This window comes from Nitrosopumilus maritimus SCM1, assembly GCF_000018465.1.
Taxonomy (GTDB): domain Archaea; phylum Thermoproteota; class Nitrososphaeria; order Nitrososphaerales; family Nitrosopumilaceae; genus Nitrosopumilus; species Nitrosopumilus maritimus.
In genome coordinates this window covers 1417097-1532439 of the sequence record NC_010085.1, presented here as the reverse complement: position 1 = coordinate 1532439, position 115343 = coordinate 1417097, and the positions used below count along the sequence as shown (strand labels likewise).

Below are 115343 nucleotides of genomic sequence, written 5' to 3'. Positions count from 1 at the left end.
TAGGAGGTGATGTAATTCTGGCAATTGATGATGTTGAGGTAAGAAAGGTTGATGATCTTATAACTCATTTACAAAAGGAAAAATCTGTAGGCGATACTACTACTTTGAAAATTTTACGTGATGATAAGATAATTTTCAAAGATATCTTGTTAGAGAAAAGACCTGACTAATTTTTCTAAAACATTAACACGATAAATTATTTTCATCATTTAACATATTCCAAAAATCAAATGCAGTATGTTGCTCTGTAACCAAATATGGTATTCCTATTATTGTTGTTTGAAATTGCATCACTACATCCATTTTCCTAGGATCAATTCTGATAGTATTGTCACTGTTACTAAATAGATGATCAAAATGCATGAAAAGTGATTGAGATTGAGCCATTGAAGATGACATATACTTTCCATTTGCCTCAAAAACCGAATCAGGCATGATGTTGGTAGAATCTACTGTAAAAGTTCCTAATAACTCCCTTTCGAAATATATCAAAATGTTAAATTGATTAAAATTTGCTGGAAGAAAAGTATTATTGCAGATATTTATTTTTCCATTTACTGTACTCATTTCAAAAAATCTAAAAATATTATCTACTCCACTAAATTCTAATTGTTCTAATGCATATACATTTAACAAAGAATAGCCAATCACTACAACTATTACTACAATTGAAATAATACCAATTATTTTTTGTTTTTCCATTTTTAGTTAGATCATTCTCATACCTAATTTGCTATAATCTAAATAAAAATTTTATTTATTCGGAATCTACTTTTGTGTTGACACTACTCTCAATATCCTGTGTTCAAAATTTGTAACTCTAAATTACTTTGACTGTAACATATTCTGATACAACTACATCTAAAAGATGTGCACTTAATAGAATTTTATAATCTCCTTGATGTGCATTTTCATCAACAAGTATTGTGACTGGAATTTGACTTTGTTCTGAAATTGATATGGGTTCTGTATTTGTTTCTGTTCCAATCAATTCCGAATTGGTAGATGTAGATAAAAATAATTCCACTTTTTGTTTTTCTTGTGGCTTTATTGTAAGAAAGATTTTCTTCTGCTCACCCTGTTTAATCTCAATCTCATTTTGTTCTACATCTAATGTTACAGGAATGTCTACTGAGGTATCTAAAACCCCGATATTGTTTTCAACCCATTCTGTAAACCAAACCTGCCCGTTTTGAACTGTAAAATCAAAACTTTGTGCTGTCCCACAGTCTACCAGTTCTCCACAATCTGCCCATCCCGGATTTTTAGACGGAATATCGTACTCTAATAATGACTCTGAAACAGGGTCAAACACCGCTAATCTATTTGCTGTTTGTTGGTTAAACCACATGTTTCCATTTGAATCAAATGAATTCCAATACGGTCTAGTAATTGGTGTTTTAATCAATCCTGACGAATTTCCAAATGTCCATATTGGTGCATCAGATGTAACAAATTCAATTACTTTGTTATCATTTGGGCTGAATCTGTAAAATGAACTACTTGCAGTATCTGCAATCCACACATTTCCTGCAGGCCCAACTGAAACTCCATTTGGTGCACTAATGCTAGATGGAAGAATGAAATTTTCAGTTTCGCGTGTTTCAAAATTTGTTTTAATCAAAATTGCTTCTTTTTGGTATTTCCAGATCACAAACCAAATGTTTTCATCGTCATCAACGGATGTCTGACTAGTAAAGAATCCTGAGGGTGTTGCAATTACTGCATACTCTGTTTCTCCATTATCCAAATTTTCATGATTTAAAATTACAATTCGATTTCCTGTAAAATCATTTATCAGGAAATATCCATTATGATATTCTAATTTTTGTGGAAAAGCGTTTTCTATTTCACTAGGAAAGTCTATTTTTGAATATGTCTTGTCATCAATTGAAAACCTCCAAATGTAATCATTTGTTTCATCTGTAAACCATATCTCATTATCTTCAGTTATTGTTATTCCCCACATCATTGATGCCGTTTTCAAATTCCATTGATCATTTTGGTATTCTACAAATTCTTTTGTTATTGGATCAAACATTGCCACATTTCCGGTATTTGATTGAACAAACCATACATTATCTTCAGAGTCTGTAATTATTGAAAGAGGTTGAGTACAAGGTGTAGGGATCTCAAACTCTTCAATATATCGAGTTGATTTAAAATCTGATTTACCACAATGCTGATCTCGTTCTTCAGGAGAATAGTTATCCAGTGGTGTTCCTGTAAGCTCTACAATCTCAATTGATTCAGGTTCTGTTTGTATTGTTATTTCTGATCGAGTCTCTTGTATTTTGGATTCCTTGTCTTCTATTAATTCATCATAGGCGTATAATCCGACTGCTGCTAGCACTATTGTACTGGCAATAATGATTAGATATTTTGATTTATTCACAGTTTACAACACCATCTTATGGTTATAATTGGTAAGAATGTTTTATCATTGTACTAGTAGATATTTTTTATGAAAATTATTGAAATTGACCTTATTTTTTTACTCGTGATTTTATTGAATTAATATCATTAATCCAAATTTCTATCATAGTTTTTTGTTCATTGATTTTTTCTTTTAATTTTATTCGTAGTTTGTATTCATTTGTATCCTTTAGTTGTTTGATTAATTTTGATTTTTTATCTATATGGAATTTTAATTGTTTTTCAGCATTATCTAATCTACTTTCATCATTTGCAATTTTCTCTTCAATCAATTTAATACTATTTTTCCAATTTATCTAATTTTTCTTCTATTATTTCTTGAAATTCATAAAATGATTTTGCACCAAAAACTGAAGAATACCCTGTCTCCTCATTTCCAATAAAAAATGTTGGTGTGCCTGAAATTTTATAACTACGTCCATCTGCAAAATCTGAATCCACTTCATCTGAATATTTTTCTGAATCAAGACAAGAATCAAACATTTCTTGATTCAAATTCAATTCCTCTGCATACTCTTTGAATGTAGAAGTTACTGTATCAAGATCTAATCTTTTCCACATATCTTGCTTCTTAAATAAAATATCATGATACTCCCAAAATTGTTCTTGCTCATCGGCACATTCTGATGCCAAGGCTGCAGGCCTTGCATTTGGATGATTTTGTATTGGAAAGTCACGGTAGATAAAATTGACTTTGCCTTTTTCAATATACTCTGATTCTAAGGTAGGTAACGTTTGAGTGTAAAATCTAGCACAAAAAGGACACTGATAGTCTGAAAATTCAATTATGGATATTGGAGCATCGGGATTTCCCAATAGTGGGTCATCATCTTTTGAAATTTCTGTTTCGGGCAATATTTTTGCATCTAAACTGTTAGTTTCTCCCAAATCTGAATTATTTTTTGCTTGAATTTCTGTAAAATACAGTGCAATAGCAATCACAAGAACAATACTAGCAATAAGAGTAGTTTTGTTATTTTTTACAATATCTATTATATCCATTCTAATTTTTCACTTTTTTAATAATCAATTTTGTTTGTATGATAATAAATTAAAAGAATTATAGTACAATCATAAAATTACATAAAAATCATTTTAGTGGAGTACTAGAAAAAACAAGATTGAATAAGTGAGTAATATTTTTTTGATTATGGTCTGTAAGAATATTTGTATAGATTACAAAGCAAAAAAACCAAAAAATTCCCGTAGGTATCTTTCAGGACAAAAGAGGTGTTTCATTTGTGATATATTTATGAAATGGGATGGAATTAGGTGTCCTTGCTGCGGTCATAGACTAAGAGTGAAGCCACGTACAACAAAGTACAGGGAACAATACAAGATCGCAAAAAATATTCGATATATCTAAAATATTGGTGACAGGATTTGTTGTACAAAATTTTATTTTAAACTAGTGCAACCGTAAAACATCAATTATATCTATTATTGCACATGTTTTTTTATTCTTAAATCATTTGAGATGAAGATTTTTTGGTTTGAATTAATGATGGTTATTTGAAAATGGTCAAGGATATTGTTTTGACTGTTATTGAAAAAGTATTTTTCTAAAACATATCTAAACTGTTGTAATGTACAAATTTTCTCTTAAAAAACAATCTTCAATAGTTGTTATTTTTTTTGTATTGACATTTCTGTATCTATTTTCTTCTTCAAATTCATATGCTCATTTGGAACAAAGCAGCTCAGGAGGCGTAATGGAGGGAAAATATTATTCCTATATTGGATTTGAACCTCGAAATCCAACTCCTGGAGAAAATTCTAAAATAATTTTTAGCATTCAAGATGAACATGGCAATGATTTGTATGAACTAGAAACCATGTTGGAAATCTACAGTACAAATATGGAAAAAAGGTTGTTTTATGAACCTTGGACTAAACGCGCTATTGGCGATTTTGAAATCCCTTATGTTTTTGAAGACAAAGGAACTTATCAAATTGTACTTAGCATTTCTGAAAAAAATAATACCAAAGAACATGTGATGCCTCCCAGACAAATACCTTCCAGTTCATTTAATTGCGATTGTACCAGAGTTTTATTCAATGTCTCAGTTTCAGAGAATTGGAATACCATTTGGAATTCGTTGATGGTTATTGTCGTGATATTGCCTTTTGGTGTTTTTGGATATGCATTGCTAAATAATTACAAAAATAAAACTTCAAAACGAAAGCTAGGAAGATATGAAACACTTCGATACATTATGATGTTTTTAGCTCTTTCTGGAGGAGTAATCCATTTGTCAGTTTACGTTGATCATGTCCCACTCCGTATCGAATATGGAATGTTCTTGCTGTTAGCTGCAATATCTCAAATTGGTTTTGGGGTATTGTTATTATCTGTACTGCTAACTGACTCCACAGGTATGCAAAAAAATACGTGTATTTTACGTAGAAGAAATACGACTGTCTATCTTTTTGGATTATTAGGGTCTCTTGTTTTGTTAGGGTTGTACATTTATGCTGTAAATTTTACTCCTCCACTATCTCCTGAGAATCACCCTGAACATATAGAAATATCTGGAATTGTTGCAAAGTCTTTAGAAATATCTCTAATAGGCGTAATACTCTATGTATTGTACTTGGAAAATAAGATAAAGCAAATTATGTTGTGATAAATGTGACAATTAGAAAAAATATGAAATTCAAATCTTTTAAGAATGCACGAGATTATGTACACAGTTTAAAATTAAAAAATGAACGTGAATGGATTTTGTTTTGTAAATCAAACAAAAAACCTCAGGACATCCCATCTGTTCCACGAAAACATTATGCAAAAAAGTGGAAGGGGTTAGGGGATTGGCTTGGGACTTATACCGTAGCTCCACAAAACAAAAAATTTAGATCATTTAAGGATGCGAGAAAATTTGCACATTCACTTAATTTAAGAACTTATTATGACTGGTTAGAATTTTGTAAATCAAACAAAAAACCTCAGGACATCCCATCTGTTCCACGACAGTATTATACAAAAGAGTGGAAAGGGTTTGGGGATTGGCTTGGGACTTATACCGTAGCTCCACAAAACAAAAAATTCAGACCATTTAATCAAGCTAGAATGTTTGCAAGAAAATTAAAACTTTGTAATTATCTTCAATGGGTGCAATATTACAAAACATTTCAGCTACCTGCAGATATACCTACAACTCCCAATAGAACATACAAAAACAAAGGATGGGCCGGATGGCCTGATTGGCTTGGGACTAGAAACAACATCTTAGAAAAAGATGAAAAGCCTATTTCATAGTCTAAACATCTTCTTAGAAATTTATGTAAATTCTACACTCAGATCATAAATCAAGTTTTTTTAATATCTGCAAAAAACTTCTATTTTATACAAGTCCTATAAACGATCAATGAAAAAAATCTGGTTTTATTTTTAAAAATGTGGTGAAAATGCACTCTAGGCAAGGGGAATTATTATATAGGATTCGCAGTCACGGTGCTTAATGAATAGAAGAATAAATGCACTATTTACAATTGCAGCAGTAGCTGTTATTGGTGCAACTCTATTCGGAAGTACATACACACAAACCCAGATTGCTGGACAATCACTTGACATGCAAAGTATGGATGTCGATGTGCTTGAACAAATCCATCAAATGGGAGGTTTACAGCTTGTAATGCCTCAAGCATTTGCAGAAACTGACTGTGGTGTTCTAGAAAACTCTGGACGTAATGTCGTTGAGTTTAACTTGACTGGTGAAAGTGTTGAGCTACCAATTATGGGTGGTAAGACTTACAACGCCATGACTTTTAATCAACAAGTCCCAGGACCAACATTAAGAGTCACACAAGGTGATGTAGTCAAAATGACACTAACAATTCCAGATGATGAAGTTACTGGACACGGTAACGACATGCACGCATCACAAATTTCTGCAGCAGCATTTGAGTCTGTCAATCCTGGCGAAACAGCACAGTATTGTTACATCGCAGAAGTAGCTGGTACTTTCAAATACCATTGTTCTGGTGTTAAACTAATTGGTATGGACCAACACGTCCTTTCCGGCATGTACGGAATTGCAATCGTTGATCCTGCAAATGGTTACAAGAAATTAATGGTTGAGAAGACTAGCGGTAGTGGTGAACTTGACAGAAAATTCTATGATGCAGATGCATTAGAGTTCCAACTCCAATACAATCAATTGTACCTTACACCTGAAGGCAACTATGATGCAGGAGCAATGTTCCAACATCATAACACTGCAACAGTTGTTAACGGAATGCAATTTGGTTATGTACCAAACATGGCTCATAACTTACTCGTCAAAGGCGATGTAAACAAGAACATCTTTGTTGCACAACCATGGAATGGACTTGAAAACAAGCAATACCAATCACAACTCTTATTTGTTGAAAATGATCAACACGTAAGACTCTTTGTACAAAACAATGGTAACGAACCAGTCTTCTTCCACATTGTAGGAGAAATATTGGATAGAGTTGTCCAAGGTAACAGAGTACAATCCGCAGGAACCGAAACATGGAATATTGGAGGTTCTCAAGGAGCAATCATTGATTTGGTATTTGATGAACCAGGTGTATATGCAGCAGTAAATCATGACTATGCAGCAATTTACACTGGCGCAGCTTCAGTCTTTGTAGCAGGTGACCCATTCGGCTTGAACCCAGTTCTAGTTGAGAAAGGAGTTATCCCAGCACCAGTAGCATCTTATGCATATGCTTTGGGTAATCCAAGTGATGCTGTCCCACCAATGGGAGAACAAAGCATTGCTCACCCAGCAATCAACATTCATGGTTTATACACTGATGAAGTAGCTTCTGAAATGCAAGAAAGTGGCGATTATGTCGCATTATGGGAAGTAATTCCTGTAGTAGCAGAGATCCTGACTTCTTGATCATTTAACATCTCTTTTCTTTTTATTATTTCCAAAAACAGTTTGTGTGATCAATGCCATTTGATTTTACAATTGAAAAGTTTCTCTTTTTATGATTCATATGATACTTGAAAAATACCCACAGATATTTCCCAAATTTTAATCTGATTTGTACATTATAGTAAATTAAGGTCTATTGACTAGAATAAAATACAAAATAATTCCAGCAATAATTCCAATTATTGAAATTTTTGAATTGTTTTGCAATTTCAATTTATTAAAAACTGGGTTTTGTAATATATAACGTTAAATTTTTTATTAAAAAGAAATTCTTTAATTAAATCAAATCTAAAAAATCTTAGATGAAAATAGCAATATTTTTTTTAATTCTTTTGTCTTTTACAACTCCAAATATTTTTGCTGAAGAACCTTTAGAAGGTTGGGAACGACTATCTAATCTACCTGAACCAAGATCAGAATCAAAAGCAATTGCATATGAGGATAAAATCTATGTGATTGGGGGCCTGAACAACAAAGAACTTGCTGAAAATTCTGTGTTTGTTTATGACACTAACGAAGATGTTTGGAGCATTAGTACTTCTATGCCAAGTATGTTACATCATTCTGGTGCGTCAATTTATGAAGGAAAATTGTATGTAGTTGGAGGATATTATGATAAATGGATTCCATCTGATGAATTATTAATTTACGATATAGATGCTGATGTGTGGTCAAAGGGCACAAACATGCCTACAGCTAGAGGGGCATTAACTGCAGAATTTCTTGACGGAAAATTATATGCGGTTGGAGGATTTAATACAGAAACTCGTTTTGAAAACGAAGTTTATGATCCAGTAACTGACTCTTGGGAGAAAAAATCTGACTTACCAACTCCTAGAGAACATCTTGCATCTGCAGTTTTAGATAGTCAAATGTATGTGATTGGAGGAAGATCTGGACAACTCAATGTTGATGCAACAGAAGTGTATGATTTTACAGCTGACTCTTGGGAATCTCTTGAACCTATTCCTACTGCAAGAAGTGGGTTAGCAGCATCTGCCATGAACGAAGCAATATTTGTTTTTGGTGGTGAGGGATATACTAACACCTTTGGCGAAAATGAGGCATATATACCAGAGAAAGGATGGTTTGAACAACAACCAATGCCAATTCCAAGACATGGATTAGATGCAGTTACTGTTGACGGAAATATCTATTTGATTGGAGGTGGAATTGCACCAGGTGCTAGTTATAGTCCAATAGTTGAAAAATATCATAACACAGTAATTCCAGAATTTGGATTCTTTGTTGTATTGGTTTTTACACTTTCCATTGGTTTGACAATATTGTTTACAAAGTCTAAATTCTCGTTATTTACAAATGTCTCTAAAAACTAGTACAACAATAAAACAAATTAGCATTAAAGACTGATTTTACATCTAGAATTTTTTGAAAAAGAATTAATTTGTAAAAAAATTGAAAGTTAAATATCTCTAATGTAAATTGTATGTGATGAATTATCTGATTCTTGCACTAATCCCTATTGTTCTTTCTATTGGCGGTGTGTCTGCATTTGCTGAATCAGTTCCAGAGTGGGTAAAAAATACAGCATTATGGTACGGTGAAGGAATTGTCTCAGAAAGTGAATTTCTCAACATGATAAAATTCTTGATTGAAAATGAAGTAATTGTAATAGATACGGTGATGGAGCCAGTTCCACAAGTAGTTAATGCGCAAGTTGTTATTCCAAATGGAAACTTTGATGTAACTGGCGCCGGATTTTACTCTCCATTGAATCTGGAAATTTCAGTAGGAACTACAGTCACATGGGTAAATGATGATTCAGTACCACACAACATACAAAGTATCGATGAGGGAGGAAAAGTCATTCAATTGTTTAACAGTCCACCACTAAATACAGGAGATAGATTCGAATTTACGTTCGAGGAGAAAGGAGTTTTCAACTACTATTGCTCATTTCATCCATGGAGAGTAGGATTAGTTACCATAAGTTAGACAGTAGAAACTTTACTGTGTTTATAGGATACTTTTTAAATCTCAAAAAAGATATTTCGAATCCATATGAAATACAGAGGATATTTTTAGAAACTTGCAAATCATTAAAAACATTAAAACTTGATATACAAAAAATCCATAACTGACACGGGAGTCAATAATGGTAAGCAAATCAAATATCAAGATATCTGATAAAAAAGAAAAAAGATTAGAATCCATAAAAAAGGCTCATGGTAAAAAAAATACATTTACAACTACCATGGAGGATTATCTTGAGGTAATTTCTGAACTAGTAGAACTAAAAGGATATGCTTCACCCACAGATATCTCAAATTACATGAATGTCCGACCTCCAAGTGTAACTAAAATGCTACGTCGCCTAGATGCTGATGGTTATTTAGAATATACAAAATATCAGGGACTGAAACTAACTTCTAAAGGAATGAATATTGCAAACGATATTAGGCAAAAACATAGTGATCTACTAGATTTTTTTGAAATTATTGGCGTTGACAGTTCCATAGCAAACAAAGATGTGGAAGGAATTGAGCATCACATGAACCCAAAAACTATGAAACAGCTAAGAAAATTTACCACTTTTCTAAAATCAAATCCAAATTTACTGCTTTCATTTAACAAAGCAAATTTTTAGTCACAATACTTGCCTTGATTTTGAATTTGCACCGTACTAACAAAGTTGCACTAGACTAACAAATTTAGCCTAGGCTAACTTTATATTATTCATTTGAGTCAAATAATTAATGGTAATGAGATCCCGTTCAGGACTAATGTTGGTCTTTATTGTTGCAGTAGTTGCCATATCATCAGTTTTTCTTGTATTTCCTGAAGGAATTGATGCCCAGAAAGAGGAGAAAGCATTTGTTACCCATACAGGAAGTGTTGTAAAAACAAGTGGTGAGGTTCTGGATCCTGTTTATCAGGTATCAGAAGTGGAGTTTGATCCTGAAAAATATCTCAGAGAATTCAACTATGGTCGTGTTTCACAATTAGAAAATGGTCAGACAGTAAGAGAGTTTACAATAATTGCCGATGATGACAGAGTTCAAGAAATTTCTCCAGGTGTATTTTACAATGTTTGGACTTTTAATGGAACAGTTCCCGGTCCAACAATAAGAGCAACAGAAGGGGATCTATTAAGAATTAATTTCATCAACAATGGTGACAAACCACATACCATGCATTTTCATGGAGAGCATCCAGCAGAAATGGATGGAGTCTTTGAAATTGTAGGTGCAAACGGCGGCCAATTCACTTATGAATTTGAGGCAGGCCCTGTTGGCGTTCATCCATATCACTGCCATGTCATGCCTTTAGAGGAACACATTGCGCATGGATTGTACGGTGTCTTTATCGTAGATCCCAAAGAAGGACGTCCACCAGCTGATGAAATGGTAATGGTTCTAAATGGATTTGATACTGACTTTGATACTGAAAATAATTTCTATGCTGCAAATTCTATTCCGTTTTACTACCAACATCATCCAATTCAAATTAAAAAAGATGAACTGATTCGAGTTTATGTTGTCAATATGGTAGAGTTTGATCCAATTAACAATTTACATTTGCATGGAAATCTATACCAATACTATCCAACAGGAACAGATATTGTCCCATCTGAATTTACAGACATGATTACATTGTCTCAAACAGAAAGAGGTATAATGGAATTCAAGTACCAGTATCCAGGAAAATATCTATTTCATGCTCATAAAGTAGAGTTTTCAGAGAAAGGCTGGGTTGGAGTTTTCCTTGTAAAAGATGATGAACAAAAAAATACAGAGGAAGTAGACTATGGAACTTGATGAGAAAAGATCCCAGGCCAAAGTTATTGCTAGTGGAATAATCCCATTTGCATTTATTGTTTTGATGGTGGCATACATCTTTGGACCAGGCTCGGATTTACTTGATTTGGGTATCCCGTTACCTGAAGTAACTATTGAAAAAGTTGATTTCCTAGAATCAGAAATACATGCAACCGTAAGGAATACTGGCCCTATTCCAGTTGAAGTAGTTATGGCGGATGTTAACGACAGAATTCATCCTGCTGCAGTAGAGCCTGATAGATTTCTAGAGAGATATGAAACGGCACTTGTAAGAATTCCATTTGAATGGAATGATGCAGAACCATACATTATCGGAATCACAGTAGACGATGGAACTAGGTTTGAAAAAGAGATTGCTGCTGCTGCTCCTGCATTGCAACCAACTTTAGATCTTGCAGTATTTTTTGCAATAATTGGAACTTATGTTGGAATAATTCCCGTAATGATTGGACTTTTGTGGTTGCCTTTTATTAAAAAAATTAAAAAGTCAAAATACCATTTCTTTTTGGCATTAACTGCAGGACTGTTGTTATTTTTAGGGATTGATTCTATTGAAGAAGCAATAGAAGTCTCTGATGAAAATCTTGCATCTAGTTTCAATGGAGTATTACTTGTTGCCACAACTTCAGTACTCTCATTTCTTGGTTTGTACTATGCTGGTGAAAAATTAATAAAAATATCAGATTCCTCTAGAATTACAAAACCGGTAGCTATTGCATTAATGATTGCAATAGGAATTGGATTGCACAACTTTGGCGAAGGGTTGGCAATAGGTGCCGCAGTAGGCTTGGGCTCTATTGCCTTTAGTACATTTTTGATAGTGGGATTTGCACTTCATAACACCACTGAAGGAATTGCAATTGCATCTCCAATGTCCAGAGAAAAAACAGTAATTTGGAAACTTACAGCTATGGGAATGATTGCAGGAGCACCTGCAATCTTTGGAGCATGGGTAGGAGGCTTTGTTTACTCTCCATTCTCATCAGTAATATTTCTCTCAATAGGGGCTGGCGCCATATTTCAAGTAATTATTACCATTTTGAAATGGATTAGAACTGAAGGTGATCGTAATTTATCTAGTGCTGCAGTTGCCTCAGGATTTGCTTTAGGTATGTTGATAATGTATATGACTAGTATCTTGGTTTGATATAATGATTTGATAGAATATCATTAAATTGATTTTATTTTTGTAATCTTATCTGTATGTTTTATCATGTTTCATATGTATTATAAAAAATAATTAAAAAATTGTGGCTAGTTGCAACCACAGTTACAACTACACTCCTTATCGCATACACCGTTATTGTGATCAACACAATCACAATTACAGTCACATACACATTTGTCAGTCATATAATCACCTCCACTCATTTTCTAATAGTTAGTATAGAAAGTTAAGTTAATAAATTAGAACGTGAAGTGATCAGTAGTAGGTGAAGTTTTGTTAAGTTGCCACAAATGATTGATTTTCTCGTAGACGGATGCAAATGCTGTCCTATCGACAACACTTTTCAGATTATTGGTAAGAAATTTACTCTTCACATATTACGCAATATGATAATCTTGAACCAACATCATTTCAATGAATTTTTAGATTCTATTGAAGGAATTAACCCAAATACTTTATCCACAAGACTCAAGGAGATGGAAAAAACTGGTCTGATTGAAAAAAATATCTACAACGAAACTCCTGTTAGAATAGAATATACTCTTACCAAGAAAGGAAAAGCATTACAGCCAATTTTAGAAGAAATGGCAAAATTTTCAACAAAGTTTTGTTGTGATGATGTGTTTTGTGATGCAAAACCCCGTACATTTAGACAGGTATACGGAAGCACCTTCCAATTATAGATTAAATCATACTTGCAAGTCTGCACACATGTATATTTTTTAAGATTCGTCAGTCAGTGCTAGTTCTGAATTATTTGTGCCCTCTAAAACCCACGTAGCCCCGCCATCATCTGTTTTGTAAACACTCATTGCCAATCCGCTTGCTACTTGTTGTGCTGCTATTGCATAAATTTCCCCATCACGACCCGGGGCAAAATTCCAAACACCCTTGGCATCAGCAATTTGGCTTTGTGTCTTAACCATTGTTTTCCCCCCGTCAATTGATTTTACAATCATTCCATTTCCATCTAATGTGGAAAATACATACATGGTTTTGCCATCCGATGAAAATCCTATTCCTGTAATCACTCCTTTCTCAATGTCTGAATCAACTGCAGTCCATTGTTTTCCCTGATTGTTACTGACATACAGTCCGGACATTGTTCCTGCATATACGCGATTAGGATCTAATGGGTCTGCTGCAAGTGAGATTATTTTATTTGGAATATCAAGGGAATTCCAAGATGTTCCGTCATCTGATGTTACAAAGAGTTCACTTCCCCCTCCCGGAGAGCCATAAATCAAACCATTTTGTGCTTGGCTTGCAGTCATTGCATGAAAATCAACTGGGGTATTTTTTACTTTGGAAATAGTTGTCCATGAATTTCCTTTATCGTCACTCATTCTAAATCCTAAATTCCCTCCTGTTTTTGGATGTCCACTAGAATACATTTTCTCCGTGTCGTGATTCATAGAAAATCCCATCAAATCTGCATTGTCATTACCAACATGCTGCCACCCTGAATCCTTTTTCTCAAACAATCCCTGATGAGTAGCAAGGTAAAGGGTATCATCATTGCCAGAAAGAAACATTCCAACACCATGAATGTCATTCCATGGACCCTGAAGTTTTGAGGTTGGGGAATTCTGGTTATTTTGTATAGGCAGAGCTAGAAGAATTCCAACTATGATTATGGGAATTACAATTAATACAAATTTTTTATTTTTTGATGAGCGTTTTTTCCTCATTATGCTTCCTCCACATATTGCATATTAAAGAATGGTGTCTTACATTTGAAATACAGGTATTTGTTGTTAGCCAAAAATTTTTTTCAAAATATCTTATCTAAATCACGTTACAGGGATTTTGATTTTTTTAGATCATGTTGAGCATCCTTGATGATTGACCATGAATAATCAACAATTCATGCAGACTTTGAACAATCCATGAAGAGTCTATGTTATAACTATAGAAAAATAGACTTGTTCAAAGAAAAAACAGTTTTGCAGATCTTGTCTAAACAAAAATTCTTTATACAAGTAAAATCTGATTCTTACATGGGCAAATTTCAAAAAATTCTAGTCCCTCTAGATGGTTCTGCAAACTCTATGAGAGGATTAGATAAAGCAATAACAATTGCAAACGAAAGTGGTGCTGAAATAACTGGGTATTATGTATTCCACTTGCCTGTTACTGCTGGAATAAAATACACCAAAGCAATGAGAGATAAAGCACAAGACAAAGCTGTAAAAGCAATTGGTCCTGCAATGCAAAAGTGTGAGCGTGCTGGTGCAAAATTCAAGTATGCCACTGGTGGTGGCAACACTGCTACACAAATTGTAAATGCTGCAAAGAAAGGCAACTTTGACATGGTAGTAATTGGTGCAAGAGGCATAGGTAATGCCAAAGAGGCATTTCTTGGAAGTGTTTCAAATTCTGTTATGCACAAATGCAAAGTTCCAGTACTGGTCGTCAAATAACACCTGTATGTGACATTTAATTACACAATCATCGTCTTAGCATCCCTTCTAGAATTTCTGCAAAAGTTTGATATGGTTTTGCTCCTGAAACTTTGATGTATCCTGAATTATCATTTCCAATAAAAAATCCAGGGGTGCCACTAATTCCATAACTTTGTCCATCTTGTAGATCATTTCTTACTTCATCAAGATGTTTGTTTGATTCTAGACATGTGGTAAATTCTTCAGTATCTAATCCAAGAACATCTGCATATTGTACCAACTCACTTACTAGACTTTGACCTCTTTGTTTTTCCCACGTACTTTTATTCTCAAAAATCATATCATGATATGGCCAAAACATTTCTTGGTCATCTGCACATTCTGCAGCCATTGCTGTATGGACAGCATTAGGATGTATACTTTGAATTGGAAAATCTCTGTAAACAAAATTTACTTTTCCTGTGTTGATGTAATTTTCTTCAATTAAAGGAAGTGTATCTGTGTAAAATTTTCCACAAAATGGACATTCATAATCCGAAAATTCTATGATGGTAATTGGAGCATTTGGGTCTCCTTTCATAGGATCATCATCTATTGAGACTTTGATCGGTTGTGTATTTGGTTGAATAGATGGTTGAGTACTGGTTCCAATTTTTTCTTCTAGTTTTGCAAATGCATTATTAAGATCTGATTGTGTAACTTTATCAGAATTCATGTTTGAAACATAATTGCCTGCAAAGAAAGCAGAAATTGCAATTGTTATTACTAGTACAACCACCAAACTCGTAAAAGTTGATTTTTTTACAATTATCTTATTTACATTCTCTTTACTTTCCAAAAGTTTTCACTAACAAATTTATTTTAATTTGTATATTTATTTGGTATACTTTGCAAATCAAAGTTTGATTGATATTAAAAATAATGGATGTTTACAATGAATTTGTGTAAAGGTAAGTGTGAAAGACTCAAAATAAAAATCAAGGGCCAAACCATCAAATATGAAAACAATCAAAAACGATGTCCAGTATGTGATGTTTTTATGATTTGCCTTGATGTGAGATGTCCTTGCTGTAGTTGTGTCTTACGTGTGACTCCTAGAACAAGCAAATATCGAAAATCATTTCACACACGAAAAAATGTATCTAGACATTAACTCCATTTTATACAATGCCAAATATTTGGTAAAACTGTGTATGACCCAACCTAATATCTTCAAAAATTACTCTAGTCTATAGAAATTATACACAATTTTCAACATACCATTTTTTTCTCTCTAATGCTTGATCAGTAAATTTTTGAAATTCTTGTTCTAACCTATCATATTCATCGCTTCCTAGATTTGGTTCTTTTTGTAATAATCTAACATCTCTCATTTTTTCTGCTAATTCATACATTTGATCATCATGTTTCTCACAAAACATTTTCATCATATCAAAATCTGAATCCATAATATACTGAATACTAAAAAATCCAATAACTATTGATACGGCTAGAATTCCTAGCAATATGATATGTTTCAATCTACTATGGCCTGAAAGTATTTTTGGTATTGTTCACTTAAAACTCTACTATTGTGAAAATTTACAAGCAATTGTTAGTACAATAATAAAACATAATTCTTCTTGAAAATTTTCAGCATTTGGATTATTTTTCAAAGAGCTACTAACTTCACTGTATCCATATTCTTGTTTATTTGAAAATCTTTTGTCATGGTCGAAACTTTCTCTGCATCTCCATCAATTACAAAAAGCTCCATGCATTTTTCCTTGTCAATTTTGCTGTGAAGATGTGTCGTGATCAAATCTTCAAAGTTGTGAGTTATTCCAGAAACAACATGATCAAACTCATCATTGTGTACTACCAAAAGAATTGCATGAATGTTGCCCGACAAATCTGCCTTTTGTTTTTCTTCTGAAACAAATGCTCTAATTCCTGCTCTGATCGCCTCTGATCTACCTGTAAATCCCATACTTGATTGGAGTTTGTCTAATTCAGATAGGATCTCATCATTTAGTGAGATTGAGACTATTGGCATATGTTTAATATTATTAATTATCTTATAAGTTTAGTAATTAATATTATTAAGATTTTATAGATTTATTAATAAAATTTCGATTAATTGCTTCATGAATACACAAACCAAACTTGCGATAATTGCAATTGCAGTAGTAATTCCATTAAGTTCCTTTGCAGTTTATGGAATAAGTCCAAATACAGATTCAATATATTCTGAAAAGTCAAAATTACAAGTAATTTCATCATTTGATCCGTTACATGAATTTGTACAAAATATAGGACAAGACAAAGTTGATGCAATATTGCTTGTTCCAGTTGGAGTTGAACCTCATGATTGGGAACCAACAATCAAAGATGTTCAAAAAATGCAAATATCTGATATGATAATTATTAATGGAATTGGTTTTGAAGACTGGGTAGATAAACTTGATGAGAATAACTATCAAGGAAATATTGTTGACACAAGTAATGGAATTTTAGTAAAAGAATATGAAGAAGATGAACATATGGATGAACCTAATCGTGAAACAGGAGATCCTCATATTTGGTTAAATCCAGTTTTTGCAAAAATCCAAGTTCAAAATATTGCTGATGAATTTTCAAAACATGATCCAGAAAATCAACAATATTATCAATCTAATGCAGAATCTTACATTCAAGAACTAACTTTATTGGATTTACAAATTAGAAATGATTTGTCTAATTGTAATTCCGATTTTATTGCATTTCATGATGCTTTTTCATATTTTGCAGATGAATATGATTTACATCAACATACAATTCTATCTTCAACTGATCCACACGGAGAAGCAACTGCAAAAACATTAGAAAATGTAATTTCAACAGCTAAAGAACATAATATTAAAATAATTTTTAGTGAAGAAACAGTTGACACTAGAACTTCTGAAACCATTGCACATGAAATTGGTGGACAAGTTTTGGTCCTCTCTCCATTAGAAATTGCATCTGAAGGGACATACATTTCTAAAATGAAACAAAATCTTGAGAATCTACAGGAGGCCTTGTGTTGAAAGCAGTTGAAATAAGTAACCTTTCAGTTCAATATCCTGACGTAAAAGCTCTTGATGATGTCAGTTTTGTGGTTAATCAAGGTAATTTTCTAGGCATAATTGGCCCAAATGGCGCTGGAAAATCCACTCTTTTTGATTGCATGCTTGGTCTCAATACAAAGTACAAAGGTGAAATCAAATTTTTTGATAAGGATATCAGAATTTCAAAAAATTATCTTAAAGAAATTGGATATGTTCCCCAAAAACCAATTTTTGAAAAAAATTTTCCGGCAACTGTTACTGATGTTGTTAGGATGGGACTGAGAAATGAATCTGATGAAAATAAAATTAATGAAATTTTGCAACAATTGTGGATACATGAACTCCGAAATAGAAGAATAGGAGAATTATCAGGAGGACAACTACAACGAGTCTTTATTGCAAAAGCTTTGGTAAATAATCCAAAACTTTTGATTTTAGATGAACCGATTACAGGAATTGATCAGCAAAGTATAGAATTATTCTACAGTATCTTACGTGAACTAAACTCTAAACAAAAAATTACAATCATTTGGTCTTCTCATGATTTGGATGCAGTAAACCAACTAGCTAATCATGTTGCTTGTCTTAACAGAACGTTATTCTTCCATGGAGAATCTGAAAAATTCTTCTCTGATGATGAGCTTGTCAAACAGTATTCTGAAGCATCTATGCAGGAGCATATGCATCATCATTAATCATGTCTTTTGAAATTCTAACCTATAGTTTTATGCATAGAGCATTAATTTCTGGAATTGCTATTGCAATTCTTTGTTCGGTTGTAGGATTGTTCTTAGTTCTTAGACGTTATTCTCTATTTGGTGATGCAATAGCACATTCATCTTTTGGTGGAATTGCATTAGGTCTTTTGGCAGGAGTCTATCCATTATGGACAGCATATGGCGTATCAATTGTCAGTGCATTAATCATTACAAGAATCAAAGACCGATTCAACATATCAGGTGATGCATCAATAGCAGTACTTTTGTCCTCAGGTATAGCAGTTGGGCTCGTAGTTATTGGATTATCCGGGGGATTTACAATTGATATCTTTAGTTTTCTCTTTGGTAGTATTCTACTTGTCAGTGTTGATGACACAGTTTTGATACTTGCTCTTACTGGTGCAATTCTAATTGTGCTATTGGTGTTGTATCGTCAGATTCTTTATTCTACATTTAATGAAGAACAAGCTAAAGTTAGCGGAATTCCTGTAGAAAAAATAAATTACCTTATAGTGTTTATGGCAGGAATTACTGTTGTTACTTCAATTCAACTTGTTGGTGTTTTATTAATTTCTGCCCTATTTGTAATTCCTAATGTATCCGCAATAATGTATGGTAAGGGTTTCAAACAAACTGCAATTATTTCTATGAGTTTTTCAATTTTCTCAGTTGTTACAGGAATTTTAGTTTCTTACATCTTTGATATTACTCCTGCAGGAACGATTGTTTTGATCTCAATTGGATTACTAGCTAGTACCATGGGAATAAAATCTGTTGGACTACTTTCTAAGAATTAATTAATTCATTTAGTCTTCTTTTATCTTGAATACTCTTCACATAAAACAAAGATGTTGCAATAATTCCTAATGCAATTAGTGGCGATGCAAGTTCTGTGTATTTTAATTCAAATTCTCCTGATGATTGAATTTGTGATGCAGTAACTGGAATTTCTGTCATCTTTATTGTACCAATCTTACTTGTTTGTTGTTCAACAAACCAAACATTACTGTCTCCATCTGATGTCATGAATTGTACAAAGGATGTTTCTGAAGGAACTGGTACTTCAATCAAATTATTGTTATCCGGATCATATGCTCCAATACTATCTATTGTATGTTGAGCAAACCAAACATTTCCATATCTATCAAATGTCATACCAAACGGTAATGCTTCATCATTAGGCACGGTAATTCTCTCAAATGTCTCTAAAACTGGGTTAAACTTGGTAATTGCCAAGCCTGTATGCTCTGCAATCCAGATGTTTCCATCTTCATCAAAGAGCAAAGCCTCAGGTCCTTGTAATGGTGGATCATTTGAAAATTGAGTAATTTGATTGTCTTTAGGATCAATATATCCAATATTTCCTGCACCAGTTGTTGTATACCACATCTTTCCATCTACATCAATATCTAATGCAAATGGCAAGTTCTCTTTTCCTGGAAGAACAATCTCTTCAAACTCATCATTTTCTGGTATATATTTTACAATTCTGTCTTTGTTAACAATTGTAATCCAAATATTTCCATCAAAGTCTGCTTTTATGAAAAGTGGAGTATTGTCTGAAATAACAGGATCAAGTTTTGGAATTGTTTTTGTTATAATCTCTTTTGTTTGAGGGTCTATGAATCCAATTTGATTTCTGGGAGTATCTGTAAACCAAATTTTACCGTCTTTGTCTTGTGTTAGAAATGTTGTAGTCAATCCATCAAATGAATATGATGTAAACTCTTGAGTTTCAAGTGAAAATTCCCACAAACGTGGAGCTGATGCATCACTTACCCAAAGTGTATCTCGTCCATCATACAATGGGAAAAGTGGTTTTGAATCTTTTGGGAGTTCGTATTCGATAACTTGTGTCTGAATGTCAGTCAGTCTTGGTTTTACTAGTAAATTCAAAAGCTTTGATTCATTTGCATTTTCAGTTCTTTGTGCCTCAACTTCCATTAACCATTCTCCTGAAAACCCAAATGTCATTTCACCTTTGAATTCTATTGGTCTATTTTTATCCTGTTTGATTATCTCCATTGGTACTTCTATTGGTGAGATATTCTTTGATGGGTTTGATACCTTGACTTTAAGCTGATTTGAATCGTAGAGTGGATTTCCCTCAAAGTCACTAACTTTAACTAGAATTGTGTTTGAGCCACTTGAAAATGGCGAAATGTCAATGTCAAATTTTGCATTTTCAGTAAATTCCAGAGTTTCAAATCCGTAAATTATCTCTTGTGCATCAATTTTTTGGATTTCTCCTGCTGGTAGTGTTGCATTTGTAATTAATGCAACAACTCCTAGAAGTACTATTCCTAGTACTACGTCAACTTTGAGCGATTTTTTTAATTTTTTATGAACAGAAATTTTTCCTGATTCCAGATTCTTTTCTGCCTTCTTTTGTAATTTGAATTGAAAAAATCCCCCAAATGCAATTATTACTGCTGCAATTGAAATCTTTAGAATAATTAATTGACCATAAATCGATTCTGTAATTAATCTAATATCACTTTCTAGAAACCACATCAATGTTGGACCTGTGATTATGATCACTCCTACAGCAATGATAAATGTAATTGAGAATCGAGGAATCATTAACAGACTCATCTTTTCTCGTTGTGTCTCTTTTAGTTGAGAGAATGTTGGAAGTAAAATAAATACGAAGTAAATAATTCCGCCTATCCAAACTCCTGAAACTAAATTGTGAATGTAATCAAGTATTAATGCTGGTATGTTTTCACTAGCTGCACCGTGACCAATCAAACTTGAAGTTGAAATTAATGCAAGCATTGCTCCCAACAATAGAATTTGATTCTTTTTTGATAGTGACTTGCTTCTATCAAGTCTAAACCAAATACCTAGTATAATTATTGTAATGCTCATTCTCAATATCCATGTTATTCCAAAATCCGTTTGAATTGCATCAAGCGGAGAAACCCCAAGTCTTATACTCTGAACTGCAATCATCAAAATATTAGAAATGAAAATTAAAACAAGCCCAATTCCTGTAATTGACATAAACTTTCCCTGATGGAAGTTTCCAATCTTATCTAATTCTTCTCTGATTAGTTGTTTATTCTGTGTTCCCCAAATTATGAGTGATGCAATTACTGCACCTAAGACAATTGTTTGACCAATCAGTCCTGGGAATCTAGCACCAGCTTCGGGTAAAAATATGATTTCAGATGGTCGTTCTACATCAAGTAATGAGGGATCAATTACAACATCACCAACTGCAAACAAGAATGCATCTGGAACAAGATGTCCATCTACTTTGGAGAGAACTTTGGTTGATACAGTATAAACTCCATCTTCCAATGGTGATGTTGTAATGATCAGAGATAATTCTCCTTCATAGTAAGCCGTATCTTTGTTGTCTATTTGATTTCCATTTGTATCAAATACTCTGAGTTCACTAAAGTTAATATCAATTGGTTCTGAAAAATATACGATAACTTCTGTTGTTCCAGCTGGAGCACTAGATGTTAAACTTGGAATAGTTTCCTCAGTAAAAGGATGAGCTGATGCTAATGGAATTGAAATAAACGACATCATCAATAAAACAATCAGAAACTTTTGCATTCATTCTTCAATTAATCATTCATAATTTAAACAGTTTTCATGAATTCGATCTTTGTACCAATTCACGTAAAGATAATAACCTGTAATTATAAAATGATAGCAATGAAAATCATAATTTTTGGTATTATTGGTTTGTTGTTCTCTATTGGGATGATAGCTCCTTCATTTGCTCATACTACTGTTAATGTCGAACAATACGAAATTGAAGCAGGTTGGGGAGTTGAACCTCCAGTTGTAGGAATTAGAAATGAATTCATGCTAAAAATTATTGAGCGTGGAGAAAAAGAAGGTACCTTTACAGGAGTTACAAGCGCTTTCAAAGATGTTGATGTAACTACTATGTTTGGTGGTGCAGCAAAGAAAATTGAAGTAAATTCTGATCCTAGACCTGGTTATTATTTCTCGCCAGTCATCCCTACTAAAACTGGAACATACATGATAGAACTGAAAGGAGAAATACGTGGTGTTCCAGTTGATATTAAAATCCCAATTGAAGATGTAGAATCAACTGCAGTCTTAGATTTTCCACCAACAAGTAGTGAAGGTACTGCTGATGTTGCTGCTCTAAAGAATGCAATCTCATCATTACAACAAGATGTTTCTAAACTAAAGTCTGGAGAAACCGAAGTAACATCCGATGGCGGTGCAGCATATGACTTTGCAATATTTGGATTATCGATTGCTGGAGCAGCTATAATCTTAGCGATAATTGCTTTAGTAAAAAGAAAATAGAAAAAGAGTATTCCTAAAATCTTGGAATAACTCTAGATTTTGCAGTTACTGCTACAATGCTTATGATTGCAACAGTTAGTACCATCATTACGATTGTACCAAATTCTGGAACAACTTTAGCAGTTGCAACTACACCTGTTGGTCCAGTCCAATCTGCTTCAGCACCTGGTGCTCCAATTCCTAGAGAAACAATTTCTACATCAATTGGATTGTCATCAGCACCTAGTGCATCAATTTGATGCGTTGCTGTAGACTCCATTGCGTGTTGATTAGTTTCTTGTAGGACTACTTCGCCACCTTGTGTTGCAGTAATGTCATAGTTGACGTGTAATTCGCTGAATGTAAGTTCAATTTGTGTTCCACCCAATACTTGTGAATCTGCAATTGAAACCATTAATTCACCGCCATCGTCACCATGATCGTCAGCTCCTGCTGCTGCAGCTATAATCGTACCTTGCATCCAAGGATGTACCATACAGAAGTAAGGATATTCACCTTCTTCAGTTGGACTCCATTCAAATGAACTTCCGGCCATTAACAAACTAGTATCAAAGATACCGTCTGGTCCATCATCTGGAGTTCCTGAAGTGTATGTGTGTGCTGCAGTGTCAGTATTTGACATGATTACAACACCTCCAACATCAACTGTTGCAGTACTTGGAATGTAACATCCATCTGCTGTTTCTTCACAACCTGGTGCACCAGAACCTGATGCTGGTACGATTGTGACTTCTGGATGGTTTGCAAATGCTGCTGGCGTTGTTGCAACTAATCCAGCTACCATTGCAAATAGTACGAAGAGAGAGCAAATTGCTATAGTCTTCATTAAACAGTTTACTTTGTTGGATACATAAAAACCTCACTAGAATTTCCAATAAGTGAATCCTAGTTTTTTCTAAATTGGTACAACTTTAGAATTCCAAATATAGGAATTCCAACATACATTCCAAGATTTAGCAGTACTATGGATATGCCATAACCTAACATCTCTTGTTCTGAATCAATATCTGCATGATTAAGCAATGATAATGATGATAACATTGGAGTGAGTGTTACTTTCATAACTTCTTTGAATAATGGTTGCTCTCTTTCAAAGTCTGCAATAACTGGTGAGAACGAATAATAGAATTGATTAAAAGTTGTCATAAATGTAATTCCTGAATTTGTTTTGAGAACTGTGTTGTCTCTAAGTTCCCTAAGTTGTTGTACTTGTGGTGCAAGTTCTGAACCAAATGTTGCTGTTGCAATAAGACAACCCCCATTTTCTCCATTATTCTCATCATTGTTGTCTTCAGGTGGTGTAATTGGTTGTGCATTGGCTTCACCTACTTGAATATCAAAAGATACAGTCTCTCTTGGAATTGGTTGGAATAAAATTCCTTCAACTTCAAAGTCCATTGAATACACTCCTTCACCACGATTAAATTCTATTGGGATTTTGACAGAACCCAGAGAAGTATGTGTAAGTGGAATTGGACCAAATACAGTCTCACCATCTTTTGAAACAACTACTGTATAGTCAATGTGTTCTTGAACTTTTTGAGTTTGTGGATTAATAAAATCTATGTTGATCTTAGTTTGAATACCTGGCTCAATGGTATCGTATGTTAATTTAACATCAAGAGTATTCTTTTCTGTGGGTAATGTTTGAGTTTCAGCAAATGCTGGAACCATTAAAAATGGAATAAGTAATAATACAAACAGAATCTTCATACCGTACTTCAAAAATTGATAAATAAAAATCGTACCATCATTCTTAAAAAAAATCTCACGTATAGGAATACTATGCCATCTTTAAATATGGAATTAACATTGTTTTGGTATTGCATAACAAATTTGCGTTATTCATTACGATAATTGGAATTTTCACAATACCTGCATTAGTACCTGATGTCTTTGGACATGGTCTAGGTGGAGATCAAGCTCCTGCTATCTCTTTTGGTGATATGGCAGTGACTGTTAGCACACAACTAACTCCATCTGATATTACAGTAGGTGAAGTTGATACCGCAAACATGCAAGTTCGTTTCTTTGATACTGTGACTGATACCAATCTTGACAAAGTAACCTACAGAATAGAAGTTTGGCAAAGTGGAGAACTTTTAGCTAGAAACTTGTTTTATGATTTGGATGGACGACTAGATGTAAAAATAACACCAAAAACTGATTGTAATGAGGAAAATCTACATCAATGTTCTGTTTATTATGGTTCAGAACATGTCAGTGCACCTGGTGCTCTATTTGTTTATGGTACGGATTGTAATGATGAGAATTTAGATGTGTGTGCAAGACCTGAAATTACGGGTCCAATATTCATAGAAGGTGGATTGTATCAAATCCGTGTTGATATTGAAGCTGCAACCAGTCCAAAATCTATCTTGGCAAATTTGTTAAGCTATGATACTTTTGTTAGTATTGCACAAGATCAAAACTTTATGATACAAACTGCAAATGCAGACATTCCAGTTGTTGTCAAAACATACTATGATCAAGTTGATAATTTCAACTTTGATCAATCAGATAATTCAATTTCATTTGATATGCCATTTGACTGGACTCCAGAATATGTTGATTTGGTCCAAGTAGTTCATGAAGAAGTTAGAGTCCCAAAAACATTTGCACCATATGCAGAAGGTAAACAATTCAAAGGATATGTTAATGGTATCGAGGTTGATCAAAGAGCATTACTAAATGATCCATACTCATATGATGATACTAACGTTGTTCACTTTCTAATTACTAATCAAGAATTACAAAGAATTAACGAGACATTAGGTGAAGCAAACTATGAAAATCCAAAAATGGATTTGAAACTCGTTCCACTTGATGAAATAGAAAAACAATCAACTGAATTTTATCTAGTAGACACTACAAACTATGAACCTGTTCCAACAACTGTTAACATTTCATGGGATGGAAGTTATGGCGCAGGAGATGAAATTCCATTTGAGATTACATTCTTTGATGAAAATAGAGAACTTATTCGAGATATGAGATATGTTGTATCATTTATTGACGAAAACGATGAAGTCCTAGAGACCTTTTTGGGAGATGATCCACAAATGCCAGGAATAGTGGCCACTGAAGGAATTGACATAAAGAAAATCTATGTCCCATCACAAGGAGTCTATAGGATTGACATTAGAGCCTTAGGTACTGGATTAGCATATGATGAGACTTATGCAGGAATTGGTTCAGGAATAATTGAGTTAGGTCCTAGTACTGGTAAAACTGTGCCTACACCTGAAGAACAAACACCGGCCGCAATTCCTGCATGGATTAAGAACAATGCAGAATGGTGGGCTGCTGGACAAATAGATGATGGTTCTTTTGTTCAGGGAATTCAATATTTAGTTAAAGAAAATATTTTGCAAATCCCCCCAACCTCTGCAGGTGAAGGTACAGGTTCTAATGAAATTCCAGCATGGATTAAAAACAATGCAGGTTGGTGGGCAGAAGGCGCAATTGATGATGATGCCTTTATCCAAGGAATTCAATTCTTGATTAAAGAAGGAATCATGAAAGTTCAATCATAAGTTTTTAAATAAATTCAGTAAAGTGATAATAAAATGAAAGACATCAATGATATCATGCCAAAAGTTCCTAACATGAGGTGGGGAGCTTTGATGAATAAAGCTCCAACCAGTAAAAAAGTTGAAGAGATGAACAAAATTTTCCCTAGTAACGGTAAATGGCATACAATCTTTGAAGAAAAAGACTCTGTTACAATTGATGGAAAAGAAATTCGTAAAAAAGATCCAAACAAGTGGACATAATTTGAAAAATCTATTCCTGTTACTTTTACTGCCATTGTTGTTTGTATTTACTTTTGATAGTGCCTTTGGTCATGGTGTAGGAAGTGAGACATTTCCTCCTGTAAACCTTGATGGAAAACAAGTAACTGTAGAGGTTTCTTCATCACAAAGTGATCCTGAAGCAGATGACGATCAACAAATCTCTATTTCTCTGATTGACTTTGATTCAAAAATTACACTACGTGATGTTACATTTCACATAAAATCTGAGAAAGGAAACCAATTTCTCTTTGAGCAAGAATTCAAAACAGATAATGGTTTTCTAGTATTCAATTTTGTTTCAGAAGAAACTGATTCTATTGTAATAGAAGAAGAAACTGGTGCTAATTTCTTTGGTTCCATATTGGGATTAGATAGTAGACTAATTCATGTCAAAGGCCCAAAACTCAGTGAGGGTGGACTGTACAAATTTGATATCAGTATACTTACTGCTGATGGATATTCAAAAACACTTGAAAAACCACTAGTGTTTAATGCAGGAATTTCTATTGCCCAAACCTCTAGCCATGATTTTGTTGATCCAAACTTTGGAGAACAAAGCATTGACGTAATTACTTACTATGATGAAATATCTGACTTTGAATATGATACTGATTCAAAAGAGATTAGATTTTCAATGCCTTTTGAATGGAGTCATACAAACATCAATCAAACATCAGTTGTCCATGAAGAGTTAGATATTCCAAAAACCTATGGTGATTTGCTTGTATCTGGATTCACCATGTACATTAATGGAGTAGAACTCTCTGATGACATATCTACAATAGATGACTTTTTTTCTGACGGTCGTGTGGTGCATTTTATTATTTATCAACAAGAATTACTCCGAGTTCTTGAAAATGGCTCAAATGAAAATGGCATGAATTTCCTAATTACTCCTGATAGAGATTATCCGCATATGAGCTCAGTTACTGAAAATGGACAATTTCGAATTTTTGCATCTTGGGAACCTGAAAACTTGCAATCTGGTTCTGATGCAAAAATATTATTTGATGTAACTGATGTTTTCTTGAAAAACAAACCTATAGCAACAAATTATGATTTCTCTATTACACAAAATAACAAAGTCATTTACCAACAAAGTGGAACAAGTACTGATTCAAGAGAAGAACATAATGTAGTAGAGTTTACAATTCCACAAGATGTTACAGGAATTGTTAATCTAAATTTTAATAATTTAGATAATAATGATCTTGCAAGAACAACTATTCCAATTGTAATTGATAGAGTTACATCTCAAAAAGAAATTACAATTCCTGATTGGATTAGAAACAATGCATTGTGGTGGTCTGAAGAACAAATTGATGATAATACATTTGTTCAAGGAATTGAATATCTCATCAAAAACAAAATAATTGTAATTCCATCAACACAACAACAAGATTCTTCATCCCAAGAAATTCCATCATGGATTAGAAACAATGCTGCATGGTGGGCTGCAAAACAAATAGACGATCAGACATTTGTCCAAGGACTGGAATATTTGATTCAAAAGGGAATCATTCGTGTCTGATCGATGCTAGTTCGAGAATTGAACCAGTTGCTTTAAATGAAAAATTAATCAAATTTCATTACTTTGTTTAGAGCTGAAAGGATACTAGAGAAAAAATCTATGCTATTTTCTCTTGTAGTTACTGGTGTTGTTGCAATTTTGGCTTTACCAGTAATCATCCCTCATTTACTACATGGGCATCATATCGCTCACATCTTTTTACATGTTGGAGGAATTACTCTTGCAGTTTTCATCTCAATACTTGCAGGATTTGCATACTATCGATTAAGAACAAAACGACTTTTACTTAGCTCTATAGCATTTGCCAACTTTATTGCAGCTGAAGTTGTTTTGTTAGTTGATGCAACATGGCCAAGCATCTATGATCTAGAATTTATGCCTCTTGCAGAGGTAGGACATTTATTGACCTTTGCAACATTAGGATTGCTAGCGTTAGGAGTGTTTAGAAATGACTGATAGAGATTCACAAATTCAAGAAATAATAGAAAAAAATCCAGGAATCCAATTCCGTGAAATCATGCGTTCTTCTGGATTAAAAAATGGAGTACTAAGTCATTATCTAGATAAATTAGAAAGAAACGGAGTTATCAAAGCTGATCGTGGTCCAAGACAAGCTAGATTCTATCCTCCACAAATTACAGAAGATGAATCAATTGTTATCAAAGCATTAAGAAAACAAACTCCACGTGATTTGTTACTTGCACTAGTCAAAGAAGATGGTTTAGAATTTCCTCAACTAGTTAAAGAGGTAAACAAATCCCCATCAACCGTGTCATTGTATTTGTCACAACTAGTTGATGATGGACTAGTAGAAACAAAAGTTGTTCAACTCAAAAAAAGATATCATATTAAAGTCAGAGACTTGATAGATAAACTAGTTGAAGACTATAGACCAAGCCTACTTGAAAAACCAACTTCTGGATTCGAAGATATCATCAACTCTTTCTAGAGTTTCTCAACCACAAATTCTTCTATTACTAGGATTTTTCTCAATCATTCTGTTTTCTCCTAGTTTGAGTTTTGCTGAAGTTTATGTTCCATTACATGAGTACTTGGGATATTTTGATTCAACTGGAATTTACACTGTAGTTGGTAATGTTAAAAATGAAAATGATTTTGCAATAATTCCTACAATTACCGTTTCTGTAATTGAAAATTCTGAAACAATTTCAAAAACTATTCAGCATGTTCCACTTGCTGCTGGAACAGAAATTCCATTTAAGATAAAATTTCCTGAAGTACAATCAAACACTCCAGTTCTAGTTAATCCTGAATTAATTTATGAACAAACAATGACTAATCCAGTTCCAATCCAAATTCTTTATGATAAGACACTAGTCAAACATGAAGATGGTCATATATCAGGCAGAATTCAAAACACTGGAAATGAAACAATACACTTTCCAAAAATTTTTGCAGTTGTTCATGGATATGAAAAAGTTCTAGATATTACTCAAAATATCGAATATATTGAAAAAATTGAACCTGGAGAAATTCTAGACTTTACAATGTATCCTGATCCTTCAGTAACTGAGGATATCTTTTACTATAGTTGCTTTGCACCAGTTGATACTACTGTAATTCCTGTGACTGCAAAGAAGAATGGTGGTGATTTTGATTTCAGATACGATTCAGGTGCATGGTATTCAGCTGCAAAATTTGATGAATCTGGAACAACAATGACAATTAGAGGTTACAATAGTTATCCATTAGAGACATATGCAAACTTTGAATTTGCTCCAATTTCTGGAAATGAAAAATTTTCTGTCACACTAAATGACGAACCTATAGAATTTATCCAAAGCATTGATGATATGGGATTCTGGCATGTTGCATTTACTGTTGAGCCTCAATCCCAAGGTGTTTTGAAGATTTCAGGTTTTGACAAAGGATTACCTCCTGAACTTCCTACAGTTCCTGTTTGGGTAAAACAAAATGCTGACTGGTGGGCAACTCAACAAATTCCTGATTCAGAATTTTTAGAAGGAATTGACTTTCTTTTTGAAAAACAAATCCTATCTGTTCCAACGCGTGAAGTAGTTTCTGAATCACAATGGAAGATTCCTCAATGGGTACAAATTCCTGCAGGTTGGTGGTATGAAGAAAAAATTACTGATGAACAATTCTTAAACATAATTGAGAATCTAGTACAACGAGAAATTATTGTAGTTTGATCAAATTTTTAATCTAGACAATAAGAATTGCAAATTCAAAAGGTCAGTTTACGCCGTGCGTATGAATACTGGTACATCTTTCGAATGAACCAGTCTGATATTTATCCCGAAAACGGCATTCTACGACATGGCACTGAGAGAGAATCACGTAAACTATTCGGTATCAAATGAAGATATCAAAAAGCTAAGTGAGCAAGCTCAAAAGTATGCAAAGAAACTAAATGCAGTTTTTGAAGAATCTCATAAAGTTGTGATTGGACAACAAGACGCTTTACAGAAAATTCTCATTTCAATAATAGCTGATGGCCATGTACTCTTAGAGAGTGTTCCTGGTTTAGCAAAGACATTGATGGTAAAGACAATGGCACAAATTTTCAATGTTGATCATGTTAGAATTCAATTTACACCCGATTTACTTCCAGCAGATATTTTAGGAACAAAAATTTACAAGAATGCCTCAGGATCATTTGTAACACAAAAGGGTCCGATATTTCATAATTTTGTGCTTGCTGATGAGATTAATCGTGCACCACCCAAAGTCCAATCAGCATTACTTGAAGCAATGCAAGAAAGAAATGTCAGCATACACGGAGACACATTTGAATTAAAAAAACCATTCCTAGTTCTTGCAACACAAAACCCAATTGAAAACGAGGGAACATACAAACTTCCTGAAGCACAAGTTGATAGATTTGCTCTGAAAATTTTAATTGATTATCCTTCAAAACAAGAAGAACTCGAGATTATTGAAAAAAATTCATCTGAACAAGAAGATAAAGTAAATACAATTATCAGTCCTGAAGAAATTTTAGAAATTCAAAAATTCAATGAAAAAATTTATGCTGATAAAGTAGTTACAGAATATATCGCAGATATTGTAAATGCAACACGAACTCCAAAAGACTATGATCTAGATTTAGAAAATATGATAGAGTTTGGAGCATCTCCTAGAGCATCAATTTGGTTAATGAGAACTGCAAAAGCAAATGCCATGCTTAATGGAAGGGGCTTCATTATTCCAGAAGATGTCAAAGCTGTTGCACACGAAGTTCTCAGACATAGAATAATTTTGACATTTGAGGCAGAAGCAAACGGAATTACCTCTGATAAGGTAATTGACTTTGTTTTAGAAAAAATCAATCCGCCTTAGGTTTAGGCCATGACTGAACTCACAGAACTCTTGAAGCAGGTAAAAAACCTGGATATCAAGACCAAAAATCTAGTCGAAGGCATGGAATCTGGTGCCTACAGGTCCAGATTTAGAGGTGGAGGAATTGAGTTCTCTGAGGTTAGAGAGTATGCAGCTGGTGATGATGCCAGAAGAGTGGATTGGAATGTTTCAGCTAGATACAATGATCTTTTTGTAAAAGAGTTTGTCGAAGAAAAAGAGCTTAACGTCTATGTTGTAATGGACATGTCTGCAAGTAATGACTTTGGTTTTGTAAAGAGTAAAAAAGAACTTGGATTTGAGATAACAGCTTCTCTGATGTTTTCTGCACTAAAGAACAATGACAGAGTTGGATTGGGTCTTTTTACAGATTCATTGGAAAAATTTGTTCCTGCAAAAAAAGGCAAAAAACACATGATGGAAATTTTAAAAAAATTATTAGAATACACTCCTCAAAGTACACAAACAGATATCTTTAGATCATTATCAGAATTACAAAAAAATCTAAAACGTCGAAGTGTTGTTTTTGTTGTTTCAGATTTTATGTCAGATTCATTCGTAAAGCCATTGCAATATCTAAAATTAAAACATCAAATTGTTTTAGTAAATATTTCTGATATTCGTGAAACAGAGATTCCTGAAATTGGTCATGTATATCTAGAGGATGCAGAATCTGGAGAACAAATACTGGTAAACACTTCTGATAAAAAATTCCAAGAAGAGTATTCTAATCTTATTAAGAAGACTAGAGAAGAAATTGAATATGAAATGAAAAAACTGGGAGTTGATTTTTTGAATCTTTCAAATGAGGAACCCTTTGATGTTACATTTAATCGCTATATTCATACTCGGAGGAGAAAATAGATGGAAATTCATTTTGAATATCTTTATGCATTATTTTTGCTTTTGATAATTCCTGGATTGTATGTTCTTTATTCAAAATACAATTCTGAGAAAAAAGATTCTATCATGAAATTTAGCTCACTAAAAATTGTAAAAAAATCTGTAATGGGCAAAAACTTTCTGCGAAAACATTTGCCATTTGTCTTGATGATGGGGATTCTCGGATTGGCAATTATTGGACTTGCAAATCCTCAAATCCCAACACTATCAGTTGAAAATGGCATCAATTTGAGCATAGTTTTAGATGGTTCTGAAAGTATGGCAGCCACAGATTATGAGCCAACACGTCTGGATGCTGCAAAAAACGCCATAAATAATCTGATTCTAAAAATGGGACCTCAGCATAATGTGGGAGTTGTTCTCTTTGAGTCAGGTGCAACAACTGTTTCTTACCTTACACCTGATAAAGAAAAATCAGTTAATGCAATTTCATCAATAGAACAAGGATTGGGTGCTACTGCCATTGGAGATGGACTTGCACTTGGAGTAGATATGGCTTCATCAATTCCTGACAAGAAAGGTGTAGTGATCTTACTGAGTGACGGAGTACATAATTCCGGATTAGTAACACCAGAAGAAGCAACAGAGTATGCAAAAATCAACAATGTCCAAATTCATACAATTGGATTAGGTTCAATTGAACCTGTTTTTCTAAGAGATGATATCTATGGCGAACCACAATATGCAGAATTAGATGAAGAAACACTTGTAATTATTGCACAACAAACCTCTGGAAATTACTACAAATCACTTGATGAGCAAACATTAAATGAAATTTTTGTTAATCTTAGCTCTAATCTTGCTTATGAAATTGAATATTCTACAATAAGAGATTGGTTTATAGCTGCTGCAATTGGATTATTGCTAATTGATGCTTACATAATTTATGGCAGGTATAGAATTGTCGCATAACTCTTTACTTTTTAGCAAAAAAATTATTGGAATCTTTTTGTTATTACCTCTCATAGCTGTGAATCCTGCATTTGCAGAATCTACCGAAATTCAAATGGATTGGTTAATTGAAGGGCAACTTGAAAAAGAACATGTTACAACGCAAGAAGCTGAAATAGTTTCCAGCTATGAAGAATTGGTAGTAGAAAATACAGAATCTGTAAAACCAATTTATGATAAATTCATTACAGGTAACAACTACTCTATTGGAGATTATAAAATTACAATTGATTCAGAAGAAGGTCAAATTCTAAATGGAATGCTAATTGAACAACGAGATCTTAGACAAGAAAGTTTTAAACATAAAATAAAATATTATGACCGATTTTCTGATGGCTATGTCGAAATTGCAGAAGCTTTGCTTGATCCTATTGGAGATAGTAGATATTTGATAAAAGGTCAGGCATTTGATTATAATCCAAACTCAAACTTGGAGCTTTTTGTGCTTGAACGTGGATACAGTATGGATAATTTAGCAGCAATTCCAAACGACATCTTTACTCCTAAAGAATTCACACTTGGTAGACAAATGATGGAAGATGCTACGTTTAGTGGTGAGGGTGAGTTTGATCTAAGGGAATACTCTCCAAACTATCTCTTACTAACTAAAGAACAAATTCAAGAAAGAATGAATGATGCATTCTCTGAACAGACTCTGCAACTATTTGATGGTATATTGTCTGGTGAACAGCTTCCACCTGGTAAATTACCTGATACTGGTATAGCTGTTTCTGCACCTACAAGTGAACCAGAAAACATATTTGATAATTTCAAATTTGAAAAACCAAAGTTCGAAAATACAAGACACATACGTGATTCATTACAGAGTAATCCGTTCCAAGTAACTGCACCTACACAAAGCTTTGAAAATATTTCACTACTCTTGATTATTCCAGTATTTGTTGCATTAGCAGTATTTGGATATCTATTGCGCAAGAAATTATCAGAAAGAAAGTATGAAGAACCACTATTGCAAGTGTCAAAGCCTCAAACTGACTTTAGAGAATTAACTCAACAAATGATAAACAAATCTCAGAATTTGTTTGATAATAATCAAAGAAAAGAAGCATTTGAAACACTCAGTCAGGCAATTCGATACTATTATTCACAAAATATGGAAATTTACAAAGAAATGACAAACCAAGAGTTACTAAGTGTGCTTGATGAATCAAAATCAGATGCATTTGGCAAGGTAAGAGGTTGGCTGTTACTTTGTGGAAGTGTAGAGTATGCAAAGTATGATTCCAGTGATGCTGACTTTGGAGATGCACTATCACAATTCTCAAAGGAGGTTTCTACTTGATGAATCTAAAAATCAGTTCATTATTTGCAATCACTGTCCTCTTACTTGTAATTTCACTCCAAAATCCTGTTTTTGGAGATGATTCTGAGCCTAGCATATTCCCTGATTGGGTAAGACAGACTACTTCTATCTGGATAGATGGGCAAATGTCTGATTCTGAATTTTTAGCACTAATTCAAAACATTCTTGATAAAAATATCATACCTGATGAAATAAAATCACAAGAAATTCTAATCAATACTGCAAAAACTGTAATTCAAGATATTCCCGAATTATACGAAGAAAAGACTTTAGAATTAATTCCATATTGGGTTAAAGATAGAGCAGAATGGTGGATTGATGGAAAAATAAGTGATTTACAATTTCTTAGAACAATTCATTACTTGAGAGAAGTTGGGTATCTAGAATACAACCCCGAGCAAAGTATCTTTTCAAATGATGAAACATTCCAATCAAGTCTTGAAAAATATTTGTTAAATGATAAAGAAATTTTGAATATTACAAAAGAGACAAAGTGGAGAACATTTTCAACTGAATATGAATTTGAAGAAAAAGAAGGTGTTGTAGATTCTGTCAAAATTATTTTCAATGACATTACTAGAGTATACGAACCAATTTTTTACAAATTCAAAGTACCTACATTAACAATGCAAATAATTGAATTTAACAACAAAAATGATTTAGATGACTATTGGAATTCTTTTGAAAATAAAGACAAAGTATTCGAATCTGCATATCTTAGTGGAAACCCAAATGAAAATTCTGAATGTTTGTTTAACTATACTTCAAAGGGTGGATTAACATCATGCATTTATGAAAATTTCATAATACATGTTATCATATTTGATCAACATAATGAACACTACAATTATGATGTCTCTGATCTAATCTTAGATGAAACCGAGCCTACAACTAGATTTATGAGTGAAATTCTAAAAAAAATTGCGTATTTCAATAATGATCACATGAGTTCTCAATTACATCATATTTTACAAAAAGATATTCAAGAAAATATTTCCCAAGACTCTTCTAATCCAATTCAAACTGTACCGAAATCTATTGAACCAGAAAAATCTGCAATTCAAGGTGTAGAAAATTTTTCATGTATACGTGATGATTTTGGACTAGTAACAATTTCTGGTCAATATCATAATGATCATCTAAAGCGACCTCAAGTCGAACTCTCAATATCTTTTTTGGATGCCAAGGGAAACACAGTTGGTAAAACTAGTACTACATTTACTGACCTGCAAGAATTTGAGTCAAAAAGATTTGTAGGTCATTCAAAATGGAGTGAACATTTCCATTCCTGTCACGTTGAGGTCAAATAATAGATCTAATGGTACATTTATCGAATGAACCATTCCCATTATATTCAAAACAATGTTTTAGATTTCATATGGCAAAAAGTATGGGAACAATTGCAATTTTCGCATTTATGGTAATTTTAACATCTACAATTACAATATCCCCAGTCTTAGCTGATACTGGTTTTACAAATGTACAAAAATCAGCAGGAATTATAATGAAATTCTGTGCAAATGAAACTTTCAAACTACAAGATTGTAATGAAAGATATGAAGGAATTGGCTGGACTGATAGAGTAAACGTCTTGATTTATGCTCCAGGATGGAACGAGGATGATGATAAAATTGAACAAATTGGTACCACATCAAATCCAATTGATGTCTACACTGATGCCAACCGTGTAAATGGCGTTGAGTTTACAGAAACTGGCCCTGATACTGGCATATTCATGGGAGTTGTAAAATTGACAGGTGCAATGCGTTATACTGTTCATGATACATTTCTTACTACTGTTAAAACACCTGGAATGACTATGGATCCAGATGGAATGAATATTTCAGCACATGATAGGGCTGTAATGATTGCAACATCTACACAAGATGGTAGATTAACAGTTGACTGGGAATATAATGAAGATCAACATGTTTACAAAACTGCATATTATACTTGGCAAATGGGACAAGCTGAATTCCACAAAGATACCTATGATGTAAATGAAAAAGTCACATTTTTCATACGTGATACCGACTTGTGGAAGCACCACCGAGAATTTTTCACAAATTATGTTAAAGTATATTCAGATTCAGATAAAGCAGGAATATTTGTTGGTGTTCAATTTGTAAAAGATATGGATCATGCAAAAATTCAGAATGCAGTATATGATCGTCACTTGAGTGAACCAGCTGCAAGCTCATTAACAAAATACACTCCTGATGGAGAATGGAAAACATATCTCTGGACTGAACCAGGTGGTGTAATTGGTGTTGATCAAGATTATGACTTTAACTTAATGGTTCATGATGGCTTAACTGACATCCACGAGATGGGATTGTCTTATGATATGGATATCTATCTTAACGGTGAATTAATTGAATCAAGAAATGATCAATATTGGGTAGACGGACAAGGTGTAGAACCAATTCGCTTTGATGAGAGAGGCTCTGCTAAAATTGTAGTTTCTAACATCTTTGATCAACCTGGTCAAGAAGTAAATTTCTCATTCCAAGTTGCACCTGAAGCAATTTTAGAAGAAGTTGTACCTAGACATGGTTCCTTTGAAGTTGGAAGTACTCCTAATTACTTTGTAGGATATGAACATCCTCACTATATCAATTATCTTCCAGGCGAGTTCTTTATGACCACTGGAGATTCTTCTCAAGAGCAAAATAGATTGAGAGTTACAAATGGTGATACAATTTACATTGAATATGAAGACATTACATTACCACGACCATACACTACTGCTGATAGTATGGAAATAGTTGCAAGAGCATTAGTTCTTGATACTGGCGTTCATATGGTTTCAGATGATTCAGAGATATTTGTTGAAACACCTAGACCTACAGTAACTCCGGTTTCAAGTGACATTGATATGTCAAAACCTACAATAACTTCTGTTTCAACTGACATTGCAATTCCGGATTGGGTAAAGAAGAATGCAATGTGGTGGTCTGATGGACAAATCAATGATCCAGACTTTGCAAAAGGTATTGAGTATCTAGTTCAAGAAAATATCATTAGTGTATCTGCTGCAGAAGAAATTGTTGATGAAGATGTAAACATAACATCAATTCCAATGTGGGTAAGAAATAATGCAGGTTGGTGGTCTGAAGGTCATCTTACTGATGTAGAATTTGCAAATGGAATCAAATTCTTGATGGCATCTGGATTAATCAAAGTCTGAGAATTTTTGTTAACTTAAAATAATTTACAACATTTTGATTGACATGAATCATAAGTTATTTCTTGGAGCTCTCTATCTACTTTTGATTTTTGGATCAACACAAATCGCATATGGTGGAGGTTCTGGTAGTGAGGAAAGTGATATTATTTTTATCAACCAAAATTATTTCAAAGTACAATTAGAAACAAGTCCTTCAATTTTAGAAGGAAACGAAGAACATGTTACTTTTGATATTACAACAATTAATGATGATACTGGACAAGTAGTTTTAGGTGTTGAACATAAAGTTGAGATCTTTGATGGACAAGGAAATCTGATTGTAGAATTTGATGCATATTCTCCTGATGAAAAACTTCGAACATTAATCATACCTAGCTCTAACGTGAATTTTTCAGGTGAAACTGCAGAAAATGATGCCTGGCTAGCCTCAAATGATTCTCCTTTGACTATTGAGGCTCCATTATTTTTGGAAGGGGGACTAATTGATGTTCAAATGACCTTATTATCAATTGAAAATGAGCCCGTATCTGAAACTGAAACACCATTTCAAATTATGTTTACTATGGGAGAATTTATCCCATTTTCTATTGACATTGATGATGTAACACATGATTTGATGTTTGCAACATATTTTGATAAAATAGATAACTTTCACTATGATCAAAGAGACAAAAAACTTACTGCACAAATGCTATTTGATTGGAATGAAGACTTTATCGAATCAATTCCCTTTGTTCATGCTGAATATTATATTCCAAAGACAGTAGATATTTTTGAAAATCATGATATAATGTTGACTGTAAATGATATTTCTTATTTTGGAACAATTGATCGTTCTGGTAATGAGGAAATTGTAGTTCACTTTTTACTTTCATCAAAAAAATTATTGAAAATGATTGATGAAAATCCTCCTGAATTAAATGATAAAATGATCTTTGGCATTCAATCAGGCAAATTAAGAGATGTTCAAAAAAGTGATGCTTCATTAGAGAATGGTGATAAAGTAATTCAATTGTCTTCTGAAGAAGACTGGAAATTTCATTTATCTCTAACACCCAAAGGAAAAATTAATCCTGGTAATGATGTTACAATGCATATAGAATTCCATGATCCAATTTCTAATGTAATTATTCAACAAAACGTCTATGATCTAGATGTTTTTCTTAATGGTAGGATAATAGAATCAAAACAGGGATTGGAAGCACATGACGGAACTGATTCTGTCAAAATAAACTTTGATCAAGTTGGTGCGGCACTTGTAAGGATTTCAAATGTAAACAACTTTGATACTTCGGGAGAATTTTCATTCAAAGTATCTGAACCAAAAGAAGAATTGATTGGTGATCATTTTGTAGATATTGGTATTGGAACATCATTACCCGGATGTGAAACAGATAACTCTTGTTACCTTCCTGCTAGTTTGACTATTGAGCCTAATCAAATCGTATTATGGGATAACAAGGACAGTTCAGCTCATACAGTCACATCTGGAACTCCTGATGAAGGGTCTTCTGGTATCTTTGATAGTGGGGTTGTGGCTGCAGGGGAAAAATTCTCCTTCAAATTTGAAGAAAATGGAACTTTTGACTACTATTGTACTCTTCACCCATGGATGATTGGATCAGTAACTGTTGGAGAAACAAAACCTGCTGTTCCAGCATGGATTAAAAACAATGCAGGTTGGTGGGCAGAAGGTGCAATTGATGATGATGCCTTTGTACAAGGAATTCAATTTTTAATCAAAGAAAATGTTCTACTAATACCTGCTACATCTTCAGGTGAAAATTCTGGTTCTAATGAAATTCCAGCATGGATTAAAAACAATGCAGGGTGGTGGGCAGAAGGTGCAATTGATGATGATGCCTTTGTACAAGGAATTCAATTCTTGATAACAAATGGAATCTTACAAGTATAGTATATACGACGAATGTACCAATTATGTTTTAATCTATTTTGTATTAACTCATCTTACAGGCCATAGTCGGTGAGAAACTAGGAGGAGTCATCTTGGTTGCCAGTTTCTCATCTATTATTTTTTTATAACAGATTCTCCTAATTTAAAAATCTTGAAAATTCTTAACGCAATATTATTTGCATTTTTAATATCTTCACTTTGTTCGTCATTTGCTTTTGGTCATGGATTAGGAGGAGAAGTTTTGCCTCCAGTTAAAATTGAAAACAAAGATGCATCGCTTTCAATTTCAATTTCTCCCTCAATATATGATCCTGAAGAATCTGAAAAATATATTTCACTTCGATTGTTTGATGCAAATACTGATGCAATAATTGAACATGTTACATTTGAATTTGAATTAAAAAAAGATGGCAAACAAATTTTCAAAGAAATATTTCATGGTGAACTAGGATATCTATCAATCAAAGTAATTACTGAAAATTCTGAAAATATCACTATAGACGGAGAAATTGAGCCTGTACTAGGGGGTTGGATAAAAAATGAATCATCTCTAATTATGCGGGGTCCTATTTTCATGTCTGGTGGCCTGTATGAGTATAATGTCAAAATACTATCTATTGATTCTGATTCCAATGTTTTATCTGATGAAGTACAACTACAAGGAGCAATTAGTCTAGCTGAAATAAAATCATTTCAAGTATCAGATTCTCAAAATAATGAACAAACGATTCAAGTTATTTCATATTTTGATAAACTTGATTCATTTAATTTTGATTCAAATAAAGTAACAATTTCTATGCCTTTTGATTGGAATCAAGATTTAGAACAACTAAGTGTGGTTCATCAAGAGCTTAGAGTTCCAAACACATTTGGAGATTTTCTTTTTACAACATATCAAGCAATTGTTAATGACATTCCATTACCTGATGATACTGTAAATATTGATGATTATTCATTTGAAGATAGAACCATTCACATTGTTCTAAATCAAGAATTACTAAAACAAATTCGTAATGATGCTTCAAAATACTCTGATGATATGATAATTTTTGAACTGCAACCAAGTGATGAGGTGAAATTTCCTCTTGAATTCGCAACTCCTGATTTAAGATACAAAGTTTTCTTGTCATGGGAACCTGAAGTTATCAAATCTGGAAAAGAAGTTACATTCTTTCTTAGTTTAGAAGAGATCTTTTCAGATAAAACAAAGAAAATAGTAGAATATGATTTATCAATAGTTCAAAATAATTCTGAAATATTTTCAAAACATTTGGTAGGAAATGTAAATTCTGAATTGCCAAATTCACACAAAATACAATTTAATGAAAATCAAGTAGGAACTGCAAATTTTGTATTATCAAATATTGATGGAAATTCTTTGTCCAAAGGTAATTTCATTCTAGTAATTCATCCTAGTGAGCCTGAAATTGAAACTGTTCCAGCATGGATTAAAAACAATGCAGGTTGGTGGGCAGAAGGTGCAATTGATGATGATGCCTTTGTACAAGGAATTCAATTTTTAATCAAAGAAAATGTTCTACTAATACCTGCTACATCTTCAGGTGAAAATTCTGGTTCTAATGAAATTCCAGCATGGATTAAAAACAATGCAGGGTGGTGGGCAGAAGGTGCAATTGATGATGATGCCTTTGTACAAGGAATTCAATTTCTGATCAAAGAGGGAATAATACAAATTCAAAATTGAAAAATCTTATTATACAAATTTCATTGAAACTAAACAACTAATGTTACCATTAAGAGATGAAAACCCACATCCTCCAGGATTCAAACCAAAAATTACAATTGGATTAATCATACTCAATGTTGTAATATTTTTCTACGAAGTAGCTGTTACTGGTCAATTTTGGGAATTTTCTAATCAAAGTGCTGCATTCATGTTTTTTGAATGGGGAGCAGTTCCTAGTTGTATTACTGGTTTCTCATCAATGATTCAACCAGGAATTTCTTGTCCTGATACTCCGTACTTTTCATTGTTTAGTTCTATGTTTATGCACGGAGGTTTGATGCATTTGGGTGGTAACATGTTATTTTTGTGGATCTTTGGTGATAATATTGAACTAAAATTTGGCAAAGCAAAATTTCTTTTAATTTATCTTGCATGGGGAGTTGGTGCGGGTTTTGCCCACATTGTAATTGATCCTACAAGTTCTATTCCTGCAGTTGGCGCATCAGGAGCAATTTCTGGAGTACTTGGCGCATACTTGGCAATGTTCCCTAGAGTTAGAATTACCACTTTTCTTATGTTGGGTTTCTTTTGGAGAATGATGCATATTCAAGCACGATGGTTCTTGCCATTTTGGTTGGTCTTCCAAAATCTCTTACCATTTTTCATAGGTGGCTTTGGTGTTGCAGGTGGTGGTGTTGCATACATGGCACACATTGGAGGATTTGCAATAGGATTTGCAACTGGTTATCTCTACAAAAAAACACACAGTTCTGAATACACTTATGGTACACGATACGGATACAGACCAGATTATTGAAAGCATAAATTCTTGATTCTAGTTTGAGTTTTCATGCCATTGATTACAGTATCAATGTATCCTGGAAGAACACAGGAACAAAAAGACGAATACGCAAAAGCAATCACAAAATCAGCAGTTGAAATTCTAAAAACAAAAGAAAATCATGTTATTGTTGTTTTTGAAGATAATCCAAAAGAAAACTGGTTTTTAGCTGGAAACCAACTCTAATTATTTTTTAAAAAAGTGACTGGATAATCCCTGCCAGTCGCAGGTTGACATACACACTATGGTCGGTATGTTTCTAGTATGACTAATTTACATAAGAAGAAAATGGTACATTTTGCGATTGTACCAATCGTTTTCCTTTTATTGTCATTTGATTATTAATTTGCAATGAAAGCTGCAGTTGTACAATTCAAAGCATCAACAAACAAAGAAACTAATCTAAAAAAAATTATTTCATTCATTGAGAAAGCTGCTTCCAAAAATGCAACGCTTTGTGCATTTCCAGAATTTATGATGTTTTACACAAATTCTTCTCAAACACCAAAACAACTTGCCACTCTAGCTGAAACCATTAATGGAAACTTTGTAAACACTATTGCTAATACTGCAAAAGAAAATCATGTTCAAGTTGTAGGCTCATTTTATGAGAAGAGTAGAAAAAAAGATAGAGTATATGACACTTCATTTGTAATTGACAAAACCGGTAAAGTGATCTCTACTTACAGAAAAATTCATCTCTATGATGCATTAGGTTTTAGAGAATCAGACAAGATGGCATCAGGTTCAAAGATTGCAAAGCCTGTAAAGACAACAATTGGTAAAGTTGGAATGATGATATGTTATGATTTACGTTTTCCTGAAATGTCACGCTCACTTGCAGCTGCAGGTTCTGAAGTTTTAGTTGCGCCATCAGCTTGGGTTAAAGGAAACATGAAAGAAGAACATTGGATTACAATAAACAAAACTCGTGCAATTGAAAATGGCTGTTATGTCATTGCACCTGATCAAGTTGGAAACATTTACTGTGGAAGAAGTCTAGTTGTTGATCCATATGGAAAAATTTTACTTGATATGAAAAAGAAACAAGGAATAGGATATGTCAACATAGATCTCAAAAAAGTAAAACAAATACGCAAAGTTTTACCATTACTCAAAAATAGAAGAACTGATATCTATCCTACTTTGAAGGCTTGATTCTACTTTTACAGTTAAAGTTTGAGCATTGTTTACTCCATTGTTGTTTTCGTGAGTAACGAAAAATCACCATTGGCCATTTACAAACCTCACATGGACTCTTTGTAGCTCTGAGTTTTGCCTTTTGTAGTAAAGGTGATGATGCTTTACACCCACCATAAAAGTTAGAACAACCCATGAATCGCTTCCTTGTTGTTCTTGAGCGAATAACCATCAATTCACCTACTTTACACTCAGGACATTGAACCAATCCATTTTTTGGAGAATTTGTTCCAAGAATCATGTATTTTTTGTCTTTTGATGACCAAGATAGATACCCATTACCATCCAAATACTGAATGATCTCTTTTTTGAAGATACTAGTCTTTGACTTTGTAGTTTTAACCGAATGTCTAACCACGGTCTTTTTGATCTGTACAGTTTGCAATTTCTTTGATGGCATTTTCTTATGATGAATTTACTAAAACGATTTTTATAGGGACTTGGGTCAGTGACATTTGTGGAAAAGGTTTGTGTTCTTGGCGCAGGAAGCACCAAGTATGGAAAATTAGCAGATAGCATTGCTGATATTACTACTCAGGCATCAGTTGCAGCCATAGAAAGTGCTGGAATCTCTCCTAAGGAGATCAAAGCATCCTACATCTCAAACGTATTTGGAGTTGCAGACAAGCAGGTACACATTGGTCCTGTTTTGATGAGTAGATTAGGTATTCCAGACAAACCATCATTAACAATTGAATCTGCCTGTGGTAGTGGTTCTGTATCCTTTAGAGAAGCATATGCCAACGTTGCAGCAGGATTTTATGATTGTCTCTTAGTAACTGGTGTTGAAAAAGTAACTCATACTGGAACTGAATGGACAACAACTTACTTTGCATATTGTTCAGACTTTTTCTATGAGGGTCAAGCAGGTGCATCATTTCCAGGATTATTTGCATCAATGGCAAGAGCTTACATGACAGAGTTTAACACTACTGAAGAAGACTTTGCAAGAGTTGCAGTAAAAAATCATGATAATGGTGTATTGAATCCAAAAGCTCACATGCAGAAAAAAATTACTATTGATGATGTATTGAACTCTGCAGTTGTTGCAAGTCCACTAAAATTATTTGATTGCTGTCCATTTTCAGATGGAGCAAGTTCTGTAATATTATGTTCTGAAAAGTTTGCAAAAGAACACGGTGGTGATTATGTTGAATGTATTGGTTCAGGTCGTGGTGGTTCTCCTGCAGCATTGCAAGGACGTGATCACATGACGACAATTCCAAGTACAAAACTTGCAGCAGCTGATGCATACAAGATGGCAGGTATCACTGCAAAAGATGTAGACTTTGCAGAAGTACATGACTGCTTTACAATTGCAGAAGTTGTTGACACTGAAGACTTGGGTTTCTTTGAAAAAGGAAAAGGTGTTGAAGCTGTACGTGAAGGTAGAACCGCACTAAATTCTGATATCTCAATTAATCCATCAGGTGGTCTTAAATCAAAAGGACATCCAATTGGAGCTACTGGTGTTGGACAAGTAGTTGAAGTATATGATCAATTAACTGGAAACGCTGGTGAAAGAACTGTCAAAGATGCAAAGATTGGTTTAACTCATAACTTTGGTGCAACTGGCGCAAGTTGTGCTGTTCATGTTTTCCAGAGTGTGTAAAATGTCAATTGAAGAACAAGTAATTGAAAATGCCAAAAACGGCAAACTACTAACTCACAAATGTACTGAATGCGGATATCTTCATCTTTCAACTGCATATTTCTGTAGAGAATGTGGTAGTAAGGGCTTTGAGGATGTGCTTTTGGATGGTATTGGCAAAATTGCTACCTATACCATAATTACGGTGCCCCCTGCAGGCTTTGAGAAATACACTCCATATGCCTTTGTTGTACTCGAAGTAGATAATTCAGATTTGAGAATTTCAGGATTTATGGCAGGAATTGCCACCCCTGCAGACCTCCCAGTTGGAACTCCAGCAAAAATCACTGGTTTTGATGAAAGAGGAATCATCATCGAAAAACAGTAAAATTATTTGTTTGAATTATTAAAAAAAATCAAAATCGATTTTTAATTATTTTGTGATTATGATCATTTTCATGTCAGTAGAAGTAACATGTGGAAAATGTGGTGAAAAGATCACAAACATGAAGATGTTAAAATCACTAAAAGATGTAATGAATCCTTATAGTGGAAAATGTCCGTCATGTGGACAGAAACTCTCTACATCCGAGTTTTCACTAGATGTTCAAGAAAAATAATCTCTCCTATTTGATCTTTTTTTACAATTTTTAAAAATTAGATCAAAAATCTTTCAATGCATTTAGAAAAATGATCAAAAATGATCCAAATTCATTCTGTCATAAGTCTTAATTAGTGCGTTTTTTTAGAAAAATACATGAAAATGTCTGATGAAGAATTAGAAATGGATCTAGAAGGTGATCTAGATGCAGACATGGATGACGATGATCTAGATACAGACTTAGATGATGATTCAGATTCACCAAAACGCGGTGGAATTTTACAATCTACATCAAAACGTGTCAGAATGATCTTTTCTGTCATGGCAAGTCCTAACAGAATCGATATCCTGAGAATTCTAAATTCAAAAGGCCCTCTAACTTATTCAGAATTAAAATCTCTGGCTGGATTCAAATCAAAAAAAGAGAGTGGAAAATTTGCATACCACTTGAGAAAATTACTTAGACAATCACTTGTTGCATTAAACAAATCTGAAAGACGTTACACAATTACAAATCTTGGAAAACTAGTTTTGAGCTTAGCAAGACAAATTGAAGAAAGATCAATTATTGAAAGTGGAAAGATGTATGTTAGAACATCACACGAATCAATTGAGGAATTTAATTCTCACAAAATCATACAATCATTGGTACGTGAAGGTAGCCTCCCACTTGAATTAGCACAAAAAATTACTGAAGAAGTTGAAAATAGAATCTACAAATATCAAACTACCTATCTTACAGGCTCACTTATCAGGGAAATGGTAAACTCTGTCTTGCTTGAGCATGGTCATGAGGAATACCGCAACAAGCTTGCACGCCTAGGCTTGCCTGTGTTTGACGTTCAAGAGATGATTACTAATCTAGACAATGTAGACAATGGCGCTGAAGGTCTCTTGTTTAAAACAGGACAAACAGTATTTGCTGAACATCTTCTGACAAACATCTTACCAAAAGATGTAGCTGACTCTCATCTTTCTGGTGATCTACACATTACAAATCCTGGAATCTGGTCAATGATTCCTGATACAATGTTTGTTAACATTAAAGAATTAATTGAAGATGGAATTGATCTTGGTGGAAAGTATCTTGATGTTTCAAGAATTCCTGCATCAAAACAACTTGATGAAATTACAAGTGCACTGTCTATTGTAGTCTCTCTTCTTTCAAAAGAAGCTTCACAAGAAATTATACTTGATGGATTTGTTTCACTATTCTCAAAACATTCAAAATCACTTCCAGAACTAGAACAAAAATTAACTACAGCATTTGCAACTGCATCTACAACTTCCAAATACAATAAATCAAGTACTAACGTTTCAATTAGATTACAATTAGGATCTGATACAAAAATAATTAATTCAATTATTAATGCATACAAAAACTACACAAAGCTTACCCCAATTCCAAAAATTGGATTAATCATAGATAATGAAAAAGGAAAGATCACAGATGTTTCAGCAGCAGTATCAGAAATAATTTCACTTGGTGGAAAAGTAATGTTTGCCAAAGGACAAACATCAAGTCATGGTATTACTAATGGATCAACTAAAAGTTCTGGTCCACTTTCAATAATGCTTGAATCAGTATCAATCAATCTTCCAAGATTAGCATTTGAATCAAACAAAGATGAAACTTACTTTAGAGCAAGATTGGCATTACTCATGAAACCAGCTTTATCTTCCATGGCCTTGAGAAAGAAAGACATTTCTGATTTGACTAGACGCGGATTGAATCCAATTTTGGCCAAAAATACTCAGTATATGCAAAAAAGTAATGTTTCACTTGTAATCAATTTGGTAGGCCTCAAAGAGGCAGTCTTTAACATCCTTGGATTCCAAGATAATAAAGAAGGTCGTGAAATCCTTCACAAGGTAATTGAAACTGCAGTAGACGTTGGCGCCAAAAAAGGCAAAGAATTAGGTGATCCTGTGGCTATTTGCATGACTGAAACTGAAAGTGCAACCAGATTTGCTACTCTTGATGGTGAGAAATATGGCAAAAATTCATCCTTAAACTCTATGGAAGGTGATTCTTATTCTGAGGGAATCATTATTGATGCCTCTGAAGTCTCTGATTATACTGCCAAGAGCGAGCCAATCTCTGAGTGTAACAAACTCTCAAAGTTGCTAAACGGGGGATTGTTTGTAACACTAAATATCGGCAAAGATGCAAAGCCTGCAGAAATTAAAAAAGCAATTGAGAAGACATCAGAACTTACAACATCCTTCAAGCCTGTTCAAGACATTGCAATCTGTGGTGAGTGTGGTTTTAAAGATGAACCGTTTGAAGATAAGTGTCCAAAGTGCAAGTCTCCATATGTTGTCTGAAATTCATAAATGAAAAACTAGTTACGATCATTTTTGAAAACTTTTTGATCTGTTTCAGACCTTCGCGATCATCGTCTATCGCAGAAGTTATGCCATTATGAAGTTCATAGTAGCGTTGTCAAATTTTTTGAACCGAACTTTTAGACAAAAACTGACAAATCATTTATACCCGCATTGATCATAACCCTTGCGGGGAGATTATAATGGATAATTCACAAATAGAAAATACTATCAATGAGATCCGTAAGCGCAGTGGCGCAGTAACGGCTTTCAATAAGGATAAAATTTCAAATGCCATTTACAAGGCATTGGCTGCCACCTCTAAAGCCGACCGTGGTCTAGCCGATCAGTTAGCAGATAATGTTGTTAACAAGTTAGTAGAGCAAGGCTTCACTAGTACGAGAAGCCCTACTGTTGAAGATATTCAAGATATTGTAGAGTCTACTTTGATTGACAGTGGCAATAGCGATATTGCAAAAGCCTACATTGTTTACAGACATGAGAGAAGAAAACTAAGAGACGAGAAAATGAAGGTCCTGAATCTAAAGGCCCTTGATCCAGTCTCCAAAAAGTTTGATTTGAATTGTCTTAGAGTTTTAGCATCAAGATACCTTTTCAGAAATGGAAAGAATGAGATTATTGAATCTCCAACTCAAATGTTTGAGAGAGTCGCAATACTTGTCGGAATTGGTGATCTCATGTATGACGCCCAAGTCTTTGACAAATCTGGAAATACAAAACAAGATGTAGAAGAAGCAAAGTCTTATCTTGAAAAACTAGATGCCTTTGATTACAAATTCAAAGTTGGAGACTATTTCTTCAACAAATGGCATTTCAGATCACTCATCAACCACTACGTAACACTTGCAAACAAAGGTCACATGAAGATAAGCTTCAAAGAACTTTTGACACTACTTGCAGCAAAGAAACTAGATGGCTATGCTGATAAAATCACAGAGTACTTTGATCTGATGGTTTCTCAAGACTTTTTGCCAAACTCTCCAACAATGATGAATGCAGGTGGCAGACTAGGTCAACTCTCTGCATGCTTTGTACTTGGAATGCAAGATGGCATGGAAGAAATCATGAAATCAACTTCTGATGCAGCATTAATCTTCAAATCTGGTGGTGGAGTTGGAATCAACTATTCTGATCTTCGTGAAGAAGGTGACATTGTAGCATCAACATCAGGTGTTGCATCCGGTCCGGTTTCCTTCATGAACATCATTAACACTGTAACTGAAGTTGTTAAACAAGGAGGAAAGAGACGTGGTGCAAACATGGGTATAATTGAAGCATGGCATCCAGATGTTGAAAAATTCATCACAAACAAAACAGAACCTGGTGTTTTAGAAAACTTTAACGTCAGCGTTGGTGTTTGGGAAGACTTTTGGCATGCACTTGTAAACACTAGTGATGGTAACTATGTTTTACGTAGTCCACGTGACAAAAAACCAGTTAAAGAAATTAACGCACACCAACTAATTGACTTGATTGCATTATCTGCATGGAAGAGTGCAGAACCTGGTTTGATCTTCTTTGATCAAATTAACAAATACAATGTATTTGCAAAAGCAAGACAAGCACCATTACGTGCAACAAATCCATGTGGTGAACAAAGTCTTTACCCATACGAATCATGCAATCTTGGTTCTATCAATTTAGTAAATCTCGTAAAGAGACAAGCAGATGGAACCTATGAATTTGATTGGCAAAGATATGAAGAAACAATCAGAAAGACTACAAGATTCCTTGATAACATCATTGATGTTAATCACTATCCAGTTCCAGAGATCAATGTAGCATCAAAGGAATCCCGAAGAATTGGATTAGGTGTAATGGGAGTAGCAGATCTCTTGTACAAACTAAGAATCCCATACAACTCTAAAGAGGGATATGAATTACAATCCAAACTATCTGAAGCCTTAACATACTATTCCATGGAAGAAAGTGTAGCCCTTGCCAAGTCTCGTGGTGAATTCCCACTGTGCTCCAAGACGGAATATCCTGAAGGAAAGATTCCTGTTGCAGGCTATTATGAAAAGCCAAAAGAATCTCACTCTTATGAATGGGATGCACTAGTTGAGAAAATCAAACAATATGGAATTAGAAATGTCCTAACAACAACAGTAGCTCCAACAGGTACTTTGTCAATGATTGCAGATTGTTCAAACGGAATGGAACCTGCATTTGCATTGGTATTTGAGAAGAGAGTTACTGTAGGAAGATTCTTCTATACAAACAAGATTGTTGAACAAGTCCTAAAAGAAAATAACCTATACAACGATGAAATCCTTGCAAAAATTGCAGACAACTATGGTTCATTGAAAGGAATTGATGAAATTCCTCAATGGATGCAAGATGTCTTTGTAACCGCAATGGACATTCACTGGTCTGATCACTTGATGGCTCAAGGTGTATGGCAAGACTGGATTGGAAATGCAATTGCAAAAACAATCAACATGCCATATGATGTAACTGCAGAAGATGTAAAATCTGCATATCTGTTGGCACATGAGATTGGTCTAAAAGGTATCACAGTGTACCGTGATGGCTCTAGACACAAACAAGTTCTTCATATGACAAGTGAAAATGCAGAAAAAACATTTGATGTTACACCAAGTGAACATGTAACAAACTATGTTTCAACACAAATCACAAACCCATACATCAAATCACAAGTTAATGCAGCACTTGCATTAAAGGTACATGACGAAGAAATCAAATCTGAACCAATTCAACAACAAGAAGAAGTTGCAGAAGATCGTCTATGTCCAACATGTAAGAACAACCTTGTATTTGTAGAAGGTTGCAGTATCTGCATTGAATGTGGATTTAGTGGTTGTACTTCTGGATAGATAACAGAATCACAACTTTTTTACTTTCTTTTCTTTTTGAATTCGTATGGATAAGAAGATTCTAGGCGTAGGTATAGGCGTGGCAGTAGTTATTGCCATTATAGCTGGAGTTCTCAGTATTCCTAGTGATTCAAATCCTGAAGTTACACCTGTAAAGACTAATGAGAAGATTGGACTAGTAATTAACTCTCCAAATCAATCTGTAACACTACAAGAGTTAGATGAAATCTATTCTACTGCATCTGAATCTGGAATTGGAAGAAGCAATGTCTATCTCTTTTGGAATTTAATTGAACCAGAACATAGAGAATACAATTGGCAATACTCTGATGCCTTGATGAGCTTTAATCAAAAAAACGATCTCAAAGTTACACTTTACTTTTCAATAATTAACGGAGAAACATTAGGACCATTTCCAGATTGGATTGGAAAACCACCTATCCAATCACTAAATGAAGATAGAGTAGTTAGTGTTCTTGATGCAATATTGTCTCGATACCATATTGTTGATACTGTAATTCTTGCAGGAGAAACAGAATCTCAATTCAGATATTACGAACAAAACATTCCTCCTTACAAAGAACTATTCGTTGGAGTATATGATAAAATTAAGGAAAAACATCCTGATGTAAAAATTGGAAATGCATTTGCATTACACCAAGTTTTGAATAAGGACTTGCAAAACATTGTGACTGATTTGGATGTTGGTGATTTTGTTGCATTCTCTTATTCTCCTGTAGATACAGTAGGTGATATGGTGAAAACCCCACAACAAGCAAAAGAAGACCTAGAACAAATTATTGATTTGGCAGGTGATAGGAATGCTGCAATTTTTGAGATTAGCTGGAGTACCTCTGACTTTGTTGGAGGAAGTGAAGAATCTCAGACTGAATTTTTAGAAAAATCCTTTGAATTTTATGCAGAAAATGAATCTGAACTAGAGTTTTTCACATGGTATAGGCAAAATGACAAACCTGAAGGAACTTGTGCATTCGAAGTACAAGAGGTAGGAGAAGACAAACTCACAGTAGGAGGTTCAGGTTTTGGCAGTAGTGAGCATGTAATTGAGAGACTAGATCATTATGTATGCAATGCTGGATTGTTTGATGAAAATGGTAATCCCAAATCAGGTTGGAATGAATTTAAGAATCAAATTCAGATGTTAAACTAAAATGATTTCTGTAGTTTTAGCTGAATCAGCATTAGAACTTGTTCCATCTGAACTAAAACATCATCAATCAGTAATTTCTCATGCAAGAAAACTCGGAAAACTTTCATCGGAAATTCTACTAGATAACTCATGGCACTTTGCAGCAATGAAAGGAATCATCAATGAATTAAAGAGAGGTAGACCAGACCTTGTGCATTTTTCAATACTTGAAGCAACAACAATTCCACTTTATCTAAAAAACAAAATCAAACTCTATGTTCATACAATTGATGATAAGGTGATCTATTTTGGTCAAAATGTGCATGTGCCAAAATCTTATCATAGGTTTGCAGGATTGATTGAAAAATTGTATAAAGAAAAAAAGATAATTGCAAATAATGAAACACTACTTGAAATCAAAAATAAAACATTTTCAGAATTAATTGATGAAATAAACCCTTCAAAAATAATTGGATTCTCTACCAAGGGAACTGAAAATTCGTATGAAAAAATTGTATCTGAGATCAATACTGATTATTGTCTTGTGTTTGGAGGGTTCCAGAAAGGACATTTTTCAGATTCTATTGAAAAAAAATTTGCCCAGATGTATTCAGTTGGCAATGAACCCTTTGAAGGTCATACTGTTGTTGCCAGAATGCTCTATGAGTACGAAAAAACCATTTTTATGTAGGCATAAAAATTTGCATTTTGTTGCAGTCATAGTATAGCCTGGTTAGTATTCGGGGTTTCCAACCCTGTGACGCGGGTTCGAATCCCGCTGACTGCATATCTTTGATTTTAATGAGAAGTAATTTTTAGGTGTGACTTTAGAAATTATTGTGAAACCTGCAGTAAGAAAACTTGCAATGGAGAGAATGCAAATTCTAATACAAAATGCAATTAGTAACGCAAAAACCGATCCTGAACTCTCTCAACGCCAAGCTCTTCTTGCAAGACGAATTAGCACTCGACACAAAATCCGAATGCCTTATGAACTCCGGATGGTTTTTTGCAAAAAATGTAAATCATTCATTGCGCCTGGAGTAAATTCCCGAATTCGTTTGGGTAGAGCATCTGTCAAGTCGATCAGAATATCTTGCTACTTGTGTGGGCACACGTATCGCAAAATAATATCTCAATGATTTATAAGACGATTCTCGATTTTTTGTCTTCATGGCAAAGGTATACGATGTACCAGCAGATGTATTGATAGGAAAGCTAGCTGAGATCCTAAAAAATGAAGATATTCCAGCTCCTTCTTGGATTCCATTTGTAAAAACTGGAGCTCATGCTGACAAACCACCACAAAACCGTGATTGGTGGCATACTAGATGTGCTTCAATTATGAGAAAAATTTACCTTCATGGTCCAATTGGAATTAACGAATTAAGAAAAGATTATGGTGGCGGTAAACCATCTGGTTATGGTGCAGCTCATCACAAAGACGCTGGCGGTGCAATTATTAGAAATGCCATCCATGGACTAGAGAAATTAGGTTACTTGGAGAAGGTTGAGAAGAAAGGACGTATAGTTTCTAAACAAGGTATGCAAAAACTTGACAGATTAGCAACAGAAATTCTAAAAGAAATGATTGTTGAAAATCCTCAATTGAAAGTTTACACTTAGATTCAAAATGAGTTTTCCTGAATCAAACGATCAACCTCAAGACAATACAAATCACGAACTAGCTGCACAAAAAGAACAGATTCTAAAACAAATCCTAGTTCCTGAAGCAAGAATGAGATTAAACAATATCAAAATGGTAAAACCAGAACTGGCTGATTTAGTTGAACAATATTTGATAGGAATGGCAACTCAGGGAAAAATCCCTGGACAAATTACAGACGATCAACTAAAGCAAATTTTACTTTCAACCCAACAACCAAAACGTGAATTTAAGTTTAATCGTGTCTGATCCCAGATAAAATATAATTATGGGTAACCAGCCTGTAATTCCATGAAAGCAGTCGTATACAATGAATATGCACCAGATGATAATTACGCTAAGATCCTTAAAGTCCAGGATATAGACGAACCAAAACCAAAAGCAGATGAGGTAATTTTTACCAATAAAGCATCTGCCCTAAATTATAATGATATTTGGGGGATGAGAGGAGTTCCAGTAGCAGTTCCTCTTCCACATGTTTCAGGTTCTGATGTAGCTGGAGATGTTATCGCCGTAGGCGAAGATGTTAAAAATTTCAAAGTAGGTGACAGAGTTGTCTCTCACTCAAATCTTGCATGCAGAGTTTGTAGTGCATGTACTGATGGAAGAGAATTTGACTGTACCCGAAGACAAGTTTGGGGTTTCCAAACTGGACCACTATGGGGTGCATACTCTGAACAAATACACTTACCAGAAGTCAATGTTTCAAAAATTCCTGATGGAGTTTCATATGAAGATGCAGCAGCAGCTTCAATGACAATTCTTACCTCCTGGCACATGTTAGTTGGTAGAGCAAAGATTACTCCAGGACAAACAGTACTCGTAATGGGTGGTGGTTCTGGTGTCGGAAGCTTTGCAATTCAAATTGCTAAACTATACAACTGTGATGTCATTGCAACTGCAAGTCCTGACAAATTAGACAAATGTAAGGAACTTGGAGCAGATTATGCAGTAGACCACAGAAAAGACGACTGGAGTAAAGAAGTCTTCAAAATTTCAAAAGAAATTGCAAAAACAAAAGGTGAAGCACCTGGAATTGATCTTGCATTTGATCACATTGGTCAAACTCACTTCAACAAGCAACTAACATTGCTCAAGTATGGTGCAACACTAGTTTCATGTGGTGCAACAACAGGTTATGACGCACAAATAGATCTTAGACACATCTTCTTCAAAGGAATCAATGTCTTAGGTTCAACACAAGGAACTAAAGCTGAATTAGATCAAGGTCTATACTGGATGGGTCAAGGAAAGATAAAATCAATTGTTGACTCTGTCTTTACCTTCGAACAAGCAGCAGAGGCTCATACAAAGATGCTAAAGGGTGACTTCTTTGGCAAAATCATTATGAAGCCTGAAGGCGCTTAGTCATTTAATGACTCAGCTCTTCAGAAGTCTCATTTTTGTTCCTGGAAACAATCCTAGATTTCTAGAAAAAGCAAAAAAACTTCAGGCTGATATTGTGTGCTTTGATTTAGAGGATTCTGTCCCAGACAATGAAAAAGTTAATGCAAGAAAGCTAATCAAAACTGCTCTCAAATCTAAAAAGTCATACGAGTCTTCAATTTTTGTTCGAACAAATTCCACTTTATCGGGCAAAATTCCTGCTGATCTTAAAGAAATTGTTCAAAAAGGAATTGATGGAATTGTTATTCCCAAAGTAAACAATACCAAAGAACTCAAAAAAATTGAAAAAATCATTTCAGAATTGGAGAAAAAACGAAAACTAAAACCAATACAACTAATTCCTTCAATTGAATCTGCAGAAGGTGTTGTTAATACATACCAAATCGCATCTAGCAGTAAAAGAGTAGTTGCAGTAGTCTTTGGCGTGTTTGATCTCCTAAATGATCTTGGTGTAGAATATACCAAAGATGCCGATGGAGCAAAATATTCTAGAAGAAAAATCCCTGTGGATGCACGAGCTGCCGGTGTAGCTGCAATAGATGCAATCTGGCAGGATCTCAAAGACTCAAAGGGATTAGAAAATGACTGCAAAGTTGGAAAAAGTTTGGGTTATTCTGGAAAAAGCATTATTCATCCAGATCATATTTCTGTAACTCACAAACTATTTCATCCAAACAAAAATGAAATAGAATGGGCTGAAAAAGTTTGCAAAATCTATCTTGAATCAACAAAGAAAGGAAAAGGTGCTACTACTGTTGAAGGGAAAATGATTGATGAAGTTCACTTTAAACAAGCAAAAGCCTTGCTTGATCTTGTAAAGTAGACTATAATTCTTTAAGAATGGATTTCATTGTTGTGCTCTTTTCAAATGTTTTCTTAGGCACAATACCACTAACTGTCAATTTTTCTTTTTTTGCATCTATCGAAATCTCTTGAAAAATACACTGTATTTTTGATATTTTTTTACTTTCACTAAGCACTTTTCCAGTCTCTATGAAAAATCCACTGATTAATAGATTCTCTATCTTTCTGTATCCTGAGGTTTTAGGTATTCCTGATTCTCTTAGAATTTCTGGTATGGTGTGTTCACTCTTTAGAATGTATGTGATCATTTTTCTAGTCTCATCATCTCCAAACATATCTAAAATCACATGAACCAGTTTTGAATCAAGTATGGTTAGATGATAATTTTCTTTCACTTTTTTTACTTGAATGATTTCTTTTAGACATTTATTTTCAAATTCCTTAATGTCTAATTCTGAATTTTTTTTAATGATTTTTAATAATGTCTGAAAATGTTCTGTAGCAAGTTTAATTGACATTCCATGTTCTAAAAATAATTCTCGTTCAATTTTTTTTAGTGTATCTGCATCAATTTTTTTCTTAATTTTGATAGGGATTGATGTTGAAATTAATTTGTCTAATCCTGGCATATATGGTATCTGGAGATCTAAAATATAAAGAACACATTTGTTTTATCAATTTATGAGCAGATCTGTTATTATCATTGATGATGATGAGGATACTGTTCGACTATTTTCTGAATTTCTAGAAGAAAAAGGAATCAATATTGTAGGAAATGGATTTGATGGTATTACTGCTGTGAAACTATATAAAAAATTGAAACCTGATGTTACTCTTATTGATATTAACATGCCTAATGGTTCTGGATTTTATGCAATCAAAAAAATCCAAGAGATTGAACCTAAAGCACGTATAATTGCAGTGACAGCTGATACTAGTACAGTAACTGAGGAAAAATTACAAAAACTGAATGTAACTATAGTTCAAAAACCCTTCAATATTGAACATGTTATATCAAGCATAAACACCTAATTCCCATTTTTGGGACTCCTCACATAATGTTATATTATAAACATCATACTTTTCACGCATGGCAAAGAGAGTTACCATAATGATTGACGATGATATTGATAAGAAACTTCGCCTACGTCAAGCAAAATTAATTCAACAAGAACAATCTTCCTATAGCTACTCTAAAGTGCTGAATGAAACCATTCGTAAAGTCCTAAAATAATCAATAATTCATCTTTATCTTGCAATAGATTAAAGATAATGAGATTCTATCTAATTATTAGAAATGGTTAATCTGTTAGATCCTAGCAATGTCATAACTAGAATGTTTAATGCAGGAAAATATGAAGAGATGTATAATTATTGCAAGAGTCTCCTAGAAAAAATCCCCAATGATATGGTTGCACTTCAAAATATCTGCTTGTCTTTAATTTATCTTGAAAAATATCAAGAAGCTATATCTTATTGTGATAAGGTCCTTGAAATAAAAAAATCAGATACATATGCATTGAAAAATAAAATTTATGCATTAGAAAGTTTAGGTGAGTACCAACAAGTTCTAAAATTATGTGAAGAAATTCTCTCTTCTAACCCTAAAGATTCATGGGCGTTGAATAGTATGGGATTGTCATTAAATGAATCAAATCAACACAAAGAGGCGCTTGAATACTATGAAAAAGCACTTGCGATAGACCCAACAGACGTTACAGCTTTGATGAACAAAGCAATATCTCACAGCCATTTGGGAGACTATGAAGTTGCAGTTGAATTTTATGATAAGGCTCAAATGGTAGATTCTAGCCTCAAAGAAATACCTCTTGCAAAATCGAAACTATTTGAAAAATTAGGAGATAGCGATAATGCATTTTTAGCAGCTCAAGGGGTTCTAAACAAAGATATGGAAAAAATCAAGATTGCAGCAAAAGAAAACAAATGCTCTCTTTTTCATCAGGTTTGTGAAAATGAATTTGAAGAATTAGATTCAAAAAAATCTAAAATGAAAATTAACTAAATCATTTTATACGTCAGTTATTAGATGATTTTGATGTTTACCGGAATTGTTAAAGGAATAGGTAAAGTAGAAAAAATTTCTAAAAATACAAAAAATCGAAGTGCAGTACAGATGACTGTAAATCTTGGTAAACATGCAAAGGGATTGAAAATTGGACAAAGTGTTGCCCTAAATGGTGTGTGTCTTACTGCAACAAAACTATCAAAATCTAGTTGTATATTTGAGATGATTGAAGAAACAACAAAGAAAACTGATCTTGGTAATCTTGAGGTTGGTGGAATAGTGAACATTGAACGAAGTTTAAAGGCTGGAGATAGACTAGAAGGTCATTTTGTTTTAGGACATGTGGATGGTGTAGGAATAATTAAAAAAATTCAAAAAAAACCCAAAGAGGTTCAAGTTTGGTTTGAAGTACCTAAAAAATTGGCAAAATATGTAGTCAAAAAGGGTTCTATTGCAGTTGATGGAATAAGTTTGACAGTAACTGACATCAAAAAAAATCTTGCATCTGTTTCATTAATTCCTCATACAATTGAGGTTACTAATTTTCAAACAAAAAAAGTAGGCGACAAAGTTAATATTGAAACTGACATTCTCGGAAAATATATTCTAAAATAAGCCTGAAAAACTACCACTTTATTGGTAATTACCAATTCTCAAGTAAGCTTTATAATCAGTCTGAGGATTTTTTTGTTTATGTCTCTTGAAACTGCACTACAATCTCTAAAAAGAGGAGAATTTGTTCTCTTGTTTGACTCTGCTGGACGAGAAAATGAGATTGATATGATGGTTGCAGCAGAATTTGTTACTCCTGAACATGTTGCCCGAATGCGTCAACATGCTGGTGGATTACTTTGTATTGCAATAGATAATCAATTTGCCAATTCACTTGAACTAAAATACATGCATGACATTTTAGCTGATTCTTCTATATCTAACAAAGAAATGATTATGGGATTAGCTCCTTATGGTGATCATCCAACATTTTCCTTATCTGTAAATCATTATCAAACCTATACTGGAATCACTGATAATGACAGATCATTAACAATACGAGAAATGGCAAATATTTACAATGTTGAAAATAAACAAAAAAAGTTTGCATCATCTTTCAAAACACCAGGACACGTTCCTTTACTTATTGCATCAAAAGGTTTGCTAGCAGCACGTCAAGGACACACAGAAATGTCTGTCTATCTTACACAGATTGCAGGTTTAACCCCAGTATCTGCAATATGTGAAATGATGGATGCTGAAACATATACTGCATTGTCTGTTGATAAAGCCGAAAAGTTTGCAAAACAAAATGGAATTCCATTAATTGATGGAAAAGAACTACTAGAATACGCTAAGGTGCATTAATTTTGAATATTGCTATAGTGGTTTCGGAATTCAATGACGAAGTGACATCTAGAATGCTTTCAGTAGCACAAGAAAAAGCTGATTCATTGAAATTAAAAATAACCTATACTTGTTCTGTTCCAGGCGCATATGATATGCCCATAATTGTTGATACGTTGTTACAAAAAAATGATGTTGATGCTGTAGTCACTTTGGGTGCCATTATCAAAGGTCAAACCAAACATGATGAGGTTATTTCTCATGCTGCTGCTCAGGCACTTACTGATTTATCGATTAAACACCAAAAACCTGTATCTTTAGGAATATCTGGTCCTGGAATGCAGGAAAGACATGCCCATGCCCGAATTAGACCTGTAGCTGAACGTGCCGTAGAAGCAGTCGTAAAGATTTCATCAGAACTCAAAAGGATTCAAAAATGATTCAACTAAGTATCTTGAAAATAACAGGTTATGGTCCATGGACTTTAACTTTGGGCAGCGATAGAGAGCATGAATTACAAATGCTTCAAGCATCTCTGTACAAACAATTACAAAAATTATTTTCTGAAAAGAATTGTCTTGTTTTTCTAAACAGAGCTGATGAATTTTTTGTTGTCTCAAATGGAGTTGGCTTGGAAGAACACATTGAAATTCAAAAAACACTGGAAAAATCATTTGAAGTATATCTAACAATTTCAATTGGTTTTGCTGAATCTCCATTTGAAGCAAATTTGAAAGCATATGACGGAAAGAAGAATGAAGTTGTACTAGACAAACAATACAATATTTTTGGATTTGTTAATGATGACACATCTGATTCTAAAATCACTATAATGCATTTGGACGTTGATGATCTTTCATCTAAAAGAACAACCAATTCTCCATATGAGATTTCATCTATAATCTTTCAATTATATTCAAGAATGTCAAAATATTTTCTGGAAAAAAATTCACTTACGTTTTTTATGGGAGGTGATAACTTTATGGTAGTTGCAAGTGATGATGGAAAAAAATCTGTACAAGATTTCATTAACATGATAAAAAATGATGATAAGATTTTTCTGAATTGTGGTATTGGTAATGCTTCTACATGTAGAGATGCTGTAAAATTAGCCACAAAATCGCTTGATACAATTCGTGAAATTCGAGATTCAGGAAAAGAAAAACCTGAAGTTTATGAATTATCATGTTAATCAAGAACATTAGTCTCCTTTTAGGAAAAGAATTAGAATTTGTTTCAAAAACAAATGTACAAATTCAAGATGGTAGATTCAAACGAATTCAACCTAACATTAAACCAAGTGGTAAAGAGGATTCTATTGACTGTGAAGATCTTTTATTGATCCCAGGATTTATCAATGCACATACACACATAGGTGATTCAATTGGAAAAGATGTCACTCTAGAAAGTTCTGTAGATAAAAAAATACATCCTGTTTTTGGGGCAAAGTCAAAAATTCTAAAAAACACTCCTCCTGAAAATTTGTCTAATTTTATGAAAAATACATGTCATTCTATGATTAGAAAAGGAATAACCACCTTTGTTGATTTTAGAGAAGGGGGTTTAGATGGTGTTATCTTGTTGAAAAAAACATTATCTGAAATTCCAATCCGATCAATTATTTTGGGTAGGGTTAATTTCTACCAAAATTCAACTGAAATCAAAAAAAATCTCCCCATTCCTAAAGAAAAAGCCAAGGAATTGCCTCTAATTCTTCAAAAATGTGATGGTATTGGAGTTAGTGGTGCAAATGAGAACAGTACTTCAACATTGAATCATTACTCAAAGACATCAAAGATTCGAGCAATTCATTCTGCTGAAACAAAACAGAGCGTTTCAAGATCTAAAAAGATGACTAGAAAATCTGAAGTGATTCGTGCATTGTCCATGAAACCTCATTTTCTTATTCATATGACTCATGCATCAAACAGTGATCTTCATCTAGCTGCAAAAAAAACTCGAGGAATAGTAGTTTGCCCAAGAGCAAATTCTTCTTTGGCTGAAGGAATTCCTGACATTACTTTGATGCAAAAGGCCGGTTGTACGCTTGGATTAGGCACAGATAATGTTATGATAAACTCTCCTGACATGTTCAGAGAAATGGATTATCTTTGGAAAGTCACAATGGGCATTCATAAAAAAAGAATCAATCCTAAAGAAATTTTGAAAATGGCTACCGTAAATGGAGGAAAAATACTAAAAAAAGACATTGGAGTAATTGAAACCAAAAAAATTGCTGATTGCATATTTCTAAACAAACATGCATTAGATTTAGAACCAATGCATGAACCATATGCATCTATTGTACATAGAGCATCTGAATCTGCAATCCAAGCAGTAATGATTGGAGGTAAAATAGTTCATGGAAAAATCTAGACCTCATGTTATTCTAAGTGGAGCAATATCTGTTGATGGAAAAATTGCAACTAAAACAAACGATTCAAAACTTTCATCACAAAAAGATATTCAAAGACTTCATAAATTACGTTCAAGTGTAGATGCAATTCTTATTGGAAAAAATACCGCATCACGTGATAATCCTCTCTTGACTGTTCGTCATGTTAAAGGAAAAAACCCTATCAGAATTGTTTTAGATTCTAAAGGTACTATTTCAAAAACATCAAAAATTCTTCAATCAAGTAACAAAGTTCCAACGATAATTGCAATATCTAAAAAAATTACTAAAAAAAATCTTGAAAAACTAGAAAAATTCCCTGTTGAAATAATTAGTACCGGTAATGATTCTGTGAATTTAAAATTACTGTTGAAAAAACTATCAAAAAAGAAAATCAAAACAATACTGGTTGAAGGAGGAGGAACTGTAAACTGGGAATTTGTAAAACATAATCTCTTTGATGAAATGATACTAACGATATCTCCTTACTTACTTGGTGGAGAAGACTCTATTTCCTATTTACGAGGTACTGGATTTAGCAGAATTTCTCATTCTCCTAATCTCAGACTCAAATCAGTAAAGAGGCTCAAAAATCATCTAGTTTTACATTACGTAAAGCTCTAAGTTCTTATACTTTATTTCGAATACAACTACAAGAAATTGGCAGTAAAAAAGAAAACAACCAAAAGAAAAACTACCACAAAAAAGAAGGCTGCACCAAAGAAAAAGGCTGCACCAAAAAAGAAAGCAACCAAATCAAAAGCAAAGAAACCAGCATTTGGTGGATATGCCATTAGTTTTGCAGGTCGCAAAGAAACTGCTGAACAAATATTTGGTAAAAAACCAATTGCCCCAAGTGAAATGACCAAAAAGATTTGGGCATTTGTGAAATCAAAAAAACTTTCTAATCGTTAAACCCACTTGTTAACGAAAAATCGTTAACACTTTCTATCTTTTAATTATTTTAAAAAACTAAGATATAGATACTAGAAATAATTTACATTCGTCATGTCAACTGCATCATTAAGACGTGATCATGAGTTAATTGAAAAAGTTGTCAAAGCAATGGATGCTACAATTCAATTATTAAATGAAAATAAACAAATTCCTGAATCTATCTTACTTCCTGTTATTGATTTTTCAAAAAACTTTACAGATGTTTGTCATCACAGTAAAGAAGAGAATTCTTTGTTTCCTGCATTAGAACAAGCTGGATTGCCAAAAAATATGGGTCCTATCGCAATGATGTTAATAGATCATGAACGTTCTCGAGAAATTGCATCTAACATGGAAGCTTCTGCAAAAGAATATCTTTCTTCAGGTGAATCTGCAAAATTAATTTCTGATATGAAACAATATGTGGAACATATTACTGAACATCTTTGGAAAGAAAATAATCGATTGTTTATGATGGCAGAAGCTAGATTGCAATATGTTGCACAGAAGGTTGATGGGGAATTAAATGAAATTGAAGCTGCCAAACTCAAAGATTTAGGAAAATCCAGGCAACACTATGAAGATCTTGCTGAAAATCTCACACGAGATGTTGCTGAACAAGGAAAGTAGGCTTGGCTGACAGCATATTTGGTCAAGTAGTTGCTGTACGAAAATTTGCAAACGGAGATATCGAGTTAGATTTCTATCATGATGATGTAGTAACTGAATATCGATATTCCTCTGATCCAAGTAGATTAGGAAATTTTCCAAAAGAATTAGCTGAAACTTTAGCCTCTACATTATCTACTGATATCTGCATCGAAATTTTCTTTGGAGATGATGGAACTCCTACACATATCGAATTAGAAGAATGTGATGATGAAGAAGATGATGAAGAATTTGACGAGGACTTTGTCCCAGAGGAATCATGAACTCTGAATGTATCTCAAAGCTCAAGGCGTTCCCAAGATCTCTTTGATCTTCACTCAACAACACGTCATCGAGTGTCCTCGTCACCATATAATACGCTAAAATTATACTTAAAGGATGCTCATAATTTCAACTATGAAAAATTATTCTACGTAATGATGATGTGTCAAGTTATCATAGAATCTAACCGATTTTAGATTTACAAATTCTAACATTCCATATCTTGATAATTCTCTTCCAAATCCACTGTGTTTTATTCCACCAAATGGAATTCTTGGATCTGAAATTACTACATTGTTTACACTAACAATTCCTGATTCGATTCTTCTTGACATTTTATCTGCTTTTGCAAGATCTTTTGTCCAAATACTTGCACCTAATCCAAACTCACTGTCATTTGCCATCTTGATTGCATCACTTTCATTTTCAACAATTGTTATTGGTGCAACTGGTCCAAATGTCTCTTCTTTTGCAATTCTCATGTCTGGTGTGATGTTTGTGAGAATTGTTGGTTTGTAGAAATATCCATTTCCATCCATCTCTTCTCCGCCTAGTAATACTTCAGCACCTTTTGCTTTTGCATCTTCTACAATTCCAGAAATTGTCTCTAATCCATCTTTGCTTGATAGCGGTCCAATATCTGTCTCAATTGACATTGGGTCTCCGACTTTGAGCTCAGATGCCTTTTTGATGAATAATTCAATGAAATCTTCCGCAATGTTCTTGCCTACAAAGAATCTTTTTGAGGCTACACAACTTTGGCCACAATTGATGAATCTGCCTTTTGCTGCACCATCAGCTGCCTTTTCAATAATAGCGTCATCTAAAACTATGAAAGGATCACTTCCACCCAATTCTAAAACACATTTTTTAAGATTCATAGCAGCCCTCTCACCTACTTTTGCTCCTGCATTTGTACTTCCAGTAAATGTCACAGCATTAACTTCTGAATCAATAAGGTGATTTGCAGAATCTACACTGCCAACTACTGTTGAGAATACTCCGTCAGGTATTCCTGCATCTGCAAATGCTTTTTCAATTTCAATTCCTGATTGCATTGTGACTCTAGATGGTTTCATCACAATGACATTTCCTGCCATCAAACATGGAGCTGCAAATCTTAGAGCTTGCCAATATGGAAAGTTCCATGGCATGATAGAACCAATTACTCCAAGTGGTTCAAATGTTAGAAAACTCTTTCTTGCATCTGTGTTTAGTACTTCGTCAGAAAGAAAACTATCTCCATGGTCTGCATAAAATTCTAAGGCCCAAGCACATTTCTCAACTTCACCAATTGATTCTTTTAGTGCTTTTCCCATTTCCTTAGTTGCAATTTTTGCCAACTCTGTTTTGTTTTTCTTTAAATGCTCAACTAGATTGTAAATGTAACTTCTACGTTTTTCATAATCTTTTTTCCATTCAGGAAATGCTCTTTTTGCTTTTCTAACTAATTCAAATACCTGATCTTTATCCATTGCTGAAAATGTGGTGATATCTTCACCTGTTGCAGGGTTTACTGTAGTAATTTGACTCAGGATCTGTCAGAATTATTCCTCTTATTTATTCTAGTAACCTCAAATTCAGTACTATTACTAATTTAATTAGAACACTTGTTGCATATCTTTTTTGATTTCATCAATCTTCTTTTGATATGCTTTCTTTGATTTGTCGTTCTTTTTTAGATTAAGGACATTTCCGCATGAAGGACACTTGAACATTCCCTCAAGAGCATCCTCAAACGTTACTCTTGGACAATCCTCATTTCCGCAGTGGTAAAAATCAGATGCATTCTCATAATCTAGTCTTTGCTGTAATCTCTCCTCGATTTTCTTTTTTTGATTTTCAATAAAGTGTTCGACTTCCTCTCTTCTAGTTCTCCATCTATAGACAAACCAGCCTTTTCTTTCGTCTTTTACTCTAATACCTGTGATTAGTGATTTTCCAAAAAGATCATAGAGAACTTTTCTTACCATATTGATTCTAAGTCCTGTAGAACTGGCAATCTCTTCATCAGTTGCATCTTCTGCTTTTAGCAATGAACGAGCTACTTTGAGATATTCATCTCCTCCAATCATTGAAGCAATTCTAACAAAAGGATCTTCGTACTTGTCTACCAACTCTAATTTCTCCTGATTTTCTATTATTAATCCCTTGTTTCTTTTACCTGTACATTTTTGCCTGTTTTTGTGGGTATGATCTTCCGTTTTGCATTTGGAAATTCTTTCTCAAATTGTTGCCCTCCTTGAATACGATCTAAAAGAATGGCAAGAGCACTTATCTCTGAATGTGGCTGGCTACCTACTCCCACATTGAAATCGGCCAACTCGTAAATTTCTCTAGGCACTTTTTCAGCACCTACAACTATTAACAAATTTTCTTCTTTTCTAATTTCTTCTTGAGCATCATTAATTTTTTCACCATACATTGAAAGGTGGACTATTTTGAAACCTTCTTCTTTTTTCTTTTTGACAATTGGTTTCCAACTGTCAATGAATTCAATTTCAAAATTGCCTCCCCATGTATCATTAATTTTTCCTAACGTGTCTTTGATTTCTGGATTGATTTCTGTCATGAAAATTCTTTCTGCACCAAATGCTCTTGAAACTAATGCTACGTGAGTTGTAACTCTATCATCTCTTACTAATCTCTGCCCAATTCGTACTACTTCAATTACCAAATGTCTCTTCAACTCCTATCTTTTTTCCAAATTTGTGAGAATTATGACTCTCCAAAATATCTCCAATCAATTCTTTGAGTTGTTTTACATTTTTTCCAGTTTTAGCAGAAACTGGAATCCATTTTTTATTGTCTACTAGATTTAGTGTCTCAATTTTTTCTTCAATTTCACTATGCTCTAACAAATCTGATTTGTTTAGAGCATATACCATTCTGTCTTTCTCAACTCCTAATTCACTTAGTGTTCTCATGCAACTTGAAAATTTCTTTTTTAACTCAAATATTGAATCACCAATGTCAATTACCACAATAATGATGTCTGTGTGACCCAGTTCTTCTAGAGTTGATTTGAATGCATCAATCATGTATGCTGGTAATTTACTGATAAAACCTACAGTATCTGATATCAAAAATGGCTCCTGATTAATTGAAACTCTGCGTGTAGTAGTTGAAAGTGTTGTAAACAACTCACTACTCTGGTCTCTTGTCTCGCCTGTCATCATGTTAAACAAGGTAGTCTTTCCTGCTGAGGTGTATCCTGCAAGTGAGATTGTTTTGAATCCCATTCTTTTTCTTCCCTGTCTGTGCAATTCTCTTTGTTTTCCAGCTTTTTCTAATTTTGATCTAACAGTATTCATCCTGTGTTTGATATCATTATAGTAAACATCAACTTCGAATTTTCCTATTCCCATGAATCCTGGTTGCTCACCCATACTTGAAAGTCGAACTTTTTCTTTTGCTCTGGCCATTTCATATCTTAGCTGAGCTAACTTTACTTGTAACTTTGATTCTGCACTTGATGCTCTACTTTCAAAAATCTCAAGAATCAATGCTTCTCTATCTAAAATTTCTCTATGCAACGCTGCTGCTAAGTTGTAGTTCTGACTTGGTTTTAGAACCTCATCAAATACTATGACGTCTGGCCTAATTTTTTCTGAAATCTCTTCTAGTCTTTCTAAAATTCCGCCACTGATGCCGTATTTTGGTCTCTTCAAAAATTTCTGTTTGATTGTATGGACTACTTGAAATCCTGCTGCATCACAAAGCCCTTTTGCCTCATTAATCACATCTTCCTTATCGTATGTGATTAGAATTGCTGATTTCATCTTGATTCCATGTTTTTACTATAATTCGAGTTAAAGATTCTAACTGTTCAATAATCTATGCCGTTTTTTTTATTGCCTTTTCTATGTTCATATTGAGGACAATTTCTGCAATATCGCTGGCATATTCAGAAATCCTTCTGATATTCTCTGTCATTCTTCTGACCCTGTAAATCTCCTCATCATCTTTCAGCGATTTTGAAGCCTCTCTAACCTTTTTCTCAAATTTTGCAATATCATTGGTTTTCTCAATGGTCCTTTCAGCCTGTGCATAGTCTTCCTTGAACAGAGCCAGACATGCTTCATCCAGTGATGCTAAGCAGAACTCATTCATGTCTTGTAATTTCTGCAAAATCTCCTTTTTCACTGGTTTTTTGAATTCCAAGAGATCTTTTGCAATAAATGCCGCGTGATCTCCTGTTCTCTCTATATTTTTTACAACTAGTCTGTATCCCAGACAATTTCTAGGATTTCTAAAGCCCATCTCTTTTAGCATGTGTTCGTTTTGGATTGCTATCTTTAACTGACGAATGATGTAGAATCCAAATCTATCTACTTCGTCATCTGTGTTGATTACCTCTTGAGCTAAATCCTCATTGTTTTCTTTCACTGCCAGTAATGCATCACTTGACATTGATTTTGCCAAGTGAATCATCCTCTTGAATGCTCCATCAACTGATAATTCTAGCAAATTTACTAGAACTTGTACTGTAATTCCACTAGTGGAGTCTGAAATTATTTCAGAACCCATCAACATTCGCTTTACTGCTTCTTTTACCGTGTTTCTTTGAATGGGGCTTAATCTCCCATCTTTCGGCTTTACATTAATTGTCTTAAATCCCAGAAAATAAAGTGAAATTAATTTTCTAACAATTGATGATGCTTTTTCTTCAGAATTGATTTCAATTATTGCCTCTTCTTTTTTCTGACTACGTGATTCAAATTTTGGAGGATAAAGCTCTAAGGTTGATGAGCCTTTTCTTACCATTCTAATCTGATCACCTTGTTTTAATCCCAAATCCATGATCCACTGTTTTGGTAGTGAAACTATATACGATGATTTACCTGTAAACTGTATTTTTCTTGTTTCTTCTCTTTCTTCCATGAACTACATAAAAAAATTGGGTCTATATAGTTTTATGCTCTTTTCCTATATCATCACTGAACTAATATTTAGAAGATGTGAGGTCAGAATATGGACCATGTCCTGAAATTACAAGCTTCCATTGACTCCCTATTTGGAAATGGTGTTTCTAAACATCTTCCAAAAGACATCGAAATGACATTCTCTAGAAAAACCGGTAGAATTCGAACTGTTATTCATAAAGGAAAACTATTGTGCACATTAAGAATTGATGGAGGTTTGGCAATTAGTCCATACTTTGCTCAAATGCTCTTGAAGAGTAAAACCTTCAAAGAAAATTGTGTTGAGATAAACAAAGATGCCGCACCATTTGTTCAAGAAGGCAGATCAGTATTTTGTAAACATGTTGTAAAATGCGGAAAAAATGTTAGAATTGCATCTGACACTCCAGTTCTGTTCAAAAACAAAGTGATTGCAGTAGGTAGGGCTGTTTTGTCATATGAGATGATTTCTGATTTTGATAGAGGTGTAGCCATTAAGGTTAGAGATAGTTTAAAAAGTCGTAAAGAGGAAAAAGAACCATGATGCGCGGAGGAAATCGCGAAATGCGAAGAATGATGGACAAGATGGGCTTGGACATGAATGAACTGCCAAACGTTCAAGAAGTCACGATCAAGACCGACAAGAAAGAGATCATTATTTCAAAACCCTCTGTTACAGAAATGAAAGCCAAAGATAATTCCATTTTCACTGTTACTGCAGATAGTTATGAGGAAAGGGAATTGGAAGTTCCTATTTTCTCCGAAGAGGATATTCAACTTGTTAGCCAACAAGCAGGTGTTGATGAAGAAAAGGCCAAAGCCGCATTAGAGGAAGCAAAAGGCGATCTTGCCAGAGCCATTCTACTGTTAACTACTGGATAATCCCACATTTTATGCCTAAAAATGAATGATTTAAGTAATGGAATCATTGAAATCCGAATGTAATGAGTATGGCTGAATCTAAAGTCACTGGAATCATCAAATCTCTAAATGTCTTAGAAGACGATATTGATTCCTTAAACAGCAAAGTTGGCGACATGAAAAAACAACTCTCAGTAAAGGCCCAAAATGAGATAGATGCCCTTATGGAAAAAACCAGAGAAATGGCCACAAAAGAAGCCGAAGTTATGATCAATGCTTCTAAAGAAAAGGCAACTGCTGAATCTGCAAAAATTGCCCAAGAAGGCGAGGCTAAATTATCTGAAATTCAAGCAAAAATTGATGCCAATTTTGATGAAGCAGTAACGCATGTCGTGTCAACTGTTTTGAAGGCATAACCCTAAATCCTATATTTCGTTTTGTCAAATATCGATCCCTTACTTAATTCTCGTATTGGAGTTGCTACTTCCTATGGTAAACCATACTATAGATTCTCGACATATCTAAAAGCTCTCAAATTATCATTTGATTCTATTTTGCCTGAAGACATCCAAAATTATTCTGGTCATCTTATTCTTACCACTCGCAAAGAATCTCCAAAAATCTGTGAAACCCCAATACTTCATGAGGATATCTTTGAACATCCTCCAACTGTACTCCGAGGAATAATGATGCAAAAACTTAATCTTGATTTTGAAGAAAATGATCTGATTTTAGGAATTGATCCTGGGGAGAGAACTGGCTTGTCTGTATTTTACTATGGAAAAGAAATTGAGAGCTCATTTCATTCCTCTGTTGAAGAATTAGTTGCTCATATCATTAGAGTTCTTGGAGGTCTTAGAGCAAAAAGAAAGATTGTAAAAATTGGAAATGGCAATATGGGAATTGCAAAACAAATTGTAACTATGTTAAATCTCAAATTTTGTTCATCTTTTGAATTGGAATTTGTTGATGAAAGAAAGACCAGTATGAAAATCAAGAATTTCAATCAGAGAGGAAAACGAGATATGTTGTCTGCAAAATACATATCTCAAAGAGACGGATATAGACATTCTATATTGCCTCTCTCTATAACCGGTTAATTTTTCATATTTTGAGAACAAACTTTCTATTTATTCAGATCATACTGTATGATTTTCTTCTATTTTCTATATTTTTTTTAGAAAAAACTGAAATTTTTTGTCAAACAACTATATTGACACGTATCATTTTTTCAAAAAAAACGAATTTCAAACAAGCTATACATATTTATTGAAGATTTCTTGTTTTTCGTTGAAACAAATTATTGTGATCGTAAAATTATTTAAAATTTTTACAACTTTTTATGAAGTTTTATCAATTTTTCATCGATCCATCCTTATATACTTATGAATTCTATAAAATACTACCAAGATGACTTGTAAAGGAATTTGTGTAAGATACAAGGCTCAAAAGCCTGTTGGAACCGGAAGATATGCTTCTGGACAACGTCGATGTCAAATTTGTGAAATATTCATCAAATGGGAAGGACTATGGTGTCCATGTTGTGGCTATAGATTAAGAACTAAACCACGTAATTTGAAATACAAAGCCAAATTACGTGCAAGAGTTGAGGCTGATGCTGTTGAAGCAAAATCTGTTGAAGTTCAACCAGAAACCGAAGAGATTGCAGTAAAAGCAAAAACTACAAAATCTAAAACAAAAAAATCAAAAGCTACAAAGACAAAGGAAAAAACACTATGTGAGTATTGTCAGAAATCTTTTGTTTATCTAGACAAACATCAAAAGAACTGCAAAAAAAATCCAAACAACATAGCTGATGCCTCCCAAGAAAGTGAATCAATAGCAATAAAAGCATAAGACTTGTTCATAGCTTATTGAACTCTCCAAATGGATTTTTCCAAAAATTGGTAAATTTGGAGGGCCGTAACTTTTCTTTATCTATTCAAAAATTTGATAATGGTTATTTTATTTCTGTAGCTGAAGGATCCAACAAAATCGGTTCCATGGTGGCTTCAATAGCAACTGGACCTACTCCGATCACCACCACAATTATTCCATCTAGAACTGAATCTCTCTTTCTCAAACTTGTATCTGAACGAATTAGTACTAGGATGAGAGGCATTGCATTAGTTTCTGCATTTATTCAAAAAGAATTAGAACCTAACACTGCAAAAGACTTAATGTCTGAGATTATGGAGATGATTGAGAATGAGTGATTTAAGAAATTATATTTCAAAAATAAAGAAAAACAAAGAACTCAAAACTGTAAAAACTAAAGTTTCAACAAAATATGAGATTGCAGGAATTACTGCAAAAGTTGACGGTTCACATGCTGTACTATTTGAAAATATCAAGGAAAGTGATTTTCATCTAGTTGCAAATTTGGTTGGTACTCGAAAAAGATTTGCTCTAGCTGTTGGAGGTACTGAATATAATATACATGAAAAAGTCATCTCTGCTATCAAAAAGGCAAAAGCCCCAAAAATTATCTCCTCTGGCAAATTTCAAGAAAATAGCTCAAAAAACCTCCTTTCCATGCCTATTGTTACTCATTTTGAAAAAGAATCTGGCCCATTTATCACCTCATCAATTGCATATGCCAAAAACCCTGAAACTGGAAAACAAAATTCATCTTTTCATCGAATGATGCCAATTGATAAAACTCATTTTTCAATACGAATGGTTGAAGGACGTCATTTACATCGATGTTTTATTGATGCTAAGGAACATGGCGAGGATCTCAAGATTGCAATAACTGTTGGTGTTCATCCTGCAATTTCTATTGCCGGAGCATATCAAGCAGAGTGGGGAAAAGACGAGATTGATATTGCAAATTCTCTGTTGGGTGGAAAACTGACTTTAACAAAACTCCCATTTACTGGACTAAATATTCCATCAGGTTCAGAAATCGTTATGGAAGGAAGAGTTCTTCAGGACAAAACACATCCTGAATGGATGGTCGAAATGCTTCAAACATATGACCATGAAAGATCTCAACCAGTTTTTGAACTTGAAAATATGTATTTTAGAAATAATCCAATATTTCATGATGTTTTGTCTGGTTATTCAGAACATAGATTATTGATGGGTATGCCAATTGAATCAAAATTAAATGGTGATTTGAAAAAAGCATTCAAGCAAACACAACAAGTATCCATGACAAATGGTGGATGTAATTGGCTACATGCAGTTGTACAAATAAAAAAGAAACACGATTCCGATGCAAAAAAAATTATCAAAAAAACATTCGAATCTCATCGTTCGCTAAAACAAGTAACAGTAGTTGATGAGGATATTGATCCTAACAGTGCTGAGGCAGTAGAATATGCTATGGCCACAAGATTCCAGGCAGACAAAGATCTTATAATTCTAAAAAACGTGCGTGGCTCTAGCCTTGATCCATCAAGTAATCAAAAGAAGTTACAGACTGCAAAAATGGGTATTGATGCAACTAGATCACTTTCAAAACGTCCTGAAGGATTTGAATTGGCAAAAATCCCAAAAATCGATAAAATTAAACTCGAAAAATATTTCAAATAATCAAAATCAACTGATTAAATTAAATTTGGATAAATTAGAAACATTTTAGATAAAATGTCATCTGAATCAAATATTCGAGAAAAGAGTCCTGCTGAATCTCATGCTGAAGTTATTGTCAGAATGTTTCCCTCTGATGCAAATCCAGCTGGAAATGTGTTTGGTGGTGAAATTTTAAAACACATTGATATGGTTGCAGGAATTGTTGCCCAAAGACATTCTCAATCAAATGCTGTTACTGTATGTATGGATAGTGTAAATTTTCTAAAACCCGTATTTGTTGGAAATGTACTTTCATTAAATGCTCGCATAAACTATGTCCACAATTCTTCTATGGAAATAGAAGTTAAAGCAGAAGCTGAAGATATTGTTACGGGAATTAGAACTACTACTGGAACTGCTTTTGTAACATTTGTTGCATTAGATAAAAATGGCAAACCTTTGCATGTCCCAAAACTCTCTTTAAAAACAGATGAAGACCGAGCCAAATTTGAAGAAGGCAAAATCCGAATGGAAAAGCGATTGCAAAATCGACAAAAGTAATTTGTGATTTTTAGAGAACCATTTAAGAACAACGAACTCTATCTTTAGTTAATGTCTGACCAAGAAAAAAATAATGAATGGGATTCATTGTGGCAAGAATATACCAAATCACTTGAAAATTGGAAATCTCTCTTTGAGCAGATTCAAACTGCTAGCACTGAGATGCAATCTAGATTTAATGAGGTTTGGGAAAAAGCAAGCATTGAATCAAGTAATGAAACCATGAAATTATTTGGAGAAAACTGGCAAAAAGCAATGACTGATGCTGGAATGAATTCTTTTAAAGAATTTAGTGAGAACTGGCAAAAAGCTCTCAATGATAGTAACATGTCTACTTTCAAACAATTTGTTGAAAATTGGCAAAAGAGTCTTAGTTCATCTGGATTAGAACAGATGAATGCATATGGTGAAATGATGAAAAAATTCACCGAAACATGGGGCTCAATGTGGCCAAAATCCAAATAATTTTGAAAGAATAAAAACATCTTTTATTCTAAATTTTTTATGTCTGTATCTCAGAATGAGTGCTTTGTTGAATTATTTAGTTTTGATGATTTAGCAAGATATGCTTGTGCCTTTAGAGAATATCCTCAACGAGTTTATTCCCAGGAATTTAACGGAGAACGCGTTGTTTCATGCAGTATGATGTTAGCTAACACATTACTGATTTTTTACACCCCTTTGAAAAAATCTGGACGATACATTTCATATCAAGTAACTGGAGGAAAAGAAATCTGTGATATTGTAGAGTCTACAAAAGATATTTCTCATTATGCACCTGTGGTTCATATGGAATCACAAATTTCTCCTTTACCTGAAAATGAAAAAGACATTCCAGATCAATTTCATCCAATACCTGTAAAAGATCTAGGTAGCTTGGCCAGATTAACATATGATCCTGAATTCCCTGATGAACAAAATTTAACATTATTTGCTTTGCCTAGAAAAAAATCTTGGATACTTGGTTACATAACTTCTCTCGAAATGGATGATGTTTATTACAACTTCAATTACGTTGAATTAGATTCTGAACCAACAAAAAATTTCTTAAAATATCAGGGTAACCATGGGAAAAATCCAGAATTCTCTGATACTATTGATCATGGCTTCTCATATTTTCCAATAATTAAAATAAAAAATGAACATCCTGTGTTTGGATTTTCAGACTAAATTAACTCCATGATGTTAATTCTTTAATTTTTTTCCTAGATTCTTCAACTAATCTAATTAAAACAGGAATGTAAATTTCTGCAGCGTATGCAACTTCAACTTCAGAAATATCTCCAATATCAATAAACGCTGATGTAGTTACCTGATTTTCATTTACATTAGGCTCATTATTTTTTGTTCTTTTATGATTGATTACTTCTAAAAATACTGGTAACTGTCTATTGATCTCAATTTGCAGCTCTTCTTTTGAACGTAGTTTTTCATTGCTTAACCCAACTATGATTTGTTGATTAATATCCTTCTCGTATCTGTCTTGAGCTCTTATCATAATTTTTATTTCAGGTAACGCATCTTCTTTATTTTTTAATTCACATATTTTCTTAATTACTTTTGGAAATTTACTCTTGTGTTCTTGATTAATTTTGTTTGAATACCATTCTAAAAATTTAATTGCTTTCTCATCATTCTTTTCTTTTGCTTTCTTGAGAAATTTCTCATACGATATTTTCTCTGTTATGAATAATCCAAAATCTCTGTTTGCTTCATCAAAAATACCTCCCATTACCATATTTACAGAGTCTATGAATTTGGAAAAGAAATGATTTACATAGAAAGGATCGGGGTCGTATTGTTTTATCTGTTTTAGATAAATTTTACAATCATCAATAATTTTTTCAATATTCATTGACCATTGCCAGATTCAGAGTTTGTAAATTTTGATTGTGATTTCAAACTAATTGCTAATTCCTTGAAAATTTCATTCACACTCACATCTACTAGATTTATTGTAGCATTTTCCTTGACAATTTGCTTTTCAAATTTTTCTTTTATTGCAAATGATACTGATGACCAGTGTAAAATTCCTTTCAATTGTTCTTCAACAGTAGCATTAGTTGTTGGGAAATTTGCTGGTGAGAAAACAATGCCATTTGTCCATTGCATCGTAGGAATTGCTCCTCCAGAAGATCTAGTACTGAATGCTATTTGCTTTACCCAATCATCAAATTTGTACTCAATTACTTCGTGAATTACTAGTTTTTTCCATGGTTCTACAGAAATTTCCATTTGAACAATGTTTTCTAAAAACCAATTATAATCTTATTTTTTTAAGCATAATACTTAGATCCTCGAATTTAGACTCGCTTATTTACTAGAAACTAATCACTATTTTTTATAATGGATAAATGGGCTGACTATCTAATTTCTGAAGTCAGTTATGATGCCAACCATTTGATTTCTGTTGCTATTAGACATCAGGATACCGACAAGGGGATTACTAAAGGAACTCCTGTTGACCGACTAACTATTTCGTCTGACATCAAGAACGGAATTTCTTATATCACAATTTACAGTGGAAAAAACTCCTGGAAACAGGGACATCGAATCCGAACTTTTTCAATTGATGGTGAACCATTTTTACGAATTGACGGAAATAAAGTAGAATTAGATTCTCTGGGTGATTTACCTGTAGTAACAAGCATTGATCTAGATGAACTTGATTTAGCTCCAGAACCAGTTGCAGACGAACCAATTCCAGAACCAGCTCCTCCAAGTCCTAGAGGTTCATTACCAAAAGAATCTGCAGAAGAACTTCCACAGGAACTTGATTTAGCTCCAGAACCAGTTGCAGACGAACCAATTCCAGAACCAGCTCCTCCAAGTCCTAGAGGTTCATTACCAAAAGAATCTGCAGAAGAACTTCCACAGGAACTTGATTTAGCTCCAGAACCAGTTGCAGACGAACCAATTCCAGAACCCGAAGAAGAGGAAGCTACTCCTGAACAATTAGCAAGATTAGAACAATTAGAGAAACAAATCCAGGAGTTAGAATCTAAACCAGAACCAGCTCCTCCAAGTCCTAGAGGCTCATTACCAAAAGAATCTGCAGAAGAACTTCCACAGGAACTTGATTTAGCTCCAGAACCAGTTGCAGACGAACCAATTCCAGAACCCGAAGAAGAGGAAGCTACTCCTGAACAATTAGCAAGATTAGAACAATTAGAGAAACAAATCCAGGAGTTAGAATCTAAACCAGAACCCGAAGAAGAGGAAGCTACTCCTGAACAATTAGCAAGATTAGAACAATTAGAGAAACAAATCCAGGAGTTAGAATCTAAACCAGAACCCGAAGAAGAGGAAGCTACTCCTGAACAATTAGCAAGATTAGAACAATTAGAGAAACAAATCCAGGAGTTAGAATCTAAACCAGAACCAGCTCCTCCAAGTCCTAGAGGTTCATTACCAAAAGAATCTGCAGAAGAACTTCCACAGGAACTTGATTTAGCTCCAGAACTAGAAGATGAAGAAGCTACTCCTGAACAATTTGAACAATTTGAACAATTAGAGAAACAAATCCAGGAGTTAGAATCTAAACCAGAACTAGAAGAGGAAGCTACTCCTGAACAATTTGAACAATTAGATGAACTTCAAAAACAAATTGATGAATTAGAAACTAAATTATCTGAAAAACCTGTTCCAGAAATAAAATCTGAGCCTGAAGTTGAGCCTATAGTTGAGGAATATTCTGAATTTAATGATTTAGAAGATCAAATTGATGAATTAGAAAATGAATTAACTTCAAAACTGCATCCTTCTGATGAAGCGACAGAAGAACAAATTTCAAGAGTAAGAGAACTAGAAAAAGAAATTGAAAAATTAGAATCTGCTGATATTGAACATGAAATTATTCAAACATTACAAAAACAAAATAAAAAATTAGATGAGATTGAGAAAAAACTTGAACAGTCTTCAAAAATTTCTTCAGAAACTTCTTCCATAGAAGCTTACTGTGTTAAATGTAAAACAAAAAGAAAAATCAAAAATCCTGAAGAAACAATTATGAAAAATGGTCGTCCTGCAGTAAAGGGCACATGTTCAACATGTAATTGTAAAGTCTTTCGTATAGGAAAAATGAAAAAATAGTTATTTTAAAAACTACATTTGACCTGATTGCCAGGCTTGATTGAATCTCTTTATAGCTTCTTGATATGCCATGATTGAATCATCTCCTGATGTTTTGAGGAATTTCTCCCATTGTTCATTGAATTTTTTAATTGATTCAATGTTGGTTTCTTTAAAAATATTTTCAATCATCTTTGTTTGTTGTTTGATGTATTCAGGACCAATTTCTTCCCAAGTACTTTCCCAACTAGAGCTGACTTTTTTTAATAATTCTGCGTCTGATTCTACAGCTTTTTGACATGCATCGTGATATGTCATTAAAGTTTCATTTGTAGCCTTTTGCCACTGTGCCAAAGATTCCTTCCATCCATTTAATGCAGAATTGTATTCTTTCCAAGCTTTCTCAAATTCTGGTTTTTTTGTAGATGATTTTGTGCTTGATTTTGGCTTTGTTGCCTTAGATTTTGGCTTTGAAGTTGCTTTTTTGACTGGTTTCTTCTTTACCGTGGTTTTTTTCTTAGCAGCCATATGGTAGTTTGAAAATAGTAGATGTTAAATCTTTCAATAATTCTGAAATTTGAAAATATCTCATTTGACTTTGGATGCTCTTGTGAAATTGATTGCGTGTTTCTTGTCTTTGTTTTGGAATAACTCAAAATGTTCTTTGCAAAGATTCCTTGTCTCTCTAAAACTAATCTGGATCGTTTGAATTGCTTTTGATTTGCATTCTGAAATGCTACATTGCATATGTGAAATATTGATAATTTCCTAATAAAACTTTGAAATTATACTATTACCTGCTACAGATTTTTATCACTCCTTCTCTTTTTTCTAATTATGAATGATGATGAAAAAGGAAAACGATTTCTGGAATTAATCGATGAGCAAAATAATGTTCAATGGAGTATTGTTGCAAAATTGTCATCTTTGATTTCATCAAATTGGGATTCTATTGACGTACAAAAAGAATTAGAAGAATTAGTTGAAAAACACACTTCAATTACAAAAGAACTTAACAGCTTAGATGAAAATAGTAGTATCTTATAGTGCAGAATCTACCATTAATGCAATAAATAATACTGCCAAATATGGACTAGAAAATTTAAACAAAGTCCACGATGCTTTTTCCATGGGTTTTACTATTACCCAAATTGATAGTGCTACCATCAAAATACCTGATGCAATTGCAGTCCACAAGTACACTCCTCCTACCATCTCTTCTCCTGATTGTGTTGTTATGAAAAATGGTGCTATTGAAAATAATACCATTACCACAGTTGATCCTGCGATTGCTCTTGCAGATGTTTTTTCTGATTGAACTGCAGTTAGCATTGGAACATTTACCTTGTTGTAATCATCTTTGAAATGCAAAGTTAATGCCCAAATGTGCATTGGAATCCAAATGAACACCAATCCTGCCATTGCAAGTCCCATTGTCCATAAATCTGACATTGTAACTGCAACCCATCCAATCATTGGTGGTGAACCTCCGCATAATCCTCCTAAAATTATGTTAGTTCTTGAATTTCGTTTTAGTGCATACGAGTATACCAAAATGTTGTTCAGTAATCCAAATGCTATGAATGCAGTGGCCCATAGACCTTGTTCTAAAGTAGTTGTAAATGAAATTCCAAATGCTAATACTAATGAAATTCCGGCTAATGCTAATCCAAAATTACGTGCTTTTACTGCTGGGTAGATTCTTTTTGATGGGAGTGGTCTGCCTTTTGTTCTCTCCATTATTGCGTCGATATCTCTATCGTGATAATTTGTCAAAGTATTGGCTGCAGCAGAACCTGCGGCAACTGAAAATAACATGAGTGCCCATGTGGAAGGTGCAATCTCAATTCCGTAAATATTAGATGCTGTTAAAGCGGCCCCAAATGCGGTAAATACCAACAAATACCAAATTTTGGGCTTTGTTAATTCATAATATACTGCAACTCTGGATTCTGTCTTTTGTTTTTGCAATACTAGTCACTATCCTTTGATGGCATATATGGCATTGCTTTGGCACGTGATTTCATCTCAATAAATGATTCTGAAGACTGAATGCCTTCAATTCGTCCAATTCTCTCTGAGACCATTTTGTGCATCTGATCTAATGATTTTGAATACATTGTAACAAGGATATCAAATCTACCAGTAACTTCTGCAACTTCTCTTACTCCATCAATTTTGAATAATTCTGAAATTATGTGATCGCGTTTTTTTGTATCCATGTTAATTCCAGTTAATGCTTTAACATTGTATCCTAATTCAGCATCATTTACAACAATTGTAAATCGTTCAATTAGTTTTCTTTTTACTAATCTCTTAATTCTTGAATATACTACTGAAGAATTCACATTGATTTTTTTTGATAAACGTGGAACTGAAATTGATGCATCATTTGATAATTCTGATAAAATCTGAAGATCCAGGTCATCTACTTTTGCCGTCTAAAACACCTGAGTCGTTCTAGATTTCTGGTTCTTATAAAGTTATTATTGAAAAAATTGCAAAAAAAATCTAGATCTTACCTTTTTTGTATAACATTTCAGCTAAGAGTACTGCGCCTTTTGCTGAACCCATTTTCTTGTTATGTGAGAATAACATGTATTTGAGACCTTTATCAAACAATTCTTCTTTTTCAACTCTGCCAATTGTTGTAGTCATTCCGTTACCAACTTCTCTTTCCATTCTTGGTTGAGGTCTTGTTGGGTCTTCATGGAATGCATAGTATTCTTTAGGAGCTGATGGTAATCCTTGAACTGAGATATTTTTATTGTAACCATTGTAGAGTTCTTTTGCTTTAGCTGGATCAATGTCTTCTGAAGTTTCAACAAAAACTGATTCAGTATGTCCATCAATTACTGGAACTCTAGTACAAGTACAACTAACTCTAATATCTGCATCCTCTATTTTACCATCTACTAGTTTTCCCAAAATTTTTCTTGTCTCTAGTCTAACTTTACCTTCTTCTTTTGGAATGTAAGGTAAGATGTTATCTGTAATTCCCATGGCAGATACTCCTGACTTTCCACCTCCTGAAATTGCTTGCATTGAAGTCATCATGACTTTTTTTGCACCATATTTTTCAAGTAGTGGTTTTAATGTAATTGCTAAACCTGTAGTTGTACAGTTAGGTAATGGTGTTACAAATCCTTTCCAGTTGCGATTTTTCTTTTGAGTTTCTATTAGTTCAACTTGCTCATCATTTACACCTGGAATGAGAATTGGAACATCTTCTTCGTATCTATATGCAGAACTAGTTGAAACTACTGGTAGTTCGGCTGCCATTTTAGTTTCAATGTCTCTTGCAGCTTGAGATTCAACTGCTGAAAATATCAAGTCTAATTGTGATGTATCAAGTTCGTCAATGCTTTTTACAGTCATTTCTTTGATGTAATCTGGGATCTCGCCTCCTACATCCCACATGATGATCCCGCCTTCATTTCTGATGGCATCAAGATAATTCTTACCTGCAGAGCGTTCTGAAGCTGCGATTTGAGTTACTTCAAACCATGGGTGATTATTCAAAGATTGTACGAATTCCTGTCCTACGGAACCTGTAACTCCTATAATTGCAACTCTTTTCTTCTCCATGAATTAATCATTGATCGGTTTCAATTAATAATCGTTATTCAAATTACCAAAAGATACTATATCGCCTGCTCCTATTTTGTTATGTGAAAATAAGGACCAAAACAAGCATCACCAAACACCATCCTATCTCTCATGGGGGCCGATTTTCTGGAGGAAATCAGCAATCTGATGTCATAGATTTTAGCTCAAATACTAGTCCTGCTGGAATGCCATCCACTGTAAAATCCACTATGAAAAAAAGACTAGATGGAATGGAACACTACCCTGATGCTGATTCACTGAGTTTGCTCTCTAGCCTCAAAAAATACACTGGATTCTCTGATTCTCACATAGTTGTGGGTAATGGTGCGATTGAAATTCTCTATAATTTCTGTACTGCATTTTTATCTAAAAAACATGTTTTGATTCCAACTCCTACTTTTAGCGAATACGAGTCTGCATCAAAACTCGTTGATTGTAAATTTACTTTTTTTAAAACAATGAATCTTTCCAAAAATATAGATTCTTTTATTTCAAAGATTCCAAAAAATGGATGTGTTTTTGTATGCAACCCAAATAATCCCACAGGAAATATTATCTCAAAAAAACAATTAACAAAAATAATATCTGCTGCAAAAAATAAATCTAGTTTTGTATTTGTTGATGAATGTTTTATTGAATTGGTTCCTGAATCAAACCAATCTGTGATAAATTTGGTAAAAAAATATGATAATCTTTTTGTTTTAAGATCATTAACAAAATCGTTTGGATTAGCAGGAATAAGAATTGGATATGGTATAGGTTCAAAAACAATTATTGATATTCTGAAAAAAATAAAAATTCCTTGGAGTGTTAATGCATTAGCACAAGAAGCAGGAATGATAGCTATAAAAAATAAATCTCATTTAACAAAATCAAAATCAATTATAAAAAAAGAATCAAATTTTCTAAAAAAGAAAATTGCTAGAATTCCAGGTTTTGAATGTCATGACTCTTCAACAAATTTTATTTTAATAAAAACAAAATACGATTCAACAAAACTTCAAAAAAAATTGTTAAAACATAAAATATTGATTCGTGATTGCAAAAATTTTCGTGGACTAGATAATCACTATATTCGAATTGCAATAAAATCTCATAAAGATAATCTAAAACTTGTAACTGCAATGGAGGCAATTGCATGAAACCTTTGATGGTTCAAGGAACTTCTTCTGGTGCTGGGAAATCAACATTGGTTGCAGCATTGTGTAGAATCTTTGAACAAAAAGGATACCTTGTGGCCCCATTCAAGTCCCAAAACATGTCTAATTTTGGCTATGCCACGCCTGATTTTGAAATTTCTCGTGCGCAAGCAATCCAAGCTATTGCCGCCAAATGCCCAATTGAGCCTGATTTTAACCCCATCATGCTCAAACCTTTAGGAAATTACTATAGTGCAGTTTACCTCAATGGAAAACATTACAAGAAAATGCATGCAAAAGAATACTATACAAAATTTGTAAAATCTAAAGGACTTAAGGCAGCCACCACTTCATTATCAAAACTGAAAAAAAATTATGATCTAGTGATTTTAGAAGGTGCAGGTTCTCCAGCTGAAATTAATTTACAAAAATACGATATTGCAAATATGCAAATTGCTCAAAAAGCAAATGCATCTGTACTTTTGATTTCAGATATTGACAAAGGTGGTTCATTTGCAAGTTTAGTTGGAACTATGAATTTAATTGAAAATAAATATAAAAAATTAGTAAAAGGATTTGTATTAAATAAATTCAGAGGAGACATTGATGTGCTAAAACCAGGCTTTAGAAAGATAAAACAACTTACTAAAATCCCTGTTATCGGAACTATTCCCATGATGCAAGTTGACTTGCCAGAGGAAGATTCGTTAAATGTTAAGGCAAAACAAATTGCTTGGACAAAAAAGAATATTTCAAAAATTGATAAAGATCTAGATAAACTAGCAAAAATCGTAAAAAACAATTTAGATATCAAAGCTATTGAGAGGATGATAAAATGATTTTAGAGTCTTTGATAATTGTGGGATTTGCATTGGTTATAGATTTAGTGTTTGGAGATCCTAAGAATAGATATCATCCAACTGCTTGGATTGGTGGATTAATTGCAAAACTAACTCCACTTGGACAAAATCAAAATCAAAAACTCGAAAGATTTGGTGGAATATTTGTAGTAACAATCCCTGCCGGAATAGTTGTTACATTACTATTAACTTTGGATTTTGGAATTTCATTACTTTCAACTGATTGGATAACTTTGATAGTTTCAGTTGTGATAGGTGCTTTACTACTAAAGACTACTATTGCAATCAAGGGGCTGGAACGCTATGCAATGGCAGTAGTAGAATCACTTGAGATGAATAATTTGGATTCTGCACGAGAGAATCTGTCCATGATTGTTAAGCGAAATACCTCCAATTTAGACAAAAATCATGTAATTTCAGGCGTGCTTGAAAGCGTTAGTGAAAATACTGTAGATGGAATAACTGGACCTCTCTTTTACTATGCTATTTTTGGCTTGCCTGGAGCATTTGTGTATAGAATTATCAACACTGCTGACTCTATGATAGGATACAAAACTGATATTTTCAAAAATTTGGGATGGTTTGCAGCTACATGTGATACCGTATTGAATTACATTCCATCTAGACTCACCGGACTTGTAATGATCATTTCAGCTGCTATTTTACAAAACAACTGGAAAGAATCTTACAAGATTATGATTCGTGATGGCAAAAAAACTGAGAGTCCAAATGCAGGATATCCTATGGCTGCATTAGCAGGAGCACTTGGCACAAAATTTGAAAAAGTAAATCATTATGAATTGGGTAGTGGTGAATTAACTCTTACAAAAGAACACGTACATTCTGCAATATCTATTATGAAATTGACCTCAATTCTATTCTTTGGACTTGTAATTGTTCCAATTGTTACTGTTTTAACATTAATTGGATGGTGGATTCATGCTTAAGGAAATAGGTTCTGTCTTTTCTTTCTTGACAATATTTCCATCATCAAATGCAACTTTGGAAAGTATTGCAAAATACATGTATGTCTTTCCTATTGTTGGAATCGCAATTGGACTTTTAGTTGGTTCATTTGGATTTGGACTATCTTTCTTTTTAGATCCACTACTTGTTAGCTTGTTAGTTGTTGCATCTATTGCAATAGTTACTGGAATTCATCATGCTGATGGTTTAGCTGATTTTGCAGATGGACTTATGGTGAAAGGAACAAAAGAAAAGAAAATTCAAGCAATGAAAGATCTTTCTACTGGTTCAGCTGGAATTGTTGGACTCGTTTTGTATCTGGTTGGTCTGATAATCACAATATCACTTACTAATGGATTTGATTTGTTTAAAGCAATTCTAATCAGCGAAATTTTAGCCAAATTCTCAATGGTGCTTATGGCTAGTTTAGGAAATTCAGCTGCATCTGGCTCAAACTCTCCTTTTGTACACTTGATGAAAGACAAGAGAAAACTGGTAGCCGCATTTATCATCATGCTTATTCCTGTAGCCTTAATTGGTGAGACTACTGGATTGATAATGCTTGGAGTCACTGTTGCATTGACATTATTCCTACTTGGCATATCTACACGTAGTTTTGGTGGAATTACTGGAGATGTAATTGGTGCTACAAACGAACTTACCCGACTAGCTTCATTGATGGTGTTTGTATCAATATGATTGGCATTGTTATGGCAGGTGGTAAAGGAACACGCATGAATTTAGATGATGAAAAATTACTCTTACAATACAAAAAACCAATCATCCTTCATGTTATTGATTCATTAAAAAATTCAAGTTGTTTTTCAAAAATTATTGCAGTAACTAGCCCTAATTCACCTAAAACAAAAAAACTACTAGAAGAAAATAACATTGAAACTTTTGATACATCTGGACTTGGATATGTTGAAGATCTAAATTCAGTATTACGAAAATTCAAGGATTTAGTTCTAGTTACCTCTGGTGATCTACCCTTGTTAGATACAGAAATTATTCAAACAATTGTAAAACAATCTGATTCTAAAAAAATTTGGACAAGTATTCTTGTAACTGACAAATTATTATCTTCTATTGGAACAAAATCTGAATATTCTATAATTCATAATAATCAAAAATGTAACTTCACAGGAATATCTCTAATTGATTCTCAAAAAATTAATTCACTTGAAAATATAGAAGAAAATTATGTTATTCTTGATGATAAAAGAATTGCACTTAATCTAAACACTAAACAGGATTATGATTTACTCAGCACTGCCTGAGACTTTACCATTAATTTTTGCTTTAGAACCTGTTGCTTCTGCAATTGCATTTCCGCATGAATTACAAGCAACTTGTGTTGATGCATGTGAATAAACAATTTGTAGTTCTCCACATTCATTACAATTGACTTTTTGAAACTTACTTGATGGTTTTGGAATTTCGACGTGATCTTTCTTCATGCTGCCACCAACTCAAATTTCTTAATTCTAACACCTAGTTTATTGTATTTCTTTTTACATACAGTACAAGTCATAATTGGAGTAACTTTCTTTGTAACTTTGGCTGGTTTTGCTAATTTTGGGAACTTTTGTCCACCATACCCATGTTTACGTTCAGCGTGTCTACGTTCACCTCTTGCAGAACCGCGTCTCTTTCCAGCCTTGTAAATGGAGACCTTTTGTTCAGTATGTGTCTTACATTTTGCACAATACTTTCGGATCACCTTTGGTATGTTCATATCAACAAAACCTTCTCACCCGTAATTTAAGCATTGAATCTATAATAGGCGCAAAATCTAATCAAAAATCGTGACTTCGAGCCTAGCAAATTCGATCTCTACTCTAAATTCTGTGGCTATGGGTGATAAGAAAGCAGATCTAATTTTAAAAAATTGTAATTTACTTTCTGTCTATACTAGAGAAATTATTCCAAAAACTCAGATTGCAATAACTGGTGAGAGAATTGCATATGTTGGACCAGACGCAACACATGCCCAAGGTCCTAAAACAAAAGTCATTGATGTAAAAAACAAGTATGTCGGTCCCGGTTTTGCAGACCCTCATCTACATATTGATCAATTTGTTCTTCCATCTGAATTTGCAAAACAAGCACTTCTTTGTGGCGTAACTTCTCTTTTTTCTGATCCTATTGATGTTGTTAGTGTAGGTGGATACAAAGGATTTCAAGAATTTTTAAAATTGGGAGAAGACCTCCCCGTAAGAATTTTTCAGGTTGTACCTGGTGGATTACCTGTTGATGCAAAATTTAGCAATAGCAACACTCTCACTTTATCTCAAGAAAAATCTGCAGTAAAACATCCACATGTACTTGGATTGGGTGAAGTTTTTTCTTGGACAAAAGTTACTCTTCGTGAACCAAAAACAATGAAATCTCTTTCTGCAATGTTGGAATGTGATTGTATAATCAATGGACATACTGCTGGCGCAAGTGACAAAAAACTTAACGCCTATGTTTCATCAGGAGTTCTTTCTTGTCACGAACCAATTAATTTTGATCAAGTCTTAGAGAGATTGCGTCTTGGAATGTGGATAATGATTAGAGAAGGTTCTATTCGGCGTGATTTGAAAGAAATTGTTCCTAGAGTGTTGTCTCATGGAACATATCTAAACCGATTGATGTTTTGTTCAGATGGTCTTGATCCACAAGATATTACAAAATTTGGTCATATTGATCATTGTATTCGTGAATCCATCAAACTCGGTCTAGAACCGATTGATGCAGTAAGTATGGCATCAAAAAATAACTTTGATTATTATAACATGGGAAAAGATCTTGGTGGAATTGCACCCGGAAAACTAGCTGATATTCTAATTTTTAATGATTTGAAATCTTTTAGACCCAAAACCGTATTCGTAGGTGGAAAACTTGCAGTATCTGATGGAAAAATTGTTTTTCCTATAAAGAAAAAAACAATCTCTCCTTGGATTAAAAATACTGTAAAATTAAAAAAATTCTCAAAAAATGATTTTGAAATAAAATCTAAAAAGAAAGATGTTATTGCAAACACAATATTCATGCAGACTGAAATTATTACAAAGATAGGTTCAGCTGAACTTCAATCTAAGAACAATTTGATATCTGCATCTTTAGACTCTGATATCTGGAAGGTAGCCGCATTTGATAGAACCCATGGGACAAGCAAACACTCTATAGGATTTCTTGAAAATTTTGGTGCTGATATTGGTGCATTTGCATCTACTTGGAGTTTTCATGAAAATGATCTAATAGTTATTGGTTCAAATGATTCTGACATGGAAGTTGCTTCAAACCACTTGATAAAAAATCAAGGTGGGTTAGTAGTTGTAAAATCCGGTAAAATACTTGCTTCACTACCTTTACAATTTGCAGGGATCGTTTCAACAGATTCTTTTGAAAAGGTTTCATCAAACTTTGAAAAAATCAACAATTCTATTGTTGATTCTGGATGCAAGTTTTCTAGGCCTCACCTGATTCCTTTGTTCTTACCTTTCTTGGCTTTACCCTCTGTCAGAATTCTTTCAGGTGGTATAGTTGATGTGAAAAAACGAAGTTACATCTCACCGATCAACTAAGTAATGTTAAAAAGGGGGATTCAGGGGATTGAAGCTGAATCTAAATGGCATCAATTCAACAAGGACCAAATGGACCTGTTTTAGTGCTCAAAGAGAGTGCATTACAACAAAAAGGTAAAGACGCTCAACAAAACAACATTGCAGCCGCAAAATTAGTTACAGAATTAGTCAAAAGCAGCCTTGGCCCACGTGGTCTAGATAAAATGTTAGTTGATTCCTTAGGTGATGTTACTATTACAAATGATGGGGCAACAATTCTCAAAGAAATTGATGTTCAGCATCCTGCAGCCAAAATGATGGTTGAAATTTCAAAAACTGTTGACAATGAAGTTGGAGATGGTACAACTTCTTCTGTAGTTTTTGGAGGTACTCTTTTGGCTAAAGCCGAAGACCTACTCAAAAAAGATGTTCATTCTTCAACAATTATTGACGGTTATCAAGCTGCTGCAGAAAAAACCCTTGAAATCTATTCTGAATTATCAAAGAAAATTAAACCAGATGACAAAGAATCACTCATTAAAATTGCTACAACAAGTATGCAATCAAAATTAATCTCAGAAGATAGTGATACATTATCAAAAATTGTAGTTGATGCTATTCTTAGCATAGTTACAAAGAAAGGTGAAGATTACTTTGTTGATCTTGAAAACATAAAAGTTGAAAAGAAATCAGGTGGATCAATTCAAGATACTCAAATTGTTAAAGGAATTGTTTTAGATAAAGAAATTGTTCACAGTGGAATGCCTACAAAAATCGATAAAGCAAACATTGCTTTGTTAAATTCCGCACTTGAAATTGAAAAAACTGAAATGAGTTCTGAAATTAGAATTTCTGATCCTACTCAAATGCAGATGTTCTTAGAAGAGGAAAACAGAATGCTCAAGACAATGGTTGACAAACTACATGATATTGGAGTTAATGTTCTAATTTGCCAAAAAGGTATTGATGATATTGCACAACATTATCTTGCCAAAAACGGAATTCTTGCAGTACGTCGTGTAAAAGAAAGTGATATGATTAAACTATCAAAAGCAACTGGCGGCCGTGTAATTAGTAATATTGATGACCTATCTGAAAAAGATCTTGGTTCTGCTAATTTGGTTCACCAAAAGAAAGTTGAATCTGACAAATGGGTATTCATTGAAGGATGTAAACACCCACAATCAGTTACAATGTTGATTCGTGGTGGCTCTCAAAGAGTAATTGATGAGGTTGACCGCTCTATTCATGATTCTCTCATGGTAGTAAAAGACGTAATTGAAAAGCCTGAAATTGTCGCAGGTGGAGGTGCTCCAGAATCATTTGCAGCATCACAACTCAAAGACTGGGCTGACAATTTTGATGGACGAGAACAACTTGCAATTAAGAAATATGCTGAAGCCTTAGAGGTAATTCCATTAACAATTGCTGAAAATGCAGGAATGGATCCAATTGACACAATGGCAAACTTGAGAGCAAAACAAAACCAAGGTCGTAAATGGACTGGTATTGATGCTAAAAACACAAAGATTGCAGATATGCTTTCTATTGATGTTGTAGAACCAATTGCTGTCAAAGAACAGATTATCAAATCTGCAACAGAAGCTGCATGTATGATTCTTAGAATTGATGATGTCATTGCAGTATCTGGTGGTCCAGGTGGCGGTGGCATGCCTCCAATGGGATAATTGATTAAAACTTAAGCGTTCTAATTTTCATAAGTTATTGTTGTACAAGCTAGGTGTTGATTTAGGTGGAACAAAAACTGAAGCAATTCTATTAGATGATTCTCTAAATGTTTTAGAAAGAAAAAGAGTTCCAACCCCTAAAAATAATTATTCTGAAATACTTGATACTATCTCAAATTTGGTTTTAGAATTATCAAGTAATACTCTAGATTATTCTTTAGGAATATGTACTCCCGGTGCAATCTCAAAAAAAACTGGATTGATAAAAAACAGCAACACTCAGTGTTTGATTGGAAAATCTCTAAAAGAAGATCTAGAAAAAAAATTGAAAAAAACTATTGTAATGGAAAATGATGCAAATTGTTTTGTTATGGCAGAATCAAAAATGGGTGCTGCAAAAAATTTTGATCTTGTTTTTGGCGTGATAATGGGGACTGGTGTTGGTGGTGGTATTACTGTTAATGGAAAACTACATTCAGGAAGAACCAACATTGCTGGAGAATGGGGACATCATACATTGCATCGTAATGGAAATCCATGTTATTGTGGAAAAACTGGATGTGTAGAGACCTACATCAGTGGTCCTGCATTGGAACAAAAATGGGAATTACTCTCAGGAGAATCAAAATCCGTACCTGAAATCCTTTCAAATCTTGATAATGATATTGGAAAAACCTGGAAAAGTGAATTTTTAGAAAATTTTGGATATAGTCTTGCAAATGTGATTGACATTTTGGATCCTGATGCAATTGTACTTGGAGGTGGTTTGTCAAATATTGATTTCCTGTATACTGAAGGAAAAAAATCTGTTTATGAAAAAGTATTTTCAGATTTAGTTGATACCCCTATTTTGAAAAATGAATTGGGAGATTCAGCAGGTGTCTATGGTGCTGCTTTGCTAAATTAGTTATTCAGGACAACCTTCCATCTTTGAAATGAAATAACCGTTAGTCATTATCTCAATTTCAATATCTTCTGGAACAGATTGTGTGTGACAAAATTTACATTCTTCAGTTGTCACTTTGGAATTTTCTTCTCCAATTGTATTGAGCCATTCTTTTGCGTAAGAAATTGCCTTTTCTACATTACTATTGTCTGTAACCACATCAAAGTGCATTGTATGTCCATCCTTTGCCTTGACATATGTATCAAAAACATGAAAGTCCATATTCATCACAAATTATTCGGAGTATTTATTTTTGATTTCAATAACTTTGTCAATTATCTCATTTACATTGGCATCTACTTCTGTACTGAACAAAATCAACCCTGCACCTCCAACTGGTACTGTTACTCTGTAGATTTTCTCATATTTTGCTAGTGCAAATTCTGGTTTTCCAATTTTATCTGATGTTTTTTTACGTGTTGACCAACGATAAACTGCTTGAGATAATGACAACTCTGTTTCTTCTCTTGATAGAAAACTTTCTACTCCTGGACGCATTTTATCATGTAATTCTCCATAATCATACACTCCAACATATCTGATTTTTTTATCACATCCTAAAATCTCATCACAAATTTTCTCATATTCCATATTGTTCACCTATTGAGGCTCAATTGTGGCAGGAGGCTTGCTTGATATAGTATATGTCACCCAAGTTACATCTTCAATCTCATTTGTTATTCTGTTGCTCATCTTTTCTAACAATCCGTGTGGTAATCTTGTCCAATCTGCAGTCATTGCATCAATTGAATCAACAACTCTGATCATTACAATATTTCCGTATTTTCTCTCATCTCCAACAACACCTACTGCCCTATCATCTCCTACTGCTGCATAAGCTTGCCAAACTTTTCCATACAGACCGGCTTCAACTAGTTCGTCTTCTACAATTTTACTTGCAACTTTTGAGATTTGGAGTTTTGTTGGTGTAACTTCTCCGATGATTCTTACAGCCAATCCTGGTCCTGGGAAAGGATGTCTCATGAAAAGTTTTTCTGGAACTTCAAGAATTTTTGCAATCATTCTTACTTCATCTTTGTATAGTTCTCTTAATGGCTCTAAAATTTCTAAATTGAGCCAGTCAGGTAGTCCTCCTACATTGTGATGTGATTTTATTACATCAGCTGGTCCTTTTGAAACTCCGCTTTCAATCACATCTGGATATAGAGTTCCTTGAGCTAACCATTTGAATGGACCGTTCTTTTCAGCAAATTCTGTAAATACATTAACAAATTCTTCACCAACAATCTTTCTCTTCTTTTCTGGGTCTTCAACTCCTTTGAGCTTGTCAAGAAAACTATCTACTGCGTTAATTGATGTAAAATTTACATTGAAATTATCTTTGAACATAGTTTCAATCTCTGTTTCTTCGTTTAGTCTAAGCAATCCATTATTGACAAAAACACACTTGAGTCTGTCTCCTATGGCTTTGTGAATTAACAATGCCGCTACAGTGGAATCTATGCCTCCGCTGACTCCACAAAGCACGTTACCCTCAATTTTTGAGATTTTTTCTACTGCCGAATCGATAAAACCCTCCATTGTCCAGTCTTGTTTTGCCCCACAAACTTTTAACACAAAATTTTTGAGAATTTCTGTACCTTGTTCTGTGTGAACAACTTCTGGATGGAATTGAATTCCATAAACTGATTTTTCATCTGATGCTATTGCAGCTGCTTTTGCACTTTCTGTATGTCCTATGACTTGGAATCCTGGAGGAATTTCTTCAGCTTCATCCCCGTGACTCATCCATGCCCTTACTGATTCACCGACACCATTTAGCAAATCTTTATCATTGTCAATTGTTAGTAATGAGGAACCGTATTCTTTGTTTGCTCTTTTTACTTTACCTCCGTACTTGTTTACAATTAATTGATGACCGTAACAAATTCCAAGTAACGGTAAATTCATATCAAAAATTTTACTTTCTGGAACTGGTGCATCAGAACTATAAACACTAGATGGACCGCCTGAAAAAATTATTCCTTTTGGATTGTGTTTTTGCAACTCTTCATAGCTAATATCAAAAGGAACTAGTTCTGCATATACTGAAAATTCTCTTATTCTTCTACAAATCAAATGACTATACTGTGATCCAAAATCTAAAACTACAATCTTGTCCATGTAATCACTTGTTAATATTCTCCAGCATTCTTGACAATGACCATCCTGCGGTATTGATCAATTCATTGACTCTTTCTTTTTGTCTGTAATTTTTGATAATGATTTCTCTAATGTCTGAACCATTTTTGTTAATGATGTAATCTATCATTGATTCTCTTTGGATTTTTCCATTTTCTGCATCAGTTGAGTCTTTCTTTTTCATTTCACCGATGATTCTGTCTAGGAAAAATGATTTGAAAGGAGGAGTATCTGCACTAATCTCTACATTGTCATCTAACACAATTGATACCTGCTCAGGCGTAACAAAGGCATTAGCAATGACTTTACCATCTTTTCCTTGCGTAATTGGGATTGAATTTTGTACTTCTTTGACTGATTCTTTGATTTTTTGTGGTTCGATTTTTTCTGCTGGTGGTAATTGTGATGCTTTGGTAAAACTAGATTCTTTTAGGAACATATCTAAAATTGTAATATTTTTTTCTAAAGCCTCTATTGCTTCTTGATGTTTGTCAACTTGTTCGATCAAACTTTCCTTCAAAGTAACAATTCCCTTCATTTGTTCCTCTGAAAATTTCATAATTTGATAAATGAGGAATGGGTATTAAATGCATTCTAGGTAATTATAATATCCAGGCTTTTGTATGGAATTTTCTCAAATCCTTTGATACTAGTTGAAGTAGTAAATAGTTCTGATTTTGTCTTTGTAGATAACCACTCTAAGAGTAATTTTCCTTTTTTTAACTTCATTAATTTTATTTTCCTTTCAGATTTTTTTGTATTTGAAAATTTTCCTATCCTGTCACCAAAATCCATGCCAAAAAGAATAATTTTTTTTGCTTCAAAATAACTTGCTAGAAAAACTCCTCTATCTCCATCTGTAAATCCTCCAAAATTTTCTATTTTGTTAAATGGTTTAGTTTGTGTAGTACCGACACAATTTTTGAATTTTTTTACAAATTCTAATTTCTCAATATTATCTCCATGTGCATGAACTACAAAGATTGATCTTTTTGCAATTTTTTTAAACGATTTTTCATCTCCATCTAAATCTGTTACAACAATATCTGGAACAATTCCATTTTCCAATAACGGCTTTAACGAACTATCAGCTGCAATTATGATTACTCTCTTTAATTTCTTTAATTTTGGAATTGCATGTGATAATGAAGGGCCAGAACCTATTACCAATACTGTATTTCCTTGAATTAGATCCTGAATTTTTTTGATGGTTTTTGATTTTTTCAGAATTGTATCTAATAATATGGCTGATTCCTTGTCTTTTTTCTCATCATATTTGAATTCCTTTAGAATATCTGCATACTTTGCTTTCCAACCTGAAATCATCATATGACTCAAATTGCATTAGTTTTTGATAAATCATGTGACTAGAATTGCAAAAGTGGGTGTTGGAGGTAAAAATCCAGTTCGCATCATGGGTATTTTGAACACTAGTCCTGAGTCATTTTATAAAAAATCTATTCAAACTACTAAAACTCAGATAAAGAATTCTATTAAAGAAATGGAAAATGATGGTGTAGATTTTATCGATGTAGGTGGAATGTCTACTGCACCCTATCTTTCTACTATGGTATCTGAAAAAACTGAATCAAAGAGAATACTTGAAGCAGTAAAAATTATTCAAGATGTATCTAATATTCCAATATCTGTTGATACATGTAGGGCAAAACCTGCTAGAGATGCCTTAGAGAATGGTGTGGAAATCATCAATGATATTTCTGGTTTAAAATATGATGAAAAAATGAAAGATGTAATTTCAGATTTTTCGCCATCATTAATCTTGTGTGCTTTTAGTTCAAAAACCGTAACGGGCAATCTTATGTCTACAAAAAAATTACTTCAAGAAAGCTTGAAGATTGCAAAAAAATCTCATGTGCCCTCTGAAAAAATTGTGTTAGATCCTTCAATTGGATTTTTTAGAAAAAAAGGAAACGGACCATTTTTCACCAAAATCAAATCTGATTGGGTTAAAAGAGATCTAACTATAATCCAAAATTTGAATTCTATCAAAGGAAACTATCCAGTTTTGATCTCAGTTTCAAACAAATCCTTTCTTGGAGAAATTTTACAAAAAGATCCATCTGATCGCTTGTTTGGATCTATTGCTGCTGAAGCAATATCTGTAGTTAATGGTGCAGACATTATACGTACACATAACGTAAATGCTACAAAAGATGCAATAACAATAGCATCAAACCTGAAAAAATAACACAAAGGCTTATAATCAATATTCAACTTTCTTAACAAGGTTTCATTGGAATTCAAAGAAGGATTAACTTTTGATGATGTTCTTCTTGTACCCAAATATTCAGATATTACGAGTAGAAGTCAGACCGATCTGACCACAAAATTATCTCGAAACATCACAATTAACATCCCCTTTGTGAGTGCAAATATGGATACTGTTACAGAGTCATCTATGGCTGTAGCTATGGCTCGTGCTGGAGGAATAGGAATTATTCATAGATTTTTGACTATTCAGGAGCAGGCAAATGAAGTGCTAAAGGTAAAACGTTCAGGCAGCGTTATGATCGAGAATCCATATTCTATTTCATCAGACAAATCCATCCAAGATGCATTAGATTATGCTGAAGACAAAGAAATTTCTGGTTTGTTAGTTGTTGATTCAAATTCCAAATTAGTGGGAATTGTCACTGAAAGAGATTTACTTTTTGCTGGTTCAAACGGAACAATTGCTGATGTAATGACAAAGGATGTTGTTACTGCAAAACCAGGTGTATCCTTGGATGAAGCAAAAGACATTTTACATAAACACAGAATTGAAAAACTCCCAATCGTTGATGATTCTGGTATTATACAAGGATTAATCACTAGTAAGGATATTACAAATAATACTGATTATCCAAATGCATCTAAAGATAAGAAAGGCAGACCCTTAGTTGGAGCTGCAGTTGGTGTCAAAGGTGACTTTTTGGAGAGAAGTGAATCTTTGTTAAATGCAGGTGCTGATGTTCTTGTTGTTGATATTGCACATGGTCATAGTGAAAATGCAATTAGTACAGTTCGTAACATCAAGAAAGCATTTCCTGACTGTGAATTAATAGCTGGAAATATTGCAACTGCTCAAGGTGCTGAGGATTTGATAAAAGCAGGTGTTGATGCAGTAAAGGTTGGTGTTGGTTCTGGTTCAATTTGTATTACTAGAGTAATTACTGGTTCAGGTGTTCCACAATTAACTGCTGTAATGGATTGTGCAAAAATTGGAAATGATCATGGAATTCCAATTATCTCTGATGGTGGTACTAGAACATCTGGTGATGCAACAAAAGCTCTAGCTGCTGGTGCATCTTCTGTAATGGTTGGAAGTATGCTTGGTGGAACTGATGAATCACCTGGTACAGTTTTAACTAAAAACGGTAAACGTTTCAAAGTATATCGTGGAATGGCTTCTCTTGCAGCCTCAATTGGTAGAAAATCAAAAGAAACAGGCTCAATTTCACTTGAAGATGACCTAAATGACTATGTTGCAGAAGGAGTTGAAGCTATGGTTCCTTACAAAGGAACAGTTACTGATATTCTAAAACAACTTGCAGGCGGTGTTCGCTCTGGCTTGAGTTATTGTGGAGCTCATACAATTCCGCAAATGCAACAAAATGCAGAATTTATCAAAATGTCAAGAGCTGGATTTGCAGAAAGTCAGCCTCATGATGTTTTATTAATGTAGATAATTTTTTAAGCAGTATTAGGATTGATTGAATCATGTTATCAAAACGGACTATAATTGGATTAGTAGTTGGTAGCATAATTATCGGTATAGGTGGTTACTCTCTAATTACACACATTGGAACAATTACAATTCACGAAGATTATATTGTTGGAACTGGCGATTCAACACTTTATACAATTCCTGCTCCTGCTGGCACTCCACAAACAATGAACATTGTTGGTGATTCTTTTGATTTGAAATTACAAAGTCCTGGTGATGGATTGCAAATTCCAAAAACATCTTACAAAAAGGATGCAACACTAGAGTGGGTACATAATGAAGATGGACCAACAATAATCAATATTCAAAATACTGGAAATACTGATTTAGAGATTACTGGAACCTTGATTAGAAGTTCTGATCCAATATGGTTTACTTTTGATCTAATGGTCATTATCTCTGGAATGGTCATTATTGGATTTAGTATGGGCTTTACATTAAGAAAGCCAAAAGGCTTTTAGCTAAGTTTTGCTGAAGGATACGAACCCAAAACTTTCAAAAATAACGTGTCTTGTTTGATTTTTTCTAACATTTCTGAAATCTTGGAATCTTTTTGATGTCCCTCAAAGTCTACATAGAAATTGTATTCCCATGTATTGCTCCTAGTTGGCCTTGATTCTATCTTTGTTAGATTTACATTATTTTTGTGGAAATTCTCAATTATTCTGTATAATGATCCAGGCTCGTGTTTTATTGAGAAAATTATTGACGTCTTGTCATTTCCAGTAATTGTTGATTCTTTTTTTGATAGTATTAGAAATCGTGTGTAATTGTTCAAGTTATTTGCAATATTTTCTGCAATAACAGGAACATCATAAATTGTAGATGCTGTTTTGCTTGCAATACAAGCACAATTTTTCTTGTTTAACTCTTTGATTATTTTTACACTCCCTGCAGTATCGTATGCTGGAATTGTTTTCATTTTGTGTTCTTCAATGAATTTTCTACATTGACCCAAAGCTTGTGGATGTGAATACACCGTATCAACTTCATTTATCTCTCCAATCCCAATTAGACAATGTTCAATTCTATGATAGATTTCTCCTGTTGCATTCAATGATGTAGAATACAATAAATCGTAACTCTCTCCAACACTACCTTCTAATGAATTCTCTACAGGTAAAACTGAATACTCTGTTTTTTCTTTAGATGTGTTTTCTAAAACTTCGGCAAACGTTGCAAATGGAACTGTTTCAATATCTTCCTCAAAGAATGATCTTGCTGCAGCTTCACTATATGCACCTCGTTCACCTTGGAACGATACATTAATCATTTTTATTCTCTCAGTTTTACGAAATCGCTTTTACCAAAGTCTGCAGATAGTTTTCTTTCATCAATCCATGAACACTCTGTACATTTTATAGCATCACGCATAGGTACTACTTTTCCACCACATTTGCGACATTTTGTAAATAGTATCCCTAAACTTGACTCATCTATTGTTGCATGAATCGTACCATTAAGATGATTTAAAATTTTTAATTTTGCTATATCGTTTACTAGTGCGATATTTCTTTTTCTAATGTTTCTTGTAGAACATACACATTCAACTTTAGATGTAGTTGGATTTCCATTAATGTAATCAATTGAAACTGCAATCATAGATGACATTACTGCTGCAACTGTTCCAATTACAACATCTCCTACTTTTGGTATGGATAGATTCTTTGGATGATTGATATTTGCAGTTCTGGTGGTTTTATCGATGTCTTTTTGGCCAATAGTTGCTGCTCTGACCATATCTCCATCATCAAAAGCATTGTATCCTGCCTCATATTCTTCAATAGATGCTATTTTTTCACCTGGATATGTTGCATTTTCAGACATGCTGAAATTCTTGTTTTTGTGATTATAATTGTTTATGGCCCAAATGATCTGGATAAATCATATATTTACACACATATGAAAAAAATCATGAAGGCTCTAGTTTATGAAGAATATACTACTGATGATGATTTTTCTAAAATTTTAAAAATTAAAGATCTGCCAATTCCTGAACCAAAATCAAACGAAGTAGTTTTCAAAGTAAAGGCAGCCGCATTAAATTATGATGATATTTGGGGAATGAGAGGCAAACCTCTTGCAATTCCTTTACCTCATATTTCTGGAACTGATGCCGCAGGTGAAGTAACTGCAGTAGGTGAAGATGTAAAAAATTTCAAAGTAGGTGATAGAGTGGTTTCACATGGAAACATGTCTTGTAGGGTGTGTAAGAGATGTACATCCGGACGCGAATATGATTGTAAAAAACGAACCATTTGGGGATTTGAAACAGGTCCTCTTTGGGGAGGATACTGTGAATATACTCATCTTCCAGAAGTCAATGTTGTAAAAATCCCTGAAGGAATATCATATGAAGAAGCAGCAGCTGCATCTATGACCATGTTAACTTCTTGGCATATGTTAGTTGGCAGAGCAAAAATTCAACCTGGACAATTAGTTTTGATCATGGGCGGAGGTTCTGGTGTTGGAAATTATGGAATTCAGATTGCAAAACTTTTTGGTTGTACTGTAATTGCAACTGCTAGTCCTGATAAATTAGATCAACTACTTGAACTTGGAGCAGACTATGCAATTGATCATAGAAAAGAAGACTGGCATAAAGAAGTAAGAGCAATTGCAAAAAAACTTCCAAAACCATTTGGGGAGGTTCCTGGTGTAGATGTAATTTTTGAACATATTGGAGGCTCTCATTGGAACAAAGAACTCACTCTTCTAAACTATGGAGGCACTGTGATTACTACTGGTGCGACTACTGGTTATATGGCAAAAACTGATCTTAGACATATTTTCTTTAAAGGACTAAACATTTTGGGTTCAACTCAGGGAACAAGAGCTGAGCTTGAAGAGGGATTTTATTGGATGTCTAAAGGAAAAATAAAATCCATAATTGATTCTGAATATACGCTTGAGCAAGCTGCTGAAGCCCATACAAAGATGCTAAAAGGTAAAGGACTTTTTGGAAAAATCATTATGAAACCAAACTGATTATTCATGGATGATCCAAAAACAAATTCAATTTTAGATGAAGGAAATAGATTATTTTTAAAAGGAAAGTACACCGAAGCAATTGCTTATTATGACAAAATTCTAGATGAAAACCCAAAACACCTGAGTTCTCTTAACAACAAAGGATATGCCCTAAGTAAACTAAAGGACTATCAAAGTGCTATGAAGTGCTATGATTTGGCACTTGAAAACTATCCTGATGATCTTTCTGTGTTGGTAAACAAAATCTCTTCTTTTAGAAAACAAGGAAATCTTTCTGAAGGATTGTCTATATGTGATAAAATTTTAGAGTCTAATCCAAAATACAATATTGCGTTATATCACAAGGAAAGAATTCTATTTTCTATGGATAGATATGATGATTCTATTTCTTGTTGTGATATAATTTTGAATGATTATCCTGAAAACGGTGATGTCTTGTTTGATAAATCTTGTAGTTTGGCAATGCTTTCAAAAGTAGACGATTCATTATTGCTACTTGAAAAATCAATTTCTCAAGGGAAGCAATACAAAATTAAAGCACAAAAATCAAAATCTTTTGAAAAACTATCTGATAATCCTAAATTTCAAAAACTAGTATCATAACCAATGTGGGATTTCTAAATACCCCTCAATACTTTCATTTCTAAGAATTTTTAACAATGCATTAGCCTGAGGTGATGATAAAACAGGCTTGTCAAACTGATTGTCTGTAGAAATTCTAGGACATGCAACCTGAATAAAAGCATCAATTCCTTTTAGATTTCTTAATCTGTCATTTGTTATGTCTGTCAATGCAAATAATTGAACTTCTTTTCCTTCTGCCTCCAACTCTTCTTTGATTTTTAATGCAAAAACCTTTGATAATTGACCCTCTTTCAATCCCACAATCACTCCAAAAGTTTTTGCTTCAGCTGCTTTGTATATTGCAAGAGTAGCTTTCTTTTTTAATTTCTGTGCAAAATCTGTAACCTCTCTTACTTCATTAAAGTAAGGATCTAAAACATATGTTGGCAGATTTGTGGATAATGCAATTCCCGATGCATGAAAATTACTTTGTCCCAAGAAAACGTATGCATCTACTTCTTTTTTTAGATCTGTTGCAGGATAAAATTCACAACCAAATACTTGTCCATCATTTAACTGTCCTTTACCTTTTCCAATCTTTACTGTAATTCCATTTTCTGTTAAAATTTTTTCAACTTTATCTACTTGATGCAAGTGTTGACTATCTGTTACTAGAGAAATTACTTTTCCTTTCAGTAATTCTGCACATTTTTTTGCTACACTGTCAAATTCTACATCATCATAAGCATCAATTAGAATCAAATTTTTTTCATATGTCTCAGTGTTTATTGTATGACCTATGTTGAATTGAATTTCTGCACCAAGAACTTTGGAACCATTTGAATTCAAATCACACGTTCCCCAAGTTGTATCAGCTAGAACATATGCTGGAATGCCAAATTTTTTTGTAATATTTTTTGCAGTTTCTTGTACTTGTGGCAAAATTCCATCTGGCCCATTTAATGAAACTGATGCAGGATTTTTTTCTTCTATCTCCTGAAAAATCCTTTTCTCATCTATTACAATCAATTTAGCTTGAAATGTTATTTTATTAATTTAAACCAACTGTATCTTGCAACAACTAAAAATGTCTGAATTAGTTACCAAAAACGTGGTAAAAAAAACTGTTCTAAACATTGGCTTTGATGATACTGATTCTCCAAAAGGAATGTGTACTACTTTTTTGGCTTACAAAGTAGTAGATTTACTCAAAAAACAGAAAACTGAATTTCTTGATTTTCCAAGATTAATTCGATTCAATCCAAACATTCCATGGAAAACACGTGGAAATGGAGCAGTTTCTATCAAAATTAAGACTAGTAATCCATCAAAAATAAAAAATCAAATCAAAAATCTTGTTTCAAAATATTCTGATACAAAAAATGGAGCAAATCCTGGTTTAGTTTTTTTTGAAAGTGATTCAATTCCTAATGAATTTACAAAATTTAGTAATTTAGCTTTATGGCAATTAATTAATCGAAATAACGCAAAAAAGTTTGCTAAAAAAAACAATCTTGAATATTTCTACAAAGGAAATGGACAAGGATTGGTTGGTGCAATTGGTGCAATAGGTTATGATTTTAATGATCATACACTAGAGCTATTGAGTTATCGTAAAAAACAAAAATTTGGAAAAGAAAGAAAAATTTCAACAAAAAGCGTTAAGGAAATGCAAGAAAAAACCTATCCTGACACTTTCAATAGTTTTGATACAAAAAAAGGGCGAGTTTTAATCACTCCTCACGGTCCAGATCCTGTATTTTTTGGTGTCCGTGGTGAAAATGTAGATGCACTAGTTTCTGCATCTAAGATTCTAAAAAGTGAAGAAAAACTAGATGGTTACATGATCTTCAAATCTAATCAAGGAACTGGTGACCATTTGAAGAATGAACTTACTTTTGAAACAATGAAACCATATGCTTCTGGAAAATTAACTGGAGTTGTTTCAAATTCCCCCAGAATTGCCAAAGGAGGACATGTATTTTTTAAAATCCTCTCAAATGGTAATGAGTTTTGGTGCGCAGTTTACAAACCAACGGGCATGTCTGTTATTGCTTCAAATTTGATCAAAGGCGATAAAATTTCTGTGGGTGGGGGAGTTAGAAAGGCTTCAAAAAATTTCCCTCGAATAATTAATCTTGAATTTATTCAAATTATTTCTCTTAAAAAACAAACCAAGACATCAAATCCAATTTGTAAAAAATGTACTAAAAAAATGAAATCTAAAGGCAAGGGACAAGGATTTGAATGCATTCGCTGTGGAAAAAAATCTTCAAGAAAAATAAATGAAATAGTTACTAGAAACCTAGGCCCACAACTGTATTTGCCAAAAATTTCTGCTCATAGACACCTTACACGTCCTCAACAAAGACAAGGCATTCAAAACAAATCAACTAATTTCAAAAATTCTCTATCTTGGTTTTGTGTTTATCAAAATTAAGTAGCGGGGAGTAGATTTGAACTACTGAACTGCGGGTTATGAGCCCGCCGGGATGACCTGGCTTCCCCACCCCGCTGATTGAGAAATTAACACGAGCCGTATATACGCTTTATTGAATTCTTGAAAGTAATTAATATGATTTGAATAACTTGATTTTTCATGGATAAAAGAATCTCAATTGTAGCTGTTGTTGTTGCAATTGCTTTTTCTGTATACACCTTAACACTTCCATCAGATCCTATTCCATTACCAGAACCTAACTTTAATTCTAAAAATGACTCCTTTGATATTTTAGCAGAGAATCTAGAAAAGCCTCGTTCAATTGCAGTATCTGATAATCGAATTTTTGTAACAGAAAAAGATGGTTCTATTGTAGTAATTGAAAACGATATTCAACTAGAATCCCCACTTGCTACTTTTCGTTCTGCTAATGTTTTTGATGGTGGATTGTTAGGAATTGATTTACATCCAAATTTTGCAGAGAACCATTACCTCTATGTATTTTTGACTTATGAAGAAGATGAAGCATTGTGGAATAAAATACTACGAATAACCGAATCTGAAAATAAATTACAAGATGCAGAAACTATTTTTGATAAAATTCCAGGGTCTTCTTTTACAAATGGTGGTTTTATCAAATTTGGACCTGATGGAAAGTTGTATGTAGGTACAGGTGCTACATCTGATTCATCTCATTTACCGCAAGATCTTGATTCACTTTCAGGTAAAATTTTACGAATAAACGATGATGGTTCAATTCCTGACGATAATCCTTTTTCAAATTCTCCTGTATACTCTTTAGGACACAGGAATCCTCAAGGAATGACTTGGGATAATAATGGTAACTTGTATGTATCAGAATTTGGACCTGAAAAAAATGATGAAATCAATATAATTTTGGCAGGTAAGAATTATGGTTGGCCAGAACAAGAATGCTCTGGCAATGAAAGTTTTGAAAATGCTGTTCTTTGTTATGATCCAAGCATAGAGCCTGGAGGAATCTTGTACTATACTGGTGACAAATTCGATTTTGAATTCCCTTTCATTATGGCTTCAATGAGGGCATCAAATGTCTATCAAGTAGATTTTGATGAGGGATTGAGTTCTCAAAAATCTATTCTTAGTGGAATTGGACGTGTTCGTGACGTGGTTCAAGGTCCTGATGGATATCTCTATGTGATTACTTCTAACACTGATGGAAAAGGTTTTCCAGCTGCTAATGATGATAAATTATTGAGGATATTGAAATAAAATGCCTGATTCGTCCATTTCAAAATTTTTTGAAAAAACAAGAACAGAAAGATTAGATGTTATCAAAAATTTTGCAAATCTTTCAGAAGATGACGTAAAATCATTAGAACTACCAGATGGCGGAATTACATTTGATAAAGCAGACAAAATGGTGGAAAATGCGTTTGGAACATTTTCACTTCCACTAGGAGTTGCAACCAACTTCAAAATTAACAATAAAGATTATCTTGTTCCCATGGTGATTGAAGAGCCTTCTGTGATTGCAGCAGCATCAAAAGCAGCAAAACTTGCAAGACCTAAAGGTGGATTTGCAGTAGTAGCTGATGAATCCTACAGTATTGGGCAAATTCAAGTTTTAGGCACAGATATTGATAATGCTATTTCTAAAATTAAAGAAAACATTAAGGAAATTCTAGAACTTGCAAATTCAAAAAGTAATACTCTTTCTAAGATGGGAAAAGGTGCAAAAGAGATTACTTGTAAAAAACTTGATACTGATTTTGAACCAATGTTAATTGTTGAATTATTAATTGATGTGGGTGATGCAATGGGTGCAAATGTTACTAATACGATGTGTGAAGGTGTAGCACCATTAATTGAAAAATTAACTAGTGGAAAAACACTTCTTCGAATTTTATCAAACTATTCCACAAGACGAATGGTAAAGGCAACTGCTGTATTTGACAAAGAATCAGTTGGAGGCGAAAAAGTTGTAGATAACATGATTCATGCATATCAATTTGCAAAACATGATGTGTATAGAGCAGTAACTCACAACAAAGGAATTATGAATGGAATTATTGCAGTAGCTAATGCTACAGGACAAGACAGTCGTGCAATTGAAGCTGCGGCAAATGCATATGCATCACGTTCTGGACAATACCGGTCGCTATCAGAGTGGACTAAGGATTCAGATGGAAATCTTGTTGGTACATTGGAAATCCCATTATCTGTTGGCATTGTAGGTGGAATAATCAATGTTCATCCAGTTGCAAAAATCTGTACTAAAATTTTAGGCGCAGAATCTGCAAAAGAGATGGCATGTATAATAACTGCAACAGGATTGGCTCAAAACTTTAGTGCCATGAGGGCACTTGCAACTGATGGAATTCAGAAAGGACACATGAGGCTACATGCAAGGAATCTAGCATCTGCAGCAGGTGCTTCTACTGAACAAATTGACAAGATAGTTTCTCAGATGATTGAAGAAAACAACATTTCAGTAAATAGAGCAAAAGAACTGCTTGAACAAAATTAATGACGTTATTATATAGACAGATTGAAAGGAGATACCATGTCCGAAATCAGATTTGCAATTCCAAAGGGAAGCCTAGAGGATGCTACATTCAAGCTCTTAGAGAGATCTTGGACTAAGGTAAATCGTAAGAGCAGAACCTATCGTGTATATCTTGATGATCCAAAAATTATTGTAAAAATGCTAAGACCTCAAGAAATTCCAACTCTAGTGAATGAAGGATTGTATGATGTTGGAATTACTGGCAAGGATTGGGTAGGTGAAACCAAATCTGATGTAGAACCAATTTTGGACTTGGAATATGGAAAAATTAGACTTGTTATTGCATTTCCAGATAATTATCGATACAAGAATCTTGATGCGATGATTGCGGATTATGCTAAAAAGAAAAAGACTTTGAGACTATCTTCAGAATATCTTACAACTGCATCTCGTTTTATCAAGAGCTGTAAATCTTACAAAAAATATTTTGGAAATAAAGATCCACAAATTGTTACTCCTTGGTTACGTATTGGAACTAACAAATCAGTTCAGATTCATCTATCCTTTGGTGCTACAGAAGCAAAACCTCCAGAGGATGTAGATGCAATAATGGATGTAACTGAAACTGGAACTACTCTCAAACAAAATAAACTAAAGATTGTAGATGAAGTTCTTACTTCGACTGCACACTTGATAGTAAACAAAAAATCACTCAAAGACAAAGCAAAACGAGAAAAGATTTTTGATATTGTTACATTGATGCGAGGAGCAGTACATGGCAAAAAATACCTACACATTTACCTAAATGTAGAAGAGAAAAATTTACCAAAACTACTAAAACAGATACCATCTTTGAAAAAACCTACAATTAGTCCACTAAGTGAAGCTGGTTGGCACGGAGTTAATACTATTATCAAAAAATCAGATTTCCACAAAATAATTCCAAAACTGCGAAAGATTGCACAAGGATTAGTAGTGCATGAACCACGACAAATACTGGAACTTGAGGAGATCAAACGTGACGAAGAAAATTGATGAAAATCATTTCGATAAATAATACAGAACAATTCCTAAAGAAAATAGGCACAAAAGACTCTTCTAAGAACCAAAAAATTGTAAAATCTATTCTCAAAGATGTAAAGAAGAATGGTGATGTTGCTGTCAAAAAATATGAAAAAAAGTTTAGCGCAAAAGTTTCATCACTAAGAGTTTCTCAACGTGACATTGCTAGTGCATACTTTAAAGTTTCAAAAGAAGACATCTCTGCAATCAAACTTGCAAAATCAAGATTATCAAAAGCAGAATCTGCAGTACGACGTCAATTCAAAGACATTACTATCAAATCAAATGGAACAAAACTCTCAAAATCATTTGTCCCAATTGATAGTGTAGGATGTTATGTACCAGGTGGTGCAGCAAGATATCCTAGTTCAGCTATAATGTCCGTAGTACCTGCAAAGATTGCAGGTGTAAAAAGAATTGTTGTTGTATCTCCACCTAACTCTTCAGGAAATATTGATCCTTTAACAATTGTGGCAGCTGATCTTTGTGGTGCAACTGAAATCTACAAAACAGGCGGTGTGCAATCAATTGCTGCATTAACATATGGTACTCGTTCTATCAAAAAAGTAAACAAGATAGTTGGACCAGGTGGTGCTTTTGTTACTTTGGCAAAATATCTTGTTAGCAACATTGTGTCTATTGATATGATGGCAGGACCTACTGAATTGGGAATTGTAATTGATTCTGCAGCAGACGTTGATGTCGCAGCATTAGACCTTATTTCCCAAGCAGAACACTCTTCAGATACATTTTGTTATGCATTAACTACGTCAAATTCAATCGCAAAAAAAATTCAATCCAGTGTAAACTCTAAACTTAAAGATATTCAACGTGTAAAAATTGTCAAATCTAGTCTTGAATCAAATGGGTTCATTGGTGTTTGCAAACCCTCTGATATTATCGATATTGCAAATGATCTGGCACCTGAACACTTGGAAATTATCAGCAAAAATCCTAAAAAATGGAATAAAATCAAGAATCCTGGCTTGATATTATATGGAAAAAACAGTCCTTCTTCTGCTAGTGACTATTTGTTAGGCTCAAACCACATTCTGCCCACAAATGGATTTGGTAAAACGAGAGGTTCTTTGTCTGTGCTAGACTTTGTCAAGCTCTTAACAAAGATAGAAACAACCAAAAAAGATTTGCAGAAAATATCAAAATCTATGAAGAATCTAACTTTAGCAGAAGGATTGCCAAATCACTATGAAGCAGTAAGAGGTAGATTGAAATGAAAAATTCGTGGTATGAAAAAAAATTAGAAGACTTTGCAAAACTAGGTGGTTACAAAAAACCTGAAAAATTTGATGATGTTTTAAAACTGGATTCAAATGAGAATTTTGTAATAAGCAAAAAATTCCAACAAGATGTTATTGCTTATGCAAAATCAAATTCTGATGTAAGAGAATATCCATTAGGAGGAGTTGAAAAATTAGTATCAAAACTAGCAAAATATCTCAAAGTTTCTGAAAATATGATTGGTGTTGGAAATGGTTCAGACCAAATCTTGGATCTGTTTTTAGCAAATATGGCCTCAAAGAAAACTAGGATTTTAACATCTGATCCAACATTTGGGTTCTTTGAAGAACGATGCAAACTATATGCTATTCCTTGTACTAAAATTCCATTTTCATCTGACATGAAACTTGATATTGAAAAATTCAATTCAAACTTGAAAAAATGTCACATTCTTTATTTGGATTCTCCAAACAATCCTACTGGATTTCAATTCTCAAAAGCTCAACTAGAATCTTTAATCAAAAAATTTGATGGATTGGTAATCATTGATGAGGCATATGGTGAATTTGGTGACTCATCAATTGTTTCATTGACAAAAAAATATGATAACCTAATTGTTGTCAAAACATTTTCCAAAGCATTTGGACTTGCAGGTTTACGTATAGGATACTTTGTTGCAAACAAGAAAATAGTTGAAGTCTTTAACCAAGTATTACAATATCCGTATCCTCTCAATACATTGGCAATCGAGGCTGGAATTGCCTCTTTGGACAAAGTTGATCAAATGAAAGAGGCATCTGAAATCATCAAATCTGAGCGTAAAAAAATTATTGAGAATTTGCGCAAGTATGATGCCTTTACTGTTTTTGATTCCAATGCTAATTTTGTACTATTTGATGCTAAAGGCGCAGACAAACGCGTATTCTCTGCACTAGTAGAACAAGGGATTTCTATACGCAAACTAGGTAAGATTGGTTCACATTCAGGATGCTTGAGAGTTACTGTTGGAACCAAGGAAATGAATTCAAAATTCCTTTTAGCAATACGTGATCTTTTAGGATAAAAATTGGATAGTCAAAAATTTGATTCAATAATCTTTGATTGTGATGGTGTTCTAGTTGATATTACACAATCTTATGATAAAACAATTGATAAAACATGTAGATATGTTCTAAAAGAATTTGCAAAAATTGATTCTATAACTATTGATCACAAGATAATTGATGGATTCAAATCATCTGGAGGATTCAATGATGAGGTTGATTTGGTATACGCTGCAATATTATCATTGTATACAGCTAACAAACTAAACAAAAAACCCTCAGAGTTTATCTATGATGTAATTTCAAATACTGACAAAACTGGAATACGTTCTGTCCAATCATATCTTGAATCTATCTATGATGTTTCAGAATTTTTATCCAAACTTGGTTCATTAGGTGACAGACACAACAATCCTGTTTATTCTATTTTTGATCAATTTTTCTTTGGACCTGAACTTTATGGAAAATTGTTTGACAAACAATCAAAATTTTCTGAAGAAGGAATGATTTCAAATGACAAAGTAATACTATCTGTGTCTCTATTAGAAACTTTACAAAAAGAATTTGGAAAAAAAATTGCAGTTGTTACAGGCAGAGGAATTGAATCTATTCGTTATTCTCTAAAAGATATGATGGATTACTTTGATACAAAAAACTCTGCCTTTTTAGAAGATGAACCACGAGAACTAGCAAAACCAAATCCTGCAACTTTAATCCGTGCTATACAATCTATGGAATCAAAAAACTGTCTGTATGTAGGTGATTCTATGGAAGATTACATGATGGCAAAAGATGCAGCACAAGCAGGACATTCTACAACCTTTTGTGCAATTGTGGGAACAAGTACAAATCCTGAAGATAGGCGTAAACTATTTGCCGATTCAGGCGTAGAGATGATATTAGAATCGATAAATGATATTCCGAAGGTATTAAATTTAGTTTGATAAAGTAACAGTATTCTCTGGTGATAAAATGAAAAAGCGCTCTAGTAAAATCAAACGTGAAACAAAAGAAACTGATGTTTCAGTAAATGTCAACATTGATGGTACTGGAAAGACTAGTGTGTCTACCGGTGTAAACTTTGTTGATCACTTGATTGCTGCATTTGGAAAACACGCAATGTTAGACTTAACGGTAAAAGCAAAATCAAAAGACAATATTGTACACCACTTGATTGAAGACACCGCAATTACAATTGGAAATGCAATAGATGACGCATTAGGAAATAGATCTGGTGTTACTAGATTTAGCTATGCATCTGTCCCAATGGATGAGTCTCTAGCTGAAGCTTCCGTGGATTTAGTCAAAAGACCATTTTACAAGTTGACTTTGTCTATAAAGAGAACAAAGATTGAGGATGTATCCAAAGAAGATCTTGAACACTTTTTCCAATCTTTGTTACAGAATCTAAACAGCTGTATTCACCTTACTGTAAAGTATGGCGATAATGATCACCACAAAGTAGAGGCTGCAATGAAATCTCTTGCAGTAGCATTTAGAATCGCGTGCTCAAAAGATTCAAAACAAAAAGGAATTCCAAGTACAAAAGGCGCAATGTAATGACAAAGATTGCAATATTTGATTATGGAGCTGGAAATATTTTCAGTCTCAAAAATGCACTAGAAAAACAAAATGCAACAGTAGAAGTTCAAACTAAAGTTGACATGCTAAAAGGATATGATGGAATCTTCTTACCCGGAGTTGGAAATTTTGATCCTGCCATACAAAGTATCAATCGTGATTCTGTAGATTTTCTTGATATTGTAGGTGATACTCCTGTATTTGGAATATGTTTAGGTATGGAGATGTTTTTTGATAAAAGTCAAGAAGGAAAAGAAGAAGGCCTTGGAATAATCAACGGTGATGTTATCGTTTTACCTGACACCCTAAAGGTTCCACACATGGGATGGAATGCACTTGAGATAAAAAAAGAAAATAAAATTCTTGAAGGAGTAGAAAATGGCTCTTGGGTATACTTTGTGCATTCGTATAGGGCAAATCCTACAACTCAGGATGTGATAGTTGCAGAATCTGATTATGACGTTAAAGTTCCTGCTATAGTTCAAAAGGATAACTATTTTGGAACTCAATTTCATCCAGAAAAATCTGGTGATGTAGGTGCATTAATGCTAAAGAATTTTTTGCGAGAGTGCAAAAAATGAAAATAATTCCTGCAATTGACTTGATGGACGGACAAGTAGTCAGACTATACAAAGGAGATCCTAAACAGAAAACTGTATACAGTGATGATCCTGTATCTGTTGCCAAAAAATGGCAAAAAGCAGGTGCGGATATGTTGCATATTGTTGATTTGGATGCTACTATTGGGACTGGCAGTAATTTGGATTTGATTGAAAAAATTTCTAAAGAACTATCAATTCCTGTTGAGGTAGCTGGCGGTTTACGTAATGAAGAAATTATTGATAGAGCAATTTCTTTTTCAAATAGAGTTGTAATTGGTACTATGGCATTCAAAGATAAAGAAATGTTACAACGAATTGCCAAAAAATATGATTTTTCAAAAATTGTAATTTCAGTTGATCATATAGATGGATTCATTGTTACTCATGGTTGGCAAGAGAGTACGAAGACTCCTTTGCTAGATGCAATAAATGAATTTGTGAGTATGGGATTTACTGAATTCTTACTCACAAATGTAAGTAAAGATGGAACATTGGAAGGACCAGACTTGGAATATTTAGAAAAAGCATGTGCTGTACAAAATGCAAATGTTATTGCAAGTGGTGGAATTTCAAATATTGATGATGTGTCTGATGTACAAAGAAAAAATGCATTTGCTGTAATTCTAGGAAAAGCATTGTATGAAAATAAAATTTCCATTGAGGAGGCAAAACAACTTGTTAACTAAAAGAATTATTCCATGTTTGGATGTAGATAATGGCCGAGTTGTAAAGGGACTAAACTTTGAATCAATTAAAGACGCAGGCGATCCTGTAGAGCTTGCTGCCAAATATAGTAAAGATGGAGCAGATGAATTAGTGTTTTTAGATATTACTGCATCGCAAGAAAAAAGAAAAACAATCAAAGAATTAGTATCTAATGTTGCCAAAGTAATTGATATTCCATTTACTGTTGGTGGTGGAGTGAATAGTATGGATGATGCAAGAAATATTTTACTTAGTGGTGCAGACAAAGTTGGAGTAAACACTGGAGCTGTAAAAAATCCTGAATTGCTAACTGAACTCATGACTATATTTGGAAAACAGTGTGTTGTGGTAGCTATAGATGCAAAACGAAACTATTCTGAAGATTCTACTAAAACAATGTTTGAAGAAAATGGAAAAAAATTCTGGTTTGAAGTTTTCATTTATGGTGGAAAACAAGAAACCGGACTTGATGCAATTCAATGGGCAAAAAAAGCAACCGAACTTGGAGCTGGTGAAGTACTTCTAACTAGTATTGACAAAGATGGAACTAAGGATGGATATGATATTTTACTTACCAAAAAAATAGTTGATACTGTTTCTGTACCTGTTATTGCTTCAGGTGGTTGTGGCAAACCTGAAGATATGTCTGAAATCTTTGTAAAATCTGACGTTGATGCAGCTTTAGCAGCCTCAATCTTTCACTATGAAAACCAGTCTGTCAATCAAGTTAAAAAAATTCTTCGAGACAAAAACATCTCTGTACGATTATAAAGAAATTCTGTAATGAATAATTATGGATAAAACAATTGATGATATCGATTTTGAAAAAAGTGGTGGCCTTGTACCTGTAATCGTACAAGATGCAAATACCAAAGAAGTTCTTACTCTTGCTTATTCTAATAGGGAATCATTAGAACTTGCAAAGAAAACACGAAAATCTTGGTTTTACAGTCGTTCTAGAAATAAACTTTGGATGAAAGGAGAAGAATCAGGTAACACACAAGAGATTAAAGAAATTCTTGTTGATTGTGATTCTGATGCAATAATTTACTTGGTAGAACCATCAGGACCTGCATGTCATACTGGTGAAAGAGTTTGTTTTCATAATGAATTAAAATAATTCCTTAGCATACAGGTTGATAATTATTTTCATCTCCTGGAAGAATATCTTCTATTATTTTAAATTCTAAATTTTGATAATCCGTTCCTCTAAAAACGACTCTCCAATCACCAACAAAGTCATCTACACTGCAATATCCTTTTATTTTTGAGAGTTGTGGTTGTAAATAATAATTAAATGCTGGTTTATCTGCACCATCAAATGGTATAGACCAATAAACTTCATAATGAGTTATGTTTAATGGCCTAAGGAATACTACTTGTCCTTTTTCTTTATAATCCAATCCCCCAATTCTCAGAAATATTTTTTCACCTAGAAGATACTCACTTCGATCAATTTGAAACGGTCCTGATGTAATCCATTCTCTATCTTTAGGAGAATATGTATTTTCAAGATTTATTTTTTTAATTTCATCTAATTTTTCTTGAATTTCTGGCGTGGTCTCTTCAACTGGTTGTATTTCTCTGTCAATGGTATCTTCAATTTCCATGGTTTCTGGTTGTTCAAAATTTATCATAACTACAGCAATTGCAATAATTGCAATAATTACTCCTGTTATTGGAATTATGACTTTATTACTCACATGCTCCATTGAAAAAAAATCACTAAAAACCTTCCTCATCAAAAAATTTTGGAAAAATTTGATTTTTAACGAGTTTTTATTGCTTCTTTGATATTGCAAATAATTTTTCTAACATTTTTACTATCTTTCACTATATTTTTTGTTGTATTCAATTAAGTATCACTTAACTTGATATTAGGATTTTTTATCTATAGTTTAAGAGGAAAAACTGATCTTGACTAGAACTTCGCTGCAATGTAGGGAATGTAAAAAGGAGTATGAAACTGCTTTCAAATACATCTGTGATGATTGTTTTGGACCTCTAGATGTGAAATATGATTTTCCAACAGTTACAAAAGATACTTTTTCTAATCGTGAACACACATACTGGAGATATTTTGAATTACTGCCAATTGAAAACAAATCTAACATCGTGTCAATTGATGCAGGACTAACTCCTCTAACAAAAGCTGAAAATCTAGGCAAAGCACTTGATCTTAACAATCTCTATATCAAAAATGACTCTGTAAATCCTACATTTTCATTTAAGGACAGACCTGCTGGAGTTGCAATCTCAAAAGCAAAAGAATTTGGATTATCTGCAGTTGGCTGTGCATCAACAGGTAATTTAGCATCTGCAACTGCAGCTCATGCTGCAAAAGGTGGATTCCCATGTCATGTATTTGCTCCAAGTAATATTGAGATGGCAAAGATTGCTCAAGCATTATCTTATGGCGCAAACTATGTTGCAGTTGATGGAACATATGATGACGCAAATAGAATTGCAGCTCAAATTGGTGACTCTAGAGGAATTGGAATTGTAAATATTAACATGCGTTCACATTATGTTGAAGGTTCAAAGACATTAGCTTATGAAGTTGCAGAGCAATTAGATTGGAATGTTCCTGATCAACTTATAGTTCCAGTTGGAAGCGGTGCAATGTTAAATGCTATATGTAAAGGATTTGAAGAACTACAACAAGTTTCATTACTTGATGATGTATCTAACATGCATATGATTGCAGCACAACCTCATGGTTGTGCTCCTGTTGTTGATGCATTTAAGAAAAATTCTAAAGATGTAATTCCAGTTGAGAATCCTGACACTGTTGCAAAAAGTCTTGCAATAGGAGATCCTGGTGATGGGCGATATGTTCTAAAAAGATTAGAACAATACAATGGATTTGCTGAAGAATGTAATAACAAAGAAATTCTTGATGCAATACTTTTACTAGCAAAGACTGAAGGAATATTTACAGAACCTGCAGGTGGAGTATCTGTTTCAGTATTACAGAAGATGGTAGAACAAGGAAAGATTGACAAAAATGATAAAGTTGTATGTTATGTTACTGGAAACGGACTCAAAGCAACTGAATCAATTATGGAAGTGTTAGAAAAACCAAATGTACTAAAGGCAGACATTTCAGAAGTATCGGCGGTAGTGAACTAATGGCAAATATCACATTTACAATTCCATCTGTGTTAAATCACGGTGGAGGAGAAAAAAAGATAGAGATTCCAGCTGATTCCTTACAAGATGTATTTACAAAAATCTCTGAACAAATGGGTGATGATTTTAAGAGACGCGTGTTGGAAGGTGATGGAACTCCTCGTTCATTGATTAATATTTACATTAATGGTAAAAATGCTAAATTTTCTTCTGGAATGGAAACTGCTCTAAAAGATGGAGATGAAATCTATATTTTACCTGCAGTTGCTGGTGGCTCTGAAGAACTTTCTCCAAAAGAACTTGACAAATTTTCAAGACAAGTTATGCTTGAAGAGATTGGATATGGTGGACAATTAAAATTAAAAAATGCTAAAGTGTGTGTTGTTGGAACTGGAGGTTTAGGACATCCAATAATTTCTAGACTAGCTACAATGGGAGTTGGAAATTTACGAATTATTGATAGGGATGTAATTGAACTATCAAACTTACATAGACAAATAATGTTTGATGAAGACGATGTTGGTCAGGTTAAAGTAGAAGTAGCTGCAAAAAAATTACAGAAACTAAACCCTGATTGTAAAATTGAAGCTCTAGCTGTTTCAATAAATGATTATACTGCATTAGAAGTTGTTGAAGGATGTGATGTTGTAATTGATGCACTTGATAGTGTTAATGCTAGATATGCACTAAACAAAGCATGTGTAAAATACAATATTCCATTTGTTACTGGCGCTGCAGTTGGAACATCTGGACAAGCATTTACTGTATTGCCAAAAGAAAGCGCATGTTACTTTTGCATGTTTCCTGAATTAAACGAAGATACAATGCCAACATGTAGTATTGAAGGTGTTCACCCCCCTATACTTTCTATTGTTGGTGCAATTGAAGTTGCAGAAGCTGTAAAAATAATTCTTGGAAAAAAACCAAATCTATCTGAAAGAATTTTACATATTGATTTAGAAAGTCTTGATTTCAATAGTACTAGAACATTCAGAGCTGACGAATGTCCAATTTGTGGAACAGGGAAACTTGAAGTTGTACAAAAAGAAGAATTAATTTTAGAAGAATTGTGTGGAAGAAATAGAGGAAAGAGAACTTACTCTATTACTCCAACTGATACTTTTGAACTTGATGTTGATGCAGTTACTAACATTGCAAAACAAAAAGGATTTCTTGTAGATAACCAGGGTGACTTGGGGTTGTCAATGCGAACAAATGATTTGTCTGTAAGTTTTATGAAAAAGGGGTCTGCAGTAGTTGTTGGACCAAAAGATGAGGATGATGCAATTTCTTTGTATAATTGCCTCTTAGGTAAAGAGATCAAGGCATAAAATATGTTATAAAAATTTCATGAATAACGTAAAAATTTTGAAAAATATAACGATCATAATTATATTTTAGGAATAAAGTATGATTTTTATAATCAAATA

The 115343-nt window shown here is 33.7% G+C and carries 131 protein-coding genes and 2 tRNA genes (1 of these 133 cut by a window edge); 96 read left to right on the top strand and 37 right to left on the bottom strand.

The genetic code is table 11. From position 1 onward, the window contains the following. Window positions 1–170, top strand: partial view of a S1C family serine protease gene (locus tag NMAR_RS08950; protein ID WP_012216055.1) — the 3' end only. 976 nt of this gene lie to the left of the window's left edge; only the last 170 of its 1146 coding nucleotides appear in the window; its start codon lies off the left edge, out of view; it ends in the stop codon at window positions 168–170. Between the two features lie 13 nt (window positions 171–183). On the opposite strand, the gene NMAR_RS08945 is transcribed toward NMAR_RS08950, so the two are convergent. The 4 genes from NMAR_RS08945 to NMAR_RS08930 all read right to left on the bottom strand — a co-directional run bounded on the left by NMAR_RS08945 (window position 184) and on the right by NMAR_RS08930 (window position 3438). Beyond that, window positions 184–702, bottom strand: coding sequence for a hypothetical protein (locus NMAR_RS08945; RefSeq protein WP_012216054.1), 519 nt, complete (start codon window positions 700–702; stop codon window positions 184–186). 118 nt (window positions 703–820) lie between these two features. Further along, on the bottom strand, window positions 821–2395 hold the full coding sequence (locus NMAR_RS08940) for a Vgb family protein (RefSeq protein WP_012216053.1): 1575 nt from the start codon (window positions 2393–2395) through the stop codon (window positions 821–823). Window positions 2396–2486: 91 nt separating this feature from the next. After that, on the bottom strand, window positions 2487–2708 hold the full coding sequence (locus NMAR_RS08935) for a hypothetical protein (protein ID WP_148680246.1): 222 nt from the start codon (window positions 2706–2708) through the stop codon (window positions 2487–2489). A gap of 7 nt (window positions 2709–2715) precedes the next feature. Then, complete coding sequence (locus NMAR_RS08930; protein WP_012216052.1) at window positions 2716–3438, bottom strand: DsbA family protein; 723 nt, start codon at window positions 3436–3438, stop codon at window positions 2716–2718. Window positions 3439–4148: 710 nt separating this feature from the next. On the opposite strand from NMAR_RS08930, the gene NMAR_RS08920 reads away from it, so the two are divergent. The 9 genes from NMAR_RS08920 to NMAR_RS08880 all read left to right on the top strand — a co-directional run bounded on the left by NMAR_RS08920 (window position 4149) and on the right by NMAR_RS08880 (window position 13000). Then, a complete protein-coding gene (locus tag NMAR_RS08920; RefSeq protein WP_238523174.1) occupies window positions 4149–5063 on the top strand; it encodes a hypothetical protein in 915 nt (304 codons plus the stop codon). A 5-nt stretch (window positions 5064–5068) separates the two neighbouring features. After that, window positions 5069–5695 (top strand): integrase repeat-containing protein, encoded by a 627-nt coding sequence (locus tag NMAR_RS08915; RefSeq protein WP_012216050.1) that lies wholly within the window; start codon window positions 5069–5071, stop codon window positions 5693–5695. 202 nt (window positions 5696–5897) lie between these two features. After that, complete coding sequence (locus NMAR_RS08910) at window positions 5898–7310, top strand: multicopper oxidase domain-containing protein (protein ID WP_012216049.1); 1413 nt, start codon at window positions 5898–5900, stop codon at window positions 7308–7310. Between the two features lie 341 nt (window positions 7311–7651). After that, window positions 7652–8686, top strand: a complete 1035-nt coding sequence (locus tag NMAR_RS08905; RefSeq protein ID WP_012216048.1) for a Kelch repeat-containing protein — start codon at window positions 7652–7654, stop codon at window positions 8684–8686. A 115-nt stretch (window positions 8687–8801) separates the two neighbouring features. Continuing rightward, window positions 8802–9305 carry a cupredoxin domain-containing protein gene (locus tag NMAR_RS08900; protein WP_012216047.1) on the top strand — a complete coding sequence of 168 codons (504 nt, stop codon included), beginning with the start codon at window positions 8802–8804 and terminating at the stop codon, window positions 9303–9305. A gap of 160 nt (window positions 9306–9465) precedes the next feature. Then, entirely contained in the window at window positions 9466–9957 is a 492-nt protein-coding gene (locus NMAR_RS08895; protein ID WP_012216046.1) for a metal-dependent transcriptional regulator, read from the top strand. Between the two features lie 109 nt (window positions 9958–10066). Next, entirely contained in the window at window positions 10067–11128 is a 1062-nt protein-coding gene (locus tag NMAR_RS08890; RefSeq protein WP_012216045.1) for a multicopper oxidase domain-containing protein, read from the top strand. Further along, complete coding sequence (locus tag NMAR_RS08885; protein WP_012216044.1) at window positions 11118–12296, top strand: ZIP family metal transporter; 1179 nt, start codon at window positions 11118–11120, stop codon at window positions 12294–12296. The genes NMAR_RS08890 and NMAR_RS08885 overlap by 11 nt, the downstream gene beginning before the upstream one ends. Window positions 12297–12607: 311 nt before the next feature. Further along, window positions 12608–13000 (top strand): winged helix-turn-helix transcriptional regulator, encoded by a 393-nt coding sequence (locus tag NMAR_RS08880; RefSeq protein WP_012216043.1) that lies wholly within the window; start codon window positions 12608–12610, stop codon window positions 12998–13000. Between the two features lie 39 nt (window positions 13001–13039). Here NMAR_RS08880 and NMAR_RS08875 read toward each other — a convergent pair whose 3' ends face one another. Continuing rightward, window positions 13040–14008: a beta propeller repeat protein gene (locus tag NMAR_RS08875; protein WP_012216042.1), complete on the bottom strand. Its 969-nt coding sequence runs from the start codon at window positions 14006–14008 to the stop codon at window positions 13040–13042. A gap of 309 nt (window positions 14009–14317) precedes the next feature. Here NMAR_RS08875 and NMAR_RS08870 point away from each other — a divergent pair, with 309 nt between their 5' ends. Continuing rightward, on the top strand, window positions 14318–14740 hold the full coding sequence (locus NMAR_RS08870) for a universal stress protein (RefSeq protein ID WP_012216041.1): 423 nt from the start codon (window positions 14318–14320) through the stop codon (window positions 14738–14740). 28 nt (window positions 14741–14768) lie between these two features. Here the strand turns inward: NMAR_RS08870 and NMAR_RS08865 are convergent, their stop codons facing one another. The 3 genes from NMAR_RS08865 to NMAR_RS08850 all read right to left on the bottom strand — a co-directional run bounded on the left by NMAR_RS08865 (window position 14769) and on the right by NMAR_RS08850 (window position 16757). Continuing rightward, complete coding sequence (locus NMAR_RS08865; RefSeq protein WP_012216040.1) at window positions 14769–15560, bottom strand: DsbA family protein; 792 nt, start codon at window positions 15558–15560, stop codon at window positions 14769–14771. A gap of 400 nt (window positions 15561–15960) precedes the next feature. Next, on the bottom strand, window positions 15961–16170 hold the full coding sequence (locus tag NMAR_RS08855; protein WP_187146539.1) for a hypothetical protein: 210 nt from the start codon (window positions 16168–16170) through the stop codon (window positions 15961–15963). A 203-nt stretch (window positions 16171–16373) separates the two neighbouring features. Continuing rightward, window positions 16374–16757: a CopG family ribbon-helix-helix protein gene (locus NMAR_RS08850; RefSeq protein ID WP_012216038.1), complete on the bottom strand. Its 384-nt coding sequence runs from the start codon at window positions 16755–16757 to the stop codon at window positions 16374–16376. A 91-nt stretch (window positions 16758–16848) separates the two neighbouring features. Between NMAR_RS08850 and NMAR_RS08845 the strand changes: the two genes are divergently transcribed. The 3 genes from NMAR_RS08845 to NMAR_RS08835 are packed head-to-tail and all read left to right on the top strand — an operon-like array spanning window position 16849 to window position 19306. Then, window positions 16849–17769: a metal ABC transporter substrate-binding protein gene (locus NMAR_RS08845; RefSeq protein WP_012216037.1), complete on the top strand. Its 921-nt coding sequence runs from the start codon at window positions 16849–16851 to the stop codon at window positions 17767–17769. Then, window positions 17763–18485, top strand: a complete 723-nt coding sequence (locus NMAR_RS08840; protein ID WP_012216036.1) for a metal ABC transporter ATP-binding protein — start codon at window positions 17763–17765, stop codon at window positions 18483–18485. Before NMAR_RS08845 ends, NMAR_RS08840 begins: the two co-directional genes overlap by 7 nt. Window positions 18486–18517: 32 nt before the next feature. Continuing rightward, a complete protein-coding gene (locus tag NMAR_RS08835) occupies window positions 18518–19306 on the top strand; it encodes a metal ABC transporter permease (protein WP_148680352.1) in 789 nt (262 codons plus the stop codon). Here the strand turns inward: NMAR_RS08835 and NMAR_RS08830 are convergent. Continuing rightward, a complete protein-coding gene (locus tag NMAR_RS08830) occupies window positions 19296–22079 on the bottom strand; it encodes a copper resistance CopC/CopD family protein (protein WP_012216034.1) in 2784 nt (927 codons plus the stop codon). The genes NMAR_RS08835 and NMAR_RS08830 overlap by 11 nt on opposite strands. A gap of 102 nt (window positions 22080–22181) precedes the next feature. Between NMAR_RS08830 and NMAR_RS08825 the strand changes: the two genes are divergently transcribed. After that, a complete protein-coding gene (locus tag NMAR_RS08825) occupies window positions 22182–22811 on the top strand; it encodes a hypothetical protein (RefSeq protein WP_148680242.1) in 630 nt (209 codons plus the stop codon). A gap of 13 nt (window positions 22812–22824) precedes the next feature. On the opposite strand, the gene NMAR_RS08820 is transcribed toward NMAR_RS08825, so the two are convergent. Together NMAR_RS08820 and NMAR_RS08815 are read right to left on the bottom strand one after the other, a co-directional pair. Further along, window positions 22825–23637: a PEFG-CTERM sorting domain-containing protein gene (locus NMAR_RS08820; protein ID WP_012216032.1), complete on the bottom strand. Its 813-nt coding sequence runs from the start codon at window positions 23635–23637 to the stop codon at window positions 22825–22827. A gap of 59 nt (window positions 23638–23696) precedes the next feature. Beyond that, window positions 23697–24524 (bottom strand): CFI-box-CTERM domain-containing protein, encoded by an 828-nt coding sequence (locus NMAR_RS08815; RefSeq protein WP_012216031.1) that lies wholly within the window; start codon window positions 24522–24524, stop codon window positions 23697–23699. Window positions 24525–24634: 110 nt separating this feature from the next. Here NMAR_RS08815 and NMAR_RS08810 point away from each other — a divergent pair, with 110 nt between their 5' ends. From NMAR_RS08810 to NMAR_RS08730, 17 genes are all read left to right on the top strand, one after another. Then, window positions 24635–26347: a peptidase gene (locus NMAR_RS08810; protein ID WP_148680241.1), complete on the top strand. Its 1713-nt coding sequence runs from the start codon at window positions 24635–24637 to the stop codon at window positions 26345–26347. Window positions 26348–26380: 33 nt separating this feature from the next. Next, the gene (locus NMAR_RS08805) at window positions 26381–26587 is read left to right on the top strand and encodes a hypothetical protein (protein WP_148680240.1); all 207 of its coding nucleotides are present in this window, start codon (window positions 26381–26383) and stop codon (window positions 26585–26587) included. After that, the gene (locus tag NMAR_RS08800; RefSeq protein ID WP_012216029.1) at window positions 26544–28139 is read left to right on the top strand and encodes a hypothetical protein; all 1596 of its coding nucleotides are present in this window, start codon (window positions 26544–26546) and stop codon (window positions 28137–28139) included. Before NMAR_RS08805 ends, NMAR_RS08800 begins: the two co-directional genes overlap by 44 nt. A 63-nt stretch (window positions 28140–28202) precedes the next feature. After that, window positions 28203–28595 carry a hypothetical protein gene (locus NMAR_RS08795; RefSeq protein WP_148680239.1) on the top strand — a complete coding sequence of 131 codons (393 nt, stop codon included), beginning with the start codon at window positions 28203–28205 and terminating at the stop codon, window positions 28593–28595. After that, window positions 28588–29088 (top strand): winged helix-turn-helix transcriptional regulator, encoded by a 501-nt coding sequence (locus NMAR_RS08790; RefSeq protein ID WP_012216027.1) that lies wholly within the window; start codon window positions 28588–28590, stop codon window positions 29086–29088. The genes NMAR_RS08795 and NMAR_RS08790 overlap by 8 nt, the downstream gene beginning before the upstream one ends. 64 nt (window positions 29089–29152) lie before the next feature. Further along, window positions 29153–30313: a hypothetical protein gene (locus tag NMAR_RS08785; protein WP_012216026.1), complete on the top strand. Its 1161-nt coding sequence runs from the start codon at window positions 29153–29155 to the stop codon at window positions 30311–30313. A gap of 127 nt (window positions 30314–30440) precedes the next feature. Continuing rightward, window positions 30441–31463: an AAA family ATPase gene (locus NMAR_RS08780; RefSeq protein WP_012216025.1), complete on the top strand. Its 1023-nt coding sequence runs from the start codon at window positions 30441–30443 to the stop codon at window positions 31461–31463. A gap of 9 nt (window positions 31464–31472) precedes the next feature. Continuing rightward, on the top strand, window positions 31473–32345 hold the full coding sequence (locus NMAR_RS08775; protein WP_012216024.1) for a DUF58 domain-containing protein: 873 nt from the start codon (window positions 31473–31475) through the stop codon (window positions 32343–32345). After that, complete coding sequence (locus NMAR_RS08770) at window positions 32346–33296, top strand: vWA domain-containing protein (RefSeq protein ID WP_012216023.1); 951 nt, start codon at window positions 32346–32348, stop codon at window positions 33294–33296. Continuing rightward, window positions 33271–34638 (top strand): hypothetical protein, encoded by a 1368-nt coding sequence (locus NMAR_RS08765; RefSeq protein ID WP_012216022.1) that lies wholly within the window; start codon window positions 33271–33273, stop codon window positions 34636–34638. The genes NMAR_RS08770 and NMAR_RS08765 overlap by 26 nt, the downstream gene beginning before the upstream one ends. Beyond that, window positions 34638–35969, top strand: coding sequence for an FxLYD domain-containing protein (locus tag NMAR_RS08760; RefSeq protein WP_012216021.1), 1332 nt, complete (start codon window positions 34638–34640; stop codon window positions 35967–35969). The genes NMAR_RS08765 and NMAR_RS08760 overlap by 1 nt, the downstream gene beginning before the upstream one ends. A 68-nt stretch (window positions 35970–36037) precedes the next feature. Further along, on the top strand, window positions 36038–37849 hold the full coding sequence (locus tag NMAR_RS08755) for a hypothetical protein (protein WP_148680237.1): 1812 nt from the start codon (window positions 36038–36040) through the stop codon (window positions 37847–37849). 43 nt (window positions 37850–37892) lie between these two features. Next, window positions 37893–39764, top strand: a complete 1872-nt coding sequence (locus NMAR_RS09880; RefSeq protein ID WP_012216019.1) for a cupredoxin domain-containing protein — start codon at window positions 37893–37895, stop codon at window positions 39762–39764. Between the two features lie 151 nt (window positions 39765–39915). Further along, complete coding sequence (locus NMAR_RS08745; protein WP_012216018.1) at window positions 39916–41469, top strand: hypothetical protein; 1554 nt, start codon at window positions 39916–39918, stop codon at window positions 41467–41469. Between the two features lie 40 nt (window positions 41470–41509). Beyond that, complete coding sequence (locus NMAR_RS08740) at window positions 41510–42268, top strand: rhomboid family intramembrane serine protease (protein WP_012216017.1); 759 nt, start codon at window positions 41510–41512, stop codon at window positions 42266–42268. Window positions 42269–42301: 33 nt separating this feature from the next. Further along, on the top strand, window positions 42302–42478 hold the full coding sequence (locus tag NMAR_RS08735) for a tautomerase family protein (RefSeq protein WP_008300807.1): 177 nt from the start codon (window positions 42302–42304) through the stop codon (window positions 42476–42478). A 165-nt stretch (window positions 42479–42643) separates the two neighbouring features. Further along, window positions 42644–43450 carry a carbon-nitrogen hydrolase family protein gene (locus NMAR_RS08730; RefSeq protein WP_012216016.1) on the top strand — a complete coding sequence of 269 codons (807 nt, stop codon included), beginning with the start codon at window positions 42644–42646 and terminating at the stop codon, window positions 43448–43450. On the opposite strand, the gene NMAR_RS08725 is transcribed toward NMAR_RS08730, so the two are convergent. Continuing rightward, window positions 43434–43892 carry a topoisomerase DNA-binding C4 zinc finger domain-containing protein gene (locus tag NMAR_RS08725; protein WP_012216015.1) on the bottom strand — a complete coding sequence of 153 codons (459 nt, stop codon included), beginning with the start codon at window positions 43890–43892 and terminating at the stop codon, window positions 43434–43436. The genes NMAR_RS08730 and NMAR_RS08725 overlap by 17 nt on opposite strands. Window positions 43893–43940: 48 nt before the next feature. On the opposite strand from NMAR_RS08725, the gene NMAR_RS08720 reads away from it, so the two are divergent. The 13 genes from NMAR_RS08720 to NMAR_RS08665 all read left to right on the top strand — a co-directional run bounded on the left by NMAR_RS08720 (window position 43941) and on the right by NMAR_RS08665 (window position 55916). Next, window positions 43941–45104 carry a thiolase domain-containing protein gene (locus NMAR_RS08720; RefSeq protein ID WP_012216014.1) on the top strand — a complete coding sequence of 388 codons (1164 nt, stop codon included), beginning with the start codon at window positions 43941–43943 and terminating at the stop codon, window positions 45102–45104. Between the two features lies 1 nt (window position 45105). Then, a complete protein-coding gene (locus NMAR_RS08715; RefSeq protein WP_148680236.1) occupies window positions 45106–45471 on the top strand; it encodes a Zn-ribbon domain-containing OB-fold protein in 366 nt (121 codons plus the stop codon). Between the two features lie 70 nt (window positions 45472–45541). Then, window positions 45542–45703 carry a hypothetical protein gene (locus NMAR_RS09875; RefSeq protein WP_182126295.1) on the top strand — a complete coding sequence of 54 codons (162 nt, stop codon included), beginning with the start codon at window positions 45542–45544 and terminating at the stop codon, window positions 45701–45703. A gap of 137 nt (window positions 45704–45840) precedes the next feature. Next, a complete protein-coding gene (gene nrdD, locus NMAR_RS08710; protein ID WP_012216011.1) occupies window positions 45841–48012 on the top strand; it encodes an anaerobic ribonucleoside-triphosphate reductase in 2172 nt (723 codons plus the stop codon). Between the two features lie 203 nt (window positions 48013–48215). Then, entirely contained in the window at window positions 48216–50870 is a 2655-nt protein-coding gene (locus NMAR_RS08705) for an adenosylcobalamin-dependent ribonucleoside-diphosphate reductase (protein ID WP_012216010.1), read from the top strand. A gap of 46 nt (window positions 50871–50916) precedes the next feature. Further along, window positions 50917–52041 (top strand): hypothetical protein, encoded by a 1125-nt coding sequence (locus NMAR_RS08700; protein WP_012216009.1) that lies wholly within the window; start codon window positions 50917–50919, stop codon window positions 52039–52041. Between the two features lies 1 nt (window position 52042). Then, window positions 52043–52711 carry a ribosome biogenesis protein gene (locus tag NMAR_RS08695; RefSeq protein WP_012216008.1) on the top strand — a complete coding sequence of 223 codons (669 nt, stop codon included), beginning with the start codon at window positions 52043–52045 and terminating at the stop codon, window positions 52709–52711. Between the two features lie 22 nt (window positions 52712–52733). Then, a tRNA-Gly gene (locus NMAR_RS08690) sits at window positions 52734–52807 on the top strand. Window positions 52808–52895: 88 nt separating this feature from the next. Beyond that, a complete protein-coding gene (locus NMAR_RS08685; protein ID WP_187146584.1) occupies window positions 52896–53162 on the top strand; it encodes a ribonuclease P protein component 4 in 267 nt (88 codons plus the stop codon). 31 nt (window positions 53163–53193) lie between these two features. Continuing rightward, window positions 53194–53646: a 30S ribosomal protein S19e gene (locus tag NMAR_RS08680; protein WP_012216007.1), complete on the top strand. Its 453-nt coding sequence runs from the start codon at window positions 53194–53196 to the stop codon at window positions 53644–53646. 7 nt (window positions 53647–53653) lie between these two features. Further along, window positions 53654–53935: a DNA-binding protein gene (locus tag NMAR_RS08675; protein ID WP_012216006.1), complete on the top strand. Its 282-nt coding sequence runs from the start codon at window positions 53654–53656 to the stop codon at window positions 53933–53935. A 42-nt stretch (window positions 53936–53977) separates the two neighbouring features. Beyond that, entirely contained in the window at window positions 53978–55054 is a 1077-nt protein-coding gene (locus NMAR_RS08670) for a zinc-binding dehydrogenase (RefSeq protein WP_012216005.1), read from the top strand. A 7-nt stretch (window positions 55055–55061) separates the two neighbouring features. Continuing rightward, window positions 55062–55916 carry an HpcH/HpaI aldolase/citrate lyase family protein gene (locus NMAR_RS08665; RefSeq protein WP_012216004.1) on the top strand — a complete coding sequence of 285 codons (855 nt, stop codon included), beginning with the start codon at window positions 55062–55064 and terminating at the stop codon, window positions 55914–55916. 1 nt (window position 55917) lies between these two features. Here the strand turns inward: NMAR_RS08665 and NMAR_RS08660 are convergent, their stop codons facing one another. Then, window positions 55918–56526 (bottom strand): hypothetical protein, encoded by a 609-nt coding sequence (locus NMAR_RS08660; RefSeq protein ID WP_012216003.1) that lies wholly within the window; start codon window positions 56524–56526, stop codon window positions 55918–55920. Between the two features lie 52 nt (window positions 56527–56578). Between NMAR_RS08660 and NMAR_RS08655 the strand changes: the two genes are divergently transcribed. The 12 genes from NMAR_RS08655 to NMAR_RS08605 all read left to right on the top strand — a co-directional run bounded on the left by NMAR_RS08655 (window position 56579) and on the right by NMAR_RS08605 (window position 63524). Beyond that, window positions 56579–56929 carry a response regulator gene (locus tag NMAR_RS08655; protein WP_012216002.1) on the top strand — a complete coding sequence of 117 codons (351 nt, stop codon included), beginning with the start codon at window positions 56579–56581 and terminating at the stop codon, window positions 56927–56929. A 58-nt stretch (window positions 56930–56987) separates the two neighbouring features. Then, window positions 56988–57131 (top strand): hypothetical protein, encoded by a 144-nt coding sequence (locus tag NMAR_RS09870; protein ID WP_187146538.1) that lies wholly within the window; start codon window positions 56988–56990, stop codon window positions 57129–57131. A 63-nt stretch (window positions 57132–57194) separates the two neighbouring features. Beyond that, window positions 57195–57920, top strand: coding sequence for a tetratricopeptide repeat protein (locus NMAR_RS08650; protein ID WP_012216001.1), 726 nt, complete (start codon window positions 57195–57197; stop codon window positions 57918–57920). A 33-nt stretch (window positions 57921–57953) separates the two neighbouring features. Next, window positions 57954–58538, top strand: a complete 585-nt coding sequence (locus NMAR_RS08645) for a riboflavin synthase (RefSeq protein WP_148680235.1) — start codon at window positions 57954–57956, stop codon at window positions 58536–58538. 78 nt (window positions 58539–58616) lie between these two features. Then, window positions 58617–59282, top strand: a complete 666-nt coding sequence (gene ribB / locus NMAR_RS08640) for a 3,4-dihydroxy-2-butanone-4-phosphate synthase (protein WP_012215999.1) — start codon at window positions 58617–58619, stop codon at window positions 59280–59282. Between the two features lie 2 nt (window positions 59283–59284). Next, window positions 59285–59701, top strand: coding sequence for a 6,7-dimethyl-8-ribityllumazine synthase (ribH, locus tag NMAR_RS08635; RefSeq protein WP_012215998.1), 417 nt, complete (start codon window positions 59285–59287; stop codon window positions 59699–59701). Beyond that, window positions 59698–60453 (top strand): GTP cyclohydrolase IIa, encoded by a 756-nt coding sequence (locus NMAR_RS08630; RefSeq protein WP_012215997.1) that lies wholly within the window; start codon window positions 59698–59700, stop codon window positions 60451–60453. The genes ribH and NMAR_RS08630 overlap by 4 nt, the downstream gene beginning before the upstream one ends. Next, a complete protein-coding gene (locus NMAR_RS08625) occupies window positions 60447–61637 on the top strand; it encodes an amidohydrolase family protein (RefSeq protein WP_012215996.1) in 1191 nt (396 codons plus the stop codon). Before NMAR_RS08630 ends, NMAR_RS08625 begins: the two co-directional genes overlap by 7 nt. Then, a complete protein-coding gene (locus NMAR_RS08620; protein ID WP_012215995.1) occupies window positions 61624–62280 on the top strand; it encodes a 2,5-diamino-6-(ribosylamino)-4(3H)-pyrimidinone 5'-phosphate reductase in 657 nt (218 codons plus the stop codon). The genes NMAR_RS08625 and NMAR_RS08620 overlap by 14 nt, the downstream gene beginning before the upstream one ends. A 36-nt stretch (window positions 62281–62316) precedes the next feature. Continuing rightward, window positions 62317–62571 (top strand): SWIB-MDM2 domain-containing protein, encoded by a 255-nt coding sequence (locus tag NMAR_RS08615; protein ID WP_012215994.1) that lies wholly within the window; start codon window positions 62317–62319, stop codon window positions 62569–62571. A 93-nt stretch (window positions 62572–62664) separates the two neighbouring features. After that, complete coding sequence (locus NMAR_RS08610) at window positions 62665–63222, top strand: hemerythrin domain-containing protein (protein ID WP_012215993.1); 558 nt, start codon at window positions 62665–62667, stop codon at window positions 63220–63222. Between the two features lie 2 nt (window positions 63223–63224). Further along, complete coding sequence (locus tag NMAR_RS08605) at window positions 63225–63524, top strand: hypothetical protein (protein ID WP_012215992.1); 300 nt, start codon at window positions 63225–63227, stop codon at window positions 63522–63524. 141 nt (window positions 63525–63665) lie between these two features. Here the strand turns inward: NMAR_RS08605 and NMAR_RS08600 are convergent, their stop codons facing one another. From NMAR_RS08600 to NMAR_RS08580, 5 genes are all read right to left on the bottom strand, one after another. Further along, the gene (locus NMAR_RS08600; RefSeq protein WP_148680234.1) at window positions 63666–65057 is read right to left on the bottom strand and encodes an aldehyde dehydrogenase family protein; all 1392 of its coding nucleotides are present in this window, start codon (window positions 65055–65057) and stop codon (window positions 63666–63668) included. 66 nt (window positions 65058–65123) lie between these two features. After that, entirely contained in the window at window positions 65124–65639 is a 516-nt protein-coding gene (locus NMAR_RS08595) for a transcription factor (RefSeq protein WP_012215990.1), read from the bottom strand. A gap of 26 nt (window positions 65640–65665) precedes the next feature. Beyond that, entirely contained in the window at window positions 65666–66199 is a 534-nt protein-coding gene (locus NMAR_RS08590) for a tRNA methyltransferase (protein ID WP_012215989.1), read from the bottom strand. After that, on the bottom strand, window positions 66189–67304 hold the full coding sequence (gene hflX, locus NMAR_RS08585) for a GTPase HflX (protein ID WP_012215988.1): 1116 nt from the start codon (window positions 67302–67304) through the stop codon (window positions 66189–66191). The genes NMAR_RS08590 and hflX overlap by 11 nt, the downstream gene beginning before the upstream one ends. A 55-nt stretch (window positions 67305–67359) precedes the next feature. After that, the gene (locus tag NMAR_RS08580; protein ID WP_012215987.1) at window positions 67360–68406 is read right to left on the bottom strand and encodes a phosphate uptake regulator PhoU; all 1047 of its coding nucleotides are present in this window, start codon (window positions 68404–68406) and stop codon (window positions 67360–67362) included. A gap of 90 nt (window positions 68407–68496) precedes the next feature. Here NMAR_RS08580 and NMAR_RS08575 point away from each other — a divergent pair, with 90 nt between their 5' ends. From NMAR_RS08575 to NMAR_RS08530, 10 genes are all read left to right on the top strand, one after another. Continuing rightward, the gene (locus NMAR_RS08575) at window positions 68497–68970 is read left to right on the top strand and encodes a PUA domain-containing protein (protein ID WP_012215986.1); all 474 of its coding nucleotides are present in this window, start codon (window positions 68497–68499) and stop codon (window positions 68968–68970) included. After that, window positions 68967–69308 carry a nascent polypeptide-associated complex protein gene (locus NMAR_RS08570; protein WP_012215985.1) on the top strand — a complete coding sequence of 114 codons (342 nt, stop codon included), beginning with the start codon at window positions 68967–68969 and terminating at the stop codon, window positions 69306–69308. The genes NMAR_RS08575 and NMAR_RS08570 overlap by 4 nt, the downstream gene beginning before the upstream one ends. Before the next feature lie 68 nt (window positions 69309–69376). Then, window positions 69377–69703 (top strand): hypothetical protein, encoded by a 327-nt coding sequence (locus tag NMAR_RS08565; protein WP_148680233.1) that lies wholly within the window; start codon window positions 69377–69379, stop codon window positions 69701–69703. Window positions 69704–69841: 138 nt separating this feature from the next. Then, window positions 69842–70387, top strand: coding sequence for a RuvC family protein (locus tag NMAR_RS08560; protein ID WP_187146583.1), 546 nt, complete (start codon window positions 69842–69844; stop codon window positions 70385–70387). 310 nt (window positions 70388–70697) lie between these two features. Beyond that, entirely contained in the window at window positions 70698–71144 is a 447-nt protein-coding gene (locus tag NMAR_RS08555) for a hypothetical protein (protein WP_012215982.1), read from the top strand. A 17-nt stretch (window positions 71145–71161) separates the two neighbouring features. Beyond that, complete coding sequence (locus NMAR_RS08550) at window positions 71162–71503, top strand: hypothetical protein (RefSeq protein WP_012215981.1); 342 nt, start codon at window positions 71162–71164, stop codon at window positions 71501–71503. Continuing rightward, window positions 71496–72827 (top strand): UbiD family decarboxylase, encoded by a 1332-nt coding sequence (locus tag NMAR_RS08545; RefSeq protein WP_012215980.1) that lies wholly within the window; start codon window positions 71496–71498, stop codon window positions 72825–72827. The genes NMAR_RS08550 and NMAR_RS08545 overlap by 8 nt, the downstream gene beginning before the upstream one ends. A gap of 54 nt (window positions 72828–72881) precedes the next feature. Then, on the top strand, window positions 72882–73367 hold the full coding sequence (locus NMAR_RS08540) for an acyl-CoA thioesterase (protein WP_012215979.1): 486 nt from the start codon (window positions 72882–72884) through the stop codon (window positions 73365–73367). 51 nt (window positions 73368–73418) lie between these two features. After that, a complete protein-coding gene (locus NMAR_RS08535) occupies window positions 73419–73832 on the top strand; it encodes a hypothetical protein (RefSeq protein ID WP_012215978.1) in 414 nt (137 codons plus the stop codon). A 39-nt stretch (window positions 73833–73871) separates the two neighbouring features. Next, complete coding sequence (locus NMAR_RS08530) at window positions 73872–74537, top strand: hypothetical protein (RefSeq protein ID WP_012215977.1); 666 nt, start codon at window positions 73872–73874, stop codon at window positions 74535–74537. A gap of 1 nt (window position 74538) precedes the next feature. On the opposite strand, the gene NMAR_RS08525 is transcribed toward NMAR_RS08530, so the two are convergent. Then, on the bottom strand, window positions 74539–75222 hold the full coding sequence (locus tag NMAR_RS08525) for a hypothetical protein (protein WP_012215976.1): 684 nt from the start codon (window positions 75220–75222) through the stop codon (window positions 74539–74541). After that, window positions 75219–75602 (bottom strand): hypothetical protein, encoded by a 384-nt coding sequence (locus NMAR_RS08520; RefSeq protein ID WP_012215975.1) that lies wholly within the window; start codon window positions 75600–75602, stop codon window positions 75219–75221. The genes NMAR_RS08525 and NMAR_RS08520 overlap by 4 nt, the downstream gene beginning before the upstream one ends. A gap of 1710 nt (window positions 75603–77312) precedes the next feature. Here NMAR_RS08520 and NMAR_RS10070 point away from each other — a divergent pair. Continuing rightward, window positions 77313–77459, top strand: coding sequence for a DUF5679 domain-containing protein (locus NMAR_RS10070; protein ID WP_338037113.1), 147 nt, complete (start codon window positions 77313–77315; stop codon window positions 77457–77459). 12 nt (window positions 77460–77471) lie between these two features. Here the strand turns inward: NMAR_RS10070 and NMAR_RS08510 are convergent, their stop codons facing one another. Together NMAR_RS08510 and NMAR_RS09860 are read right to left on the bottom strand one after the other, a co-directional pair. Further along, on the bottom strand, window positions 77472–77966 hold the full coding sequence (locus NMAR_RS08510) for a hypothetical protein (protein WP_012215973.1): 495 nt from the start codon (window positions 77964–77966) through the stop codon (window positions 77472–77474). 60 nt (window positions 77967–78026) lie between these two features. Then, entirely contained in the window at window positions 78027–78185 is a 159-nt protein-coding gene (locus tag NMAR_RS09860) for a hypothetical protein (RefSeq protein WP_187146537.1), read from the bottom strand. Window positions 78186–78275: 90 nt separating this feature from the next. Between NMAR_RS09860 and NMAR_RS08505 the strand changes: the two genes are divergently transcribed. Continuing rightward, entirely contained in the window at window positions 78276–78485 is a 210-nt protein-coding gene (locus NMAR_RS08505; protein WP_012215972.1) for a hypothetical protein, read from the top strand. On the opposite strand, the gene cyoE is transcribed toward NMAR_RS08505, so the two are convergent. The 3 genes from cyoE to asd all read right to left on the bottom strand — a co-directional run bounded on the left by cyoE (window position 78480) and on the right by asd (window position 81026). Next, entirely contained in the window at window positions 78480–79409 is a 930-nt protein-coding gene (cyoE, locus tag NMAR_RS08500) for a heme o synthase (RefSeq protein ID WP_012215971.1), read from the bottom strand. The genes NMAR_RS08505 and cyoE overlap by 6 nt on opposite strands. A gap of 2 nt (window positions 79410–79411) precedes the next feature. Beyond that, window positions 79412–79819, bottom strand: a complete 408-nt coding sequence (locus tag NMAR_RS08495) for an Lrp/AsnC family transcriptional regulator (RefSeq protein ID WP_237087745.1) — start codon at window positions 79817–79819, stop codon at window positions 79412–79414. 130 nt (window positions 79820–79949) lie between these two features. Beyond that, window positions 79950–81026 carry an aspartate-semialdehyde dehydrogenase gene (gene asd, locus NMAR_RS08490; RefSeq protein ID WP_012215969.1) on the bottom strand — a complete coding sequence of 359 codons (1077 nt, stop codon included), beginning with the start codon at window positions 81024–81026 and terminating at the stop codon, window positions 79950–79952. A gap of 83 nt (window positions 81027–81109) precedes the next feature. Here asd and cobD point away from each other — a divergent pair, with 83 nt between their 5' ends. The 5 genes from cobD to NMAR_RS08465 are packed head-to-tail and all read left to right on the top strand — an operon-like array spanning window position 81110 to window position 85292. Continuing rightward, complete coding sequence (gene cobD / locus NMAR_RS08485) at window positions 81110–82189, top strand: threonine-phosphate decarboxylase CobD (protein WP_012215968.1); 1080 nt, start codon at window positions 81110–81112, stop codon at window positions 82187–82189. Next, window positions 82186–83025 carry a cobyric acid synthase gene (locus NMAR_RS08480; RefSeq protein WP_012215967.1) on the top strand — a complete coding sequence of 280 codons (840 nt, stop codon included), beginning with the start codon at window positions 82186–82188 and terminating at the stop codon, window positions 83023–83025. The genes cobD and NMAR_RS08480 overlap by 4 nt, the downstream gene beginning before the upstream one ends. Further along, entirely contained in the window at window positions 83022–83993 is a 972-nt protein-coding gene (locus NMAR_RS08475; RefSeq protein ID WP_012215966.1) for a cobalamin biosynthesis protein, read from the top strand. The genes NMAR_RS08480 and NMAR_RS08475 overlap by 4 nt, the downstream gene beginning before the upstream one ends. Continuing rightward, the gene (gene cobS, locus NMAR_RS08470; protein WP_012215965.1) at window positions 83986–84711 is read left to right on the top strand and encodes an adenosylcobinamide-GDP ribazoletransferase; all 726 of its coding nucleotides are present in this window, start codon (window positions 83986–83988) and stop codon (window positions 84709–84711) included. The genes NMAR_RS08475 and cobS overlap by 8 nt, the downstream gene beginning before the upstream one ends. Further along, window positions 84708–85292: an NTP transferase domain-containing protein gene (locus NMAR_RS08465; RefSeq protein WP_012215964.1), complete on the top strand. Its 585-nt coding sequence runs from the start codon at window positions 84708–84710 to the stop codon at window positions 85290–85292. The genes cobS and NMAR_RS08465 overlap by 4 nt, the downstream gene beginning before the upstream one ends. On the opposite strand, the gene NMAR_RS08460 is transcribed toward NMAR_RS08465, so the two are convergent. Both NMAR_RS08460 and NMAR_RS08455 read right to left on the bottom strand, forming a co-directional pair. Beyond that, window positions 85275–85472, bottom strand: coding sequence for a 30S ribosomal protein S27e (locus NMAR_RS08460; protein ID WP_012215963.1), 198 nt, complete (start codon window positions 85470–85472; stop codon window positions 85275–85277). The genes NMAR_RS08465 and NMAR_RS08460 overlap by 18 nt on opposite strands. Next, entirely contained in the window at window positions 85469–85750 is a 282-nt protein-coding gene (locus NMAR_RS08455) for a 50S ribosomal protein L44e (RefSeq protein ID WP_012215962.1), read from the bottom strand. Before NMAR_RS08455 ends, NMAR_RS08460 begins: the two co-directional genes overlap by 4 nt. Window positions 85751–85868: 118 nt before the next feature. On the opposite strand from NMAR_RS08455, the gene NMAR_RS08450 reads away from it, so the two are divergent. From NMAR_RS08450 to NMAR_RS08440, 3 genes are read left to right on the top strand one after another with little or no spacing between them, the layout of a single operon-like run. Beyond that, a complete protein-coding gene (locus tag NMAR_RS08450) occupies window positions 85869–87584 on the top strand; it encodes an adenine deaminase (RefSeq protein WP_012215961.1) in 1716 nt (571 codons plus the stop codon). Window positions 87585–87628: 44 nt separating this feature from the next. Further along, a complete protein-coding gene (thsB, locus tag NMAR_RS08445) occupies window positions 87629–89251 on the top strand; it encodes a thermosome subunit beta (RefSeq protein ID WP_012215960.1) in 1623 nt (540 codons plus the stop codon). Window positions 89252–89288: 37 nt separating this feature from the next. Next, window positions 89289–90158: an ROK family protein gene (locus NMAR_RS08440; protein ID WP_012215959.1), complete on the top strand. Its 870-nt coding sequence runs from the start codon at window positions 89289–89291 to the stop codon at window positions 90156–90158. Here the strand turns inward: NMAR_RS08440 and NMAR_RS08435 are convergent, their stop codons facing one another. The 5 genes from NMAR_RS08435 to NMAR_RS08415 are packed head-to-tail and all read right to left on the bottom strand — an operon-like array spanning window position 90159 to window position 93668. Further along, window positions 90159–90419: a DUF2024 family protein gene (locus tag NMAR_RS08435; protein WP_012215958.1), complete on the bottom strand. Its 261-nt coding sequence runs from the start codon at window positions 90417–90419 to the stop codon at window positions 90159–90161. Window positions 90420–90431: 12 nt separating this feature from the next. Further along, a complete protein-coding gene (locus NMAR_RS08430) occupies window positions 90432–90788 on the bottom strand; it encodes a hypothetical protein (RefSeq protein WP_012215957.1) in 357 nt (118 codons plus the stop codon). Window positions 90789–90797: 9 nt separating this feature from the next. Beyond that, window positions 90798–92321 carry a glutamine-hydrolyzing GMP synthase gene (gene guaA / locus NMAR_RS08425; RefSeq protein WP_012215956.1) on the bottom strand — a complete coding sequence of 508 codons (1524 nt, stop codon included), beginning with the start codon at window positions 92319–92321 and terminating at the stop codon, window positions 90798–90800. Window positions 92322–92325: 4 nt separating this feature from the next. Further along, on the bottom strand, window positions 92326–92898 hold the full coding sequence (locus NMAR_RS08420) for a hypothetical protein (RefSeq protein WP_148680230.1): 573 nt from the start codon (window positions 92896–92898) through the stop codon (window positions 92326–92328). Between the two features lie 35 nt (window positions 92899–92933). Further along, complete coding sequence (locus NMAR_RS08415; protein WP_012215954.1) at window positions 92934–93668, bottom strand: 6-hydroxymethylpterin diphosphokinase MptE-like protein; 735 nt, start codon at window positions 93666–93668, stop codon at window positions 92934–92936. A gap of 34 nt (window positions 93669–93702) precedes the next feature. Here NMAR_RS08415 and folP point away from each other — a divergent pair, with 34 nt between their 5' ends. Genes folP through NMAR_RS08400 form a run of 3 tightly spaced genes read left to right on the top strand, consistent with a single transcriptional unit; the run spans window position 93703 to window position 96527 of the window. Continuing rightward, window positions 93703–94548 (top strand): dihydropteroate synthase, encoded by an 846-nt coding sequence (gene folP, locus NMAR_RS08410; RefSeq protein WP_012215953.1) that lies wholly within the window; start codon window positions 93703–93705, stop codon window positions 94546–94548. A 45-nt stretch (window positions 94549–94593) separates the two neighbouring features. Then, the gene (gene guaB / locus NMAR_RS08405) at window positions 94594–96024 is read left to right on the top strand and encodes an IMP dehydrogenase (protein ID WP_012215952.1); all 1431 of its coding nucleotides are present in this window, start codon (window positions 94594–94596) and stop codon (window positions 96022–96024) included. Window positions 96025–96059: 35 nt separating this feature from the next. After that, complete coding sequence (locus tag NMAR_RS08400) at window positions 96060–96527, top strand: hypothetical protein (RefSeq protein ID WP_012215951.1); 468 nt, start codon at window positions 96060–96062, stop codon at window positions 96525–96527. On the opposite strand, the gene pheA is transcribed toward NMAR_RS08400, so the two are convergent. Both pheA and NMAR_RS08390 read right to left on the bottom strand, forming a co-directional pair. After that, window positions 96524–97339 (bottom strand): prephenate dehydratase, encoded by an 816-nt coding sequence (gene pheA, locus NMAR_RS08395; RefSeq protein WP_012215950.1) that lies wholly within the window; start codon window positions 97337–97339, stop codon window positions 96524–96526. The two genes, NMAR_RS08400 and pheA, sit on opposite strands and share 4 nt — an antisense overlap. A 2-nt stretch (window positions 97340–97341) precedes the next feature. Then, entirely contained in the window at window positions 97342–97893 is a 552-nt protein-coding gene (locus tag NMAR_RS08390; protein WP_012215949.1) for an exosome complex RNA-binding protein Csl4, read from the bottom strand. Between the two features lie 87 nt (window positions 97894–97980). Here NMAR_RS08390 and NMAR_RS08385 point away from each other — a divergent pair, with 87 nt between their 5' ends. Beyond that, window positions 97981–99054 (top strand): zinc-binding dehydrogenase, encoded by a 1074-nt coding sequence (locus NMAR_RS08385; protein WP_148680229.1) that lies wholly within the window; start codon window positions 97981–97983, stop codon window positions 99052–99054. 6 nt (window positions 99055–99060) lie between these two features. Continuing rightward, a complete protein-coding gene (locus tag NMAR_RS08380) occupies window positions 99061–99660 on the top strand; it encodes a tetratricopeptide repeat protein (RefSeq protein ID WP_012215947.1) in 600 nt (199 codons plus the stop codon). Here NMAR_RS08380 and dph2 read toward each other — a convergent pair. Further along, window positions 99655–100650 carry a diphthamide biosynthesis enzyme Dph2 gene (gene dph2 / locus NMAR_RS08375; RefSeq protein WP_012215946.1) on the bottom strand — a complete coding sequence of 332 codons (996 nt, stop codon included), beginning with the start codon at window positions 100648–100650 and terminating at the stop codon, window positions 99655–99657. The two genes, NMAR_RS08380 and dph2, sit on opposite strands and share 6 nt — an antisense overlap. Window positions 100651–100708: 58 nt before the next feature. On the opposite strand from dph2, the gene NMAR_RS08370 reads away from it, so the two are divergent. Then, window positions 100709–102061 carry a tRNA(Ile)(2)-agmatinylcytidine synthase gene (locus NMAR_RS08370; protein WP_012215945.1) on the top strand — a complete coding sequence of 451 codons (1353 nt, stop codon included), beginning with the start codon at window positions 100709–100711 and terminating at the stop codon, window positions 102059–102061. A 1-nt stretch (window position 102062) separates the two neighbouring features. Here NMAR_RS08370 and NMAR_RS08365 read toward each other — a convergent pair. Further along, window positions 102063–102137, bottom strand: a tRNA-Met gene (locus NMAR_RS08365). Between the two features lie 83 nt (window positions 102138–102220). On the opposite strand from NMAR_RS08365, the gene NMAR_RS08360 reads away from it, so the two are divergent. Genes NMAR_RS08360 through hisI form a run of 11 tightly spaced genes read left to right on the top strand, consistent with a single transcriptional unit; the run spans window position 102221 to window position 111901 of the window. Then, window positions 102221–103312: a PQQ-dependent sugar dehydrogenase gene (locus tag NMAR_RS08360; protein WP_012215944.1), complete on the top strand. Its 1092-nt coding sequence runs from the start codon at window positions 102221–102223 to the stop codon at window positions 103310–103312. Between the two features lies 1 nt (window position 103313). After that, window positions 103314–104570, top strand: a complete 1257-nt coding sequence (locus NMAR_RS08355; protein ID WP_012215943.1) for a hydroxymethylglutaryl-CoA reductase, degradative — start codon at window positions 103314–103316, stop codon at window positions 104568–104570. 36 nt (window positions 104571–104606) lie between these two features. Continuing rightward, window positions 104607–105584, top strand: a complete 978-nt coding sequence (hisG, locus tag NMAR_RS08350) for an ATP phosphoribosyltransferase (protein ID WP_012215942.1) — start codon at window positions 104607–104609, stop codon at window positions 105582–105584. Next, the gene (gene hisD / locus NMAR_RS08345; RefSeq protein ID WP_012215941.1) at window positions 105584–106846 is read left to right on the top strand and encodes a histidinol dehydrogenase; all 1263 of its coding nucleotides are present in this window, start codon (window positions 105584–105586) and stop codon (window positions 106844–106846) included. Before hisG ends, hisD begins: the two co-directional genes overlap by 1 nt. Then, window positions 106843–107913 (top strand): histidinol-phosphate transaminase, encoded by a 1071-nt coding sequence (hisC, locus tag NMAR_RS08340; protein ID WP_012215940.1) that lies wholly within the window; start codon window positions 106843–106845, stop codon window positions 107911–107913. The genes hisD and hisC overlap by 4 nt, the downstream gene beginning before the upstream one ends. 3 nt (window positions 107914–107916) lie before the next feature. Then, window positions 107917–108837, top strand: coding sequence for an HAD family hydrolase (locus NMAR_RS08335; protein ID WP_012215939.1), 921 nt, complete (start codon window positions 107917–107919; stop codon window positions 108835–108837). 28 nt (window positions 108838–108865) lie between these two features. Beyond that, window positions 108866–109453 (top strand): imidazoleglycerol-phosphate dehydratase HisB, encoded by a 588-nt coding sequence (gene hisB / locus NMAR_RS08330; RefSeq protein ID WP_012215938.1) that lies wholly within the window; start codon window positions 108866–108868, stop codon window positions 109451–109453. After that, the gene (gene hisH, locus NMAR_RS08325) at window positions 109453–110055 is read left to right on the top strand and encodes an imidazole glycerol phosphate synthase subunit HisH (RefSeq protein WP_012215937.1); all 603 of its coding nucleotides are present in this window, start codon (window positions 109453–109455) and stop codon (window positions 110053–110055) included. Before hisB ends, hisH begins: the two co-directional genes overlap by 1 nt. Continuing rightward, on the top strand, window positions 110052–110762 hold the full coding sequence (gene hisA / locus NMAR_RS08320; RefSeq protein ID WP_012215936.1) for a 1-(5-phosphoribosyl)-5-[(5-phosphoribosylamino)methylideneamino]imidazole-4-carboxamide isomerase: 711 nt from the start codon (window positions 110052–110054) through the stop codon (window positions 110760–110762). The genes hisH and hisA overlap by 4 nt, the downstream gene beginning before the upstream one ends. After that, on the top strand, window positions 110752–111552 hold the full coding sequence (gene hisF, locus NMAR_RS08315) for an imidazole glycerol phosphate synthase subunit HisF (protein ID WP_012215935.1): 801 nt from the start codon (window positions 110752–110754) through the stop codon (window positions 111550–111552). The genes hisA and hisF overlap by 11 nt, the downstream gene beginning before the upstream one ends. A gap of 22 nt (window positions 111553–111574) precedes the next feature. Further along, complete coding sequence (hisI, locus tag NMAR_RS08310) at window positions 111575–111901, top strand: phosphoribosyl-AMP cyclohydrolase (protein ID WP_012215934.1); 327 nt, start codon at window positions 111575–111577, stop codon at window positions 111899–111901. Window positions 111902–111905: 4 nt separating this feature from the next. On the opposite strand, the gene NMAR_RS08305 is transcribed toward hisI, so the two are convergent. Beyond that, window positions 111906–112484, bottom strand: a complete 579-nt coding sequence (locus tag NMAR_RS08305; RefSeq protein WP_148680227.1) for a hypothetical protein — start codon at window positions 112482–112484, stop codon at window positions 111906–111908. A gap of 214 nt (window positions 112485–112698) precedes the next feature. Between NMAR_RS08305 and thrC the strand changes: the two genes are divergently transcribed. Beyond that, window positions 112699–113913, top strand: coding sequence for a threonine synthase (thrC, locus tag NMAR_RS08300; RefSeq protein WP_012215932.1), 1215 nt, complete (start codon window positions 112699–112701; stop codon window positions 113911–113913). Then, complete coding sequence (locus NMAR_RS08295; RefSeq protein ID WP_012215931.1) at window positions 113913–115244, top strand: ThiF family adenylyltransferase; 1332 nt, start codon at window positions 113913–113915, stop codon at window positions 115242–115244. The genes thrC and NMAR_RS08295 overlap by 1 nt, the downstream gene beginning before the upstream one ends. Window positions 115245–115343: the final 99 nt, after the last annotated feature.

Bases quoted from the DNA above. Each gene is read 5' to 3' on its own strand.
- NMAR_RS08945 (WP_012216054.1), bottom strand. From the start codon at position 702: ATGGAAAAACAAAAAATAATTGGTATTATTTCAATTGTAGTAATAGTT.
- NMAR_RS08930 (WP_012216052.1), bottom strand. From the start codon at position 3,438: ATGGATATAATAGATATTGTAAAAAATAACAAAACTACTCTTATTGCT.
- NMAR_RS08920 (WP_238523174.1), top strand. From the start codon at position 4,149: ATGGAGGGAAAATATTATTCCTATATTGGATTTGAACCTCGAAATCCA.
- NMAR_RS08910 (WP_012216049.1), top strand. From the start codon at position 5,898: ATGAATAGAAGAATAAATGCACTATTTACAATTGCAGCAGTAGCTGTT.
- NMAR_RS08905 (WP_012216048.1), top strand. From the start codon at position 7,652: ATGAAAATAGCAATATTTTTTTTAATTCTTTTGTCTTTTACAACTCCA.
- NMAR_RS08900 (WP_012216047.1), top strand. From the start codon at position 8,802: ATGAATTATCTGATTCTTGCACTAATCCCTATTGTTCTTTCTATTGGC.
- NMAR_RS08895 (WP_012216046.1), top strand. From the start codon at position 9,466: ATGGTAAGCAAATCAAATATCAAGATATCTGATAAAAAAGAAAAAAGA.
- NMAR_RS08890 (WP_012216045.1), top strand. From the start codon at position 10,067: ATGGTAATGAGATCCCGTTCAGGACTAATGTTGGTCTTTATTGTTGCA.
- NMAR_RS08885 (WP_012216044.1), top strand. From the start codon at position 11,118: ATGGAACTTGATGAGAAAAGATCCCAGGCCAAAGTTATTGCTAGTGGA.
- NMAR_RS08880 (WP_012216043.1), top strand. From the start codon at position 12,608: ATGATTGATTTTCTCGTAGACGGATGCAAATGCTGTCCTATCGACAAC.
- NMAR_RS08875 (WP_012216042.1), bottom strand. From the start codon at position 14,008: ATGAGGAAAAAACGCTCATCAAAAAATAAAAAATTTGTATTAATTGTA.
- NMAR_RS08870 (WP_012216041.1), top strand. From the start codon at position 14,318: ATGGGCAAATTTCAAAAAATTCTAGTCCCTCTAGATGGTTCTGCAAAC.
- NMAR_RS08855 (WP_187146539.1), bottom strand. From the start codon at position 16,170: ATGGATTCAGATTTTGATATGATGAAAATGTTTTGTGAGAAACATGAT.
- NMAR_RS08850 (WP_012216038.1), bottom strand. From the start codon at position 16,757: ATGCCAATAGTCTCAATCTCACTAAATGATGAGATCCTATCTGAATTA.
- NMAR_RS08845 (WP_012216037.1), top strand. From the start codon at position 16,849: ATGAATACACAAACCAAACTTGCGATAATTGCAATTGCAGTAGTAATT.
- NMAR_RS08835 (WP_148680352.1), top strand. From the start codon at position 18,518: ATGCATAGAGCATTAATTTCTGGAATTGCTATTGCAATTCTTTGTTCG.
- NMAR_RS08830 (WP_012216034.1), bottom strand. From the start codon at position 22,079: ATGCAAAAGTTTCTGATTGTTTTATTGATGATGTCGTTTATTTCAATT.
- NMAR_RS08825 (WP_148680242.1), top strand. From the start codon at position 22,182: ATGAAAATCATAATTTTTGGTATTATTGGTTTGTTGTTCTCTATTGGG.
- NMAR_RS08820 (WP_012216032.1), bottom strand. From the start codon at position 23,637: ATGAAGACTATAGCAATTTGCTCTCTCTTCGTACTATTTGCAATGGTA.
- NMAR_RS08815 (WP_012216031.1), bottom strand. From the start codon at position 24,524: ATGAAGATTCTGTTTGTATTATTACTTATTCCATTTTTAATGGTTCCA.
- NMAR_RS08805 (WP_148680240.1), top strand. From the start codon at position 26,381: ATGAAAGACATCAATGATATCATGCCAAAAGTTCCTAACATGAGGTGG.
- NMAR_RS08800 (WP_012216029.1), top strand. From the start codon at position 26,544: ATGGAAAAGAAATTCGTAAAAAAGATCCAAACAAGTGGACATAATTTG.
- NMAR_RS08790 (WP_012216027.1), top strand. From the start codon at position 28,588: ATGACTGATAGAGATTCACAAATTCAAGAAATAATAGAAAAAAATCCA.
- NMAR_RS08780 (WP_012216025.1), top strand. From the start codon at position 30,441: ATGGCACTGAGAGAGAATCACGTAAACTATTCGGTATCAAATGAAGAT.
- NMAR_RS08775 (WP_012216024.1), top strand. From the start codon at position 31,473: ATGACTGAACTCACAGAACTCTTGAAGCAGGTAAAAAACCTGGATATC.
- NMAR_RS08770 (WP_012216023.1), top strand. From the start codon at position 32,346: ATGGAAATTCATTTTGAATATCTTTATGCATTATTTTTGCTTTTGATA.
- NMAR_RS08765 (WP_012216022.1), top strand. From the start codon at position 33,271: ATGGCAGGTATAGAATTGTCGCATAACTCTTTACTTTTTAGCAAAAAA.
- NMAR_RS08760 (WP_012216021.1), top strand. From the start codon at position 34,638: ATGAATCTAAAAATCAGTTCATTATTTGCAATCACTGTCCTCTTACTT.
- NMAR_RS08755 (WP_148680237.1), top strand. From the start codon at position 36,038: ATGGCAAAAAGTATGGGAACAATTGCAATTTTCGCATTTATGGTAATT.
- NMAR_RS09880 (WP_012216019.1), top strand. From the start codon at position 37,893: ATGAATCATAAGTTATTTCTTGGAGCTCTCTATCTACTTTTGATTTTT.
- NMAR_RS08740 (WP_012216017.1), top strand. From the start codon at position 41,510: ATGTTACCATTAAGAGATGAAAACCCACATCCTCCAGGATTCAAACCA.
- NMAR_RS08735 (WP_008300807.1), top strand. From the start codon at position 42,302: ATGCCATTGATTACAGTATCAATGTATCCTGGAAGAACACAGGAACAA.
- NMAR_RS08730 (WP_012216016.1), top strand. From the start codon at position 42,644: ATGAAAGCTGCAGTTGTACAATTCAAAGCATCAACAAACAAAGAAACT.
- NMAR_RS08725 (WP_012216015.1), bottom strand. From the start codon at position 43,892: ATGCCATCAAAGAAATTGCAAACTGTACAGATCAAAAAGACCGTGGTT.
- NMAR_RS08715 (WP_148680236.1), top strand. From the start codon at position 45,106: ATGTCAATTGAAGAACAAGTAATTGAAAATGCCAAAAACGGCAAACTA.
- NMAR_RS09875 (WP_182126295.1), top strand. From the start codon at position 45,542: ATGTCAGTAGAAGTAACATGTGGAAAATGTGGTGAAAAGATCACAAAC.
- nrdD (WP_012216011.1), top strand. From the start codon at position 45,841: ATGAAAATGTCTGATGAAGAATTAGAAATGGATCTAGAAGGTGATCTA.
- NMAR_RS08705 (WP_012216010.1), top strand. From the start codon at position 48,216: ATGGATAATTCACAAATAGAAAATACTATCAATGAGATCCGTAAGCGC.
- NMAR_RS08700 (WP_012216009.1), top strand. From the start codon at position 50,917: ATGGATAAGAAGATTCTAGGCGTAGGTATAGGCGTGGCAGTAGTTATT.
- NMAR_RS08695 (WP_012216008.1), top strand. From the start codon at position 52,043: ATGATTTCTGTAGTTTTAGCTGAATCAGCATTAGAACTTGTTCCATCT.
- NMAR_RS08685 (WP_187146584.1), top strand. From the start codon at position 52,896: ATGCAAATTCTAATACAAAATGCAATTAGTAACGCAAAAACCGATCCT.
- NMAR_RS08680 (WP_012216007.1), top strand. From the start codon at position 53,194: ATGGCAAAGGTATACGATGTACCAGCAGATGTATTGATAGGAAAGCTA.
- NMAR_RS08675 (WP_012216006.1), top strand. From the start codon at position 53,654: ATGAGTTTTCCTGAATCAAACGATCAACCTCAAGACAATACAAATCAC.
- NMAR_RS08670 (WP_012216005.1), top strand. From the start codon at position 53,978: ATGAAAGCAGTCGTATACAATGAATATGCACCAGATGATAATTACGCT.
- NMAR_RS08665 (WP_012216004.1), top strand. From the start codon at position 55,062: ATGACTCAGCTCTTCAGAAGTCTCATTTTTGTTCCTGGAAACAATCCT.
- NMAR_RS08660 (WP_012216003.1), bottom strand. From the start codon at position 56,526: ATGCCAGGATTAGACAAATTAATTTCAACATCAATCCCTATCAAAATT.
- NMAR_RS08655 (WP_012216002.1), top strand. From the start codon at position 56,579: ATGAGCAGATCTGTTATTATCATTGATGATGATGAGGATACTGTTCGA.
- NMAR_RS09870 (WP_187146538.1), top strand. From the start codon at position 56,988: ATGGCAAAGAGAGTTACCATAATGATTGACGATGATATTGATAAGAAA.
- NMAR_RS08650 (WP_012216001.1), top strand. From the start codon at position 57,195: ATGGTTAATCTGTTAGATCCTAGCAATGTCATAACTAGAATGTTTAAT.
- NMAR_RS08645 (WP_148680235.1), top strand. From the start codon at position 57,954: ATGTTTACCGGAATTGTTAAAGGAATAGGTAAAGTAGAAAAAATTTCT.
- ribB (WP_012215999.1), top strand. From the start codon at position 58,617: ATGTCTCTTGAAACTGCACTACAATCTCTAAAAAGAGGAGAATTTGTT.
- NMAR_RS08630 (WP_012215997.1), top strand. From the start codon at position 59,698: ATGATTCAACTAAGTATCTTGAAAATAACAGGTTATGGTCCATGGACT.
- NMAR_RS08625 (WP_012215996.1), top strand. From the start codon at position 60,447: ATGTTAATCAAGAACATTAGTCTCCTTTTAGGAAAAGAATTAGAATTT.
- NMAR_RS08620 (WP_012215995.1), top strand. From the start codon at position 61,624: ATGGAAAAATCTAGACCTCATGTTATTCTAAGTGGAGCAATATCTGTT.
- NMAR_RS08610 (WP_012215993.1), top strand. From the start codon at position 62,665: ATGTCAACTGCATCATTAAGACGTGATCATGAGTTAATTGAAAAAGTT.
- hflX (WP_012215988.1), bottom strand. From the start codon at position 67,304: ATGAAATCAGCAATTCTAATCACATACGATAAGGAAGATGTGATTAAT.
- NMAR_RS08580 (WP_012215987.1), bottom strand. From the start codon at position 68,406: ATGGAAGAAAGAGAAGAAACAAGAAAAATACAGTTTACAGGTAAATCA.
- NMAR_RS08575 (WP_012215986.1), top strand. From the start codon at position 68,497: ATGGACCATGTCCTGAAATTACAAGCTTCCATTGACTCCCTATTTGGA.
- NMAR_RS08570 (WP_012215985.1), top strand. From the start codon at position 68,967: ATGATGCGCGGAGGAAATCGCGAAATGCGAAGAATGATGGACAAGATG.
- NMAR_RS08565 (WP_148680233.1), top strand. From the start codon at position 69,377: ATGGCTGAATCTAAAGTCACTGGAATCATCAAATCTCTAAATGTCTTA.
- NMAR_RS08555 (WP_012215982.1), top strand. From the start codon at position 70,698: ATGACTTGTAAAGGAATTTGTGTAAGATACAAGGCTCAAAAGCCTGTT.
- NMAR_RS08545 (WP_012215980.1), top strand. From the start codon at position 71,496: ATGAGTGATTTAAGAAATTATATTTCAAAAATAAAGAAAAACAAAGAA.
- NMAR_RS08540 (WP_012215979.1), top strand. From the start codon at position 72,882: ATGTCATCTGAATCAAATATTCGAGAAAAGAGTCCTGCTGAATCTCAT.
- NMAR_RS08535 (WP_012215978.1), top strand. From the start codon at position 73,419: ATGTCTGACCAAGAAAAAAATAATGAATGGGATTCATTGTGGCAAGAA.
- NMAR_RS08530 (WP_012215977.1), top strand. From the start codon at position 73,872: ATGTCTGTATCTCAGAATGAGTGCTTTGTTGAATTATTTAGTTTTGAT.
- NMAR_RS08525 (WP_012215976.1), bottom strand. From the start codon at position 75,222: ATGAATATTGAAAAAATTATTGATGATTGTAAAATTTATCTAAAACAG.
- NMAR_RS08520 (WP_012215975.1), bottom strand. From the start codon at position 75,602: ATGGAAATTTCTGTAGAACCATGGAAAAAACTAGTAATTCACGAAGTA.
- NMAR_RS08510 (WP_012215973.1), bottom strand. From the start codon at position 77,966: ATGGCTGCTAAGAAAAAAACCACGGTAAAGAAGAAACCAGTCAAAAAA.
- NMAR_RS09860 (WP_187146537.1), bottom strand. From the start codon at position 78,185: ATGCAATGTAGCATTTCAGAATGCAAATCAAAAGCAATTCAAACGATC.
- NMAR_RS08505 (WP_012215972.1), top strand. From the start codon at position 78,276: ATGAATGATGATGAAAAAGGAAAACGATTTCTGGAATTAATCGATGAG.
- asd (WP_012215969.1), bottom strand. From the start codon at position 81,026: ATGGAGAAGAAAAGAGTTGCAATTATAGGAGTTACAGGTTCCGTAGGA.
- NMAR_RS08480 (WP_012215967.1), top strand. From the start codon at position 82,186: ATGAAACCTTTGATGGTTCAAGGAACTTCTTCTGGTGCTGGGAAATCA.
- NMAR_RS08475 (WP_012215966.1), top strand. From the start codon at position 83,022: ATGATTTTAGAGTCTTTGATAATTGTGGGATTTGCATTGGTTATAGAT.
- cobS (WP_012215965.1), top strand. From the start codon at position 83,986: ATGCTTAAGGAAATAGGTTCTGTCTTTTCTTTCTTGACAATATTTCCA.
- NMAR_RS08465 (WP_012215964.1), top strand. From the start codon at position 84,708: ATGATTGGCATTGTTATGGCAGGTGGTAAAGGAACACGCATGAATTTA.
- NMAR_RS08460 (WP_012215963.1), bottom strand. From the start codon at position 85,472: ATGAAGAAAGATCACGTCGAAATTCCAAAACCATCAAGTAAGTTTCAA.
- NMAR_RS08455 (WP_012215962.1), bottom strand. From the start codon at position 85,750: ATGAACATACCAAAGGTGATCCGAAAGTATTGTGCAAAATGTAAGACA.
- NMAR_RS08450 (WP_012215961.1), top strand. From the start codon at position 85,869: ATGGGTGATAAGAAAGCAGATCTAATTTTAAAAAATTGTAATTTACTT.
- thsB (WP_012215960.1), top strand. From the start codon at position 87,629: ATGGCATCAATTCAACAAGGACCAAATGGACCTGTTTTAGTGCTCAAA.
- NMAR_RS08435 (WP_012215958.1), bottom strand. From the start codon at position 90,419: ATGGACTTTCATGTTTTTGATACATATGTCAAGGCAAAGGATGGACAT.
- NMAR_RS08430 (WP_012215957.1), bottom strand. From the start codon at position 90,788: ATGGAATATGAGAAAATTTGTGATGAGATTTTAGGATGTGATAAAAAA.
- guaA (WP_012215956.1), bottom strand. From the start codon at position 92,321: ATGGACAAGATTGTAGTTTTAGATTTTGGATCACAGTATAGTCATTTG.
- NMAR_RS08420 (WP_148680230.1), bottom strand. From the start codon at position 92,898: ATGAAATTTTCAGAGGAACAAATGAAGGGAATTGTTACTTTGAAGGAA.
- NMAR_RS08415 (WP_012215954.1), bottom strand. From the start codon at position 93,668: ATGATGATTTCAGGTTGGAAAGCAAAGTATGCAGATATTCTAAAGGAA.
- NMAR_RS08400 (WP_012215951.1), top strand. From the start codon at position 96,060: ATGTTATCAAAACGGACTATAATTGGATTAGTAGTTGGTAGCATAATT.
- pheA (WP_012215950.1), bottom strand. From the start codon at position 97,339: ATGATTAATGTATCGTTCCAAGGTGAACGAGGTGCATATAGTGAAGCT.
- NMAR_RS08390 (WP_012215949.1), bottom strand. From the start codon at position 97,893: ATGTCTGAAAATGCAACATATCCAGGTGAAAAAATAGCATCTATTGAA.
- NMAR_RS08385 (WP_148680229.1), top strand. From the start codon at position 97,981: ATGAAGGCTCTAGTTTATGAAGAATATACTACTGATGATGATTTTTCT.
- NMAR_RS08380 (WP_012215947.1), top strand. From the start codon at position 99,061: ATGGATGATCCAAAAACAAATTCAATTTTAGATGAAGGAAATAGATTA.
- NMAR_RS08370 (WP_012215945.1), top strand. From the start codon at position 100,709: ATGTCTGAATTAGTTACCAAAAACGTGGTAAAAAAAACTGTTCTAAAC.
- NMAR_RS08360 (WP_012215944.1), top strand. From the start codon at position 102,221: ATGGATAAAAGAATCTCAATTGTAGCTGTTGTTGTTGCAATTGCTTTT.
- NMAR_RS08355 (WP_012215943.1), top strand. From the start codon at position 103,314: ATGCCTGATTCGTCCATTTCAAAATTTTTTGAAAAAACAAGAACAGAA.
- hisG (WP_012215942.1), top strand. From the start codon at position 104,607: ATGTCCGAAATCAGATTTGCAATTCCAAAGGGAAGCCTAGAGGATGCT.
- hisD (WP_012215941.1), top strand. From the start codon at position 105,584: ATGAAAATCATTTCGATAAATAATACAGAACAATTCCTAAAGAAAATA.
- hisC (WP_012215940.1), top strand. From the start codon at position 106,843: ATGAAAAATTCGTGGTATGAAAAAAAATTAGAAGACTTTGCAAAACTA.
- hisB (WP_012215938.1), top strand. From the start codon at position 108,866: ATGAAAAAGCGCTCTAGTAAAATCAAACGTGAAACAAAAGAAACTGAT.
- hisH (WP_012215937.1), top strand. From the start codon at position 109,453: ATGACAAAGATTGCAATATTTGATTATGGAGCTGGAAATATTTTCAGT.
- hisA (WP_012215936.1), top strand. From the start codon at position 110,052: ATGAAAATAATTCCTGCAATTGACTTGATGGACGGACAAGTAGTCAGA.
- hisI (WP_012215934.1), top strand. From the start codon at position 111,575: ATGGATAAAACAATTGATGATATCGATTTTGAAAAAAGTGGTGGCCTT.
- NMAR_RS08295 (WP_012215931.1), top strand. From the start codon at position 113,913: ATGGCAAATATCACATTTACAATTCCATCTGTGTTAAATCACGGTGGA.